The following is an 85,211-nucleotide window of genomic DNA, read 5'->3' as shown; positions in this document are numbered from 1 at the left end:
GGGACGGGGGTGGGTGGGTGGCCGGTTTGGCGTGCGAGTGCAGGCCGGCGTACACTTTCAGATCGGCGCACAGCGTCCACTCCGGCATGCCCACCCTGCGCTTCGGTGGGACCTGGAGCCGCGGCTGGCGCGGTCTTCTGATTTTGATCAGATTTCCGTGTAAGACGTTGTGGGCCGCCCGGAGCAATCGACGTCAGGACAGCGGAGGACATGCCGAAAAAAGACGGAGCCATTGAGATCGAGGGTCGGGTCATCGAGCCCCTGCCGAACGCCATGTTCCGGGTGGAGCTCGCGAACGGCCACAAGGTGTTGGCTCACATCAGCGGCAAGATGCGGCAGCACTACATCCGCATCCTTCCGGAGGACCGGGTCGTCGTCGAACTTTCGCCGTACGACCTGACCCGCGGGCGCATCGTCTACCGCTACAAGTAGTCCTGACGACGACCGGGAAGTCCCGTGTCCGTCTTCGACGTCTGGTGTCGTGCAACGCGCGTCCCCGGGCCAGATGGGAAGTAAGGCAACCGTGAAGGTCAAGCCGAGCGTCAAGAGGATCTGCCAGAAGTGCCGGGTTATCCGCCGGCACGGCCGGGTCATGGTCATCTGCAGCGACCCGCGCCACAAGCAGCGCCAGGGCTGACTCAGCCCGTCCGGCCGTAACACCGGCCGGGTGGCGTTGGTCCAGGCGGATCCTCAGCGAAACACACATCACACATGCTCGTCCCAGCCACGAGCGGTACGCGAGACGTACTCCTGCGTGGCTGACCCCCGGTCGGAGGCCGGGGCCCGCTCGGGCAGCGACCGTTCCCGGTCGCCGGCGCTCACCGCGTCGGAAGGACGGGACAGTCGGTAGCGGGATGGGACGGGTCCACACCTCCGCCACACATCACGAGGAGTACGCCCGCACATGGCACGTCTAGTCGGCGTGGATCTCCCCCGCGAGAAGCGGATGGAAATCGCGCTCACCTACATCTTCGGGCTCGGTCGCACCCGCGCCCAGGAGACACTCGCCGCTACCGGCATCTCGCCGGACAAGCGCGCTCGGGACCTCACGGACGAGGAGCTCGTGCAGCTCCGCGACCACATCGAGGGCAACTACAAGGTTGAAGGCGACCTGCGCCGCGAGGTCGCCGCTGACATCCGCCGCAAGGTTGAGATCGGCTGCTACGCCGGCATCCGGCACCGCCGGGGTCTGCCCGTGCGTGGCCAGCGGACCAAGACCAATGCACGGACCCGCAAGGGCCCGAAGCGGACCGTCGCCGGCAAGAAGAAGCCCGGCAAGAAGTAGTTCTTAACCGGATGACGGGGTCGGCCGCCGCCGAGGTGGGTCAGGCCGCAACCCAATCCGGAAAGTCAACTAGGAGCGCACAGACTTATGCCACCGAAGGCTCGTGCCGGAGCCGCTGTCAAGAAGGTCCGGCGCAAGGAACGCAAGAACGTCGCCCACGGGCAGGCGCACATCAAGAGCACGTTCAACAACACCATCGTGTCCATCACGGACCCGACCGGTGCGGTCATCTCCTGGGCCTCCGCTGGCCAGGTGGGCTTCAAGGGCTCCCGCAAGTCGACTCCGTTCGCCGCGCAGCTGGCCGCCGAGGCTGCCGCGCGTCGCGCCATGGAGCACGGCATGCGCAAGGTCGACGTGTTCGTCAAGGGCCCCGGCTCCGGCCGGGAAACCGCCATCCGTTCGCTGCAGGCCGTGGGCCTCGAGGTCGGGCAGATCGCCGACGTCACCCCGCAGCCGCACAACGGGTGCCGTCCGCCGAAGCGTCGCCGGGTCTGAGAGGTAGAGAGAGATGGCTCGTTACACCGGTGCAGACTGCCGCCGTTGCCGGCGGGAGAAGATGAAGCTGTTCCTCAAGGGCAGCAAGTGCGATGGTCCGAAGTGCCCGTTCGAGTCCCGGCCGTTCCCGCCCGGGCAGCACGGCCGCGGCCGCACGAAGGAGACGGAGTACCTGCTCCAGCTCCGCGAGAAGCAGAAGGCCCGTCGTGTCTACGGCGTGCTGGAGAAGCAGTTCCGCGGTTACTACGAGGAAGCCGTTGGCAAGCAGGCCAAGACCGGTGAGGTCCTCCTGCAGATCCTCGAGTCGCGGCTGGACAACGTCGTTTACCGGGCCGGCTACGCCCACTCGCGGGACATGGCCCGCCAGCTGGTCAAGCACGGTCACTTCACGGTGAACGGCAAGAAGGTCGACATCCCGTCGTACCGCGTCAAGGAGCACGACATCATCGAGGTTCGGGGCAAGAGCAAGGAGCTCACCCCGTTCATCGTCGCGCAGGCTCAGGCCGGCTCGAAGACGGTTCCGGCGTGGCTTGAGGCCATCCCGAGCCAGATGAAGGTGCTCGTGCACTCCCTCCCGGCCCGGCAGGTCATCGACACGCAGGTCCAGGAACAGCTGATCGTCGAGCTCTACTCCAAGTAGTCCGAGCTCGTTCGGTGGCCCGCCCTCCCGGGGGCGGGCCACCGGAACAGTTTGTGTCGTGGGCGTCAAATAGCGGGCGCCCCGGAAGAGAAGAGAAAAGATGCTCATCAGCCAGCGACCCTCCCTGTCCGAGGAGTCGATCAACGAGACCCGGTCCCGGTTCGCCATCGAGCCGCTGGAGCCGGGCTTCGGCTACACCCTGGGCAACTCGCTGCGGCGCACGCTGCTGTCGTCGATCCCGGGCGCGGCCGTCACCTCGATCAAGATCGACGGCGTGCTGCACGAGTTCACCACGATCCCCGGTGTCAAGGAGGACGTGGTCGAGCTCGTCATGAACATCAAGGAGCTGTGCGTCAGCTCCGAGCACGACGAGCCGGTCAGCATGTACCTGCGCAAGCAGGGCCCGGGCGACGTGACCGCGGGGGACATCCAGCCGCCGGCCGGCGTCTCGGTGCACAACCCGGATCTCAAGCTCGCCACCCTCAACGGCAAGGGCCGGCTCGACATGGAGCTGACCGTCGAGCGGGGCCGGGGCTACGTGACGGCGGCGCAGAACAAGCAGTCCGGCGCCGAGATCGGCCGCATCCCGGTCGACTCGATCTACTCGCCGGTGCTGAAGGTGACCTACCGCGTCGAGGCGACCCGTGTCGAGCAGCGCACCGACTTCGACCGGCTGATCATCGACGTCGAGACCAAGCCGTCGATGGGTCCGCGTACCGCGCTGGCCTCCGCCGGTTCGACGCTGGTCGAGCTGTTCGGGCTGGCCCGGGAGCTGGACGAGACCGCCGAGGGCATCGACATCGGGCCGTCCCCGCAGGACGCCCAGCTGGCGGCGGACCTCGCACTGCCGATCGAGGAGCTGGACCTCACCGTCCGCTCCTACAACTGCCTCAAGCGCGAGGGCATCAACTCCGTTGGTGAGCTCATCGGGCGTACCGAGGCCGACCTCCTCGACATCCGCAACTTCGGGCAGAAGTCGATCGACGAGGTCAAGATGAAGCTCGCCGGGATGGGTCTCGGGCTGAAGGACTCGGCTCCGAACTTCGACCCGGCGCACGTCGTGGACACCTTCGGCGAGGCCGACTACGACACCGACGACTACCGCGAGACCGAGCAGCTCTAGTCCGCGCTGCCGCCACAACTGAGGAGCACCAAAATGCCCACGCCCACCAAGGGCCCCCGCCTCGGCGGCAGCCCCTCGCACGAGCGGCTGATGCTCGCCAACCTGGCGACCGCGCTGTTCCAGCACGGCAAGATCCAGACCACCGAGACGAAGGCTCGGCGGCTGCGTCCGCTGGCCGAGCAGCTCATCACCAAGGCCAAGCGCGGTGACCTCGCCTCGCGGCGGCGGGTGCTGGGTGTCGTCAAGGACAAGGACGTGGTCTACGCCCTGTTCGACCAGATCGCGCCCCGGTACTCCAACCGCCCCGGCGGTTACACCCGGATCGTGAAGACCGGTCCGCGCAAGGGTGACAACGCGCCGATGGCCATCATCGAGCTGGTGGAGGAGCTTCAGGTCGCCGAGCCGAAGGCGAACAAGAAGACCGCCGCCCGCAAGGCCGCGCAGCAGGACAAGGTCGAGGCGCTCGCCCCGGCCGACGAGACCCCGAAGTCGGCCCCGGCCGACCAGGACTCCGAGGCGCCGGTGTCGGCGTCCGGTGACACCGACGCCGCCCGCGAGGACAGCGACGAGGCCACCGAGAACAAGGCCTGATCAAGGGCAACGTCGGGCCCGGCACCCCATCGGGGTGTCGGGCCCGACCCATGACAGGAGGTACGAGGTGGACGAGCGGATCCGGCTGCGGCTGGACGTCTCGTACGACGGCACGGGCTTCTCCGGCTGGGCCGCCCAGCCGACCCGGCGCACCGTCGCGGGGGTGCTGGTCGAGACCCTGGACCTCGTCCTCGGCGCCGGTACGGCCACCGGGCTGACGGTGGCCGGGCGGACCGACGCGGGAGTGCACGCCACCGGGCAGGTGTGCCACCTGGACCTGCCCGTCGACGTGTGGCGGGAGCACGAGGGGCGGCTGCTGCGTCGGCTGGCCCGCCTGCTCCCCACCGACGTACGCGTACGGGCGATGACCGCGGTGCCGTCCGACTTCGACGCCCGGTTCTCGGCCACCTTCCGGCGCTACGAGTACCGGGTCACCGACGCGCCCTTCGGTGCGGAGCCGCTGCGGCGGCACGAGGTGCTGGCCTGGCCCAAGCCCCTGGACCTGGCCGCGCTGAACGCCGCGGCGAGCGGTCTGGTCGGTGAACACGACTTCGCCGCGTACTGCCGGCGCAAGGAGAACGCGACCACACTGCGCGAGGTGACCCGGCTGGACTGGCGTCGCGACCCGGACGGCATCCTGGTGGCCACCGTGCAGGCCGACGCGTTCTGCCAGGCGATGGTGCGCAGCCTGGTGGGGGCGATGCTGGTCGCGGGCGACGGCCGCCGCCCGGTCGAGTGGCCGGGCAGCCTGCTCACCAGTGAGGTTCGCTCCAGTGAGGTGACAGTGGCCCCGGCGCGCGGGTTGACCCTCGTCGCGGTCGGCTACCCGGCCGACCCGGCGGACTACGCCCGCCGCGCCGACCTCACCCGCCGGCTGCGGGTCCCGGTCGAGGGCTGACCGTCGACGGCGTGCCGGTCAGTTGCCCGGCAGTTCGCCGTCGTCGGTGCTGCCACCCTGGGTTCCGCTGCTGCCGGTCGGCGCCGCCGTCGGCTGTCCGGCGCTGCCACCGTCGGCCCGCTGTTGCAGCACCCCCCGGCTGAGGTGCAGCTCGATCATGTCGAACAGGATCTCGCCGACCTTGGCGTCTCCTGCCTTGATCGCCGCACCGTCCTTCTGGACCACCAGCGCGTACGCCAGGTAGTGGCCCCGGACCTGCCAGCCCACCCGCGCCGGGGCGCTGGCCAGCACGTCGGTGCCGTCGCCCTCGCCGGCGGTGAGGCCACGGAACCGGCCCTGCCGTTCGTCGAGCAGCGGCCGGATCCGGTCCCGGGCCCGTTCCGCGCTGACCTTGTCGGTGAGGTTGAACAGGCCGGCGGTGACCAGGTGGTCCCCGTCGGGTGTCCGCAGCGTGGCCCGGACGATCTGGTTGCAGCCGAGTCGGACCAGCAGGTCGGCGACCTCGCCGGTGGCGGCGACGGCACAGCTGGCGCTGGACTGGGTCTTGACGACCTCGTAGCTCGGCTGGCCGTCGTTGAGCTTCAAATCCTTGCCGGGGAAGAGTTCCTTGGCGGTGAGCGGGGCCTGGTCGGTGTCCCGGGAGTCCAGGGTGAGCCGTTGCGCCGCGGCGGACGTCGGGGCGGCGTTCGGCTGGAACGTCGGGGTGGCCTGCGGTTGCTGGTCGCGGTTGTCGAGCAGCGCGGCGGCGCCCAGGCCGCAGAGGGCGAGCAGCACCAGGACGGCTGCGCCGCCGATCAGCACCTGCCACAGTCGGCCGCCGCCGCGTCGGGCTGATGGCTCGATCGGCGACGCGGAGCTGTAGACGTGGCCGCGGGGCGTGGCGGGCGGCGTCTCGGCACGAGCCGGCCGTGGCGGTGGTGGCGGGGGTGGCGACGACGACGGCAGCGAGAGCTGGTTCGCTCGCGGCAGCGACGGCGTGGGGAAGCGCGACGGAGAGGGCCCGGCGGGCGGGGGCGGACCGGCGCCGAGCACCGACAGGTCGGACCCGGGCTCCGGGTACTCCTCGAAAGCGTCCTCATCGGACTCGTACCGATACACCATGTCGCCCAGAGTAAGAGCCATTGTCCCTTTTGGGGATAATATCCAGGAAATGTGTGCGTAGGCCGTGTCATGGCCGGCCCGGGCCGGTGCGAGAATTGCCGGCGTGACCGGCGACCACTACTTCACCGCGCAGCCTGCCAGCGACGCCCCGGCGCGCGAGATCGAGTTCTCCGTCGCCGACCGCGACTACCGGCTCGCCTCGGCCGGCGGGGTCTTCTCCGCCAGCCGGCTCGACCCGGGCACGGCGGTCCTGCTGCGCAAGGCCGAGCTGCCCGCAGCCGACACCAGCGGCGACCTGCTCGACCTGGGCTGCGGATTCGGGCCGATCAGCTGCGTGCTGGCCGACCTCGCGCCCGCGAGCACCGTCTGGGCCGTCGACGTCAACGCCCGCGCCCGCGAGCTGACCGCCGCCAACGCGGTCCGGATCGGCGCCGGCGACCGGGTCCGGGTCAGCGCGCCGGACGACGTGCCGGCCGACGTCTCGTTCGCCCAGATCTGGTCCAACCCTCCCATTCGGATCGGTAAGGACGGGCTGCACGACCTGCTGCTGCGGTGGCTGCCCCGCCTCGCGCCGGACGGTGTCGGCTGGCTGGTCGTCGCCCGGCACCTCGGCGGCGACTCGCTGCAACGCTGGCTCACCGAGCAGAGCTGGCAGGTGGAGCGGCACGCCAGCCAGAAGGGCTTCCGGGTGCTGCGAGTCACCCGGTAATTGGATATACCCTCCGCCCCTCGCTGGGGCAGGATCCCCGCGTGGGATACGTGGACGTGGCAGGGGTCGGGCACATCCTGCCCGACGGTAGGGAACTCTTCGCCGACGTGTCGTTCCGGGTCGGGGAGGGCGCCAAGGTCGCCCTGGTCGGCCCGAACGGCGCGGGGAAGACGACGCTGCTGCGGATGGTCGCCGGTGACCTGCCGGTGCGGAGTGGCGTCGTCGCGCGCGCCGGTGGGCTGGGCGTCATGCGCCAGTTCATCGGCATGATCGGGGACGAGTCGACGCTCGCCGACCTCGCCCTGTCGCTGGCCCCGCCCGCGCTGCGCGACGCCGGCCGCCGGCTCGGCGAGACCGAGACGGCCATGCGGGCGGCCGAGGCCCACGGCAAGTTCAGCAACGCCGCGGGCAAGGCCCAGTTGGCGTACGCCGACGCGCTCGGCGCCTGGGGCGAGGCCGGCGGGTACGACGCCGAGGTGCTCTTCGACACCGTCGCGACAATCGTGCTCGGCCTGCCCTGGGACACCGTGCGGGACCGGCCGGTGCGCACCCTCTCCGGTGGCCAGCAGAAGCGCTTCGCGTTGGAGCTGCTGCTGCGCGGCCCGGACGAGGTGCTGCTGCTCGACGAGCCGGACAACTTCCTCGACGTGCCCGGCAAACGCTGGCTGGAGGCGCGACTGCGCGAGTCGACCAAGTCGGTGCTCTACGTGTCGCACGACCGCGAGCTGCTGGCCCAGAGCGCCGACCGGGTGGTCGCCGTCGAGGGTGGCAGCGCCTGGGTGCACCCGGGTGGCTTCGCCAGTTGGCACTCCGCCCGGGTGGCCCGGCACGCCCGCCTCGACGAGCTGCGTCGTCGCTGGGACGAGGAGCACCAGAAGCTTCGCGAGCTGATGCTGATGTACAAGCAGAAGGCCGCGTACAACGACGGGTTGGCCTCGCGCTACCAGGCCGCGCAGACCAGGCTGCGCAAGTTCGAGGAGGCCGGGCCGCCGCCCGTACCGCCGAAGGACCAGGACATCCGGATGCGGCTGAGCGGCGGGCGGACCGGCAAGCGCGCGGTCATCTGCGAGCAGCTTGAGCTCGACGGCCTGACCTTCCCCTTCGACCTGGAGATCTGGTACGGCGACCGGGTGGCGGTGCTCGGTGCCAACGGCAGTGGCAAGTCGCACTTCCTGCGGTTGCTGGCCCGGGGCGGCACCGACCCCGACCCGGCGAACGGGCCGGTCGACGGGGCGGGCGCGCTCGCCCCGGTGGCGCACGACGGCACGGCCCGCCTCGGTGCCCGGGTCCGACCCGGTCACTTCTCCCAGACCCACGACCGGCCGGAGCTGATGTCGAAGACGCTGGTCGAGATCCTCTGGCGGGGTGACGAGCATCGCACCGGGATGGACCGGCACGCGGCGATGGGGGTGCTCAGCCGCTACGAGTTGGCCGCGCAGGGCGACCAGCGCTTCGGCACGCTCTCCGGTGGGCAGCAGGCCCGGTTCCTGGTGCTGCTGCTGGAGCTGTCCGGGGCGACCCTGCTGCTGCTCGACGAACCCACCGACAACCTCGACCTGGCCAGCGCGGAAGCACTGGAGGCGGGTCTGAACGCGTTCGACGGGACGGTGATCGCGGTCACCCACGACCGCTGGTTCACCCGGTCCTTCGACCGGTTCGTGCTGTTCCGGGGTGACAACGAGGTGGTGGAGACTCCGGAGCCGGTCTGGGACGTCGGGTGATCCCCGCCGACCTGCCCGACCGGCTCTGCGCCGTCGAGGGGGTGGTCGCCGTGGCGCTCGGTGGTAGCCGGGCACGTGGCGAGCAGCGCCCGGACTCGGACTGGGATCTGGGTCTGTACTACCGGGGCGAGCTGGACGTCCCCGCGCTGCGCGCGGTCGCCGTGACGGTTGCCGACGACGCCGACGTCGCGCTCACCGCCCCGGGTGGATGGGGCCCCTGGGTCGACGGCGGTGGTTGGCTGCGGATCGGCGGGGTCGCCGTGGACTGGATCTACCGGGACCTCGACCGGGTGCACCGGGTCTGGACGGACTGCCGGACCGGGCGGTTCGAGGTCGGGGTGCAGGCCGGGCACCCGCTCGGGTTCTACTCGTCGGCCTATGTCGGTGAGGTGGCGCTGTGTCAGGTGCTCGCGGATCCGACCGGCGAGCTGGCCCGGTTGAAGGAGCAGGCCGGGGAGTATCCGCCCGCACTGGCCGATGCCCTGGTGGCGAGCGGCTGGGAGGCAGGGTTTCTGCTGGCCGGCGCGGCCAAGGCCAGCGCCGGAGGGGACAGCGGGTACGTCGCCGGCTGCCTGTTTCGGGTGGTAGGGGTGCTCGCCCAGGTGCTGCACGCCCGAGCGGGCCGGTGGCTGGTCAACGAGAAGGGGATGATCGCCGCCGCAGGGCGGCTGCCCGGGGCACCGCCGCACTTCGAGCAGCGGGCGCAGGCACTGCTCGGCGCCGTCGGCCACAGCCCCGCCGAGTTGGCCGCCACCATCGGTGCTGCCCGCGAGCTGGTCACCGAGGTGGTCGGCTGAGCCGCCGCCGAGGTGGACCGCAGCCAGCGGGCATAGGGTGGATCTCGTGACTGAGATGACCTATCGCCGGTTGGGCGACTCCGGGCTCGTGGTGTCCGTGGTCGGCATCGGCTGCAACAACTTTGGCCGGAAGCTCGACCTCGACGGCACGCGCGCGGTGGTGGACGCCGCCCTGGACGCCGGCATCAACCTCTTCGACACCGCCGACATCTACGGCGAACCGCAGGGCGGCTCCGAGGAACTGCTCGGGCAGGCGCTCAAGGGGCGCCGGGACGACGTGGTGGTGGCCACCAAGTTCGGCATGGACATGAACGGCCTCAACGGGCCGGACTTCGGTGCCCGGGGTTCGCGGCGCTACATCGCCCGTGCCGTGGAGGCGTCGCTGCGTCGGCTCGGCACCGACCACATCGACCTCTACCAGATGCACGAGCCCGACCCGGGCACCCCGATCGACGAGACCCTCGCCGCCCTGGACGACCTGGTCCGCGACGGCAAGGTGCGTTACCTGGGCAACTCCAACTTCGCCGGCTGGCAGATCGCCGACGCGGACTGGGTCGCGTCGTCCAACGGTCGGGCCCGCTTCATCAGCGCCCAGAACCACTACAGCCTGCTGGAGCGCTCGGTGGAGACCGAGGTCATCCCGGCCTGCGAGCGGTTCGGCCTCGGCATGCTGCCGTTCTTCCCGCTCGCCAACGGGCTGCTCACCGGCAAGTACAAGCGCTCGGGTCAGCCGCCGGCCGGCAGCCGACTCTCCGGCGGTGGCCGGTACGCGGAACGGCTCGCCGCAGCCGACTGGGACACCATCGAGGCGATCGAGGCGTACGCGGCCGAGCGGGGTCTGACGATGCTGCAGGTGGCGATCGGTGGGCTGGCCGCCCAGCCGGCGGTGACCTCGGTGATCGCCGGTGCCACCACGCCCGAGCAGGTGGTGGCCAACGCCGCCGCCGGCACCTGGGAACCCAGCGACGAGGATCTGACGGCGCTGCGCGCCATCCTCTGAGCGCGGAGGGCGACCGCCGGCGCGTGATCCACTCGCGTTCCTTGAAGTCGGGGCGTCCTGCGGTCCGGGAAGCCCCGACTTCAAGGATGTCGAGTCGATCAGTCGTTCTGCGTACCGGTGCGGCGGCGGCCGAAGAGCATGGCCACCCCCATTGCCGCGGCGACGAGCACGAGGCCGGCCGCCGCGAACGGCCACCAGCCGGCACCCGCCCCGCGGTCTCCGTCAGTCGTTCTGGTCACCGCGACCGGTGCGGGCACCGGTGGTGACTGTGCTGCCCGGGCCTGCACCGTGGCGGTGGCCTCGCTCTTGAGCGGAGCGGGGGAGCTCACCGTCACCTTCCACGTGCCGGTGGAGAGCACCGGGCCGCTGCTGTAGAAGCCCTGCCCCTCGGGCTGTGGCTCCAGTTGCACCGGCCCGACCTTCTGCCCGTCCGGGCCGGTGGCGGTGAGGACCAACCGCACCACCCGGTCCAGCCGGCGGCCGTCGGCGTAGACGGCCTGGATGGTGACACCCTCAGCCCCGTCACCGGCCACCGTCAGTTTGAGCTTGTCGGCCTGAGCGGCCGCCGGGGCAGCGGAGAACAGGGTCAGGGCCAGCCCGACGAGAACGGCGGCCAACACCTTGCGGATACCCGTCACGGACATCTCCTCACTACCTACGAGGGAGGCCCCTCCCCGACGTCGTGACGTCGGGGAGGGGCCTCGTCGGATCAGAGCTGGCGACCGGGTGCGAGCCGGGTGGCATCCTCACCCAGGCGTCCGGTGCCCTTGATCGGAGCGCCGTCGTTCGCCTTCACCCCGGCCTTGCTGGCCGCGCCGCCGAGCCGGACGATCATGGCGTCGGCGTCCCGGATCAGGACGTCCCGGATCTCCGCCTCGGCCACCAGTGTGGCGTCGGCGGCCAGCGCGCGGAAGGCGGTCAACTGCTTGATCGCCTTGTTGTCGTTGCCGGCCGCCTCGGCCTGACGGGCCGCGTCCAGCTTCGCCGTCAACTGCTTGTGCGCCTTGGCCGAGAGTCGACCCGTCGCCTTGAACCGGTCCAGCAGGCCCTGCATGTCCCGGAACGAGGTGGTGACGAAGAACCGGACCGCAGAGGTGGTCTGGTTGCCCGCCTTGTCGGTCGCGGTCACGGTCAGCTCGTGCAGGCCGAGCGGCAGCTCGTACATGGCCTGCAGAGTGCCGCTGGCGTACGCCCTGCCGTCCAGCTGGCCGACCACGGACGCGATGCCCGAGGTCGGGTCGACGGCCTGCCAGGACACCCGAACGTCCTGGCTGTCACCGTAGAGCTGGCCGTCGGCGATCCCGGACACCAGCAGCGTCGGCTTCGTGCCGTCGATGCGCAGCACCGCCGACTTGAGCGTCTCGGCGTTGCCCGCCTTGTCGGTCGAGCGGAACAGCAGCTCGTGCTGGCCGTCACCGGTCACCTCGACCGGCGTCGTGTACGGCGTCCAGGTGCCACCGTCCAGGGACCACTCCACCGTCTTGACGCCGGAACCGGCGTCGGTCGAGGCCAGCACGACCGGGATCGTCCCGTTGTGCCAGCCGGCGTCGTTCGCCGGAGCGAATGTCGCCGTGGTGACCGGCGCGGTGGTGTCGATCTTGACCGTGACGGTCTTCGTCGACTCCACGTTGCCCGCCTGGTCGGTCGAGCGGAACCGCAGCTCGTGCTCGCCGTCCCCGCTGACCGCCACCGGAGCGGTGTAGGCCGTCCAGGTGGTGGCACCGTCCAACTGGTACTCGGTGCTGGCGAGCCCGCTACCGCCGGCCTCGTCGGCGGCGGTGAGGGTCACCGTCACCGGCCCCGTGTGCCACCCCTCGGTCGGGGTGCCGGACACCGTCGCCGTGGTGACCGGCGCGGTCTCGTCGGCGACCTTCGTGCTCAACCGGAAGTAGTCGAACGCGGCGGTCTTCGAGGCGGTCTGGTTGGCGCCGAGGGTGAACAACCCGACCTTCGGGGTGGCACCCACCGCGCTGTTCGTCAGCGCCTCCAACGCGGTCCAGGTCGTCCCGTCGGCCGAGTACGACGCGGTGAACGTGTCACCGGTGCGGGCCAGCCGCAGGTGCCACACCGCCGAGGTGAGGCTGGCCGCCTCCGGCTGCGGGTTCTGCACTGTCCCGGCGATCTCGCTGCGGAACTCGATCCGCCGCGTCACCGCCTGGCCGGCCTGGTTGTCCGCGATGAAGTCCAACTTCAGGTAGTTGTCGTCGTCGGCCTGCACGAGCAGACCGGCCTGCTGGTACTGCTCGTTCAGCAGACTGCCGTCGACCTTCGTCTCCAGGGTCCAGTCGCCGGACGGCGCGGTCTGGAGGATGAAGTTCTTCGGCCCGGTGTTGTCGGTGCCGTAGATGTCACCGTTGGGCACGTCGATCCGCAGCGCGCCATCGGTGACCCGGTAACCGTTCGGGTCCTCCCGCGTGATGGCGTCCCAGCGGCACTTGTCCAACGTGGAACCGGTGAACTCGTCCGACGGGTCGACCGGGCCGGCCGGGGCGTCCGGCGTGACCTGGAACGAGTCGAACGCGGCGTCGACCACGGGCGCCTCGGTGCCTCCGTTGAGCGCGAAGACCCCGATCCGCGGGTTGGTGATGCCGGCGAGCGCTGCCGACTGGCCGACCGGGGTGAAGGTCTGCCCGTCGCCCGAGGCGGCGGCGGTCAGGTTCGTCCCGTCGCTGGTGATCCGCAGGTACACGGTGTCACCCGCCGGTGCGGCGGCACTGTCGGCGGCCTCGTTGCGAGGCGTACCGGCCGTCTCCCGGATGAACTCCACCCGCCGGCTGCCGTTGTACAGCAGGTCCAGCTTGGCGTAGTTGTCGTCGTCGCCGTACACCAGCACGCCAGCCTGCTGGTAGTTCGCCGTCACCGGCAGCGTGACCTTGGTGGTCATCTCCCAGGCGCCGGTCGGAGCCGCCTGGAGCACCAGGTTGGTGGCGTCGTTGCGAGCGCCGTAGAGGTCGCCCACCGCCGTGGGCAGCCGCAGCGCGCCGCCGCTGAGCGAGTAGAGCTGGTTCTCCCGGACCACGCTGGTCCAGCGCTCCTTGTCGAGGCTGTTGCCGTTGAAGTCGTCCGAACGCGCCCCGAAGCAGGACGTGTCCGGAGCGTCGACCCGCACCGGCACCGTCGCGTACGACCTGGCGCCCTTGCTGTCGGTCACCGTGAGGGTGGCCGTGAAGGTGCCCGCGTTGGTGTAGGTGTGGCTGGCGTCCACTGTGGTCGCCGAGCCTCCGTCACCGAAGTCCCAGGCGTACGTCAGCGGGGTGTCGCCCTCGGCGTCGGTGGCCGTGCCGTCGAACTCGACGGTGACCGGCACGGTGCCGGTGGCCGGGGTCGCGGTGGCGGTGACCACCGGCGGCGCGTTCTCGGTGACGCCGCGGCCGACGAAGTCCATCCAGTTGACGTTGAACAGCGAACCCGTTCCGCCGTTCGGATCGCGGGCCACGAAGTACAGCGAGCCGCTCGCGGCACCGGTCACCGGCGCGCTCACGTCCGTGTACGTCTGCCACGCGCCGGTCGTCGGAACGGTGGCCGTGGCCACGACCGGTCCGTCGACGGCGCCCGCGTGGACCTCGATCCGACCGCCGGCGGCGGCCGAGGCGGCCCGGAACCGGATCTCGGTGATGTTCGTCAGGTCCGCCGGGACGACCGACCACCAGTCGCCGTCCTCGATGAACGCGATGCTCTGGCCGCCACCGGCGGTGTCGGCGCCGGCCTCTCGTTGCACGCCGGCGTCTCCGCCGCCGGTGCCGCCCGGCACCCGTCCGGTGGCCGTGAAGTACTCGGCCTGCTTCTGCTTGGGCTGCAGGATCTCGATGTCCCGGCCGGTGAGCGCGCCCGCGCCGCCGGCACCACCTTCGTCGGTGTAGGTGGCCTCGAAGACAGCGAAGACGTTCGCCTCGGCGCCGTGCCCGGAGGCGAGCGACGTCTGGACCGTGCCGGTGCACCCGGTGTGCTGCTCCAGCGGGTGGGCGTGCTCGTCGTGACCGAGCAGCACCTGGAGGTTCACCCGGTCACAGTCGATCTGCCCGTCCTCGGGGTCGGTCACCTTGACCGTGTAGCGGACCTGGTCACCCCAGTTGAAGAAGCCACCGTCCGGCGGGAAATCGATGCTCACCGTCGGTGCGGTGTTGCCCACGGTGATCGGCACGTTGGCCACCGCGGTACGGCCCTTCGGGTTGGTCACGGTGAGCTGGGCGGTGTAGCTGCCGGCCGTCGCGTACGTGTGTGTCGGGTTGGCCTCGGTCGAGGTCTGCCCGTCGCCGAAGGTCCACGAGTAGGTGAGCGCGCCGCCGTCCGGGTCCCGGGAGCCGGCGCTGGAGAAGGTGACAGTCAGCGGCGCCGGGCCCGAGGTCGGGTTGGCGGACGCCGCGGCGATCGGTGCGCGGTCACCGGCGGTGTAGTCGATCCGGTAGATGCCGGAGTCGTCGTTGTTGCCGCCGAACCCGGTGCCCCACTCGATCAGATAGAGCGCGCCGTCCGGACCGAACTCGAAGTCCATCGGCCGGACCATCTTCATGCCGGTGAGCAGCTGATTGATGTCCACCAACGACTTGCCGTCGGGGGTCACCTGCATGGTGTACATCTTGTTCTGGTTCCACTCGCCGAGCAGAGCCTTGCCGTCGTAGTACGCCGGCCACTTGCGGTTGGAGTTGAGGTCCGCGTCGTAGCGGTAGGCCGGGCCGCCCATCGGGGCGCCACCGCCGCCGATTTCCGGGTAGCGCGCGTCACCGGCGTAGCCGTAGTCGACGGTGGCCGGGACGACCGGCGGGAGGTTGGTCAGGCCCGTGTTGTTGGGCGAGTTGTTCACCGGCGCGGCGCAGTCGAACTTCGGGCCGCTCGGGCCGGACGGGAACGTGTAGTCGTTGTACGCCTCGTTCGTCCCGGTGCAGTACGGCCAGCCGTAGTTGCCAGGGGTCACGACGTTCCACTCGACCAAGCCCCGGGGGCCCCGGTCCGGGTTGTTCGCGTTGGCGTCCGGCCCGTAGTCCCCGACGTACAGGGTGTCGGTCTTCGGGTCGGTGCCGATCCGGAACGGGTTGCGGAAGCCCATCGCGTAGATCTCGGGGCGGGTCTTCTCAGTGCCCGGCGCGAAGAGGTTGCCCGTCGGGACGGTGTACGTGCCCTCGTCCTCCGGGTGGATCCGGATCACCTTGCCGCGCAGGTCGTTGGTGTTGGCCGAGGTGCGCTGCGAGTCGTAGTCCTGGCGGCCCGGCCGCTCGTCGAGCGGCGAGTACGCGCTCGACTCGAACGGGTTGGTGTTGTCACCGGTGGCCAGGTAGAGGTTGCCGGCGCTGTCGAAGGCCATGCTGCCGCCAGCGTGGCAGCAGGTGTTGCGCTGGGTGTCGACCCGCAGCACCTGCTTCTCGCTGGCTGGGTCGATGGTGTCGCCGGTGACCGTGAAGCGGGACAGCAGGTTGCGGGTGACCCCGTCGTTCGGGGCGTAGTAGAGATATACCCACTTGTTGGTGGCGAAGTCCGGGTCGAGCCGGATGCCGATCAGGCCGTCCTCGTTGCCGGTGAAGACGTCCAGGTCGACGGCGGTGACGGTGCTGCCGGTGTCCGGCTTGACGATCTGCACGCGACCGTCGCGCTCGATGTAGAAGACGCGCCCGTCCGGGGCGATGTCCAGCTCCATCGGGTTGCTGGTGTTGCTGTCCAGCGCGACCTTCTCGAAGTTCGAGGTCTTCGAGGCGCCGCAGTCGGCGTTCTCGACACCGGCCGCGGTCCGGATGCCGCCGAGCAGGTGGGACAGGAACTCGGGCTCGGCGTACGACTCCCGGGTGTGGCCGCCCCCGGTGTACCAGGATCGGCCGCCGTCGAAGTCCTGACACCAGGCGATCGGGTGGTCGGCGCCCATGGCACCGGCGCCCGCGGTGTAGCTCTTCTCGTCCAGGCTGGCGAGCACGTGCACGTCCGGCCGGGGGTTGGTCTGGTAGTTGTACCACTCGTCGAACCGGGACCATCGGTCCGGCAGCCCGGCGGTCGACGGGTGGGCGTGGTCCTCCACCTTGACCGTGGCCTGCTGGTTCTGTGGGTGGTTGGCGAAGTACGCGCCGACCAGGTCGCCGTACCAGGCCCAGCTGTACTCGGTGTCCGACGCGGCGTGGATGCCGACGTAGCCGCCGCCCGCCTTCACGTAGCGCTCGAACGCCGCCTGCTGCTCGGCGTCGAGCACGTCACCGGTGGTGGAGAGCCAGATCACCGCCTTGTACTTCGCGAGGTTGGCGTCGTTGAATGCGGCGCCGTCCTCGGAGTTGTCCACTGTGAATCCGTTGGCCACACCGAGCTGTTGGATAGCAGCGATGCCGGTGGGGATGGAGTCGTGCCGGAAGCCGGCGGTCTTGGAGAAGACGAGGACGGAGAAGGGATCGGCGGCGGCCTTTGGCGCCTTCGGCACCACCTGGCTGACCGGGGCTGCGGCTTTCGCATCCCGTGGGGGGACCTGGGCGGCCGCCTGGGCGGGCGTGCCGAACAGGGTGGTCGAGGCCATGGCCAGGGAGATCAGGGTTGCGGTGATGGGTACGCGGGCACGACGAGAACGGGACACGCCGCCTCCTATGTCGTAGTGACAGGGATCGCGGGAGCCGGCTCGCCGAAGACCCTCCCAGATGGAGCCGGTGGTGACACCGCGTCACGGTGCCCCCGCCAACATTTTGTCGAATCGCTGAACAAATTAATTCGGCTGGCTCAATGTCCGGCAAGATGCCGGCAGGTAACGGTTCTGCAACGGGGGGCGACATTCCGAATAGGACCGGGATGAAGCGCCCAACCTAATCCGCCATTCCGGCCCGTCGACACCCGCCTTGGCAGACCGGCGGATCTGTCGTACGGTGACACGCAAGTAACCCACGGGAGCCCGGTGTACCGGGCTGAGAGGGGGGCTGACAGCCCCCGACCGTCGAACCTGATCCGGATAATGCCGGCGCAGGGAGGAGCGTTGCCGTGCCGTCCCTGGGGCGACTGCATCTGATCACCGACACCCGACCCGGGCGAGACCCGCTCACCGTGGTCCGGGCCGCCCTCGCTGTGGCCCGAGCCGACCTGGTGGTGCAGGTCCGGGTCGAGGATTCCGCCACCGACCGCGAGACGTACGAGCTGGCCCAGCGGGTGCTGGCGCTCTGCGTGCCGTACGGGGCGACCTGCCTGGTCAACGACCGGCTGCACGTGGCGCTGGCGGTCGGTGCCGCCGGTGGGCACGTCGGGGCAGACGACCTGCCGGTCGCCGCCGCACGTCGGGTGCTCGGCCCGGCCGGCGTGCTGGGCGCCACCGCCCGTGCGCCAGGAACAGCGACCGCGGCGGTCGCGGCGGGAGCCAGCTACCTGGGCGTCGGGCCGTGCCACACCACCAGCACCAAGTCCGGCCTGCCGGACCCGATTGGGCCCGTGGGCGTACGTGCCGTCGTCGACGCCGTCGACGTGCCGGTCATCGCGATCGGCGGCGTGACCGCCGAGCGGGTGCCGGAGCTGCGGGCCGCCGGGGCGTACGGGGTGGCGGTCGTCGGGGCGGTCTCGGCTGCCGCCGACCCGGCGCGGGCGACCGCCGAGCTGATCGAGGCACTGGCGTGCTGACCGGCCGGTCGGAGTCAGCGCGATCGAGTGAGCGGGCCCGGCCGGACGTCGCGGTGGTGGGGGCGGGGCCGATCGGGCTGGCGATCGCCTGGCGCTGCGCCGCCCGAGGGCTGCGCGTGGTGGTGCACGATCCGGAGCCCGGCTCGGGGGCGTCGGCGGTGGCCGCCGGCATGCTCTCGCCGGTCGCCGAGACGTACTTCGGTGAGCGGCAGCTGACCGGGCTGCTGCTGGCGTCCGCCGCCCGCTGGCCGGCGTTCGCCGCCGAGCTGACCGCGGCGAGCGGCACCGGGATCGGCTACCGGACCGAGGGCACCCTGATGGTCGGGCTGACCGGCGACGACCTGGCCGAGGCGCGCCGACTCTGGGCGTACCAGCAGGGGTTGGGCCTGCCGGTGACCCCACTGCGCCCCAGCGAGCTGCGCGACCGCGAGCCGGCGCTCGCACCACGGCTGCGCGGCGGCGCGCTCGCGCCCACCGACCACCAGGTGGACCCCCGGCGGCTGGTGCCGGCACTGCGCACGGCCGCCCAGCGGGCCGGAGCGGTGCTCGTGCCGCAGGCGGTCGCGCGTCTGTCCGATGTGGATGCTGCGGTCACCGTTGTCGCCGCCGGCTGCGGGGCCGCCGCCCTCACTGGCCTGCCCGTCCGGCCGGTGAAGGGCCAGATCCTCCGGCTCCGCGCGCCCGACGGCGTCGCGCCGGGCTTCCGGCACGTGATCCGGGGGTACGCCGACGGCGAACCCGTCTACCTGGTGCCCCGCGCCGACGGCGAGGTCGTGCTCGGCGCGACGGTCGAGGAACGGGCGGACACCACTGTCACCGCCGGTGCGGTGCAGCGCCTGCTCCGCGCCGGAGTCGACCTGCTGCCCGAGCTGGCCGAGTACGACCTGGTCGAGGCGGTCGCCGGGCTGCGCCCGGGCACGCCGGACAACGCGCCGATCCTCGGGCCGCTGCCCGACCGGCCGGACGTGCTGGCCGCCACCGGGCACCACCGGCACGGCATCGTGCTCACCCCGATCACCGCCGACCTGATCACCGAGCTGGTGCTCGACGGCGTGCCCAACCCGCTGCTCGCGCCCTTCGGACCCGAACGGTTCGTCGGTGCCGGATCGGCCGGTCGCACACCGGCCGCGACGGGTGGACCTGAACCGACGATGGAGGGGGACCGGTGGAGTTGACCGTGAACGGGGCCGGACGCAGCGTCCCCGGTGGCGCGTCGGTGGCCGACCTGGTGCGTGACGTCGTGCCCGAACAGCGGGGGGTGGCGGTCGCGGTCAACGGCGAGGTCGTGCCCCGGGCCGGCTGGCCGGCCACTGTGCTGCGTGACGGCGACCGGGTCGAGGTCCTCACCGCGGCGCAGGGCGGGTGAGCAGCGTGACGTTCGAGCTGGGTGGGGAGACGTTCACCTCGCGGTTGATCCTCGGCACCGGCGGCGCCGCGAACCTGCACGTGCTGGAACAGGCGATCCGGGCGTCCGGCACCGAGCTGGTCACGCTGGCGCTGCGCCGGGTGGGCACCGCGCCGGGCTCCACCGGTGGGCTGCTGGAGCTGCTGGACCGGTGCGGGGTGCGACTGCTGCCGAACACCGCCGGCTGCCACACCGCGACCGAGGCGGTGAAGGTGGCCCGGCTGGCCCGGGACGCGTTCGACACCGACTGGGTCAAGCTGGAGGTGATCGGCGACGAGCGGACGCTTCTGCCCGACGGGGTCGAACTGCTCCGCGCCGCCGAGGAGCTGGTGGCCGACGGCTTCACCGTCCTGCCGTACACCAGCGACGATCCGGTGCTCGCCCGCCGGCTCGCCGACGTGGGCTGCGCCGCGGTGATGCCGGCCGGTTCCCCGATCGGCTCCGGGCTCGGCATCGGCAACCCCCACCACATCCGGCTCATCCGGCAGGGGGTGGACGTGCCGGTGATCCTCGACGCGGGCATCGGCACCGCCTCCGACGCGGCCCTGGCCATGGAGCTGGGCTGCGACGCGGTGCTGCTGGCCAGCGCCGTGACCCGAGCCGAGGACCCGGTGGCGATGGCGACCGCGATGCGGTACGCGGTCGAGGCGGGCCGGCTGGCGGCAGGCGCCGGCCGGATCGCCCGGCGCTTCCACGCGCTGCCCTCCACACCCGACGAGGGAAGACCGGACCTGTGACCCCGCCGTCCGGTGTTGTCCTGTTGACCGACCGGCTCGTCGCGCGGGGCGGGCTCGACCGGGTCGTGGCGGGAGCCGTGGCCGGGGGAGTGCGCTGGGTGGTGCTGCGGGAGAAGGACCTGCCCCGCCCCGAGCGCACTGCCCTAGCCGTCGAGCTGCGCGCGATCCTCGCCGACGTCGGCGGAACGCTCGTCGTGGCCGGCCCCGACCCGCTCGGCGGCGCCGCCGTGCACCTGCCCGCCGCGGGCCCGTACCCGCCGCCGACCCACAGCCTGGTCGGCCGCTCCTGCCACAACGAAGCCGAGCTGAACCGCCTGACCACCGAGCACTACGCGACGGTCTCCCCGGTCTGGCCCACGAAGACAAAACCGGGCTACGGCCCACCCCTGGGACCGGACGGCCTGCGAAAGCTGATCAGGACCAGCAACGTGCCGGTCCTGGCGCTGGGCGGAGTGGAAACCCCAGAACAGGTAACCGCCTGCGTCAAGGCGGGAGCCACCGGAGTAGCCGTACTGGGCGCACTCATGCGAGCAAAAGACCCCACCCAAACAGCCGCAACCCTGACCAGAGCCTTCCAAGAGGCGGTCACCCCTGTGCTGACCCAAACCCGGCGCGGGGTCACCCAGGTCTCCACGTCAGGGCTGCGGCCGACCGTGCCCACGCAGGGATCAAGCCTGACCGCCCGGAGTGGGCACGGTCGGCCGCAGCCCCCAACCGCAACCAAGGAGGAGAAGTGACCCCGCACACCATCCTCACCATCGCAGGCTCAGACTCCGGCGGCGGCGCGGGCATCCAGGCCGACCTGAAGGTCTTCGCCGCGCTGGGCGCGTACGGCACCAGCGTCATCACGGCGGTCACCGCACAGAACACCCGAGGCGTCGACGCCGTCCTGCCATTGCCTCCGCGCACGGTCACCGAGCAGTTGGACAGCGTGCTCGCCGACTTCACCATCTCGGCGGTCAAGACGGGGATGCTCGGCACCCCGGCGGTCGCCGACGTGGTGGCGGAGGCCGCACGTGCCGGCCGGCTGCCCCAACTCGTCGTCGACCCGGTGCTCGTCGCCACCAGCGGCCACCGGCTCGGCGTGGTGGGCGCGGTCGAGCGGCTGCTCCCGTACGCCACTGTGGCGACGCCGAACTGCGCGGAGGCCGCGGCCATCACCGGACGCCCGGTGGACGACGTGGCCGGGATGGTCGTGGCCGCCGAGGCGCTCGCGGCCGGCGGCCCCGACCACGTCGTGGTCACCGGGGGTGATCTGGACGGCGGCGAGGCGGTCGACGTGCTGCACGGCGGCGGTGTCACCACGCTGCTGCGCGCCCCCCGGGTGACGACCCGGCACACCCACGGGACCGGGTGTTCGTTCTCGGCGGCGATCGCCGTGCGGCTCGCGCTGGGTGATCCGGTGCCGGCGGCGGTGGGTGCCGCCAAGGAGTACGTGCTCCGGGCGCTGACCGGCGCGCGGGGTTGGGAGCTGGGCGCGGGGCGCGGACCGCTGAACCACTTCGGCTGGTCCGCTTGATCACCAGGGAGGCTGTCATGCACGCACGAGGCAAGGTGTACGTCGAGGGTTCGCGACCGGACGTCCGGGTGCCGTTCGCGGAGGTGGGGCTGACCGGGGATCTTCCGCCGGTGCGGCTCTACGACACGTCCGGCCCCGGGTCTGACCCGGAGGTCGGGTTGCCGCCGCTGCGGGGACCGTGGATCGCCGAGCGTGGTGACGTGGCGCCGGTACGGGGTGCGGGCACGCCACTCGCCGGGGTGGACGGTCGCCGGCCCACACAACTCGCGTACGCGCGGGCGGGTGTGGTGACGCCGGAGATGGAGTTCGTGGCGATCCGGGAGAACGTCGACCCGGAACTCGTACGGGCCGAGATCGCCGCCGGCCGGGCGGTGCTGCCGCTCAACGTGAACCATCCGGAGTGTGAGCCGGCGATCATCGGTAAGGCGTTCCTGGTCAAGGTGAACGCCAACATCGGCACCTCGGCGGTCAGTTCGTCGGTCGCCGAGGAGGTGGAGAAGCTCACCTGGGCCACCCGTTGGGGTGCGGACACCGTGATGGACCTGTCCACCGGGAAGCGGATCCACGAGACCCGCGAGGCGATTGTGCGGAACTCCCCGGTGCCGATCGGGACGGTGCCGATCTACCAGGCGTTGGAGAAGGTCGGCGGTGACCCGGTGAAGCTGAGCTGGGAGGTGTTCCGGGACACCGTGATCGAGCAGGCCGAGCAGGGCGTGGACTACATGACGGTGCACGCCGGGGTGCTGCTGCCGTACGTGCCGCTGGCCGTGGACCGGGTCACCGGGATCGTCTCCCGGGGCGGCTCGATCATGGCGGCCTGGTGCCTGGCCCATCACGAGGAGAACTTCCTCTACACCAACTTCGCGGAGCTGTGCGCGCTGCTCGCCAAGTACGACGTGACGTTCTCCCTCGGCGACGGGCTGCGCCCCGGCTCGATCGCGGACGCCAACGACGAGGCGCAGTTCGCCGAGCTGCGCACCCTCGGCGAGCTGACGACTGTCGCCTGGGAGTACGACGTCCAGGTGATGATCGAGGGCCCTGGCCACGTGCCGATGCACAAGATCAAGGAGAACGTGGACCTCCAGCAGGAGTGGTGCCACGAGGCGCCCTTCTACACGCTCGGTCCGCTGACCACCGACATCGCGCCGGCGTACGACCACATCACCTCGGCGATCGGCGCCGCGATGATCGGCATGTTCGGCACCGCGATGCTCTGCTACGTGACCCCGAAGGAGCACCTCGGGCTGCCGGACCGGGACGACGTGAAGGCGGGCGTGATCGCGTACAAGATCGCCGCGCACGCGGCCGACCTGGCCAAGGGGCACCCCGGCGCGCAGGAGTGGGACGACGCGCTGTCGAAGGCACGCTTCGAGTTCCGCTGGGAGGACCAGTTCAACCTCTCGCTGGACCCGGAGACCGCTCGGTCGTACCACGACGCGACCCTGCCCGCCGAGCCCGCGAAGACGGCGCACTTCTGCTCGATGTGCGGCCCGAAGTTCTGCTCCATGAAGATCACCCAGGAGCTGAAGGAGTACGCGGCCCGCGGCATGAAGGACAAGTCTGAGGAGTTCGTCTCCGGCGGCGGCCGGGTGTATCTGCCGCTGGCCTGAACCGGCGCGGTGCGCACTCTTGGGTGATCAGGCAGGTAGGCAGGTCGATCGGCGTTCCGACGTGCCCGCGGGTGGGGTCACTCGCGGTGGTGCCGACCGGTGGAGCGCAGCGACCGGCGACCGTTGTCCTGCTCCGGCTCGTTGTCCGACACCGGCTTGCTCAGCCCGGCGACCCAGTCGACGAACTCCTCATCCTTTGCAGGCAGCGGCTCCACGTTGTCTGCCGCCACCTGGCTCTCCTCGTCGGCCCGGGACCGGTTGCGGCGGAAGAGGCCACCGAGCCGTCCTCGGCGGGAAGGCTGCTCGGCAACCTTGCCCGGCTTCGACGCGGCCGGTGTGGCGTCGGTGCTCGCCGACTGGTCGGTGCCGGCGTCGGTGTCGGCGTCGGAGGGCGTGCCGGCCGCGCCCGGCACGACCGGTGCGTCCGGCCGACTCGGGCTTCCAACGCGGGCGGCTGTCTCGCCGGTCGCGGCCGGGCTGGTCGGCGTCGTCCGATCCGCCGAACTGTCCGCTGCCTCCGCCTGTCCGGCGCGCCGGGTGGTGTCGAAGGCGTTCCAGGAGCTGGCCCGGCTCAGGTCCGGCATTGGCGCCCGGTGTCGGGGCCTCGGCGTCGGTCCGGTCGCCTTGTCCGACCCGGTCGGCGTCTCCGATGTCGCTGGCCCCGGTGCGGAGGTCTGCGGCGGCACCGTCCAGGCCGCGCTGACCGGCCAGGCCGAAGGTGCTGGTGTCCACCGGTCGGCGTCCGGGTCACCGGCGGCAGTGCTCCCGAACAACCCGGTGCCGGGACCGTCCTCGGTGGCGGCCGGCTCGTCGTCGGCTTCGCCCGCCCGCTGGGTTGCGGATGCGCTGGTCGGGTCGGCGGTGTTGGCCTTCGGGCTGGTTGCGGTGGTCGGGGTGCGCGGCGGGTTGGCGGCGTCGGCCTTCGAGCTGGTTGCGGCGGCCTCGCTGCGCGGCAGGTCGGCTGCCCCCGCCACTGCGCTACTCGCGGCGGCCGGGGCGCGGGACGACTGGGCTGCTTCCGCCGTCGGGTCGGCTACTTCCGCCTTCGGACTGGGTGCTTCCGCCTTCGGACTGGGTGCTTCCGCCTTCGAGCTGGTCGCTTCCGCCTTCGGACTGGGTGCATCCGCCTTCGGCATGGGCGCCTCGGCCGGGATGCGGGACGACTGGGCTGCTTCCGCCGTCGGGTCGGCTGCTTCCGTTCCGGCGGTTGCGGCCCGGGTGCGGGGCGGCTTGACCGCCTCGGCCTTGGCGCCGGCCGGTGTCGCCGTCGAACCGCTTGCGGCGGTCGGGGCGGCTGTCGTCGCGCCGCTTGTGGGCGGGACCACTGCTGTCGCGCCGCTCGTGGTGGTCGGATCGGCGTCGGTGCCCGGGCTCTGCTTGCTCGGAACGGGAGCGGCGGTGACCGTGCCAGAACCGGTGCTGTCGGCGGACCTGCCCGCCCGGGGGACCTTCCTGCTGCGGCCGGTGGCCGCCTCGTCGGCGGTATCCGACTCGGATGGCGCGGCGTCATCGACAGGGCCGGAGATCGCTGCACCCGGGCTGACCTTCGGCTTACGGACCCGGCGCGGCTTGCTCGGCACCGCCGCATCACCCGTACCGGCGTCAGCCGCGCTTGCGCTGGTGGTTCCGGTGCTGGCCGCTTCGGTGGCGGTCGTGCCGGTGCTGGTGGTTCCGGTGCTGGCCGTTCCCGCACCAGGCGTGCCCGTGGCGGTCGTGAGCGTGTTTGTTGCGCTGTCGGTCGGGGCGCTGGCAGGGCCGACTGTCGGGGTGGCGGCATCGGCGCGGCCGGCCTTGGCGCTGGCCGGGGTGGCGTCGGTGGGGCTGCTGACGCTGGTCGCGCCTGAGCGCTCGCTCTCGACCGGGGAGGTGACATCGTCCGGGATCGACCGGCGCGTCTGAGCTCCGGCGGTGAACTCGCCGGTCGGATCGGTCAGCCAGGCTGCGGGTTTCGCCGCAACGGCGGGGGTCGGGCCATCCTGGCCGCCCGTGGTGGACGCCGGCCAGTCCCAGTGGGCCGGGGTGGTGCGTACGCCATCGGAGCCGGCTGCGGCCCTCGGGCCTGCGACGACACCACCGACGGGCTTGGTGTCGGCGGTCGGGTCCGCGTCGGTGCGGTCGGTGGTGTCCGGGTCGTTCGTCGACTTCGCCGACGCGGTGCCCGGCAGGGCCGGGCCGGGGGGCAGTGGGCGCAGGATGTCGGACGGCTCGATCGCCTGCGAATCCGCGCTGCGAGCGCCGGTCGGCCAGCGCAGCAGCGCTGCGGCCGCCGCGCCGAGCGCACCGGCGAGGATCGCGATCAACGAGCCGTAATAGGGAGTGGCCTGGTAGCGGTCCACGGCGTCACCCGGCCCGGCGGTCAGGTACGCGAATGCCACCAGCACCGGACCGGCGACCCCGGTGGCCCCGCTGATCAGGGGTGCCTGGCCCCGCCAGCGAGCCAGCCCGGCGGTCGCCACGCCGGCCAGCAGCGCCACGATGGGCAGCAGGAGCAGCGACAGCCGTTGCGCGGCGTCGTCGGCCAGCCAGCTCGGCTCCAGGACGCCGAGCCGCACGGTCGGCAGCGGGCCGGTCGTGCCGAGCGACGGCAGGACCGAGATCAGCGCCAGCAGCCAGACCGCGCCGGCCACCGCGGCCATGTTCCAGCCCAGCTCGGGCCGGAACAGAACGGCGATCGCCGCGCCCGCCCCGATGACCGCACCGAGTACGGCGCAGATGCCCACCGCCCACACCGGGTCGACGGAGATCAACTCGGCGGCGCGGGCGGGCTGCATGCAGAGGGGAGCGATGACGGTGGCACCGAGCGCCGCCGCGCCACCGATCGCCAGCTGGCGGCCGGTGCTGACCGCCGGTGCGTCGCGGCGAGCGAGGCGTCCGGTCAGGACGGCGCCGACGACGGCGGCGTTCGCGGCGAACCAGCCCACCCAGACGAGCTGGGTCGGCCACTGATTGACGGTCGTACCGGTGAAGGCGCCGGTCAGCCGGACGATGCCGAAACCGTACGCGACGCCGAGCTGGCCGGCTCCGGCCAGCACGCTCACCCCGAGCGCCGTGAGCAGCAGTCTGCCCCAGGTCCGAAAGGCCATGTCGGGCACGTTACGCACCCGGTACACCGAATCGCCACCGGCACGCCGCGCGACGCGCAGGCCCGCGCTCGGCGGGTCTACTTGAGTTCGACCAGCCGAGCCAGGTAAGTCGTGTCTCCGACATTGGTGAGCATATGTACCGCGCCCGGATCCCGGTAGACCACGCCGCCGGTGGGCTCGTCGGCGTCGATCCGGGTGCCGTCGATGGTCTGCACGACGTTCTTCGCGCCCTCGATCGCCACCACCAGGTAGGGGTGGTCGTGCCGGTGCAGCGGCTGCCGCTCGCCGGGTTCGAGGCGGATGTGCCAGACCCGGACCCGGTCGTTCTCGTACACGATCTCCTGGCCCACCGGCCCGAGTTCGGTTCCGTCGATCACGTCGGTCATCGTTCTCCGTCCAGTTGGGGGAGCACCTCGGCGGCGATCAGTTCGAGGTGGTCGAGGTCATTGAAGTCGATCAGACGCAGGTGGACCCGGGTGGCGCCGGCTGCGGCGAACTCGCCGATCCGCTGCGCGAGCTGCGCGGGTGAGCCGACCACCGGGTCCTCCGGCGGCAGCGCGCTCTTCTCGTGCAGGGGTGCGGCCCGCCGCTGCGCTTCGGCGTCGGTCCGGCCGATGGCCACGACGATCCCGGCGGAGAGCACCAGCGGGTCGCGTCCGGACTCCGCCCGCCCGGTGCGCTCGCATGCCTCAAGCACCCGGTCGTACGCCTTGGCGGTGTCCGCCACGGACTTGAACGGCATGTTGAACTCGGCGGCGTACCGGGCGGCCAGCTCGGGGGTGCGCTTGGGACCGCGACCGCCCACGATGATCGGGGGCCCGGGCACCTGCACCGGCTTGGGCAGGGCGGGCGCGTCCACGAGCCGGTAGTGGCCGCCGGTGAAGCTGTAGGTCTCGCCGGACGGGGTGCTCCACAGCCCGGTGATGACCTCAAGCTGCTCGGCCAGCCGGTCGAAGCGCTCGCCGACCGGCGGGAACGGGATGCCGTACGAGGTGTGCTCGCGCTCGTACCAGCCGGCGCCGATGCCCAGGTCGACCCGGCCGCCGCTCATCTGGTCGACCTGCGCGACCATCACCGCGAGCGGGCCGGGCAGGCGGAAGGTGGCCGACGTCACCAGGGTGCCGAGCCGGATCCGCTCGGTCTCCCGGGCCAGCGCGGCGAGGGTCAGCCAGGCGTCCGTGGGGCCGGGGAGGCCCGGGTCGGCGCCCATCGACTGGTAGTGGTCGGCTCGGAGGAAGCCTTCGTACCCGCAGGCCTCGACCAGCCGCGCGAACCGGAGTTGGGTGTCGTAGGTGGCGCCCCGGTTGGGTTCGGTGAAGACCGACACCCGCATGCTCATCGTCCTTCCGTGCTGGCCGTGGCCGGTTCGTCGCGTTCCATCAACAGCTCGTGCAGGTCGGCGCTGACTCGCGCGACGTCAGCCAGGTGGGCGTTGCGGCCGAGGGTGCGGGGCCGGGGGATGTCGACGTCGAGCACCTTGCGGATCCGGCCGGGGCGGGGGCTCAGCACGACCACCCGGTCGGCGAGCAGCACCGCCTCGTCGATGGAGTGGGTGACGAAGACGATGGTCGGCTTGTTCTCCATGTGCACCCGCTGGAGTTCGCCGGAGAGTTCCTCGCGGGTGAGCGCGTCCAGCGCGGAGAACGGCTCGTCCATCAGCATCACGCGGGGCTCACCGATCAGCGACCGGCACAGCGAGACCCGCTGCTGCATGCCGCCGGAGAGTTCGTGCGGCAGCCGCTTCTCGAACCCGGCCAACCCGGCCACGTCGAGCAGTCGCCGGGCCCGCTCGCGGTGCTTGGCGCGGCTCCAGCCGAAGATCTCCACCGGCAGGAGGACGTTGTCCAGCACGGTGCGCCAGGGCAGCAGCGCCGGCTTCTGGAACAGCATGGCGATGTCCTGGCGAGGGCGGGTGATCGGCGTACCGGCCACGGTGATCTCGCCAGCGGTCAGCGGGAGCAGCCCGGCGATCAGCCGCAGCAGGGTGGACTTGCCGCAGCCGGAGCGGCCGAGCACGGCGACGAACTCACCCTCGGCGACGTCGAGGTCGATGCCGCGCAGCGCCTCCACCCGGCCGGATCGGCCATCGAAGGTACGGGACACCCCGGACAGTCGGATCATCTCCGGCGCACCTCCGCTGAGTGGACGGTCAGGAATCCGACAAAGGCTAGCGGGCGTGTCTACGTATCGCACCGTCCGGGGTGGTCGTCAGGTTGTTTCCGTTCCGCAACCCGATATGCCTGGCGTCGCAACTGTGGGTTTCTCGTACGCTGTGCCCGCGAAGAGTCCCCTCACGACGGCGGTGCCCGGCTTCCACCCCTCCTGCCGGCCCGTCACGACAACCCCCTCCGGTGGCCCGTCGGCCCCGGTAGGAAAGGACATGGTGCTACTGATGAGAAGGCTGACCCGTACGGTCGCTACGGCCGCGCTGGCCACTGCCCTCGCTCTCGTTTCCGCCTGCAGCAGCGGGTCGGACTCGTCAGACGACGCCAAGGGCGGCAACGGCGGTTCGCTGGAGAAGGTGACCTACCTCACCTCTTTCGGTAACTTCGGCCGTGACTCCTACGCCTGGGTGGCAAAGGAGAAGGGCTTCTTCAAGGACGCCGGTTTCGACGTCGAGATCAAGCCCGGTCAGGGCACCGGTGGTGTGATCCAGACCATCGTCGGTGGCCAGGCCCAGTTCGGCCCGATCGACCTCACCGGCGGTCTGCTCCAGGTCGGCAACGGCCAGGCGAAGGACTTCACCGTGGTGGCCGCGATCCAGCAGCGCACCATGGCCGGCATTGCCACCGTCGAGGGCAAGAACATTGCCTCCCCGAAGGACCTGGAGGGCAAGAAGCTCGCCGACACCCCCGGGTCCGTGGTCCGCAACCTGTTCCCGACGTACGCCCGGCTCGCCGGTGTTGACGAGAACAAGGTGACCTGGGTCAACGGTGAGGCGCAGAACCTGATCAGCACGCTGGCCACCGGCCAGGTGGACGGCATCGGCCAGTTCGTCGTCGGTCAGCCGACGATCGAGGCGGTGGCCAAGAAGAAGGCCGTCATGCTGCCGTACAGCAACGTGATGCAGGACCTCTACGGCAACGTGCTGATCACCTCCTCCAAGATCGCCAAGGAGAAGCCCGAGATGGTGAAGAAGTTCACCGCGGCGCTGCTCAAGGGCCTGGAGTACAGCCTGGCCAACTCCAAGGAGGCCGGCGAGATCCTGAAGAAGAACGTGGAGGGCGCCAACCCGGTCGCCGCCGCCGCCGAGCTTGAGCTGATGGCCGCGTACGTGCGCTCCGGCAACACCGGCACCGCGATCGGCACCCTGGACAGCGGTCGGGTCGCCAAGAGCATCGCCATCCTGCAGGGCGCTGGCGCGCTGAAGCAGAACATCACCCCCGAGCAGATCATCGACTTCAGCCTCGCGCCGAAGGCCTGATCGTCCGGTCGTCACCAGGGGGTACGTTCCGCCGACTCCGGTGGGACGTACCCCCGTCGCTCGTCGGCCCCCTGGGGGCCGAGGATTTCGAGGAGGACAAGATGACCGACGTCCGGTCAGCGGATCCGGCGGTGGCGGCATCCCCACCCCCGGGCGCCGGCCCCGAGGCGGGGCGCGCGGGTCGAGGTGTCAGCCTCCGGGCCGGGGCCGGGGCGGCGCTGCCCGCGGCCGGCCTCCTGATCGCCCTGGCGGCGTGGTGGCTGATCGCCCGGTTGGAACTGGTCCACCCCGCGGCTCTGCCACCGCCCGGTGCTGTGCTCGCCGCGTTCGTCGACAAGCCCGCCCAGATGCTGGAGCACACCTGGGACACCCTGCTGGAGATCCTGATCGGCTTCGCGCTCTCGGCGGCGGCCGGTGTCCTGATCGGACTCTCCCTGGCCAGCTCCCGCACGGTGGAGCGGATGTTCACCCCGCTGCTGGTCGCGGTGAACGCGGTGCCGAAGATCACGCTGGGCCCGTTGTTGGTGGTGGCACTCGGCTGGGGTCAGAAGCCGATCCTGACCATGGTGTTCCTGCTCTGCTTCTTCCCGATCGTGCTCTCGACCGCGACCGGGCTCACCACCACGCCGGCTGACCTGGCCGAACTGGTGCGCTCCTGGAACGCCTCCCGCTGGCAGGCGTTCCGCAAGGTGCGCTTCCCGGCCGCGCTGCCGCAGATCTTCGTCGGGCTCAAGGTGGCCATGCCACTGGCCGCGATCGGCGCGGTGATCGGTGAGTTCCAGGCCGGCGAGAGTGGTCTCGGCTTCGTGATCACGCAGTACGCCGGTATCGGCGACACCGCCACCGCGTGGGCGGCGATCATGTTGGTGGCGCTGGTGAGCATCCTGCTCTACTCGGCGCTCGTGCTGAGCGAACGGATCGCCCTGCCCTGGGTCCGCGAAACCACCAGCAGCCGCTGACCCGCCGCGCGCCGGAACGAAGAGGGCCGGCCTCCCCGTCGGGAGGCCGGCCCTCTTATGCACGGTGGCCGGGAAGCGTTACCCCGCCAGGCGCCAGCGGCCGTTACGGGCGACCAACGTGGTGAGCGCCTGCGGCATCAGGCCGCTGTGGTTGTCCGGCGTCATTCGGATCGGGCCGGACAGGCCATCCATCTGGGACGTTTCGAGCACGTCCCGAAGGCCGTCGCGGTCCACCTTGCCGACCTCACCGCCGGCGCGCAGTTCCGCGTCGGCGATCAACTGCATGGCGTCCGCGGCGAAGGAAGACGACCCGTTGTAGCCGCCGAAACGTGCCGTGTAGTCCTGGAACCACTGTCGTCGCGCCGCCTTGGCCGGCGTCGTCGCGATCACGTCGTCGATCACCATGGTCTGGGTGAAGATCAGCGTGGCCCGCTCGGTGGCCCTGGCTGCCTCGCCGAGGAAGAGGTCACCGGCCGCGCCCGCGTCGAAGAACAGCGACCCGCGGAAGGTGGTCTGCGAAGCGCTGGTGGCCGCCAGCGTCGCCTGCTCCGGCGGCGTCCAGAAGACGAGCGCGTCGGGCTTGCCCGACGTCAGCTGCCGGACCTGCTGACTGACGTCGGTGTCGGTGGTCTTGACCTTCTGCTCGCGCAGCGTGATTTTGGCCTTGTTCAGCTCGCTCCTGAGTGCGGTCGCGCCCTCCCGGCCGTAGTCGTCGTCGCTGACGAGCATCCCCACCTTGCGGAGGTTGTTGCGACGCAGTTCGGTGGTGAGTGCGGCGGCGCTGTCCACGGCGTTGGGGCCGAGCTTGAACACGTAGCGCCGCTCGGCGACCGGGCTGGCGATCGCGCCGGAAGCGGCGAGCGCAATGGTGGGAATCCGCTTCTCGTTGATGGTGCCGACCGCACCGACCGCGCATTCGTTACAGCCGCCCATGATGATGGCGCTGACTTGGGAATCGCTGCTGAAGTCGACGATGTTGCGAAGTGACTCGGCCGAGTCGGAACGGTTGTCCTTCACCTTCAGCTCGATCTTCCGGTTGTTCAGTGCTCCGGAGGAGTTCAACTGGTCCCTCTTGAGTTCCAGTGCGCGCTGGTATGCCCGCCCGACGGGGGCGGCGGCGCCGGAGAGTTCGAGGTCGGCAGCGATCACGATCGGACTCGTGTCCTGCTCCGCCCCGCCAAACTGGCAGCCGGTGAGCGTGGTGGCCACTACGGCCGATGCGAGCGCCGCGATGGTCGCGGAGCGGATGGGGCTCAACTCAGTCCTCCAGGTGCGGGCGCGGGCGCTGCCCGGTCACCGCCGCTAATCCGTCCTCAGTGGAGGACGGTATCTCCTCTGCCGTACGGTGTGCGCGAAGCCTGCAAAACCTTGCCAATGGCCGGCGCTGTGGTCAAGCGCGGACCCCGGCAGCATTCTCGGGACGGTCATCCCACATGCTGGGGTAACGCAATGTTTGCAAAAGCTCACTTTGCACACACGCGTGACCACTCTGGAGTTACATGCCCTGTTCAGGGGCTTGCGGAAATGAAGGTATCAGTTGCCCGGATCACGGGATGCGCTCCGTCCGACCGTTTCCTACCTCACTGCGGCTTCCCAAACCCGATCTTCTCTGATGAAATCGCGGCCGTGCCGCGCGTGGTCCCCTCCGCTTACGGCATGGCTCGGCGGCTCAGGCGGGGAAGAAACGACGGAGGCGATGTCGTGAGCACCGGACCGACGACCCTGCCCGCGCTCGGCGACAGCGCTCGGCGTCCCCGCCGAGGGTTGCCGAGACTGCGCGACGCCCGGATCCGGTCCAAGCTGGCCCTGATCCTGGTTGTCCCGGTGGCGGCGGTGATCGCGCTGGCGACGGTCCGCCTGGTCTCCATTGGCGAGGGTGCCTTCGACGCCACCCAGGCCCGATCGCTGACGGCCCTCTCCATCGACGTCAGCGCCCTCACCCAGGACCTTCAGGCCGAGCGGATGGCCGCCGCGGCCTACCTGGCCAAACCGAAGCAGGCGGCCGACGCGTACAACCTGCGGGTCCGCCAGACGCAGCAGCAGGTGGACGAGTACCGCGCCGAGCGAGGCCGGGTCGGCGAGGTGCCGACCGCCCTGCGCGAGCGGCTGGTCGCCATCGACGACCACCTGGCAACCCTGGACGGCACCCGCCAGCAGGTGCTGGGCCGCCAGCAGATGGCCGTTGCCGAGGCAGTGCTCCGCTACGGCGTGATCCTCACCGACCTGGTCTCGTACGGTGACGGCCTGGCCCAGTTGCCCGGCGACGAGAGCCTGGGGGACAGCCGGCGTGCGGTCTCCGCCTTCGCCCGCGCCAAGGCCTCCGTCGCCGAGGAGCAGGCGGTCGCCTTCACCGCGTTGACGGCGGGTCAGCTCGACTCGGAGCAGTTCTCGTCCTTCGTGGCGACGCTGACCGGTCAGCAGGAGGCCCTGGTCGCGTTCTCGCTGGCCGCCGACCCGGTGCAGCGCGCCCTGGTCGACAGCACCGTCTCCGGTGACGCGGTCGGCCTGGCCGACCGGGTGGCCACCGACATCACCCGCTCGGTCGGGCAGCGCCCGCTGGTCACCGCGCAGGACGCCACCGCCGCCATCGGCGCGGTCAACGACCTGATGCGCTGGGCCGAGATCCAACTGCAGGACCGCCTGCTCCAGCAGGCCGACGAGGCACGCTCGGACGTCATCCGGCAGGCCGTGGTCGAGTCGATCCTGGTGCTGCTGACCCTGATCATCGCCATTTCGCTGGCCGTGGTGCTGGCCCGCTCGCTCAACCACTCGCTGCGCCGGCTGCGTGAGGGCGCCCTCTCGGTGGCCAACCACGACCTGCCGGACGCGGTGCAGCGGCTGCAGACCATGGGCAGCGTGGGCGACGGCGGGGTGGAGGAGATCGTCCGCCAGGTCCGGGACCCGATCCAGCTCAACACCCGCGACGAGGTCGGTCAGGTGGCGTTGGCCTTCAACGTCGTCCACCGCGAGGCGGTGCGGGTCGCCGCCGAGCAGGCTGCGCTGCGTACCAGCGTCTCGGCGATGTTCCTCAACCTGGCACGTCGTAGTCAGACCCTGGTCGACCGAATGATCGGCGAGCTGGACGCGATCGAGCGCGGCGAGGAGGACCCGAAGAGGCTCGCGCAGCTCTTCGAGCTCGACCACCTGGCCACCCGAATGCGCCGCAACGACGAGAACCTGCTGGTCCTGGCCGGCGCCGACTCCGCCGCACCGCGCCACGACAACGCGCTGGTGGTGGACGTCCTGCGCGCCGCCCAGTCCGAGGTCGAGCTGTACAACCGCATCGAGTTCGGGACGGTCGACACCGACATCTCGGTGGCCGCGCACGCTGTCAACGACGTGGTACGCCTCGTCGCCGAGCTGCTCGACAACGCCACCCGGTTCTCGCCACCGAACACCACGGTGGTGGCCGACGGTCGCCGCATCCGTGACTACGTCCTGATCCAGATCGAGGACCGCGGGCTCGGCCTCACCGACGAACAGCTCGACTCGCTCAACCGTCGGTTGGCCGCCCCGCCGAGCGTCGACGTCGCCGCGTTCCGGCTGATGGGTCTGGCCGTGGTGAGCCGGCTCGCTTCCCGCTACGGCATCCGGGTCGAGCTGCGCCGCAACGTCGAGGGCGGCACCGTCGCCCAGGTGACGCTGCCCGCCGCCACGGTGGTGCTGCCCAGCAACCGGGGACGCGACCAGGCGCTCACGCGGCCGCGTCAACCGATGGCCGTGGAGCAGACGCCGCTCACGCCGGTCGGTCACAGCGAGCAGTTCGCCGGTGCCGCGACCTCGGCGGCGACGCTGCCTGACCAGTGGCGGAGCAGCCCACCGGCACCCGCCCAGTGGCAGTCCCCGCTGGACTCGCGGGACACCAGCTCTCCGGTACAGGCGGGTGGCTACGCCGGCACCCGCTCGGCAGCTCCGGCGGCACCGGCCCCCGTCGCCCCGCTCCCGCCGGCGCGGCCCGTGTACAGCAACGGCGCGGGCGCCTCGGCGGGCAGCCCGACAGTGGCCTACCCGACCATCGATCCGCTGCCCCGGCGCGGCTCGACCCCGGACACCGCCGACGGGCGTGGCGCGACGCCGGGCCTGCCGGTCGGGCCGGTCGCCGGCCTCGGCGCGGTGGCACCGCCCGCCGCGCCCCCGGCACCTGCTGCTCCGCCGGTACCCGCCGCACCGGTCAGCACCCGGCCGGACTTCCCGGCCGAGGCGCCGATCTTCCGGGAGATGGAGGCGGTCTGGTTCCGGTCGCACGGCGACGACGCCACCGCGATCTTCACCCGACCCAATTTCGACGAGCCGGCCGACGCCGGCCTGCGCTCGGGCAACGGCGCTCAGTCGAGTGCCGGGTCCGTGCCGCCCGCCGCGCCGGCCCGGCCGAAACTGCCGACCCGTACCCCGGGCAGTTCCAACACCGACGGCACCAGCACGCCAAGTGCCGCAGGCCATGGCACCAGCACGTCGGGTGCCGCAGGCCATGGCACCGCGACCGGCGACGGCTTCGGAGCGCCGCCCGCGGCGCCGCCGTCGTACACGCCGCCTCCGGCGGCCCGACCGGCACCGGCCGCGCCCAGTGCGCCCGCGGTGGACCCGGGCGCCTGGCGGACGGCGGCCGACGAGGGCTGGTCCCGTGCGAGCAGGGCGGCCGAACCGGCTCCCGCCGGGACCACCCGTTCCGGGTTGCCCAAGCGGGTGCCGCAGCAACAGCTCGTGCCGGGCGGCATCGAACCGAAGAGCGGCCGGGACCGCAGCCGGCGGACCCCGGATGAAGTACGAGGTCTGCTGTCGGCCTACCACCGCGGTGTGCAGCGCGGTCGGACGGCCGGGACGGACCTGAACAGCACCTCGACCAAGGAGAGCCGATGAACAGGCCAGCTGCCATGCAGGACATGGGTTGGCTGCTCACCAACTTCGCCGACAGCGTGGCGGGTATCGCCCACGTGGTGGCGGTGTCCGCCGACGGGCTGCTGCTCGCGTCCTCCCGGGACCTGCCGGGGGACCGGGCGGATCAGCTCGCCGCGATCACCTCCGGTGTGGTGAGCCTGACCGAGGGCGCAGCCCGGATGTTCAGCGCGGGCGGGGTGTTGCAGACAGTCATCGAGATGGACAGCGGGTATCTCTTCCTGATGTCGATCAGCGACGGATCGTCGATGGCCGTGCTGGCCGCGCGCAGCTGCGACGTGGGCCAGGTGGGCTACGAGATGGCCCTGCTGGTCGAGCGGGTGGGTGCCGCGCTGGTGCCGCTGCCGCGTGACGCGGTGCGCTCCTAGCACCGGAAGACGGCGCTCGAACCGCGCGCCGAAGCAGGACGAAAGGCGGCACTGGCCGGGCTCTACAGTGGACGGGGAGGTGATCGGGAATGGACCAACGGCGCGTTGACCCGCGTGGCGCGCTGGTGCGTCCGTACGCGGTCACCCGGGGTCGTACCGAACCTCGGCAGGACATCGCCCTGGAGGCCGTCCTGACCGCGTCGCTCACCCAGGTTGCCGAGTCCCGCTTCGCCGGGCATGACAAGCACCGAATCGCCACGGTCTGTGAGGGCCGAGCACAGTCGTTGGCGGAGATCGCCGCGTACACCCGGATGCCGCTGGGCGTCGCCCGGGTGTTGGTCGCCGACATGGTGGCCGAGAGCCTGCTGACGTTACACACTGCTGCTCCCGCCGAGGGGTTCGAGGAGCGGATGGAACTGCTTGGAAGGGTGCTAAGTGGACTTCGCAGGCTATGACCCCGCTAGGGGGCGGCCGGGCCGGGGAATCGTCTCCGCGAAGATCGTCGTCGCGGGCGGCTTCGGCGTCGGTAAGACGACACTGGTCGGGGCGATCTCCGAGATCACACCGCTGACCACAGAGGCGTTGATGACAGCGGCGGGTGTCGGCATCGACGACCCGTCCAAGGTGCCGGGCAAGGAGACCACCACGGTCGCCATGGACTTCGGCCGTATCACCATGGCCCAGGACCTGATCCTGTACCTCTTCGGTACACCGGGTCAGACCCGGTTCTGGTTCATGTGGGACGAGATCATCCGAGGGGCGGTGGGTGCCGCCGTGCTGGTGGACACGCGCCGGATCACCGACGCCTTCGCCCCGCTGGACTACTTCGAGAACCGCAACCTGCCGTACGTGGTGGCCCTGAACCGGTTCGACGGTGCTCCCCAGTACGAGCTGGAGGAGGTCCGCGAGGCGCTGGCCATCTCGCCGCAGGTGCCGCTGGTGATGACCGACGCCCGGCACCGGGACTCGGTCAAGCAGGTGCTGGTGACGGTGGTCGAGCACGCCATGCTCCGCCTTGAGGCCGAGCACGGGCGGGGTTTCCCCACGCCTGTCGGCTGAGCCGTCGGGTCATGGCCGGCCGGCGCACGCCGGCCGGCCATGACGCGTCAGTCCACCCGGAGTCGGTAGCCGCGCTTCACCACGGTCTGCACCACGCGGGGCGCGCGCAGGCCGGCCCGTAGACGGGCCACCGCCATCTCCACCGCGTGCTCGTCCGCGCCCCGGGGCAGCGTCCGCAGCAGCGCCGTGCGGGACAGCACCCGACCGGGCGACTGGGCCAGGGCGCGCAACACGGCCATCGGGGCGGGGGCGAGCGGTCGCAACTCGCCGTCGATCACCGCAGCGTGCCCGCGCAGCGTGAGAAGGTGCCCGCCGGCCTTGAACGTCACGGTCCTGCGGGGCAACTCGTCGACGATCGTCCGCACCAGCGCCCCCAGCCGGGCCCGGCCCGGCGCGCTCACCGGCACCCCGCGCCGGAGCAGCGGCTCGGCGGTCACCGCGCCGACGCAGCTGGCGAGCACGTCGCCGCGGAACGCGGTGAGCAGCGCGTCGGTGCGGTCGCCGGCTGCCCGCAGCAGCGCCTCGGCCGCCGGTGCCGAGGTGAAGGTCACCGCGTCCACCAGTCGGCCGGCGATCAGGTCGATCAGCCGGTGCAGCGGCGCCGGGTCGCTCGGTGGGGCCCAGCGATAGACGGGCACCTCGATCACTGTGGCACCGGCCGCCTCCAGCGCGAGGGTGCACTCGGGCTGTCGCTCACCGTGCAGCTGCATGGCGATCACCTGCCCGGCCACACCTCGCCGGCGCAGGTGGTCGACCACCTCGTCGCAGCTCTCCGAGGCCGGTGACCACTGGTCGTGCAGCCCGGCCGCACGGATCGCGCCGCGTGCCTTCGGGCCACGGGCAACCACGTACGAGCTGGCCAGCACCGAACGCAGCGGCTCGGCCAGCCCCCAACCCTCGGCCGCCTCCAGCCACCCGCGCATGCCGATGCCGGTGTTGGCCATCAGGATGTCCGGCGGCTGGTCGAGGCACGCGCGGGTCGCCTCGCGCAGCTCGGTGTCGTCGGACAGCGGCACGATCCGCAACGCCGGGGCGAGCACCACCCGGGCGCCCCGGCGTTCGAGCAGCGCGGCCAACTCGTCGCGCCGCCGGTCGGCGGTCACCCCGATGGTGAAGCCCGCCAGTTCTTCCCGCATCAAGCCTCCTGTCGCAGCCGCACCTCGACCAGCCCGTCGCGGCAACGCGCGTCGTGCCGTGCCACGGCCACCCCGGGCAGGTCGAGGCAGTGCCCGCTGCGCAGGTCGTACACCTGCTTGTGCAGCGGCGAGGCGACCGTCGGCACTCCGCCGCGGCTGCCGACGATGCCCCGGGACAACACGTACGCCCCGGAGACCGGATCGCGGTTGTCGATTGCGAACAACCCGTCCTCGGTGCGGAAGAGGGCGATCTGTGCCCCGTCGACCAGGGCGGCGACCCCTCGGTCCGGTTCCAGGCGGTCGAGGGTGCAGACAGCGGTCCAGCTCAGCGTGGTGGTCAGGTTCATCGCCGTACCTCCGGTAGGCCCAGGGTGACCGGTTGCCGACGGTGCTCGAATCCGCCCGGGGGGTGCTCGCGCACCGGCACCGGTTGGCCGCGTTCCCGGGCGAAGGTGATGGACGGGTCGGGCACGTCGGGCGCGTTGACGAAGGAGGTGTAGCGGCGGAGCCGGTCCGGGTCGTCGAGCACGTCGCGCCACTCGTCGGAGTACGACGACACGTGCTGGGCCATCGCCGCGTCCAGTTCGGCGCAGAGCCCGAGCGAGTCGTCCACGATCACCGCGCGCAGGTGGTCGAGGCCGCCGTCCATCGCCTCGATCCAGCCGGCCGTGCGTTGCAACCGGTCGGCCGTGCGGATGTAGTAGATGAGGAACCTGTCGATCAGCGAGATCAGCGTGTCCGTGGACAGGTCGGTGGCGAACAGGTCGGCGTGCCGGGGGCGGAAGCCGCCGTTGCCGCCGACGTAGAGGTTCCAGCCGGTCTCGGTGGCGATGATGCCGAAGTCCTTGCTGCGCGCCTCGGCGCATTCGCGGGCGCAGCCGGACACCGCTGACTTGATCTTGTGTGGAGCTCGTAGCCCTCGGTAGCGCAGCTCCAACGCGACGGCCAGCCCAACCGAGTCCTGTACGCCGTACCGGCACCAGGTCTCGCCCACGCAGGACTTCACCGTCCGCAGCGCCTTGCCGTACGCGTGACCGGACTCGAAGCCGGCGTCCACCAGCCGCCGCCAGATCTGCGGCAACTGCTCCACCCGCGCCCCGAACAGGTCGATGCGCTGCCCACCGGTGATCTTCGTGTAGAGCTGGAAGTCCCGGGCCACCTCACCGATCACGATCAGCTTCTCCGGGGTGATCTCACCGCCCGGGATCCGGGGCACCACCGAGTAGCTGCCGTCGCGTTGCAGATTGGCCAGGAAGTGGTCGTTGGTGTCCTGCAACGACGCCTGCTCACCGTCGAGCACGTGGCCGCTGCCCAGCGAGGCGAGGATCGACGCCACCACCGGCTTGCAGATGTCGCAGCCGCGCCCCCGGCCGTGCTCGGCGACCAGTCGGGAGAAGGTGCGGATCCCGCGTACGCGGACGATCTCGAACAGCTCCCGTCGGCTGACGTCGAAGTGCTCGCAGAGGGCGCTGGACTGCGCCACACCGGCCGCGTCCAGGAGCTGCTTCAGCATCGGCACGCAGGAACCGCAGCTGGTGCCGGCCCTGGTGCACGCCTTCAACGCCGGCACGTCCGCGCAGCCGTCGGCGATGGCGGCGTCCACGTCGCCCCGGGTCACCGCGTTGCAGGAGCAGACCTGGGCGGCGGCGGGCAGCGCACCCGCGTCCGCCCCACCGCCGTCCGGGGCGAGCAACGCCAGCGGCGCGGCCGGCAGCGGGCCGCCCACGCTGGCCCGCAACGTCGGGTACGCGCTGGCATCACCGACCAGCACCCCGCCGAGCAGCGTGTGCGCGTCGTCGGAGAGCACCAGCTTCGCGTAGACCCGGGTGGCCGGGTCGGTGAACGTGACGTCCAGACAGCCTGGGGTGGTGCCGTGGGCGTCGCCGAACGAGGCCACGTCGACGCCGAGCAGCTTGAGCTTGGTGGCGGTGTCCGCGCCGGGGAAGGTGGCCGCGCCACCGACCAGCCGGTCGGCCACCACCTCGGCCGTCGCGTACCCGGGTGCGACCAGGCCGTGGCAGGTGCCGTCGACCGCCGCGCACTCGCCGATCGCCCAGATCCGCTCGTCGGTGCTGCGGCAGGTCGCGTCGACCAGCACCCCGCCGCGCGGGCCCAGCGGCAGCTCGGCGTCCCGGGCGAGCTGGTCCCGGGGCCGGATACCGGCGGCCACCACCACCAGCTCCGCGTCGAGCACGCCACCGTCGGACAGCTCCAGTGCGGCGACCGCCCCGTCCGGGCCGGGTCGGATCGCGCTGGTCGCCACCCCGAGGTGGGTCCGTACGCCCAACTCGTCGACGTAGCGCCGCAGCATCGCGCCACCGGCCTGGTCCACCTGCACTGGCATCAGCCGGGGCGCGAACTCGACCACGTCGGTGCTCAGGCCGAGCAGCCGCAGCGCGTTCGCCGCCTCCAACCCGAGCAGCCCGCCACCGATCACCGCGCCGACCCGCCGGCCGGAGGCGTATGCCCGGATCGCCGCCAGGTCGTCCAGGGTCCGGTAGACGAACACCCCGGGCAGCTCCGCGCCGGGCACCGGTGGCACGAACGCGTACGAGCCGGTGGCCAGCACCAGCGCGTCGTAGTGGTACTCGCCGACGCCGGTGGTCACCACCTGCCGGGCCCGGTCGATGGAGGTGGCCGGCTCGCCCAGACGCAGCCGCACCCCGTCGTGCGGTGTGTACAGGTTGAGTTCGCTCTCACCCACCCCGTCGAAGTACGCCGAGAGCCGCACCCGGTCGTACGCCGGGCGCCGCTCCTCGGCCAGCACTGTCACCCGCCAGCGCCCCTCCGCGTCACGGGCGCGCAGCGCGTCGACGAAGCGCTGCCCGACCATGCCGTTGCCGATGACGACCAGATCGCCGCCGCTCATCGCGTCACCTCCACCGATTCCGCCTGGCTCAGCCAGTCGAGGATGCCGCCCACCGCGTCCCGGCACCCGCCGCATCCGGTGCCGGCGCGGGTCGCCGCCACCACCGCGTCGACAGTCCGGGCCCCGGAGCGCCAGCTCCGTACGAGTGCGCCCTTGCTCACCGTGTTGCACTGACAGACAGTGGCCGCGTCCGGCATCAGCGCCGGTGACGCGGCCGGAGTCGCGCCGACCGTGCCGAGTGCCCGGCCGAGCAGGAGCGCCCGCCGGTCGGCCGGCACGGGGTGACCACGGTCGAAGAGCTGGATCACCGTGCCGACGGCCGGGTTGTCGCCGAGCAGGATCGCGCCGATCAGCCGCTCGTCGCGGATCCGCAGCCGGGCGTACGTGCCCCGGGCCGGGTCGGTGAAGGTCAGCTCCTCACCCGGCCCGCCACTGACCGCGTCACCCATCGAGGCCAGGTCGATCCCGGCGGCCTTGAGCCGGGTCACCACCGGCTGGGGCCGGTACCGCGCGAGCGGGTCCGTCCCGGTCAGCACGTCGGCAAGCACCCGGGCCTGCGCCCAGGCGGGTGCGACCAGCCCGGTGAGCACACCGTCGTGCTCGGCGCAGTCGCCGATCGCCGAGATGGACCGGTCGTCGGTGCGGAGCCGGTCGTCCACCACCACGCCGCGCCGGACGTTCAGCCCGGCGGCCCGCGCGAGGGCGGTGTCCGGGCGTACGCCGCAGGAGAGCACCAGCAGGTCGGCGCGCAAGGTCCGGCCGTCGGCCAGGTCGAGGCGTACGCCGGTGGCGTCGGCGGCCACACCGGTCGCCGGCACCGCGAGCTGCACGGTGACGCCGAATCCGGCGAGGGTGCCGGCGAGCACCGCACCGGCCGTCGGGTCGAGCTGCCGTTCCATCAGGTGTTCCCTCGGGTGCACCACTGTGGTGGCGAGCCCTCGGCTGGCCAGCCCTCGTGCGGCCTCCAGGCCGAGCAGCCCGCCGCCGAGCACCAGCGCGGTGCGTGCGCCGTCAGCCGCGGCGAGGATCCGCCGGCAGTCGTCCAGGGTCCGGAACGGGACGACCCGCTCCGGCAGGTCCGCCGGGTCGAGGCCGGGCAGTGGCGGCACCACCGCGCGTGCGCCCGTGGCCAGCACCAGGTGGTCGTAGGAGATGCGTTCGCCGTCGTCGGTACGGACCTCCCGGGCGTACCGGTCGATCGCGGTCACCGGTACGCCGCTGCGCAGGTCGATGCCGTGCCCGGCGGCCTCGGTCAGCTCCACGTCCGGCTCGTCGATCCGGCCGGCCAGCAGGGTGGAGAGCAGGATCCGGTTGTACGCGCGGTGCGGCTCCGCCCCGAGCACTGTGACCTTCCGGTCCCCTTCGCGGGCGTGCAGCTCGCCTGCGAGGCGGGCGCCCGCCATCCCGTTGCCGACGATCACCACCCGGGCCGTCATGCCTTCTCCACCCGTACCGCGCAGATCTTGAACTCGGGCATCCCGGAGATCGGGTCCACCGCGTCGTTGGTGACCGAGTTGGCCCGTCCCGCACCCGGGTAGTGGAACGGCGCGAACACGGTGTCCGGTCGGATCCCGGCGCTGAGCCGCGCCGGGGCGCACAGCTCACCCCGGCGTGAGGTCACCCGCACCGGGTCGCCGTCGCCGATGCCCAGCCGGGCGGCCAGGTCGGGGTGCAGCTCGACGAACGCCTCCGGGGCGGCGCGCCGCAGCGCGGGCACCCGGCGGGTCTGGGTGCCGGACTGGTACTGCGCCAGCACCCGGCCGGTGGTGAAGTGCAACGGGTACGCGGAGCAGACCTCCTCGGCGGCCGGCCGGTGGTCGACGGGGTGGAACCGGGCCCGGCCGTCCGGGGTCGCGAACCGTTCGGCGAACAGCCGTGGTGTGTCCGGCCCGTCCTCGGTCGGGCAGGGCCACCAGACGCCGTCGTCGCCGTCGATCCGGACCCAGCTGATGCCGGCGTAGTCGGCGATCCCGCCGGCGGAGGCGCGGCGCAGCTCGGCGAAGACGGCGGCCGGGTCGGCCGGGAACCGGGCTGCCGCCTCGGTGGCCGCGGCCTCGTCGGGGGCCAGTCTCGCCGCGAGGGCGGAGATGATGTCCAGGTCGGTCCGGACGTCCGGTGGGGGTGGGCGCAGCGCCCGGCGACGCAGCACCCGACCCTCCAGGTTGGTCATGGTGCCGTCCTCCTCCGCCCACTGCGCGGTGGGCAGCACCACGTCGGCCAGCGCGGCCGTCTCGGAGAGCAGCAGGTCGGCGACGACCAGCAGGTCGAGATCGCGCAACCGGCCCTCGATCCGGGACGCCCGGGGTGCGGAGACCACCGGGTTGGAGCCGAACACCAGCAACGCGCGGGGGCCGTTCGGTGTGCCGAGCGAGTCGAGCAGCTGGTAGGCCGGCACACCCGGGCCGGGCAGCTCGTCGGCCGGCACCCCCCAGACACCGGCCACGTGCTCCCGGGCCGCCGGGTCGTCGATCCGCCGGTAGCCGGGGAGCTGGTCGGCTTTCTGCCCGTGCTCCCGCCCGCCCTGGCCGTTGCCCTGGCCGGTGAGGCAGCCGTACCCCGAACCGTCGCGGCCGGGCAGGCCGAGGGCGAGGGCGAGATTGACGTACGCGGTGACCGTGTCGACGCCCTTGGCGTGCTGCTCGGCGCCGCGCGCGGTCAGGATGATCACGCGACCGCCGGTGCCCAACGCGCGGGCGGTCTCCTCCAGGTCGGCCACCGGCACACCGGAGAGCTGCTCTGCCCGAGCCGGCCACCAGGCGGCGACGCTGCGGCGAACCGCCTCGAAGCCGGTGGTGCGTTCGGCCACGTAGGACCGGTCGACCCACCCCTCGGTGAGGGCGATGTGCAGCAACGCGTTGGCCACCGCGAGATCGGTGCCGGGCAGCGGTTGCAGGTGCAGGTCGGCCTGGCGGGCCGTGGCGGTGACCCGGGGGTCGACGACGATCAGCCGGCCGCCGCCCCGGCGCTGTTCGGTGAGCCAGCGCACCAGCGGTGGCATGGTCTCCGCCGGGTTCGCGCCGACCAGCAGCAGGGTGTCGGCCCGGCCCAGGTCGGCCAGCGGGAACGGCAGCCCACGGTCGATGCCGAAGGCGCGCATCCCAGCGGCAGCCGCCGAGGACATGCAGAACCGTCCGTTGTAGTCGATGTGCCGGGTGCGCAGCCCGATCCGGGCGAACTTTCCCAGCGCGTACGCCTTCTCGTTGGTCAGGCCGCCGCCACCGAAGACGGCGACCGCGTCCCGGCCGGCGTCCTGCTGGACCGCGCGGATGCCGGTGACGACCCGGTCGAGCGCGGCGTCCCAGCTCGCCGGGCGCAGCTCACCGGTGGCCGGGTCGCGCAGCAGGGGAGTGGTCAGCCGCTCCGGGTGGTCGAGCAGTTCGGCGGCGGTCCAACCCTTCTGGCAGAGCCCGCCCCGGTTGGTGGCGAACTGGCGGGGGTGGACCGAGACCCCGGTGTCGTCCTCGCGCAGCGTCATGCCGCACTGCAGCGCGCAGTACGGGCAGTGCGTCGCCACCTCCCGGGGCGCCAGCCCCGGTCGAGTTGCCGACCATGCACCGTCTGTCATGTCGGCAAAGCGTGCCGCCGGGCGGTTTCCGGTCCGGGTCTCTTCTGTTTCGGTCCTGTCAAGTGGGGCTCACACCGCACGCGGGCACGGCAGAGGACGGATGGTCGCCAGCGATCGCCCCGGACGGACGCTCGACCAGCGCGGCGGTAGCGGACCTCATCTCGCGGGGGCGGTCAGCGCAAGTCGACGCGGTGTGGTCGGCGGCTCAGGGACAGCCAGCCCAGGAAGCGGGCGTGAAGTGCTCGCGGGTCAGGACGAACGCCCACGGAGTACAGGTCGTCGAGCGCGTCCTGCATGTTCGCTGCCAGATAGAACGCTAGGGCGATCGAATGGCCGTAGAACTCGGTTGCGAGGTGTAGCTGAGCCGGCGAGCACGGCCAGGGAGCGGCGCAGTTACGGCAGAGCCACGCCGGGCGCATCGGATGGTGAGGGCGAGGGCGGCGGGTCATCCGACTTTCACCGGACCGCGCTTGACGGGCGTGCGGATGGTGGGGCGACGGGCGGGCGGGTCCGGCCAGATCAGGCCTGCGGGCATCACGAACAGGGACCGGCGCGCGACCGCGTCACCATTCCCGGCCAGCTCGTAACCGTCGATCCACAGCCACCCGTCGTACGTCGGCCAGTCGAGAACGCGAATCACGCGGACGAAGATCGGGCGCATGAACTGGACACTCGTGGCGCGGGTCAGGTGCAGGACGTCACCCGTGCGCGGCTTCCGCGGTTTGGACTCCGGCTCGGGGCTCCAATCGGGCGGTGTGTCCGGCACGGTGCGCTCCCCTGGTCGTCGCTGTGGGAAGGAGGCGCCCCGTGCGTGCTCGCCTGTGGAGATCTTGGACAGTTTCCGTTCTGGCGTAACTATTCAGTCCCATGACATCTGTCAGTGTTGAAGTCCCGATACATGTGTCACTTGGTAGGGATCTTGGGCGTGCTGGTACAGGGTGCCTGGCATGGCTTCTCGGCGGCATGTCATGAACTTGCTCGATGCCCAGTTGGCTGCTGGGGTGCGGGTCAACGCGGCCGAGTTCGCGCGTGAGCATGGTGTGTCGGTCCGTACGGTGTACCGGCATCAGGCGCGGATCCGGGACGTGGGCGAATGGCAGGAGCGGTCCCGGCGGCCGCGCAGCAGTCCGCGGGCGACGCCACCGGACCTGGATGCCTGGATCTGCAAGCTGCGCGTCGAACTTGGCCTGGACAACGGGGCTGACTTCATCCACGACGCCCTGATCGAGCTGCACAACGCCACTGCTCCGGCGTGGCTGGTGCCCTCGAGGTCGACGATCAACCGGGTCCTGGGCCGGCATGACCTGCTCGACCGGAACCCGGCGAAACGGCCGCGCAGCTCGTTTCGACGCTTCGTCTACGCCCGGCCCCGGGACTGCTACCAGATCGACGCCACGAACGTCCGGCTCGCCGACGGCAGCCTCGCCGCGGTCTTCGACGTCCTGGACGACTGCACCCGTACCCTCGTCGGCTGTCACACGACGACCGCGGAGACCGCCGAAGGCGCCGTCACCGCGGTCAGGCAGGCGTTCACCGAGTACGGGGCCCCGGCGATCGTGTTGTCCGACAACGGCACCGCGTTCACCAGCCGACTAACCCGGCCCGGATCGATCTCCACGTTCGTCCAGTGCCTCCTGTCCAGCCCCTACCATCCGCAGACCTGCGGCAAGGTCGAACGCCACCACCAAACCCTCAAGAAATGGCTGAGCACCCAACCCGCCCCCAACACCCGCGCCGAGCTGCAGAACCTGCTGGACGTCTACCGCCGCTACTACAACACCCAACGACGCCACAGCGCCCTGCCGCGACGCGCCACGCCCGCCCAGGCATGGACAGACGCGCCCAGCCTCGGCGGGCCGGCCAGCCTGCCCATGCAGACCGACGCCACCCTGCACCGCTGCTTCGTAGGCAACACCGGCGTCATCACCGTCGCCGGGCACCGCACCAGCGTCGGCACCACCCACGCCGGCGCCACCGTCACCGCCATCCGCGACCAAACCCGGATCACCGTCTACAACCGCGACGGCCAACCCCTCGGCCACTTCGACCTCAACCCCGACCGGACCTACATCAGCCTCACCCGAGCAGCCTGATCAACAACTCATGACACATCTATCGGGACTTCCCCTTGACACATGTCTCGGGACAGCACAGTTCTGGCGTAACGGAAACTGTCCAAGATCTCTGGCAGGCCGAGGGCGGCCCCGATACGAACGCGTCCGCCGGGTTCCGTGATCCCTGCCGGCCGCGCCGCCTGAACCCACCTTGCGGCCAGTGATGGGACAAAGACAGCCCGTAGCGATATGGTCGCGAGATTCCGCGCATCCGATGGGGGAGCCCTGAACGATGCGCTACGCGCCGCGCTAACCGAGACGGGGCACTCGATTGAGTCCCTGGCAGGGCTGGTCGGGGTCGATCGAAAGACGGTCGCGCGCTGGCTGAACCACGACCACATTCCGCACCCCCGACACCGGGAGGCGGCGGCGAGTGCGCTCCGACGGCCCATAGGAGACATCTGGCCGGACACTTCAAGACGCCGCGAGCCAATTTGGTTCCGACCATGGCAAGAGATCGAGCGCGAGGCGATCTCGCTGCGGTCGTTTCAGTCGACCGTCCTCCCCGGCCTGCTCCAGACCGAGGCATACGCTCGCGCCGTGCTGGCCGGAGCCGACGTCATCGCCCGCAGCGACGTCGAGCGGCACCTGGCCTCACGACTCGCCCGGCAAAGCATCCTGGCCCGTGAAGACCCGCCACACTTCACCGCCGTTGTTGACGAGGGCGTGTTGCGGCGGCCAGTCGGCGGGCGAGCCATCATGCGTGAGCAGGTGCAGGCCCTCATCACCGCCTGCGAGGCCCCGCAGGTCCGTGTGCACATCGTCCCCTCTACCGTCGGCGCGTACGCTGGCCTGAACGGTCCCTTCGTGATCGCCGTGGGGCCCGAGCATCGCATTGCCGGCTACCTCGACAATCAGCTTCAGGGGCAAGTCGTCACCGGTGCCGAGGACATTGCGGCGATGCTGGCCGCGTGGGAGAACGTGCGCGGCGAGGCGCTGTCCCACTGGCAATCCGTCGATCTACTTACGGAGATGGCGAAGACATGGAACTGACCGGCGCGCGGTGGCGTAAGAGCACCCGCAGCAGCGGCAATGGCGGCGACTGCGTCGAGGTTGCGGACAACCTGCCTGGCATCGTCGGCGTGCGGGACTCGAAGGACCCGGCAGGGCCGGCGTTGGTCTTCGGGTCAGCGGCCTGGCGGGCGTTCGTCGGCATGGCGAAGGCACACGACCCGGCCTGATCAGCATCACGCAGAGGCCCCCGGTTCGCCGGGGGCCTTCGTGTGTCCGGGATCAGTCCCCGCCAGGAAACGCAGGCGCGACCGGACTGACCACACCAACCGTTCCGGCTCCGTTGCGGCGGAATCCGCTGTGACTTTGCGTGCGGTGGGAGGTGCGAGCCGGATCCTTTGGAGCTGAATCGCTGACGACATCAGCGTCGTTCATTGGCTTATAATGTGGGAAAGTTGTCTCAATAATTGGGAGAGCGCGATGAGCGTGACGGACGTCTTCGACGCGGTGGCCGGCACCTACGACGAGGCGCGCAGGCGGCTCGTACCCTGCTTCGACGCCTTCTACGGCACGGCGGTCGAGGTTGCCGCGCCGCCGCTGCGGGCCGCGCTCGCCGCCGGTCGTACGCCGGAGGTGTTGGACCTGGGCGCCGGCACCGGCCTGCTCTCGCTGCTGCTGGCCGCCGCGGTGCCCGGTGTCCGGCTGACCCTGGTCGACGGGGCGCCGGCGATGCTCGCCCGCGCCACCGAGCAGTTGGACGCCCGGTCGGTGCCGCACCGGACGGTCCGGGCCGACCTGGCCGATCCGCTGCCCGCCGGCCGGTACGACGCGGTGGTCAGCGCGCTGGCGATCCACCACCTCGACGACGAGGGCAAGCGGACGCTGTACCGGAGGGCTGCCGGCGCACTCGCGCCCGGCGGGGTGTTCGTCAACGCGGAGCAGGTCGCCGGCCCGACTCCGGAGTTGGACCGTCGCTACGACGAGGTGTGGATGCAGCGGATCACCGAGCTGGGCGCGTCCGGTGAGGAGATCGCCGCATCCCGGGAGCGGATGCGGCACGACCGGCCGGCGACGGTCGCCGACCAGTGCCGGTGGCTCGCCGAAGCGGGCCTGATCGACGTCGACTGCTACTTCAAGGAGTGGCGCTTCGCGGTGTTCGGCGGCCGGGCCCGGTGAACATCGCCGGTATGTGCGTTTCGACGGCGGGGGGCGAGCCGGCGGTCGCGTGGATGACTGTCGGTCACACCGGTGGGTAGTCTCAGCGGCATGACTGCCAAGGTGACTCTGTCGTTTACCGACGAGACGATCGAGGAGGCCCGGCGGTTCGCCAAGCGCGAAGGGCTGTCGCTCTCCGCATGGATGGACCAGGCCGCCCGCGAGAAGGCGCTGCGCGAGGTGTTCACCGCGCACGCCGCAGCCGTGGGCCGCGCCGGTCTGGACCTGGAGTCCGCCGCTCTCGCCGACGCCCGCGAGGCGGGCATGGTCAACGATCTGCTCTCCGGCGGACGACCGCGTGCTGCGTAGGGGAGAGGTCTGGCGCATCGAGGGCGCCCGGGAACGCCTCGGCCTCGTGGTCAGCTCGGACGTCTACAACTCCACCGACGTACCCATCGTGATCGTGGTCGAGGTGGTGGAGGAGTCGCTGCTGCGCGACTCGCCGCTCGCCGTGTCGATGGGCCGGTACGTGGTGATGCCCGACCGCATCTCCTCGCCCATGAAGAAGTGGTTCACCGACTGCGTGGACGTCGCCGACACCGACACCATGATCCGGGTCGGCCGTGCGCTGCGCATCCTGCAACAGCTCTGAGCACCGACCTCACCACCGCCGCCGGCCCGTGGTGCGGTCCCCGTTTCCGGGCCGACCCGCGACGGGCACTGCCAGGTAACCGGGCGTTCCTAGCGTTCCTCCTCGTCACATCGACGAGGAGGAGCCGCCGTGAGCACGCTCACCAGCACCGCAGTCACCACCCGGCCGCCGGCTGCCACCGGGCGCGCGCGCCGGCTCGACGACTGGCGCCCCGAGGACCCCGACTTCTGGCGGGTGACGGGCGCGCCCATCGCCCGGCGCAACCTCTGGGTCTCGATCTTCGCCGAGCACGTCGGCTTCTCGGTGTGGAGCCTCTGGTCGGTCACCGTGCTCTTCCTCGGCCCCGCGTACGGCATCGACCCGGCCGGGAAGTTCCTGCTCACCGCCGTGCCGGCCGCACTGGGCGCGGTGCTGCGCCTGCCGTACACGCTGGCGGTGGCCCGCTTCGGCGGGCGGCGCTGGACGATCATCAGCGCGCTCCTGCTGCTGGTGCCCACGGTGCCGATGACGGTGCTGCTGGAACCCGGGGTGTCCTACTCCACGCTGATGGTGCTCGCCTGCCTGACCGGCGTCGGTGGCGGCAACTTCGCCTCCTCGATGGCGAACATCAACCTGTTCTACCCACAGCGGCTCAAGGGTCGGGCCCTCGGGCTCAACGCCGGCGGCGGCAACCTCGGCGTACCCGCGGTGCAACTGGTCGGGTTGGCGGTCCTCGCCACCGCCGGTGCCGCGTACCCCCGTCTGGTGCCGGCGGTCTACCTGCCGCTGATCGTGCTGGCCGCGCTGGCCGCGGCCCGCTGGTTGGACACCGTGCCCGGGGCGCGCAACGAGCCGGGCGCGCTGCGTGAGGCGGCCCGCGACCCGCACACCTGGGTCATGTCGGTGCTCTACGTCGGCACCTTCGGCTCGTTCATCGGGTTCGGTTTCGCCTTCGGTCAGGTGCTCCAGCTCCAGTTCGCCGAGCGGTTCCCCACCCCGGTCGACGCCGCGTGGCTGACCTTCCTCGGCCCGCTGGTCGGTTCGCTGATCCGCCCGCTGGGCGGGCACCTGGCCGACCGGTTGGGCGGTGCCCGGGTGACCTTCTGGAACTTCGTGGCGATGGCGGCCGGCGCGGGCACCGTGCTGTACGCCGCCCGGGAACGGTCGTTCGGGCTCTACCTGGCCGGGTTCCTCGCCCTGTTCGTGTTCTCCGGCATCGGCAACGGCTCCACCTACAAGATGATCCCGGCGATCTTCCGGGCCCGGGCGGCGGACGCCGTGACGTCGGGTCGCCGCGATCCGGAGGCCGCCGCGCGGTGGACGCGGCGGATGACCGGTGCGCTGATCGGCATCGCGGGTGCCGTCGGGGCGTCCGGCGGGGTGCTGGTCAACATCTCGTTCCGACAGTCGTTCCTGAGCTCCGGCAACGCCGACGCCGCCTACCTGGCCTTCATCGGCTGGTACGCGTTGTGTTTCGCGGTCACCTGGGTCGTCTACCTCCGGCCGAGGGCCGATCGGCTCGCCAACGTGTGAGCTGGGCCACGCCTGGCGTGTCGCCGCGCACGAGCGCACCCCCGTTTTGACCTGCGGACGGGGCGCCGGGTATCGTTGCCTGCTGTTGTACGACATCCAGAGGCGTGCCCCATCAGGTACGCTTGGTCGTTCGTGCGCGCTGGTCCGGCCTGCAAGATCTGGTCACCTCGGCGCGCGACCCCAGACCGACGACGAGACAAGGTAGACCTGTGCGTACGTACAGCCCGAAGCCGGGTGAGATCGAGCGTCAGTGGCACGTCATCGACGCCTCTGATGTCGTGCTGGGCCGCCTGGCCACCCACGCCGCCACGTTGCTGCGTGGTAAGCACAAGCCGACTTTCGCGCCGCACGTCGACACGGGCGACTTTGTCGTCATCGTGAACGCGGGCAAGGTTGCGTTGACCGGCAACAAGCGCCAGACCAAGGTTGCTTACCGCCACTCCGGTTACCCGGGTGGTCTGAAGCAGATTGGCTACGAGGAGCTGCTGACCAAGCGCCCCGAGCGGGCCATCGAGCTGGCCGTGAAGGGGATGCTCCCGCACAACAAGCTCGGCCGTCAGCTGATCAAGAAGCTGAAGGTCTACGCCGGTGCCGAGCACCCGCACCTCGCGCAGCAGCCGGTGCCGTTCGAGATCAAGCAGATCGCGCAGTGAGCGCGGGCGAAGGAAGCAGCATGACCGACATCACCGAGACCGAGGTCGCCCCGGAAGCCCCTGAGGCCACCGAGGCGCCGGCGCCCGTCGCCCGCGCGCCTCGCGGTGACCGGCCGATCCAGACCGTGGGCCGCCGCAAGCAGGCCATCGTCCGGGTCCGTATCGTCCCGGGCACCGGCAAGATCACCTGCAACGGCCAGGACCTCGAGGCGTACTTCCCGAGCAAGGTGCACCAGCAGCTCATCAAGGACCCGCTGGTCACCGCCGAGAAGCCCGAGCAGTTCGACGTCATCGCCAACCTGCATGGCGGCGGCACCACCGGGCAGGCCGGCGCGCTTCGGCTGGGCATCGCCCGCGCGCTGATCATCAACGACCCGGACGACCGCCCGGCCCTGAAGAAGGCCGGCTTCCTGACCCGGGACGCCCGGGTCAAGGAGAGCAAGAAGTACGGCCTCAAGAAGGCCCGTAAGGCTCCTCAGTACTCGAAGCGCTGATCTTCAACAGCGCGTTGTACTTCTGACGGACGGCCGGTCCGCCTCCCCGCTAGGGGGAGGTGGGTCGGCCGTTCCGCTTTCTCCTCATTGGCAGTGCTCATCGGAGGTTGGCGGGTATGGGTCGGTTGTTCGGCACGGACGGCGTACGCGGGCGGGCAAACGCGGATCTCACACCGGAGTTGGCGTTGGCGCTCGCTGTGGCCGCCGCGCACACGCTCGCCGAGACGGACCGCAGCCACCCGCCGCTCGCCGTCGTCGGTCGGGACACCCGGGCCAGCGGCGAGATGCTGGAGGCGGCCGTGGTCGCCGGTCTGACCAGCGCCGGCGCCGACGTGGTGCGGGTCGGCGTGCTGCCGACCCCCGCGGTGGCGTTCCTCACGGCAGAGACCAAGGCCGACCTCGGGGTGATGCTCTCCGCGTCGCACAACCCGATGCCGGACAACGGCATCAAGCTCTTCGCCGCCGGCGGGCACAAGTTGCCCGACGAGATCGAGATGCAGATCGAGGCGGCCGTCGAGACGAACGCCACCACCGCCTGGGACCGCCCGGTGGGTGCCGGCGTCGGCCGCGTGCACGACCTTCTCGACGGCGCCGACCACTACGTCCAACACCTGGTCAGCACCGTGCCGCACCGGCTCGAAGGCATCAAGGTCGTGGTCGACTGCGCCAACGGCGCCGCCGCCGAGGTCGCCCCGGTCGCCTACCAGGAGGCCGGCGCGGAGGTCATCGCGATCCATGCCGAGCCGAACGGCCTGAACATCAACGACGAGTGCGGCTCCAACCACATCGAGGCGCTGCGCGAGGCCGTGGTCGAGCACGGCGCCCACCTGGGCATCGCCCACGACGGCGACGCCGACCGTTGTCTGGCGGTCACCGCCGACGGCGACGAGGTGGACGGCGACGAGGTGATGGCGATCCTCGCGCTGGCCATGCGGGATGCCGGCACGCTCACCCAGGACACCCTGGTGGCCACCGTGATGAGCAACCTCGGGCTGCGGCTCGCGATGTCCGCGCAGGGCATCCGGCTGATCGAGACCAAGGTCGGTGACCGGTACGTGCTGGAGGAGCTGCGCGCCTCCGGGCTGGCGCTCGGCGGTGAGCAGAGCGGTCACATCGTGATGCCCGCCCATGCCACCACCGGCGACGGGGTGCTCACCGGCCTGCACCTGATGGCCCGGATGGCAGCCACCGGCCAGTCCCTCGCCGAGCTGGCGTCGGTGGTCACCAAGCTGCCCCAGGTGCTGATCAACGTGCCGGTCGGCGACCGGACCGTCGGTGCCGCCGCGCCGGCCGTGCGCGCAGAGGTCGAGCGGGCCGAGGCGGAGCTGGGTGAGACCGGCCGGGTGCTGCTGCGCCCGTCGGGCACCGAGCCGCTGGTCCGGGTGATGGTCGAGGCGGCCACCGAGGCGACCGCCCGTGAGGTCGCCGAGCGGATCGCCGAGCTGGTCCGCACCGCCAGCCCCGTCGGCTGAAACGGGCGGCGATGGCCTGTTCGTGGGTGGCGAGCAGGATGGTCATGCCGTGCCGGTCGCGAAGGTCGAGCAGCAGGTCGAGGATCTGCCCGCCGGTGGTGGAGTCGAGGTTGCCGGTGGGCTCGTCGGCCAGCAGCAGACCCGGTGCGCCCATCAGTGCCCGGGCGATGGCCACCCGTTGCTGCTGGCCACCGGAGAGCTGCGCCGGGAGGGCCCGCTCCCGCCCGGTCAGACCGACCGCGTCGAGCAGCTCCCGGGCCCGTGCCGCGTGGTCGGCCCGGCCGCGCTGCGGCAGCACCGGGGCGATCACGTTGTCCAGCACGGTGAGCGCCGGCAGCAGGTGGTAGCGCTGGAAGACGAACCCCACCCGCTGCCGGTAATGGGCCAGCGCGGCTCGGCGCAGGTTGTTGACCACCACGCCGTCGACGACGACGGAGCCCTCGTCGGGTTGCTCGATCGCACCGATGAGGTGCAGCAACGTCGACTTTCCCGACCCGCTCGGCCCGGTCAGCGCCACCACCGAGCCGGCCGCGATGGTCAGGGACACGTCGTCGACCGCCGTCAACCGGTCCGCACCGCTGCCGAATCCTCGTACCAGGTGGTCGACCGAGATCGCACTGCCGCTCTGCTCGCTCATGGTCTGCTACTCCTCTGCCAGTAGTCGGGCGGGCCGCAGACGCGGCAACAGGGCGGCGGGCACCAGTGCGGCGACAGTGCTCACCAGGGCGCCCGCCAGCGCGACCAGCGCGGCCACCAGGAGCAGCGCTCCCGGAATGGTGCCGATCAGCCAACCCGCGCTGGCCAGGCCGACCGCCGCGCCGGTCGTCGACCCCACGAGCCCCAGCGCCAGACCCTCGTAGCCGACCAGCCGGCCGAGTTCGGCGTCCGTCCAGCCGATCGCCCGCAGGGTCGCCAGCTCGGCGGCCCGGTCACGGATGTTCAGGTAGAGCACGTCCGCGACCGCCGCGGCGCCGAGCAGCACGGTGGCCGCGGCGGCCACGGTGTCCGCGCCGCGGACGCTCAGCGAGACCACATCGCCGAGCAGACTGCCGACGATCGCACCCCGGAACGCCCACGCGGCGGCACTGACCAGCGTCAGCGCGGCCACCCCGATCGCCAGCGCGCCGGCGCCGAGGAACGTGCGTCCGGGGGTGCGGGCCAGGTTGACCAGGGCCAACCCGAAGAGGGTGCGGGGCCGGCGTACCCAGCCGGCGGGAGCGACGATCGGGCGGAGGGCGGCGGCCGGGTGGGCGCGCGCGGCCCGCAGCGCCGGCACCAGGCCGGCGGCCAGCGAGAGCAGCAGGGCAATGGGTACGGCCAGGGCCGACCGCCGCCAGTCGACGTCGATGCCGAGCGCGATCCCGAGCGGGACCGCGAGGGCCAGTGAGAGCAGACCCGCGATGAGCCCGAGCAGAGCGACCTCGCCCAGGATCAGCGCCGCGATGCGGCGGACCGGCCAGCCGAGACAGGAGAGCACCGCCAGCTCGGAGCGTCGGTCCCGGACGGCCGCGCTGACCGCGTTGGCGAGGAACAGCACGCAGACCACCAGCACCAGCACGAAGAGCACCAGGCTCTTGCGGTCCACCGCCTGGGTGATGATCGAGGCCACGCCGAGTGCCGACCAGCTCTCGGTCAGCCGCAGCATCGGCCGGCCGAACGAGCCCGCGGGCAGCTCCACGGTCTGCGGTGCGGGCGACGAGCCGAGGGTGATGTCGACGTCCAGCCCGGTGCGCGCCGCGATCTGCTCGGCGATCAGCCGGACCCGTTCGGCCGAGCGCTCGCTGTAGCCGCCGACGTCGGCCACCCGTACCCGGATCGCGCTGATCGGGGCCTTGGCCTGTGCCCCGCCGCCGCCCTCCAGGAGTTTCGGGACGCTGCCGAGGTTGGTGAGGAGCAGCGGCGGCGCCGACAGGTAGCCGGCGGGGTTTCCGCTGGGTGCCAGCGGCTGACCGCCCAGCGCTGCCCGGCTGCGGTCGTCAGCACCCTGTGCCGTCGGCGCCTGGTAGGTCTCCAGCGGCAGTTGGCCGAGGTCACTGAAACCGGCCAGCCGGCCCGGGTCGAAGACACCGACGGCCCGCCAGAAACGATTGGCCGTGCTTCCGCCGGTGGGTAGCGGCAGCGCCCGTATCGATCGGGAACCGGTGTCGTCGGCCAGCCAGGGCCGGGGCAGTGGGTTGTACGCCTTCTCCTGGCTGTACACCTCCGGGTTGCCGGGCGGCTGCGCACGGGCCCGCAGGGTGCCGTCGGGCAGCCGGTCGTACTGCACGTCGCTCGACTGCACGACGCTCTGGAGTTGACCGACGCAGCACCCGCCCGGCGACAGCTCCTCGGTCAGCATCGCCTGGTGCCCGGCGGTGAGGTCGTACCGACCGGACCCGACCGGAGTCCCGCCAGGGCGGCTCAACGTCTTCTCCAGGTCGATCGCCTCCACCCCGGCGGGGCTGATCGCGAGTCGGGTGAACCTGGCTGCCAGCGACTCGTCGATGAAGGGTCGGTTGGTGACGAGGACCGGGACCTCGTAGTTGTCCGCTGTGCCCCGGCGGTTGACGGCGACCGTGTCGTCGGTGCGCACGGCCCGACCGGTGACCACGGCCTCGTCGAGGCCGACAAGTTGTTCCTCGGCCACCGGGTCGACCGCAGCCAGGAGGAACGGCACGGTCAGGTCGTACGCCATCACCAGCCGGTCGGAGGGTGTGGAGGAGCCGTCCCGGTCGGTCGCGAGGATGTACGAGTCGGCTTGGAACCGGCCGTCGGGCAGCAGTTGGACGGCGTGCAGGGACCAGTCCTCGCGCTCGGAGTAGGTGCCCGGGTTGCCCAGCAGCCCGTATCCCGGGTCGCAGATGGGAAGGCTGCGCCCGTCCGGCTGCACCTCGCGCGGGGTCGGTCCGCAGGTGTCCGACCAGGAATAGGACCGCCCGTCGGAGTACGGTACGGCGTCGCTGTCGGTTCCCCAGTCGATCCGGGGGTAGATCAACGGCTTCGTGGTCACGTACACGTACCGGGGTTTGCCCGGTGCGCTGGAGAGACCACGTTCGGCGTGGAAGGTCGGGTCGACCCGGATGACCTGGCGATCCAGCGAGCGGTCGACGGCCTCGGTGAGGTCGATCGGCGTCGGCAGCAGGGTGGTGGAATAGCCGAGCATCGCGATCGGTGCCGCCACCTCGATGCCGGGGACTGCCCTCACCTGCTCGTACTGCTGGGTGGTGATGCCGCCGAAGAGCCCGGAGAGATAGTTGGGGCGGACCAGCCCACGCTCGGCTTCGAGCGGAGTGCGGGTCCCCTTCGGACGGACCAGGATCTCGTAGGCGACCCGGGTGTTGCGCTCGACAGTGCCGGTGACGTCCAGGCGAGAGGTGGTGGTGGCGCCCGTCAGGACCACGAAGCCGGTGGTGGCCACCAGCACGCCGATCACCAGCGCCACCGACCGCCCCGCACGGCCGCGCAGCTGTCTCCAGATGAAGCCGAGCATGTCGCGCCTCCCCGTGTGCTGTCTCCCACTCTGCGCGATACATTGTGACAATGCAAGGCCCGTACCGGAGGTGACATGGCGATCCAGCACGCTGTCCTCGCCCTGCTCGCTGGTGCCCCCAGCCACGGCTACCAGCTCAAGGGATCGTTCGAGGCCGCCGTCGGCCCGCAGTGGGGGCCGCTGAACATCGGCCACCTCTACCAGATCCTCGACCGGCTCTCCCGGGACGAGCTGGTCGTCGCCGAACGGCAGCCGCAACCGATCAAGCCGGACCGGGTGGTCTACGAAATCACCCAGGCCGGCCGCGCCGAGCTGGCACGGTGGCTGGCCGAGCCGAGCCCACGCAGCGGGGGATTCCGGGACGACTTCTTCCTCAAGGTCACCGCCGCCGCCCGGTCCGGCTCCGCGGCCACCGTGCGCGCGGTGCTCAGCAACCAACGCGGGCACCTGCTGCGCGAGTTGCGCAATCTGGACGGCCTCCGGCGTGCCGCCGAGGACCCGGTGGTCGGGTTGCTGCTCACCGCGGCGAGCCGGCACGTGACGGCCGACCTGTCGTTCGTGGACGACGCCGAGTCGGTGCTGCTCGGCGACGGGGGCCAACTGCTGACCCGGCTCGCGACACCGCCGGCGTCTCAGTCGTCGAGCGACCCCGGATCAGCCCTCGGCGGACCGGTCAGTGGCTCGGGCTCAGAGCGCGCAGCCGGCTGACCGCCTCGGTCAGCACCTCGGGGCGCTTGCAGAACGCGAACCGGACCAGCCGTCGGCCCGCCTCCACATCGTCGTAGAAGACCTGCGTCGGCACCGCCACCACACCACAGCGCTCCGGCAGCGAACGGCAGAACTCCACCCCGTCCCGGCCGCCGAGCGCGGTGATGTCGGCGGTGACGAAGTATGTCCCCTCCGAGTCGAGCACCTCGAACCCGGCGTCGGTGAGACCACCGACGAGCTGGTCACGGCGCTGCTGGAGCCCGTCGCGGAAGCCGGTGTAGTAGTCGTCCGGCAGCGCCAGCGCCACTGCCACCGCCGGTTGCAGCGGCGCCGCGTTGACGAAGGTGAGGAACTGCTTCACCCGCAGCACCGCCGAGACCAGCGCCGCCGGGCCGCTCGCCCAGCCGACCTTCCAACCCGTGCAGGAGAACGTCTTGCCGGCCGAGGAGATGCGCAGCGTCCGCTCCCGCATCCCGGGCAGGCTGGCCAACGACACGTGCGGGCTCGACGCGTCGGTGAAGACCAGGTGCTCGTACACCTCGTCGGTGACCGCGTACGCGCCGAACTCCTGACACAGCTCGGCGACCAGCGCCAACTCCGCCGGGGTGAAGACCTTGCCGGTCGGGTTGTGCGGTGAGTTGAGCAGCACCAGTCGGGTGCGCGGGCCGAACGCCGCGCGCAGCGCCGCCGGGTCGAAGGCGTACCGGCCGTCGGCCGCGGGCCGCAGGGTCACCGGTCGCCGGACCGCGCCGGCCAAGGCGATCGAGGCAGCGTACGAGTCGTAGTACGGCTCGAAGCACACCACCTCGTCACCCGGCTCGCAGAGGGCGAGGATGCTGGCCGCGACCGCCTCGGTGGCACCCGCGGTGATGACGATCTCGCCGTCCGGGTCGTACGACAGGTCCTGGAACCGCTGCTGGTGGGCCGCGACCGCCGCGCGCAGGGCGGGAATCCCCGGGCCGGGCGGGTACTGGTTCTGCCCGCCGCGCAGCGCCTCGGCGGCGGCGGCCAGCATCTCCGGCGGACCGTCGGTGTCCGGGAAGCCCTGCCCGAGGTTGACCGCGCCGGTGCGCACGGCGAGGGCGGACATCTCGGCGAAGATCGTCGTGCCGAACGGCCGCATCCGGGCCACCAGCGGGTCGACATCGGTGCTCGTCACCTGCGCCAGCCTAAGGCCACACCAGTGCCGAACCCCAGCCTCACTCGGGCGCGCACCAGATGCTGCCGTAGCTCCGCTCCTTGAGGACCACCGGCGTGCCGGTGCCGCTGATCGTGACGCTGCATTCGAGGAGACCCTCGTATTCCATATCGACCCAGTCGGCCTCCAACCTGACCCGGCTCGCGCCGTTTGTCCGGATGGTGGTGCGCCAGGGGAGCTTCGCGCTGTCGACGTGGATCAGGTCGCTCTCGGCGTCGAAGTACGCAATGTCGGCCTCGCCCGATCCGGTGACCTCGTAGACCACCGTCACCGGGGCCGGCCCCGACGTCGGTCGGGTGACCGGCTGCTTGCTCGGGGTCGGGGGCGCGGGGCTGGGTCGCTCCGGAATGGGCGCACGTGTGGTGGGTGCGGTCCAACCGTCGTCGGGAACAACCCACGGCTCCTCGGCGATCGGCTCCGAGCCGGGTCTGTCCAACAGGAAACCACTCGCGCAGAGGCAACCGCAGACGGCCAGGACCAGTGCCACGAAGACCGCGACGACGATGCCGACGATCCGGCCGCTGCTCGTGGTCGGGCTGCCGCTGGCACGCGGCTGGCCGGGGTAGGTGTACGGCGGCGGATAGCCGTGGGGCGGCCATCCGGCTGACGGCGGCCAGTGCCCGGGCGGTGGCGCACCGGTAGGCGTGGGCCATCCTGCTGCCGGAGGCGGCCCGGCGGCCGTCGGATCCGACGGGTCGGGCGGGGACGGCGACCACGGCGACGCTGGTGGCCCGGGCGTCCACGGGGTCGGCGGCGGTTGGGGCGTCCACTGGGTCGGGGGCGGCGACGGGGTCCACGGCGCGGCCGGAGTCCACGGGCCTGGCGCCCACGGCGCCGGCGGTGCCCACGGCTGAGCCGGTGCCAGTGGGTCGGGCGCCGGGAGCCCAGCGGGGGAGGGCGGTGCCGTCGGATCCGGTGGCAACGGAGAGGCCGGGCGCAGCGGGGACGGCTCGGGTGCCGACCCCGACGTGCCGCCGGGTGCCGGGTCCGATGGTGAGGAGGGGGACGGATCGGGCGGGGGCGCGTCGGACATGGCTGCTCCGGGCGGGAGTGGGTATGGGACGAACGGGCCGAGGGCGGGCGCGCCGAACCCGCCGAGAGACTGTCGTACCCGACGGCGCGCCGCAACCCCCGTCACCTCCGGGCGGCCCCGTCCGGCCTGCGATGCTCGTCCCGTTGCGCCCCGCCAACCCCCGATCGCTCAGATTCCGTGATTGATAACCCGACTTTCGAGCACCCATCATGAGTGAAACTGGGTTAGGCTGCGGGCCATGTGTGGAATCGTGGGATACGCGGGCGCGCGCCCCGCACTCAGCATCGTGCTCGACGGGCTGCGGCGGCTGGAATACCGCGGCTACGACTCGGCGGGCGTCGCGATCGTCTGCGACGACCGGCTGCTGACCGAGAAGAAGGCCGGCAAGCTGGCCAACCTTGAGAAGGTGCTGTCCGAGCGGGCCGCCGACGACCCGACCTCCTGCGCGGCCAGCCCGATCGGCATCGGTGACGGCACCACCGGTATCGGGCACACCCGGTGGGCCACCCACGGTGGCCCGACCGACCGCAACGCCCACCCGCACGTCGCCCCCGACGGCCGGGTCGCGGTGATCCACAACGGCATCATCGAAAACTTCGCCAAGCTCCGTAACGAGCTGGAGGCCGACGGCGTCCAGTTCACCAGCGACACCGACACCGAGTGCGCCGCGCACCTGCTCGCCGCCGCGCTGGCCGACCTGCGCGCCGCCGGCCAGCCGGACAGCCCGCAGCTGCTCGCCGCCGGCATGCGTGTGGTCTGCCAGCGGCTGGAGGGCGCGTTCACCCTGCTCGCGGTGGACGCCGGCGTGCCCGGTGCGGTCGTCGGCGCCCGGCGCAACTCGCCGCTGGTCGTCGGCCGCGGCGACGGTGAGAACTACCTGGCCAGCGACGTGGCCGCGTTCATCGAGCACACCCGGGAAGCGGTCGAGCTGGGCCAGGACCAGATCGTCCTGATCACCGGTGACAGCATCGAGATCACCGACTTCGACGGCCAGCCCGCCGCCGGCAAGGACTTCCACATCGACTGGGACTCCTCGGCCGCCGAGAAGGGTGGCTACGACTGGTTCATGCTCAAGGAGATCGAGGAGCAGCCGCAGGCCATCGCCGACACGCTGCTCGGCCGGCTCACCGAGACCGGCGAGATCGCCCTCGACGAGGTCCGCCTCAGCGACCAGGACCTGCGCGACGTCGACAAGATCTTCATCGTGGCCTGCGGCACGGCGTACCACGCCGGCATGGTCGCCAAGTACGCCATCGAGCACTGGACCCGGATCCCCTGCGAGGTGGAGCTGGCCAGCGAGTTCCGCTACCGCGACCCGGTCCTCGACCGGTCCACGCTGATCGTGGTGATCTCGCAGTCCGGCGAGACGATGGACACCCTGATGGCGCTGCGCCACGCCAAGGAGCAGAAGGCCCGGGTGCTGGCGATCTGCAACACCAACGGCTCGACCATCCCCCGTGAGTCGGACGCCGTGCTCTACACCCACGGCGGGCCGGAGATCGCCGTCGCCTCCACCAAGGCGTTCCTCACCCAGGTCGTCGCCTGCTACCTGATCGGCCTGCACCTGGCCCAGGTGCGCGGCATCAAGTTCGCCGACGAGGTGGGCGCGGTGGTCGCGCAGTTGCAGGAGATCCCCGGCAAGCTGCGCGAGCTGCTCGACCGGATCGAGCCCGTCCGCGAGCTGGCCCGGGAGCTGAAGTCCGAGCCGACAGTGCTGTTCATCGGCCGGCACGTCGGCTACCCGGTGGCCCTGGAGGGCGCGCTGAAGCTCAAGGAACTGGCGTACATGCACGCCGAGGGCTTCGCCGCCGGCGAGCTGAAGCACGGCCCGATCGCCCTGATCGACAAGGGCACCCCGGTCATCTGCGTGGTGCCCTCGCCGGTCGGCCGGGGCATGCTGCACGACAAGGTCGTCTCCAACATCCAGGAGGTCCGGGCGCGCGGTGCGCGGACCATCGTGATCGCGGAGGAGGGCGACGAGGCGGTCGTCCGGTATGCCGACCACCTCATCTACGTGCCGCGTACGCCGACGCTGCTGGCCCCGCTCGTCACCACGGTGCCGTTGCAGGTGCTGGCCGCCGAGATCGCCGCCGCCCGTGGACACGACGTGGACCAGCCCCGCAACCTGGCCAAGTCGGTCACCGTCGAGTAGGCCCCTCAACGACCTGGCCCAGCACGACCCGGGCCATCCCGTCCAGCGCGGGATTGCCCGGGTCCCAGTAACCGGTGTGGCCTCCTCGCCCACTGCCGAAGACCCGACCGCCGAACCCGGGATCCGACGGGTCGTGACCGAACCACAGCTCGTGGCCGGTCCGGTCGGGCCAGGCCAGCGCGGCGGCCAGCGGAGCCGCGCCGGACAGCGCACGTCGGCCCATCTCGTCCACCGGAAGGGCCCCGCGGATCACGTCGTCGGGAGCGCTGCTCGCCCAGACCTCCCGGGCGGGCACGCCCAGCTCGGCGGCGTGCGACGCACCGACCCCTGGGGAACCGACAAAGACCAGAGCGTCGGCGGCCAGCCCGTGCTCCCGGGCGGCCATGCCCACCACCAGTGACCCGTAGCTGTGCCCGAGCACGGTCTGCCGGGCCGGTGGCCCCTCGTGGGTGGCCCGCAGCCCCTCCTGGAAGCGGTGCAGCGCCGGGCCGGCATCGCGTGCCAGACCTGCGAAAGCCGCGTCGGTCACGAAATCCGGGGCGTCGTAGTCCAACCAGAGCACCGCCGCGCTGCGTTCGGTCGGGGCGAGCGTGGTGCACCGGTCCAGCACCCGCGCCGCCCTGCCCAGCTCACCGGGGGCGTCGTCCAGCCCGGAACCCATCCCCGGCACGTAGGTGAGCACCCGGTCGGCCTGGTCCGGGTCGCCGAGCGCCAGCACCACCCGACCCTCACCGGCCGTATCCAGCCCCAGCAGGTATGCCCGCGGCTCCCCACCGCCCGCCAGTCGTCCGCCCAGCGTGTCCAGACCGGCCAACCGCTCAGCCAGCCCGCGCAGCCGGACCGACGCGAGCGCCCCCGGCGGCACCCGGGTCAGCAACCGCCGCCGCTCGGCCAGCAGCTCCTCCCGCCAGACCCCGAGCCGCAGCCGGTTGGCCTGGTCGCGGGCGGCCACCGGCACCCCGTCCAATCGGCCGACAAGCGCCGGCTCGTGCCCGATCAGCCACCGTCGCTGCGCCGGTGTCAGACCCGCCCACCAGGCGCGGACCAGGGTCGGCGCCGCACCGGGGGCCGGCCGGTCCGGCGGTGGCGGGGAGGCCCAGCCGGTGCCGGCGGCCCGAGCCAGCTCGTCCAACCGGTCGGCGGCGGCCCGGTCCGCGGCACCGGCCTCGTCGAGCGCGTCCCGCAGGTCTGCCGCCACCCGGGCCGCAGCCACGCCGGCCCGCTCGGTCGGCCGGGCCCGGGCGGGATCGACGTGCACCCCACCCGAGCGGTCCACCAGCAGGCCGGCCGCGTCCGCCAGGGCGACCGCATCGGCGAGCCGTGCCTTCGCCACGGTCAGCCGGCCGCCCAACTCGGCCAGCACCTGGTCGACCTCGATCAACACGGGTGCGACCGACGTCAGCTCGTCACGAAGACCGACGAGCCGGGCGTCCGCCGCCGTGGCCGCCGCGCCCGACCAACCGCCCCGCAAGCGCCCGTCCGCCGTACGCAGCTCACCGACGCGTCGGTCGACCAGCCCGGTCAACCCCGCCCAGGCCGTCCCGGTGGCCCGCCACCCGCTCGGATCGGCTGCCCACAGGTGTCGGTAGGCGACGCTGCTCACCGGTGCAGGGTGGCGAACCGGTCGGCCGCCCGGTCGTCGACCGACTCGTACGCCTCGGCCGCGGCCCGCACCCCGGCGGAGGCCGCCGTGACCCGAGCACCCACCAGGCACAACCAGGAGTGCACGGCTGCCTCCACCCCGGCCAGGGCCGCGCCGGCTCGCCACTCGGGTGCCGTCACCAGCAACCCGGGCACCCCCGCGAGGCCCAGTGCCAGCCGGTGCGCCCCGTCGTCGAGCACCACGGCGACCGCGCGCAGCTCCTCCGGCCGGACGACGAACGGCTTATCGGTCATGACCACACCCCCACCGACGATCGGGATCGACGCGCTGACGCTAGGCGCGTACCGGAGGTCGTCGAGTGCCCTGTGGACAGCCGGCGTTGAGGCGTACCCCGGCCTGTCCACAGGCGTTGCCCACCGCGGGCCCGACGGCTAATGTGCGGCCCCGGCCGCCGGTAGGGTGAAGTGGTGATCGTCGCTGTCGGCATCGACGTCGTCCTGGTCGACCGGTTCGCCCGGGCCCTGGCACGGACGCCGCTGCTCGCCGACCGGCTCTTCACCACTGCCGAGCGACACACCCGCGCCGGTGCCCCGCGATCACCGGAGTCCCTTGCCGCCCGCTTCGCCGCCAAGGAGGCCGTGGCCAAGGCGCTCGGCGCTCCGGCCGGGCTGAGCTGGCACGACTGCGAGATCGTGCCCGACCCGGACGGCCGCCCCTGGCTCGCCGTCTCCGGCACGGTCGCGGCGGCGGCCGACGCGCGTGGGGTCAACCGCTGGCATCTCTCGTTGTCGCACGACGGGGGGATCGCGTCGGCGATGGTGGTCGCGGAACGGTGACGTCGGCTGGGCGGGCCGACCCGGTCCACCCGCGAACGAATGGGACACGGTGGCATGAGATCGGTGTGGCGGGTGGCCGACGTACGGGCGGCCGAGGCAGGGCTGATGGGCACGCTGCCGGACGGGACGCTGATGCAGCGGGCCGCCGCCGGGCTGGCCCGCCGGGCCGCGCTGCTGCTCGCCGAGCGGGGCGGGGTCTACGGCGCCCGGGTGCTGCTGCTGGTCGGTTCCGGTGACAACGGTAGCGACGCCCTGTACGCGGGGGAGCGGCTGGCCCGCCGGGGAGTCCAGGTGTCCGCCCTGCTGCTCACCCCCGGGCGTGCGCACGCCGCCGGGCTGGCCGCCCTGCGAGCGGCCGGTGGCCGGCTGGTGCCGCAGCCGGCCGGCCCGGTCGACCTGGTCCTGGACGGCATCGTCGGCATCGGCGGCACCGGTGGGCTGCGGGCGAGTGCGGACGAGGTGGTCCAACGCCTCGGCGAGCTGCGTGGGCGCGACGGCGAGCGCGCCACCATCCTGGCGGTGGACGTGCCGAGCGGGGTCGCGGTGGACACCGGCCACGTGCCGCTGTCCGCGTCCGGCCGACCGACAGCGGTCCGCGCCGACGTGACGGTGGCGTTCGGCGCTCTCAAGCCCGCACTGGTGGTCGGGCCGGCAGCCGCCCTGGCCGGGCAGGTGGAGTTGGTCGACATCGGGCTGCGCCCGTGGCTGCGAGGCTCTCCGGCGCTGCGGGTCACCGAGTGGTCCGACCTGGTCGACTGGTGGCCGGAGCTGGGCCCGGCGTCGGAGAAGTACAGCCGGGGCGTGGTGGGGGTGTCGACCGGCTCGGCGACCTACCCGGGCGCGGCGGTGCTCTCCGTCGGCGGCGCTCTGGCCGGGCCGACGGGCCTGGTCCGCTATGCCGGCGGTGCCCGGTCCGAGGTTCTGCACCAGCACCCCTCGGTGATCGCCAGTGGGCGGGTCGCCGACGCGGGCCGGGTGCAGGCCTGGGTCTGCGGCTCCGGCCTGGGCACCGGAGAGGACGCGGCGGCAGAGCTGCGCGCCGTGCTGGCCTCCCCGGTGCCGGTGGTGCTCGACGCCGACGCGTTGACCCTGCTGGTGGACGGCTCACTCGCCGACCGGCTGCGCGGGCGGGACGCGCCGATCGTGGTCACCCCGCACGACCGGGAGTTCACCCGGCTGTGCGGGGAGGAGCCCGGCGCCGACCGCGTCGGCTCCGCACTGCGGCTGGCCGCCTGGATGAACGCGGTGGTGCTGCTCAAGGGGGACCGCACGGTGATCGGCACGCCGGACGGCCGGGCGTACGTCAACCCGACCGGCACTCCGGCGCTGGCCACCGGCGGCACGGGTGACGTGCTGGCCGGGCTGCTCGGCTCGTTGCTGGCGGCCGGGGTGCCCGCCGATCGGGCCGCTGCCTCGGCCGCGTACCTGCACGGGCTCGCCGGCCGGGAGGCGGCCCGGGGTGGGCCGGTGACCGCGCCCGACGTGGTCACCGCACTTCGCCCGGTTGTCGCCCGGCTGGGCTGATCGGCCCGTTCCGGCCGGGTCGTCGTCCGGGGGCGTGCGTCGCCGCCCCCGGTGATCACGGCGGAAAGTAGGCTGGGCGTATGTGGCAGGCCGAGGTACGCGTCGATCTTGACGCGATCCGCGAGAACGTGAGCAGGCTCCGCTCCGGCACCAGCGCCGAGCTGATGGCGGTGGTGAAGGGCGACGGGTACGGCCATGGCATGCTTCCGGCCGCCCGCGCCGCGCTCGACGCCGGCGCGGACTGGCTCGGTGTCTGCACCCTCGACGAGGCGCTCACCCTGCGCCGGGCCGGAGTGACAGTGCCGGTGCTGGCCTGGCTGCTCGCGCCGGGGTTGCCGCTGCACGAGGGGGTCACCGCCGGGGTGGACCTGGGCGCGGCCAGCCTTCCGCAGCTGGACGAGATGATCGAGGCGAGCCGGCTCGCCGGGCGCCCCGCCCGCCTGCACCTGAAGATCGACACCGGGCTGTCGCGGGGCGGGGCGACCGTCGCCGACTGGCCGGCGCTGCTGGACGCCGCCGCGAAGGCGCAGGCCGACGGCCTGGTCGAGGTGGTCGGCGTGTGGAGCCACTTCGTGTACGCGGACAGCCCCGGCCACCCCACCACCGATCGCCAACTGGCCGTCTTCCATGAGGGGCTGGCCATGGTCGAGCGGGCCGGGCTGCGCCCGCGCTGGCGGCACCTCGCCAACTCGGCGGCCACCCTGACCCGCCCGGACACCCACTTCGACCTGGTTCGCCCCGGCCTTGCCATCTACGGGCTCTCCCCGGTGGCCGGCGAGACGTACGGGCTGCGGCCGGCGATGACCGCACGCGCCCGGGTGATGCTCACGAAGCGGGTGCCCGCCGGCACCGGCGTCTCCTACGGGCACGCCTACACCACCGAGGCGGACGCGAACCTGGCCGTGGTGCCGCTCGGGTACGCCGACGGGGTTCCCCGGCACGCGTCCAACACCGGCCCGGTCCAGCTTGCCGGCGCACGGCGGACGATCTCGGGACGGGTCTGCATGGACCAGTTCGTGATCGACTGCGGGGACGACCCGGTGGCCGACGGCGACGTGGCGACCCTGTTCGGCAGTGGTGCCGACGGTGAGCCGACCGCCGACGACTGGGCCGAGGCGGTCGGCACGATCAACTACGAGATCGTCACCCGGTTCGGCAGCACACGCGTGCCTCGGATCTATGACGGCGAGCGACCATGAGCTACCGCATTCCGCGTCCGCGGACCGCGGCGGGCCGGGTCGCGGGGATCCTCGGGGCCGCGGTCGGGGTCGCGGCCGCGGGCCTGGCGGCCGGCGTCGCGACCGAGCGCACCCTGGTCCGCCGGCTCAAGGCAGACCCGGCCGACCGCTACGCGCACGAGGCGTTCGGCGAGCAGCGGTACGACGAGGCGTTCCGTCTGGAGCTGCCGGACGGCACGGACATCCACGTCGAGGTGGTCGAGCCGACCAGGCCGGTGCCGGGGCATCCGACGGTGGTGCTGGTGCACGGCTTCTGCCTGGACATGGGGACGTTCCACTTCCAGCGTCAGATGCTCGCGGCCCGGGGTGACTACCGGGTCGTGGCGTACGACCAGCCCGGTCACGGTCGGTCCGGCCGGTTGGAGACCGGGGAGTACGACCTCGCGGTGCTCGGCCGGACGCTGCGCCAGGTGATCGACCGCACCGCCCCGGACGGGCCGCTGGTGCTGGTCGGTCACTCGATGGGCGGCATGACCATCATGGCGTTCGCCGAGTTGTTCCCGGAGCTGTTCGGTGACCGGGTGGTGGGCACGGTCCTGATGGCCACCTCGGGCGGGCTCATCGCCGAGACCAAGCTGGTCGCGCCCGCGCTGCTCGGCCGGGTCGGCGGCCCGGTGCTGTACATGGTCAGCAACGCCACCCGGTACGGCGGGCCGGTGATCGACAAGGCCCGCAAGTCGACGTCGAACGTGGCCTGGCTGCTGACCCGCAAGTACGGCTTCGGCACCCGCAAACCCAGCCCGTCTCTGGTGTCCTACGTGGAGACGATGAACTCCCGGACATCGGCCGACACGGTGACCCGCTACCTGCGGACCCTGGCCACCCACTCGCGCTTCCCGGCTCTCGCGGCGTTGGCCGCGACGCCGGTGCTGGTGGTGGTCGGCGACAAGGACATGATCACTCCGGTGACCCACTCGGAGGAGATCGTCCGGCGGCTGCCGCACGCCGAGTTCGTCAAGATCAAAGACAGTGGACACGTGGTGATGCTGGAGCACGCCGACGAGGTCAACGCCGCGCTCGCGCGGTTCCTCGAATCACTCGCAGAGCCGGAGGAACGGTGAGTCACGTCGTCAAGCTGCCGACCGTCGAGGACACCCGGGAGTTCGGCCGACGCCTGGCCGGGCTGCTGCGCGCCGGCGACCTGGTGCTGCTGACCGGCCCGCTGGGCGCCGGCAAGACCGCGCTCACCCAGGGCGTCGGCGCCGGGCTCGGTGTACTCGGCGACATCACCTCGCCGACGTTCGTGATCGCCCGGGTGCACCGCCCCGATCCGGCCCGGGGTGGCCGGGTCGCCCTGGTGCACGCCGACGCGTACCGGCTGGGCGCCGCCACCGACCCCCGCGCCGAGATCGACGACCTGGACCTCGACGCATCGGTCGAGGACTCGGTGACCGTGGTGGAGTGGGGTGAAGGCCTGGTGGAGCAGTTGGTCGACGCGCACCTGCGGGTCCGGATCGACCGCCGCGACGACGACACCCGCATCGTCGAGCTGGACCCGATCGGTGGCGACTGGGCCGGTCGGCTCGCCGACCTGGGCTAGGGCGGCCGCTGTCGTACCCGATGCCTAGAGTGCGGGGGACCGACCCGCGCTGTGTGAGAGGTTCCTGATGCCCGACGACGCCCCCGCCCTGGATCTGCTGGCCCTGCTGCCGGAGCAGTGGCGTGCCGTGCTCACCCCACACCTGGATGCGGCGCGCACCGCCGCGCTGGCCGAGTTCGTCGCTCGGGAATACGCGACGCACACCGTCTTCCCTCCCCTGGAGGACCTGTTCTCGGCCTACCGGCTCTGCCCGCCGCAGGGCACCCGGGTGCTGATCCTCGGGCAGGACCCCTACCACCGGGCCGGGCAGGCACACGGGTTGAGCTTCAGCGTCCGCGACGGTGTGACGGTGCCGCCGTCGTTGCGCAACGTCTTCAAGGAGTTGGGCGAGGACGTCGGCGTTCCCAAGCCGCGCAGCGGCAACCTCGACGGGTGGGCCGCCCAGGGCGTGCTGCTGCTCAACGCGGTGCTGACCGTCCGTCAGGCCACCCCGGGCTCGCACGCCAACGCCGGCTGGGAGGAGTTCACCGACGCCACCATCCGGGCACTGGACGCCTCGCCGGACCGGGTGGTCTTCCTGCTCTGGGGCGGCTACGCCCGCAAGAAGGCGGCCCTGGTCACCAACCCGCAGCACGTCGTGCTGGAGGCCGGCCACCCCAGCCCGATGAACCCGCGTGGCTTCCTCGGCAGCCGCCCGTTCAGCGCGGCCAACAAGGCGCTCGCCGACGCCGGCCTGCCCACCATCGACTGGGAGCGCACCGCCGGCTGACCTCGGCGGCTCGCGGCTCCCGGTCACCGCCCTGCTGTTGGCGTGGCCGGCGGGTGGCTCAGCTTCCGCTGGCCAGCTGCCGGTCACGGTAGCGGCGCAACAGCTCGCCGGCGCGCGGCTCGGCCAGCTCCAATTCGACGAGCGGCACCACCTGGTAACCCCGACCGCCGTGGCGCACCTCGATCGTCTCGGGCAGCTCGTCGCACATCGTGGCCCTGATCTCGCCGTACCGGGTCGACCAACGGTGCTCGCCCGGCTCCTCGGGCTCCAGCCACACACCGCCGAACTCGCCCCAGCGAGCGTTCCACCGCTGCCCGTAGTTCCTTTCCAGCCAACGGGTCAACACCTTCGAGTCCTGCCACCGCACGGCGATCTCCAGCGCGTCCACCGGCACCGGCGCACCCTGCAACAGGGCAGCCGTGCTCCCGGTGAGCACCTGCGGGAGATCGCTGAGCCGGTCCAGCAGCCGATCCAGGCCCAGTTCGTCGATCCGCTCCGCGAGCGGCCGAGCAACCAGGTCTTCCATCCGGGCGTCAAGGTGCGCGTCCAGCGGCTCCACCCCGACGGCCAGCTGCACATCCATCGCAGCGAGCATCCGTTCCAGCACCGGGATGGTCGGCGCACGCTCGCCACGTTCGATCCTGGCCACGGCAGCCTGGCTGACCCCGGCCAGCGCGGCCAACTGACGCTGGCTCAGCTCGCGCAGGTGTCGTTGCTGCCGCACGGTAGCGCCGAGAAGGGTGACAAGGCGAGTGGATGGCATCCCCGCATGGTGGACCAGGGCCAGATGCCGGCGATACCTCTGCGGCATATTGACGACTCGCCGCTGATCCGGCCCAGGACCGCCGCGGTCGATGGCCTGGCGGCTGGCGGCGGGCCTCATCCCAGTGAGCGTGATGCCTGTGAGTCATCAAGATGACTCACAGGCATCACGCTCAAAAGGAAATGTGGCGTCGTCGCACCCGGCCGCGTCGCTCCCCGGCCGCTTCGCCGCCCGGCGGGGTTGCGGGGTGCGGGTGGGCGGGGCGTCCCGAGGACCGCGGCGGGCCCGGGCGGGCCTGGGGGGTGGTGGCGGGGCAGGGCGTGACCGGGGGCGGTGGCGGGGCGGCTAGGCTGGCTAACCGTGCTCGTACTCGTGGTGGACAGCTCGACCCCTGCGGTGACCGCAGCGCTGGTGGAGGTCTCGGCGGACGGTGTCGTGTCCCGGGCGCACCGGTGCACGGTCGATGCCCGCGCGCACGGCGAACTGCTCGCTCCCCAGGTGGATGCGGTCCTCGCCGACGCCGACGCGCGCCCACGTGACCTGAGCGCCATCGTCGCCGGGCTCGGCCCGGGTCCGTTCACCGGGCTGCGGGTCGGCCTGGTCACCGCCGCGACGATGGGTCAGGTGCTCGGCATCCCCACGTACGGCGTCTGCTCGCTGGACGCCATCGGCTACCCGGCGGCGTCCGGCGAGCCGGTGCTGGCCGCCAGCGATGCCCGGCGCAAGGAGCTCTACTGGGCCGTCTACGACGGTGCGGGCCAGCGGATCGTCGGGCCTGAGGTGTCCACGCCGTCGGTGGCCGCCGCGCGCGCCCGGGAGTTGGGCGCGACGATCGCGGTCGGGGACGGGGCACACCGGTACGCCGAGATCCTGGACCTGCCCGTGCGGGTCGAGCCCAGGTACCCGGACGCCACCGTGCTGGCGCTGCTCGCGGCCGAGCGGATCCGGGCGGGAGCGTCCAGCGAGCGACTCACCCCGCTCTACCTGCGCCGTCCCGACGCGGTGGCGGCTGTCGGCCGCAAACCGGTCCTGCCATGACAGCGGTACGGCTCGTCCCGTTCCGCTGGTGGCACATCGACGACGTGCTGCCGATCGAGGCGGACCTCTTCGGCGCCGAGCAGTGGTCGCCGGCCATGTTCTGGAACGAGCTGGCAAACGGGCACCACTACCGGGTCGCCGTCGACGGGGATGGCGCGGTGCTCGGTTACGCCGGTCTCGCCGGGGCTCCTCCGGACGAAGTGTGGGTGCAGAACATCGCCGTGCGCCGGGACGCCCAGCGGCGGGGCGTGGGCCGCGTCCTGCTGGAGGAACTGCTCGCCGAGGCGGCCCGGCGGGACGCCCGCAGCACCCTGTTGGAGGTCGCCGTGGACAACGCCGCCGCCCAGCGGCTCTACGCAACGTACGGGTTCGAGCCGATCGGGGTGCGGCGCGGCTACTACCAACCGAGCAACACCGACGCGCTGGTCATGCGGCGCGACGCCGAGCCGACCGGGGACGGACCACACGACCATGGCTGACGAACCGCTGATCCTGGGTATCGAGACCTCCTGCGACGAGACCGGCGTCGGCATCGTGCGGGGGCACACCCTGCTGGCCGACGCACTCGCCTCCAGTGTCGAGGAGCACGCCCGATTCGGGGGTGTGGTGCCCGAGGTGGCCAGCCGGGCACACCTGGAGGCCATCGTGCCCACCATGGACCGGGCCCTGACCGAGGCCGGCGTCACCCTGGCCGACATCGACGCGATCGCGGTCACCTCCGGGCCTGGTCTGGCCGGTGCGCTGCTGGTCGGTGTCGCCGCCGCCAAGGGGTACGCGCTCGCCGCCGAGAAGCCCGTGTACGGCGTGAACCATCTTGCCGCCCACGTCGCGGTGGACACCCTTGAGCACGGCCCACTGCCCGAACCCGCCATCGCGCTGCTGGTGTCCGGCGGTCACTCGTCCCTGCTGCTCGTCGACGACCTGGCCCGGGGCGTCACCCCGCTGGGCGCCACCATCGACGACGCCGCTGGTGAGGCGTTCGACAAGGTCGCCCGGCTGCTCGGGTTGCCGTTCCCGGGCGGCCCGCCGATCGACCGGGAGGCCCGGGCCGGCGACGCCGCCGCGATCGCCTTCCCACGCGGCCTGACCGCCGCCAAGGATCTCGCCGCCCACCGGTACGACTTCTCGTTCTCCGGCCTGAAGACGGCGGTGGCCCGGTGGGTCGAGGCGCGTCAGCGTGCCGGTGAGCCGGTGCCGGTGGCCGACGTGTCCGCGTCCTTCCAGGAGGCGGTCTGTGACGTCCTGACCAGCAAGGCACTCGCCGCCTGCCGCGCTCAGGGCATCGACACCCTGGTGATCGGCGGGGGAGTGGCGGCGAACTCGCGGCTGCGGGCGATGGCCGAGCAGCGGGCCGAGAAGTACGGCATCCGGGTCCGGGTACCCCGGCCGAAGCTCTGCACCGACAACGGTGCGATGGTGGCCGCGCTCGGTTCGCACCTGGTCGCCGCTGGGGTCGCGCCGAGCCGACTGGACCTGCCTGCCGATTCGGCACTGCCGTTGACCACGGTCAGCGTGTGACGGGGGCGGCGGACATGATCGTGCGGATGTGGGAGGCGCGCGCCGAGGCGTACGGCGTCGCCGACCTGATCACCTGGGTGTGCGACATCGCCCTGCCCGAGTTGGAGCACGACCCGCTGCATGTCTCCAGCGAGGTCTTCTCCTCCACCGACCATCGCGTGGTGGTCATCTCCAAGTGGCGCAGCAACCCGCGACCGCTGCCCGATCCGCCTGCCCTGCTGGTGGCCCGCGCTCCGCACTCCTGGGATTTCACCCAGGTCGACCGCTGACGCGAGCCACCAACGAGGTCATCGCCGACGGTCAGCTGCGGCGCAGCATCCGGTAGGTGGCGATTCCACCGGTGCCCAGGGCGGCGAGGAAGACCAGCCAGACGACTGTGCTGCTGACCCCGACCTGCGGGCCGGCGTTGGCCGCCGCGGCGGCCAACAGGCCGTCGTCACCGGGGGCGGGCAGCGCCGCCGGGGGCAGCTCCGGCCAGCGGACCAGGCCCGTGCTCTCCAGCATCTGCATGTGGTGCATGACGAAGCCGTTGGAGTCGTCGCAGAGCTTGCGGACGGTGGCGTCCCGGGTGCTGGCGCGGACCGCGCCGATCACCGGGAAGATCTTGCCGTGGGCGACCCGGAGCCGGGTGACGAAGATCTGGTCGAAGCGGGCGCCGGAGGCCTTCTGCATCTCCGCCAGCCAGCCCTTCTGCTCGGCGGTCGGCTCGCTGGGGATCGTCGCGCCCAACTTGTTGGCTGCCTCGACCACGAGCTCGTCGAGCTTCTGGTGCTCGCTCGCGATGCCGGCGCCGATCTCCCGCACCTTGGCCGACTGCCCCTTCTCGGCGGCCATCTGACCGGCTGGCATCTCCCACAGCCCGGCCAGCCGTACCCCGTTGAGCAGTGTCATGTCGGCGGCGTTGAGCTGCTGCCCGCCGCCGGCGGGCGCGGCCATGGCCACGCCGGGCAGGACACCGATCCCCGCGACGATCGCGATGAGCAGCATCGCCGCTCGGTGGGTCCGGTTGCCCAGCCGGCGATGGGCGGATCTGAGCGGTGCCATGTCTGTGGTGCCTCCTCGGTCCGGACCGAAACGCGTCTGGACCGGACAGCCACACGCTCCCGGCTGCCCGTCCGCCCACTGATACGGACTGATCGCGCGATCAGTTCACCGTTTGGCGACGTGGATCAGCGGGTGATGGCGAGGAAGCCGCCGAGCAGCAGCAGGGTGAGCGCCGCGGCGGCGAAGAGCATCAGCAGCTCGCGGTGCCCGTGCCCGGCGGTGTCGCGGTCGCCGGGCGGGTCGGACAGTGCCGGCAGATCGCGAGTCAGCGCGGCCAGGTCACCGAGGGTGCGTGCCGTCCACACTGCACCCGCCCGATCGGAAAACTCGTCGAGGGTCAGCCGGCCCGCCGCGGTGTGCCGGTGCAGCTCGGCGACCACCCGGTTGCGGTCGTCGTCGGAGGCGCGCAGCTCGACATCCACGCCGGACAGCGTACGCGGATCAGCCCACGTCGAGGGGGTCCGCGAGGAGTCGTTCGAAGGCCAACTCGGCGGCCCCGATCAGGGGGGCGTCCGCGCCCAGCTTGGGCGTGCGCAGCCGGACGTGCTCCAGGCAGGCTCCGAGCGCGTTGGAGTTGAGCCGGCTGCGGATCTGGGCCGCCGCCGCGAGGTAGAGGTCGCGCATGGTGCCGCCGAAGATGACCATTTCGGGGTTGAAGATGTTCACCAGGTTGGCGACGCCGAAGCCGAGCCAGTCGCCGGCCTGGCGGACCGCCGTCTGGGCCCGGGCGTCGCCCCGGTCGGCGGCGTCGAAGACCGCCAGCAGGGCGTCGCGACCCCGGGCATCGGAACGTCCGGCAGCGCGCAGCAGACCGTGCTCGCCGATCTCGGTCTCCCAGCAACCCCGGGAGCCGCACTCACAGGGCCGGCCGTCGCGGACCACCTTCATGTGGCCGACCTCGCCGCCGTACCCACCGTGCCCGGTCAGCCGACGTCCACCGGCGATGATGCCGGCACCCACGCCGACGTCTCCGTACAGGTAGAGGACGTTGTCGCAACCGGCCGCAACACCCCGCGCGTGCTCGGCGAACGCGGCGACGTCGGCCACGTTGCCCACCGTGACCGGTACGTCGATGCCCAACTCGTCGGCGAGGGCCGAGCCGATCGGCTCGTCCACCCAGCCGGTGGTGGGGCCGAGCCGGACCAGGCCGTCGTCCCGGCGGACCATGCCGCAGACCGCGACGCCGGCGCCGACGCAGATCGCGTCGGCCGGCACCAGCTGCTGCATCTCCTTGACCGCGCCGGCCAGCAGCGGCGCGGCCTCCGCGGCCAGCAGCCCGCGTGGTCTGTCCAGGTCGCGGCGGTCCAGGACCGCCCCGCCCAACCCGATCCGGGCCGCGCGCAGTCGGTCCACCTCCACCGAGTACGCGTACGCGTAGACCCGGGCCGACTCGGGCCGGACGACAAGTGACGGTCGCCCGGCCCGGCCGGTCTCCTTCGGCGCGCCTTCGCTGACCAGCCCCACCGCGGACAGGTCGGCGGTGAGCGCGCCGATGGTGCTGCGGTTGAGGCCGAGCGTGGTGGTCAGTTCCGCGCGTGTGGTCGCCCCGTGGACGTGCACATGCCTCAGCAGAGCCCCGAGGTTCTGCCGTCGGACGTCGTCCTGGCTCGGTCCTGGGCGCATCGTGGTGCTACCTCCCGCGCGGTCAGCGGGTGCCGGTGGCTGCCGCGCGGCGGCGGGAGAGCGCGTCGACGCTGGCGGCGAGCAGCAGTACGACACCGGTGACCACGTACTTGACTCCCGCGGTGTACCCCATCAGGCCCATTCCGTTCTCGATGACCGCGACCACCGCGCCGCCGAGCACGGCGTCGAAGACGCGGCCCTTGCCACCGAACAGGCTGGTGCCGCCGATCACCGCTGCGCCCACCGCGTAGAGCAGTACGTTACTGCCCCCGGTGTTCGGGTCGACCGAGTTGGCCCGGCTGGCCGCCACGATGCCACCAATGGCGGCCATGGACGAGCAGATCACGAAGACGGAGATCCGGATCCGGTCCACTCCGATGCCGGCCCGGCGGGCCGCTTCCCGGTTGCCGCCCACGGCGTAGATGTGCCGGCCGTAGCTGGTGCGCTGCAGCACGAAGGTCCAGATGACCAGCAGCACCGCGATGATCGGCACCACGATCGGCACACCCTTGAGCGAGACGATGAGGACGTTGCGGCTGCGCTCCAGGTTGAGCACGTACACAGCGGTGCCGAGGATGACGGCGAGCCCGGCGATCCGCAGCGCCACCACCGCGATCGGGTCGGTGATCAGACCACGTGCCGCCCGGTTGCGGTGGCGCAGCAGTTGCACCGCCGCGTAGCCGACGACCGCGAGGGCGGTCAGCGCCCAGCCCAACGTGGGGCCGAGGTTGCGGTTGGCGATGGCGACCAGCACGTCGTCGCGGACGGAGATGTTGGTGCCATCCTTGACGAGCAGCAGCACGACGCCCTGGAAGGCGAGGAAGCCGGCGAGGGTGACCACGAAGGACGGAATACCGATCTTCGCGACGAGCAGGCCGAGCGTGGTGCCGATGACCACACCGGTGGCGACCGCGGCGAGCACCGCGACCCACCAGGGGTAGCCGAGCACGGTGACCACATTGGCCAGCACCGCCGCGCAGACGCCGCTGGCGAAGCCGGCGGAGAGGTCGATCTCGCCGAGCAGCAGCACGAAGACCAGGCCCATCGCGATCAGCGTGACCGCCGCGCCCTGGGTGAAGAGGTTGGCGAAGTTGCCGGCCGACAGGAACGACGACGGCCGCATGATCGCGAAGACGGTGCAGAGCACGATCAGGCCGAGCACGGCCGGCAATGCGCCAACGTCGCCACCGCGTACCCGACTCAGGTAGTTGCGGACGTGGCCCCCGACGGTCGGCGTCGGTGTGACGGCCGCCGGGCCGTCCTTCCGCACGGCGGTGGTGGTCATCGGACGCCTCCTGAGATCGAGTCGGCCGCCTGCGGGCCGTCGCCGTTGCTGCCCGGGTCGGTGGCGAGGCCGAGCCCGCCCGAGCGCCCGGCGGTGATCAGCTCGACCACCTGGGCGTGGGTGATGTCGGTGGTCTTCACCTGGGCGACCATCTGGCCGAGGTACAGCGCGGCGATCCGGTCGGAGACGGCGAAGACATCGTTCATGTTGTGCGAGATGAGCACCACGGCCAGGCCGTTGTCGGCGAGGCGGCGGACCAGTTCGAGCACCTGCGCGGTCTGTGCCACGCCGAGCGCCGCGGTCGGCTCGTCCAGGATGACCAGCTTGCTGTTCCACAGCACCGCCTTGGCGATCGCCACGGTCTGGCGCTGGCCGCCGGAGAGGCTGGACACGTGCTGGCGCAGCGACGTGACGGTGCGGATGGAGAGCCCTGCCAGGGTCTCGGCGGCGAGTTGTTCCATGGTCGGCTCGTCCAGGACGATGCCGCTGCGCCTCTCCCGACCGAGGAACATGTTCTGCACGATGTCCAGGTTGTCGCAGAGCGCGAGGTCCTGGTAGACGACCTCGATGCCGAGCGTGGCGGCGTCGCGGGGGCTGCCGATGTGCACCGGTTCACCGTTGAACAGGAACTCTCCGGCGTCGGTGGGGTGGATGCCGCTGATGCACTTCACCAGGGTCGACTTGCCGGCGCCGTTGTCGCCGACCAGTGCGGTCACCTCGCCCGGGTGGACGGTCAGGGCGACGTCGCGGAGCACCTGGACGGGACCGAAGCTCTTGTCGATCCCGCGGAGTTCCAGCAGGGGGGTCGCGGACACGGGGTCTCCTTCTCAAGGGAGGGTCGGGGCCCGTCCGGCGGGCGCCGCCCGGCACGGGAGGGTGCTCCCGTGCCGGGCGGCGGTGGTCGTTCCGGCGGGTACTGCGGCGTCGGTCAGCTGATGCCGGCTTCGGCGCAGAACTTGGCGTACGCCGCGGTGCAGACCTGCTCCTTGGTCGCGTAGCCGTCGGCGATGACGTCCTTGACGTTGTCCTTGTAGATGGCCTTCGGGGTGAGCAGCACCGAGGGGACGTCGCGGTCACCGTCCTTCACCGACTGGCCGGTGTCCTTCTTCTCGCCCTTGGCCAGCGCGATGGCCAGGTCCGCGGCGGCCTTGGCCTCTTCCCGGACTGCCTTGTAGACGGTCATGCACTGGTCACCGGCGAGGATGTTCTGCAGGCCCTCCACGCTGGCGTCCTGCCCGGTCACCGGCACCTTGCCGTTGATCTTGTTCTTCTTCAGGATCGAGATGGCGGCGTTGCCGAGAGTGTCGTTGGCGGCCAGCACGCCGTCGATCTTGCCCTTGGTCGCGGTGAGCTGCTGCTCGAAGATGGTCGCGGCGGTGGGGCCGTCCCAGCCCGGCACGGCGTCGTCCGGGCCCTTGGTGTATTCCTTGGAGTCGAACTTCGGCTTGAGCACCGAGTCGTATCCGGCCTTGAACAGGGTGGCGTTGTTGTCGGTGGGGGAGCCGTTCAGGTATGCCACGACCGGGTTCTTGGCGTTCTTCTCGGTCAGGCACTTCGCCAGACCCTCGCCCTGGAGCTTGCCGACGGACTCGTTGTCGAAGCTGACGTAGTACTGGGCGGAGCCGCCGAGGGTGAGCCGGTCGTAGTCGATGGTGGCGACGCCCTGCGACTTGGCCTTGTCGAGCACGGCCTTGCCGGTGCCGGAGTCCAGGTTGACGATCATCAGGGCGGTGACGCCGCTGGTGATCATCTGGTCGGCGATGGTCTGGAAGGCGGCCTTGTCGTTCTGGGCGTTCTGAATGTCGGACTGGACGCCGGCGGCCTTGAACGCCTCCTCCAGGAAGCGGCGGTCCGCCGTCTCCCAGCGGGGGGAGGACTTGCTGTCCGGAAGGATCACGCCGATCTTGGGGGTCTTTTTGGAGTCGGTCGAGCCGGTGCCGGAGTCGTCGCTACAGGCGGTCAAGCCGCCGGTCGCGAGCAGGCCCACGGCGGCGATGGTGAGGATCCCCTTACGCATGTGCAGGGTCCTTTCGGAGGTGGGGGAGGTGTTGTTTTGTTGTGTCCGGCAACGTATTTCGCGTCACACCGGCTCCACAAGACCGCGCAGGTGCCTAGTTTGTTGGGAGCGATAACAATTCAGCAACGCGACTGTTACTCCGCGGGTATCCCACCGGGGAGTCGACGTAACGAAGGTCGTCAGTGGGTCTGCAACGGCGCGGTGCGGGCGTCGGTCAGCGCCACCAGATCCGCCGCGGCCAGTTCGAGTTGCAGACCGCGCCGACCAGCCGAGACGTAGATCGTCGGGAATGCCAGCGCGGAGTCGTCCAGCACTGTGGGCAGTCGCTTGCGCTGCCCGAGCGGGCTGATCCCACCGCGTACGTAGCCGGTTGCCCGCTCGGCGACCGCCCGGTCGGCCAGCGCCGCCCGCTTGCCACCGACGGCCGCCGCGAGCGCCTTCAGATCCAACTCGCCGGTGACCGGAACGACCGCCACGGTCAGTGCGCCGTCGACCTCGGTCACCAGCGACTTGAACACGCGCTCCGGTGGCACGCCGAGCGCCACCGCCACCAACGCGCCGTAGTTCGGGGCGTCCGGTGCCACCCGGTACGGATGGGTGCGGTGCGCCACCCCACGCTTGACCACCAGTGCCGTCGCCGGAGTGCCCTGTCCTGCCACACCGGCGACGCTAGTCGACCGGCCTACCGATCAGCACTGTCGGTGCGCCGGCGACCCGGGTGAGCACCAGGCTCGCCGCCTCGTCGCCGGCCAGCCTAAGGTCCCGCCGAAGCTGCTCCGGGGTGAGCGCGGAACCCCGCTTGAGGATCTCCACCCGGCCCACCCGACGATCCCGCAGCAGTGCCCGCAGGCGCTTGAGCGAGAACGGCAGCACGTCGGTGATCTCCAGGCAGCGTGCGTACGGGGTGCGGATCGGCTGGTCGGCGTAGAGGTAGGCGATGCTCGGATCGCCCAGGGTGGCGTCCAGTTCGGTGGCCAGTTCGGCCACGAGGTGCGCGCGCACCACCGCCGGGTCCGGGTCGTACAGGTAGCGACGTGGCGGCCCGACCGGCGCCTCGTCGGCACCCGAGCCGCTGAGCTGGTGGCGGCGTGTCTCGACGCCCCGCTGGCGGTAGAGGGTCGCGCGGCGGGGCACCTCCGCCAGGTCACCACACCAGAGCGCGGCCTCGACCAGGTCGCCATCGACGCCGACCCACTCGGCCTCCGCGCCGGCCGGAATGAGCGCGTGGTCCAGGCCCGGCGCCACCTTCACCACGGTGCGCGGCACCCGCTCGGCCAGCCCGGTCACGAAGTCCCACGGTGGCGAGTAGGCGCGCGGGTCGAAGATCCGTCGCCCGGTGCCGGTGGTGCGGCGGGCCGGGTCGCAGAAGACCCCGTCGACCCGGGAGACGTCGAACGCTGTGGCATCCCCGCACTCGACAGTGAACAGGTCGGCCAGCCCGGCCGCGTCGGCGTTGGCGGCGGCCATCGCGGCGGTCACCGGGTCGGCCTCCACCCCGTACACCCGGATGCCGGCGCGGGCGGCGGCCAGCGCGTCGGCGCCGAGGCCGCATCCGAGGTCGGCCAGGGTGCGCACGCCGGCCGCGTGGAGCCGGGCGGCCCGCCGGTCGGCGACCACCCGGCGGGTGGCCTGCTCCAGCCCCGGGCGGGTGAGGAACATCCCAGCGGCTGCCGGGCCGAACTTGCCGACCGCCCGGTGGCGCAGCTCAGCCTGGGTGAGCGCGGCCGCGGCCAGCGTCGGCGGCACCCCGGCCGCGCGCAGGGCCGACGCCGCAGCCAGTGGATCACCGCCGGCCAGCCCGGCCGCCGCCGTGAGCGCGGCCGACCCCTCAGGGGTACGCAGCGCCGCCAGCTGATCGAGATCCACCCGGTCATTGTCCGGGTAGACCCGGAAATCCGGGCTGGCGGGGCGCGACTCGCTGGCACTCTCCTTGACGGAGTGCTAGCCACGGAATAACCTGCGATTAGCACTCTCACCCTGAGGGTGCCAGCTTCCGGGTCTCACGACCCGGGGGCGCACGCCAGGCGGACCGGCACCCGCGACGACGGCCCCGCCCGGTGGCATGAGGCAGATTGACGCTGGTCGGCCCCGCCGGCCAGCAACGAAACCAGTACCCCAGGAGGGTATGCCCGTGACTACCGCGACCAAGGTTGCGATCAAGCCGCTCGAGGACCGCATCGTGGTCCAGGCGAACGAGGCTGAGACCACCACGGCGTCGGGCATCGTGATCCCCGACACCGCCAAGGAGAAGCCGCAGGAGGGCACTGTCCTCGCTGTCGGCCCGGGCCGCGTCGACGACAACGGCAACCGGGTTCCGGTTGACGTGCAGGTCGGCGACACCGTCCTCTACTCGAAGTACGGCGGCACCGAGGTCAAGTACGCCGGCGAGGAGTACCTGGTGCTCTCCGCCCGCGACGTCCTCGCGGTCATCGAGAAGTAAGCAACCGATCAGTGCCACTGCCCCGGTCCGGCTCGCCGGGCCGGGGCAATGGCGCTTCGAAGGGACATAAATGGCGAAGATCCTGAGCTTCTCGGACGACGCCCGGCACCTGCTGGAGCACGGTGTCAACGCCCTCGCGGACGTGGTCAAGGTCACCCTCGGCCCGCGCGGGCGCAACGTCGTCCTGGACAAGAAATTCGGTGCGCCGACGATCACCAACGATGGTGTGACCATCGCCAAGGAGATCGAGCTCACCAACCCGTACGAGAACCTTGGCGCGCAGCTGGTCAAGGAGGTGGCGACCAAGACCAACGACGTCGCCGGCGACGGGACCACCACCGCGACAGTGCTGGCCCAGGCGATGGTTCGTGAGGGTCTGCGCAACGTGACCGCCGGGACCAACCCGGCCGGCCTCAAGCGGGGCATCGACGCGGCGGCCGCCAAGGTCTCCGAGGCGCTGCTCGGCCGTGCCGCCGAGGTCACCAGCAAGGAGTCGATCGCGAACGTGGCGACGATCTCCGCGCAGGACGCCACGATCGGCGACCTGATCGCCGAGGCGATGGAGCGGGTCGGCCGCGACGGTGTCATCACCGTCGAGGAAGGCTCCATGCTCACCACCGAACTGGACGTGACCGAGGGTCTCCAGTTCGACAAGGGCTTCATCTCGCCGAACTTCGTCACCGACCTGGAGAGCCAGGAGTCCGTCCTTGAGGACGCGTACATCCTGGTCACCACCCAGAAGATCTCGGCGATCGAAGAGCTGCTGCCGCTGCTGGAGAAGATCCTGCAGAACAGCAAGCCCCTGCTGATCATCGCCGAGGACGTGGACGGCCAGGCGCTCTCCACCCTGGTGGTCAACTCGCTGCGCAAGACCCTCAAGGTCTGCGCGGTCAAGGCCCCGGGCTTCGGTGACCGGCGCAAGGCGATGCTCCAGGACATCGCGATCTCCACGGGTGCCGAGCTGGTCGCCCCGGAGCTGGGCTACAAGATCGACCAGGTCGGCCTGGAGGTGCTCGGCACCGCTCGGCGCGTCGTGGTCGACAAGGAGAACACCACGATCGTCGATGGCGGCGGCCAGAAGGCCGACGTCGCCGACCGGGTGTCCCAGATCCGCAAGGAGATCGAGGCCTCCGACTCCGACTGGGACCGGGAGAAGCTGGCCGAGCGGCTGGCGAAGCTCTCCGGTGGCATCGCCGTCATCAAGGCTGGCGCGGCCACCGAGGTCGAGATGAAGGAGCGCAAGCACCGCATCGAGGACGCCATCGCGGCGACCAAGGCTGCGGTCGAGGAGGGCACTGTGCCCGGCGGCGGCGCCGCCCTGGTGCAGATCCGTTCGGTGCTCGACGACGACCTGGGCTTCACCGGCGACGAGAAGATCGGTGTCTCGGTCGTGCGCAAGTCGCTCGTCGAGCCGCTGCGCTGGATCGCCCAGAACGCCGGTCACGACGGCTACGTCGTGACGCAGAAGGTCGCCGACCTGGAGTGGGGCAACGGCCTCGACGCCGCCAAGGGCGAGTACGTCGACCTGGTCAAGGCCGGCATCATCGACCCGGTGAAGGTGACCCGCAACGCGGTCACCAACGCCGCCTCGATCGCCGGTCTGCTGCTCACCACGGAGAGCCTCGTGGTCGAGAAGCCGGAGCAGGCGGAGCAGTCCGCCGGCGGCGGCCACGGCCACGGTCACGGCCACCAGCACGGCCCGGGCTTCTGACCCGGTAGCTACACCCGTTCCGGGGCACACCGTCGCACGACGGTGTGCCCCGGAACGTCTTATGGGTCTGTTACCGACGCTGCCGTTGTTGGCGAGTGGACCGGATGATCGCGCACACTGGGCCGATGAGCACCACGTCGCGGCGCTACGCCGCGCTGGCCGGGATCACCGCCGCCGCCGTCGCGATCGGAATCGCCGAACCGGTGGCGGTCCTGACCGGCCCCCGGTCGGCACCGCTGGTCGCGGTCGGCGGGGTGGTGGTCGACGCCGTCCCCGAGTCGCTGAAGCAACTCGCCATCGACCTCTTCGGCACCGCCGACAAGATCGCGCTGCTGGTCGGTACGGGCCTGTTGCTGGGAGGGTTCGCGGCGCTGTTCGGTGTGCTGGCGGTCCGACGGCTGGCATTCGGCCTGGCCGGCATCGCCGCGTTCGGCGTCATCGGTGTGGCCGCCGCGCTGACCCGTTCCGGTGCGGACGCCGCCGACGCGCTGCCGTCGCTGGTCGGCGCCGGCCTCGGCGGCCTGGTGCTATGGCTGTTCATCGACGGCCCGTTCGAGCTGGACCCCTGGCCATGGTCACCGCCCACGCCGATCGCGCCGCCCGCCGGGTCGGTGCCGCCTGCTGGGTCGGTGCCGCCTGCGGGTCCGGCGCGGGGGTCGCGGGCCGAGCCGCCCTCGCCGACGCCCGAGGGCCTGCCGGTGCCGGTGACTCCCGCCGCGCCGGTGTCGCCTGCTGGCCCGGTGACGCCCGCTGCGCCGGTGGCTCCGGGCGGGCAACCCGCGGCCGGGGCTGCGGAAGTCGACCCCGAGTCGCGGCGGCGGTTCCTCACCAGCAGCGGGGTTCTGCTCGGAACCGCCGTGGCGGCAGGTCTCGGTGGGCGCTGGCTGGCCGGCCGACGCGGGGTGTCCGCCGCTCGGGACGCGATCCGGCTGCCCGCGCCGGTCGCCCCCGCAGCGGCCGTACCCGCAGGCGCGGACCTCTCGCTGGCGCAACTCGCGCCGTACGTCACCTCGAACCTCGGGTTCTACCGGATCGACACCGCGCTGGTGGTACCCCAGGTGGACCCGGACAGCTGGCGGCTGCGGATCCACGGGCGGGTCGGCACCGAGCGCACCTACACCTACGCCGACCTGCTGGCCCGGCCGCTGGTCGAGCGGTACGTCACGTTGGCCTGCGTCTCCAACGAGGTGGGCGGTGACCTGATCGGCAACGCCCGCTGGCTCGGCGTACCCCTGCGGGAACTGCTCGACGAGGTCGAGCCGGATGCGGACGCCGACCAGGTCGTCGGCCGGTCGGTCGACGGCTGGACCTGCGGCACCCCCACCGCCGCGCTGCGCGACGGGCGGGACGCGCTGCTGGCGGTCGGCATGAACGGCGAGCCTCTGCCCGTCGAGCACGGCTTCCCGGTCCGGATGGTGGTGCCCGGCCTCTACGGGTACGTGTCGGCGTGCAAGTGGGTGACCGAGCTGGAGCTGACCCGGTTCGCGGACTTCGACGCGTACTGGGTGCCGCGCGGCTGGTCGGTCGAAGGGCCCATCAAGACGCAGTCGAGGATCGACACGCCCCGGGGACGTAACCGGCTGACCACGGGGCCGGTGACCATCGCCGGTGTGGCGTGGGCGCAGCACCGGGGCATCCGCCAGGTCGAGGTGCGCGTCGACGACGGCGAGTGGCAGCAGGCCGAGCTGGCCCCAGCCGTGTCGGTGGACACCTGGGTGCAGTGGTCGTGGCGCTGGGACGCCACGCCAGGCGAGCACCGGCTGCAGGTCCGGGCAACGGACGCCACCGGCGAAACCCAGACCGAGCGTAAGCAGGATGTCGTCCCGGACGGCGCCACCGGCTGGCACACGGTCACCGTCACCGTCCGCTGATCCGGCAGTGCCGGGCGGTCCGCCTGGTCGGAAGCCGTCGGAGCGCTGCCGGGCCGGGCCGGGCCCGGCCGGCGGGCGGTGTGTCGCGCCGGCCGAGTGAGCCCGACCGTGTAGATCTTGGACAGTTTCCGTTAGCGGGGCGGGCTCAACCGGTGGTTGCAACACCTAGGAGCTGGGTCATCTTCTCACCTGGGGTGGCCCAGCCCAGGGTCATGCGGGGGCGGTCGTTGAGTTCGTCGGCGACGTGGTCGAGGCCGGCCTGGTCGATGGTGGTGAAG

General features: G+C 71.7%; 78 protein-coding genes, 2 pseudogenes and 1 riboswitch. Of the genes and pseudogenes, 50 read left to right on the top strand and 30 right to left on the bottom strand.

Going from position 1 to position 85,211, the window contains the following annotated elements; translation table 11 throughout:
• Positions 1-210 precede the first annotated feature (210 nt).
• The 8 genes from infA (at position 211) to truA (ending at position 5,032) form a co-directional block, all read left to right on the top strand.
• The gene (infA, locus tag KBX46_RS30170) at positions 211-432 is read left to right on the top strand and encodes a translation initiation factor IF-1 (protein WP_007073013.1); all 222 of its coding nucleotides are present in this window, start codon (positions 211-213) and stop codon (positions 430-432) included.
• 91 nt (positions 433-523) lie between these two features.
• On the top strand, positions 524-637 hold the full coding sequence (gene rpmJ / locus KBX46_RS30165) for a 50S ribosomal protein L36 (RefSeq protein ID WP_088952025.1): 114 nt from the start codon (positions 524-526) through the stop codon (positions 635-637).
• 267 nt (positions 638-904) lie between these two features.
• On the top strand, positions 905-1,285 hold the full coding sequence (gene rpsM / locus KBX46_RS30160) for a 30S ribosomal protein S13 (RefSeq protein ID WP_088950226.1): 381 nt from the start codon (positions 905-907) through the stop codon (positions 1,283-1,285).
• An 87-nt stretch (positions 1,286-1,372) separates the two neighbouring features.
• Positions 1,373-1,780, top strand: a complete 408-nt coding sequence (gene rpsK, locus KBX46_RS30155) for a 30S ribosomal protein S11 (RefSeq protein WP_030329919.1) — start codon at positions 1,373-1,375, stop codon at positions 1,778-1,780.
• 13 nt (positions 1,781-1,793) lie between these two features.
• Positions 1,794-2,420 carry a 30S ribosomal protein S4 gene (gene rpsD / locus KBX46_RS30150; protein ID WP_030489600.1) on the top strand — a complete coding sequence of 209 codons (627 nt, stop codon included), beginning with the start codon at positions 1,794-1,796 and terminating at the stop codon, positions 2,418-2,420.
• Positions 2,421-2,520: 100 nt separating this feature from the next.
• The gene (locus tag KBX46_RS30145; RefSeq protein ID WP_007465227.1) at positions 2,521-3,543 is read left to right on the top strand and encodes a DNA-directed RNA polymerase subunit alpha; all 1,023 of its coding nucleotides are present in this window, start codon (positions 2,521-2,523) and stop codon (positions 3,541-3,543) included.
• A 33-nt stretch (positions 3,544-3,576) separates the two neighbouring features.
• Positions 3,577-4,134: a 50S ribosomal protein L17 gene (gene rplQ, locus KBX46_RS30140; RefSeq protein WP_088950225.1), complete on the top strand. Its 558-nt coding sequence runs from the start codon at positions 3,577-3,579 to the stop codon at positions 4,132-4,134.
• A 67-nt stretch (positions 4,135-4,201) separates the two neighbouring features.
• Entirely contained in the window at positions 4,202-5,032 is an 831-nt protein-coding gene (gene truA, locus KBX46_RS30135; protein ID WP_210795352.1) for a tRNA pseudouridine(38-40) synthase TruA, read from the top strand.
• Between the two features lie 18 nt (positions 5,033-5,050).
• On the opposite strand, the gene KBX46_RS30130 is transcribed toward truA, so the two are convergent.
• The gene (locus tag KBX46_RS30130; RefSeq protein WP_247668409.1) at positions 5,051-6,133 is read right to left on the bottom strand and encodes a hypothetical protein; all 1,083 of its coding nucleotides are present in this window, start codon (positions 6,131-6,133) and stop codon (positions 5,051-5,053) included.
• Positions 6,134-6,236: 103 nt separating this feature from the next.
• Between KBX46_RS30130 and KBX46_RS30125 the strand changes: the two genes are divergently transcribed.
• From KBX46_RS30125 to KBX46_RS30110, 4 genes are read left to right on the top strand one after another with little or no spacing between them, the layout of a single operon-like run.
• Complete coding sequence (locus KBX46_RS30125) at positions 6,237-6,842, top strand: class I SAM-dependent methyltransferase (RefSeq protein WP_088950222.1); 606 nt, start codon at positions 6,237-6,239, stop codon at positions 6,840-6,842.
• 41 nt (positions 6,843-6,883) lie between these two features.
• Complete coding sequence (locus tag KBX46_RS30120) at positions 6,884-8,563, top strand: ABC-F family ATP-binding cassette domain-containing protein (protein ID WP_179781023.1); 1,680 nt, start codon at positions 6,884-6,886, stop codon at positions 8,561-8,563.
• The gene (locus KBX46_RS30115) at positions 8,560-9,360 is read left to right on the top strand and encodes a nucleotidyltransferase domain-containing protein (RefSeq protein WP_210795347.1); all 801 of its coding nucleotides are present in this window, start codon (positions 8,560-8,562) and stop codon (positions 9,358-9,360) included. The genes KBX46_RS30120 and KBX46_RS30115 overlap by 4 nt, the downstream gene beginning before the upstream one ends.
• A 37-nt stretch (positions 9,361-9,397) precedes the next feature.
• Complete coding sequence (locus tag KBX46_RS30110; RefSeq protein ID WP_210795345.1) at positions 9,398-10,360, top strand: aldo/keto reductase; 963 nt, start codon at positions 9,398-9,400, stop codon at positions 10,358-10,360.
• A gap of 98 nt (positions 10,361-10,458) precedes the next feature.
• Here KBX46_RS30110 and KBX46_RS30105 read toward each other — a convergent pair whose 3' ends face one another.
• A complete protein-coding gene (locus KBX46_RS30105) occupies positions 10,459-11,004 on the bottom strand; it encodes a hypothetical protein (protein ID WP_247668408.1) in 546 nt (181 codons plus the stop codon).
• A 65-nt stretch (positions 11,005-11,069) separates the two neighbouring features.
• Entirely contained in the window at positions 11,070-16,901 is a 5,832-nt protein-coding gene (locus tag KBX46_RS30100; RefSeq protein WP_210795344.1) for a ThuA domain-containing protein, read from the bottom strand.
• Positions 16,902-17,192: 291 nt separating this feature from the next.
• Positions 17,193-17,302, top strand: a riboswitch (TPP riboswitch).
• Here KBX46_RS30100 and thiE point away from each other — a divergent pair.
• The 7 genes from thiE (at position 17,297) to thiC (ending at position 23,194) form a co-directional block, all read left to right on the top strand.
• Entirely contained in the window at positions 17,297-17,923 is a 627-nt protein-coding gene (gene thiE / locus KBX46_RS30095) for a thiamine phosphate synthase (protein WP_210795342.1), read from the top strand. (Overlaps the previous riboswitch by 6 nt.)
• Positions 17,917-19,098 carry a glycine oxidase ThiO gene (thiO, locus tag KBX46_RS30090; protein ID WP_210795340.1) on the top strand — a complete coding sequence of 394 codons (1,182 nt, stop codon included), beginning with the start codon at positions 17,917-17,919 and terminating at the stop codon, positions 19,096-19,098. Before thiE ends, thiO begins: the two co-directional genes overlap by 7 nt.
• Positions 19,089-19,289, top strand: coding sequence for a sulfur carrier protein ThiS (gene thiS, locus KBX46_RS30085; protein ID WP_088950217.1), 201 nt, complete (start codon positions 19,089-19,091; stop codon positions 19,287-19,289). The genes thiO and thiS overlap by 10 nt, the downstream gene beginning before the upstream one ends.
• Positions 19,286-20,065 carry a thiazole synthase gene (locus KBX46_RS30080; RefSeq protein WP_210795339.1) on the top strand — a complete coding sequence of 260 codons (780 nt, stop codon included), beginning with the start codon at positions 19,286-19,288 and terminating at the stop codon, positions 20,063-20,065. The genes thiS and KBX46_RS30080 overlap by 4 nt, the downstream gene beginning before the upstream one ends.
• The gene (locus KBX46_RS30075) at positions 20,062-20,802 is read left to right on the top strand and encodes a thiamine phosphate synthase (protein WP_210795337.1); all 741 of its coding nucleotides are present in this window, start codon (positions 20,062-20,064) and stop codon (positions 20,800-20,802) included. The genes KBX46_RS30080 and KBX46_RS30075 overlap by 4 nt, the downstream gene beginning before the upstream one ends.
• Positions 20,799-21,584 carry a bifunctional hydroxymethylpyrimidine kinase/phosphomethylpyrimidine kinase gene (thiD, locus tag KBX46_RS30070; RefSeq protein ID WP_210795336.1) on the top strand — a complete coding sequence of 262 codons (786 nt, stop codon included), beginning with the start codon at positions 20,799-20,801 and terminating at the stop codon, positions 21,582-21,584. Before KBX46_RS30075 ends, thiD begins: the two co-directional genes overlap by 4 nt.
• A gap of 17 nt (positions 21,585-21,601) precedes the next feature.
• Positions 21,602-23,194 carry a phosphomethylpyrimidine synthase ThiC gene (thiC, locus tag KBX46_RS30065; RefSeq protein WP_210795334.1) on the top strand — a complete coding sequence of 531 codons (1,593 nt, stop codon included), beginning with the start codon at positions 21,602-21,604 and terminating at the stop codon, positions 23,192-23,194.
• A 77-nt stretch (positions 23,195-23,271) separates the two neighbouring features.
• Here thiC and KBX46_RS30060 read toward each other — a convergent pair whose 3' ends face one another.
• From KBX46_RS30060 to KBX46_RS30045, 4 genes are all read right to left on the bottom strand, one after another.
• Positions 23,272-26,277 carry a hypothetical protein gene (locus KBX46_RS30060; protein WP_210795332.1) on the bottom strand — a complete coding sequence of 1,002 codons (3,006 nt, stop codon included), beginning with the start codon at positions 26,275-26,277 and terminating at the stop codon, positions 23,272-23,274.
• A 77-nt stretch (positions 26,278-26,354) separates the two neighbouring features.
• On the bottom strand, positions 26,355-26,663 hold the full coding sequence (locus tag KBX46_RS30055; RefSeq protein ID WP_007465195.1) for a cupin: 309 nt from the start codon (positions 26,661-26,663) through the stop codon (positions 26,355-26,357).
• Complete coding sequence (locus tag KBX46_RS30050; protein ID WP_210795355.1) at positions 26,660-27,610, bottom strand: LLM class F420-dependent oxidoreductase; 951 nt, start codon at positions 27,608-27,610, stop codon at positions 26,660-26,662. Before KBX46_RS30050 ends, KBX46_RS30055 begins: the two co-directional genes overlap by 4 nt.
• 2 nt (positions 27,611-27,612) lie before the next feature.
• Positions 27,613-28,398, bottom strand: a complete 786-nt coding sequence (locus KBX46_RS30045; protein WP_088950210.1) for an ABC transporter ATP-binding protein — start codon at positions 28,396-28,398, stop codon at positions 27,613-27,615.
• A 271-nt stretch (positions 28,399-28,669) separates the two neighbouring features.
• Here KBX46_RS30045 and KBX46_RS30040 point away from each other — a divergent pair, with 271 nt between their 5' ends.
• Positions 28,670-29,701, top strand: a complete 1,032-nt coding sequence (locus KBX46_RS30040) for an ABC transporter substrate-binding protein (protein ID WP_210795330.1) — start codon at positions 28,670-28,672, stop codon at positions 29,699-29,701.
• A 101-nt stretch (positions 29,702-29,802) separates the two neighbouring features.
• Entirely contained in the window at positions 29,803-30,660 is an 858-nt protein-coding gene (locus tag KBX46_RS30035; RefSeq protein WP_210795329.1) for an ABC transporter permease, read from the top strand.
• Positions 30,661-30,738: 78 nt separating this feature from the next.
• Here the strand turns inward: KBX46_RS30035 and KBX46_RS30030 are convergent, their stop codons facing one another.
• Positions 30,739-31,917 carry an ABC transporter substrate-binding protein gene (locus tag KBX46_RS30030; RefSeq protein WP_210795327.1) on the bottom strand — a complete coding sequence of 393 codons (1,179 nt, stop codon included), beginning with the start codon at positions 31,915-31,917 and terminating at the stop codon, positions 30,739-30,741.
• A 444-nt stretch (positions 31,918-32,361) separates the two neighbouring features.
• Here KBX46_RS30030 and KBX46_RS30025 point away from each other — a divergent pair, with 444 nt between their 5' ends.
• The 4 genes from KBX46_RS30025 to KBX46_RS30010 all read left to right on the top strand — a co-directional run bounded on the left by KBX46_RS30025 (position 32,362) and on the right by KBX46_RS30010 (position 36,980).
• Positions 32,362-35,517 (top strand): nitrate- and nitrite sensing domain-containing protein, encoded by a 3,156-nt coding sequence (locus KBX46_RS30025; protein WP_210795325.1) that lies wholly within the window; start codon positions 32,362-32,364, stop codon positions 35,515-35,517.
• Complete coding sequence (locus KBX46_RS30020; RefSeq protein ID WP_007465177.1) at positions 35,514-35,921, top strand: roadblock/LC7 domain-containing protein; 408 nt, start codon at positions 35,514-35,516, stop codon at positions 35,919-35,921. The genes KBX46_RS30025 and KBX46_RS30020 overlap by 4 nt, the downstream gene beginning before the upstream one ends.
• An 89-nt stretch (positions 35,922-36,010) precedes the next feature.
• On the top strand, positions 36,011-36,376 hold the full coding sequence (locus KBX46_RS30015; protein WP_088950207.1) for a DUF742 domain-containing protein: 366 nt from the start codon (positions 36,011-36,013) through the stop codon (positions 36,374-36,376).
• Complete coding sequence (locus KBX46_RS30010; RefSeq protein ID WP_088950206.1) at positions 36,357-36,980, top strand: ATP/GTP-binding protein; 624 nt, start codon at positions 36,357-36,359, stop codon at positions 36,978-36,980. Before KBX46_RS30015 ends, KBX46_RS30010 begins: the two co-directional genes overlap by 20 nt.
• A 47-nt stretch (positions 36,981-37,027) precedes the next feature.
• Here KBX46_RS30010 and KBX46_RS30005 read toward each other — a convergent pair whose 3' ends face one another.
• The 6 genes from KBX46_RS30005 to KBX46_RS29980 form a co-directional block, all read right to left on the bottom strand.
• Positions 37,028-38,116 (bottom strand): uroporphyrinogen-III synthase, encoded by a 1,089-nt coding sequence (locus tag KBX46_RS30005; protein ID WP_088950205.1) that lies wholly within the window; start codon positions 38,114-38,116, stop codon positions 37,028-37,030.
• The gene (nirD, locus tag KBX46_RS30000) at positions 38,116-38,463 is read right to left on the bottom strand and encodes a nitrite reductase small subunit NirD (protein ID WP_210795323.1); all 348 of its coding nucleotides are present in this window, start codon (positions 38,461-38,463) and stop codon (positions 38,116-38,118) included. Before nirD ends, KBX46_RS30005 begins: the two co-directional genes overlap by 1 nt.
• Complete coding sequence (gene nirB, locus KBX46_RS29995) at positions 38,460-40,985, bottom strand: nitrite reductase large subunit NirB (RefSeq protein WP_210795321.1); 2,526 nt, start codon at positions 40,983-40,985, stop codon at positions 38,460-38,462. Before nirB ends, nirD begins: the two co-directional genes overlap by 4 nt.
• Positions 40,982-42,421, bottom strand: coding sequence for an FAD-dependent oxidoreductase (locus KBX46_RS29990; RefSeq protein ID WP_210795319.1), 1,440 nt, complete (start codon positions 42,419-42,421; stop codon positions 40,982-40,984). Before KBX46_RS29990 ends, nirB begins: the two co-directional genes overlap by 4 nt.
• Complete coding sequence (locus KBX46_RS29985) at positions 42,418-44,550, bottom strand: molybdopterin oxidoreductase family protein (protein WP_210795316.1); 2,133 nt, start codon at positions 44,548-44,550, stop codon at positions 42,418-42,420. The genes KBX46_RS29990 and KBX46_RS29985 overlap by 4 nt, the downstream gene beginning before the upstream one ends.
• Positions 44,551-44,995: 445 nt before the next feature.
• Entirely contained in the window at positions 44,996-45,211 is a 216-nt protein-coding gene (locus KBX46_RS29980) for a hypothetical protein (RefSeq protein WP_141911152.1), read from the bottom strand.
• 307 nt (positions 45,212-45,518) lie between these two features.
• On the opposite strand from KBX46_RS29980, the gene KBX46_RS29975 reads away from it, so the two are divergent.
• The 10 genes from KBX46_RS29975 to glmM all read left to right on the top strand — a co-directional run bounded on the left by KBX46_RS29975 (position 45,519) and on the right by glmM (position 53,553).
• A complete protein-coding gene (locus KBX46_RS29975) occupies positions 45,519-46,643 on the top strand; it encodes a DDE-type integrase/transposase/recombinase (RefSeq protein WP_210795314.1) in 1,125 nt (374 codons plus the stop codon).
• A 246-nt stretch (positions 46,644-46,889) separates the two neighbouring features.
• Positions 46,890-47,657 (top strand): helix-turn-helix transcriptional regulator, encoded by a 768-nt coding sequence (locus KBX46_RS29970; protein WP_210795353.1) that lies wholly within the window; start codon positions 46,890-46,892, stop codon positions 47,655-47,657.
• Positions 47,648-47,845, top strand: coding sequence for a DUF397 domain-containing protein (locus KBX46_RS29965; protein ID WP_141911151.1), 198 nt, complete (start codon positions 47,648-47,650; stop codon positions 47,843-47,845). The genes KBX46_RS29970 and KBX46_RS29965 overlap by 10 nt, the downstream gene beginning before the upstream one ends.
• A 250-nt stretch (positions 47,846-48,095) precedes the next feature.
• Positions 48,096-48,791, top strand: a complete 696-nt coding sequence (locus KBX46_RS29960) for a class I SAM-dependent methyltransferase (RefSeq protein WP_210795313.1) — start codon at positions 48,096-48,098, stop codon at positions 48,789-48,791.
• A 90-nt stretch (positions 48,792-48,881) separates the two neighbouring features.
• Positions 48,882-49,139, top strand: a complete 258-nt coding sequence (locus KBX46_RS29955) for a DUF6364 family protein (protein WP_141911149.1) — start codon at positions 48,882-48,884, stop codon at positions 49,137-49,139.
• Positions 49,129-49,422, top strand: coding sequence for a hypothetical protein (locus tag KBX46_RS29950; RefSeq protein ID WP_088950198.1), 294 nt, complete (start codon positions 49,129-49,131; stop codon positions 49,420-49,422). The genes KBX46_RS29955 and KBX46_RS29950 overlap by 11 nt, the downstream gene beginning before the upstream one ends.
• Positions 49,423-49,551: 129 nt before the next feature.
• Complete coding sequence (locus tag KBX46_RS29945; RefSeq protein ID WP_210795311.1) at positions 49,552-50,934, top strand: NarK/NasA family nitrate transporter; 1,383 nt, start codon at positions 49,552-49,554, stop codon at positions 50,932-50,934.
• A 209-nt stretch (positions 50,935-51,143) separates the two neighbouring features.
• Positions 51,144-51,587, top strand: coding sequence for a 50S ribosomal protein L13 (rplM, locus tag KBX46_RS29940; RefSeq protein WP_030489638.1), 444 nt, complete (start codon positions 51,144-51,146; stop codon positions 51,585-51,587).
• Between the two features lie 20 nt (positions 51,588-51,607).
• Positions 51,608-52,081, top strand: coding sequence for a 30S ribosomal protein S9 (rpsI, locus tag KBX46_RS29935; protein ID WP_088950196.1), 474 nt, complete (start codon positions 51,608-51,610; stop codon positions 52,079-52,081).
• A gap of 116 nt (positions 52,082-52,197) precedes the next feature.
• Positions 52,198-53,553 carry a phosphoglucosamine mutase gene (gene glmM / locus KBX46_RS29930; RefSeq protein ID WP_210795310.1) on the top strand — a complete coding sequence of 452 codons (1,356 nt, stop codon included), beginning with the start codon at positions 52,198-52,200 and terminating at the stop codon, positions 53,551-53,553.
• A gap of 127 nt (positions 53,554-53,680) precedes the next feature.
• On the opposite strand, the pseudogene KBX46_RS29925 reads toward glmM, so the two are convergent.
• A pseudogene (locus tag KBX46_RS29925) lies at positions 53,681-54,190 on the bottom strand (ABC transporter ATP-binding protein); the annotation flags it as partial.
• Between the two features lie 6 nt (positions 54,191-54,196).
• The gene (locus KBX46_RS29920) at positions 54,197-57,022 is read right to left on the bottom strand and encodes an ABC transporter permease (RefSeq protein ID WP_210795308.1); all 2,826 of its coding nucleotides are present in this window, start codon (positions 57,020-57,022) and stop codon (positions 54,197-54,199) included.
• 75 nt (positions 57,023-57,097) lie between these two features.
• On the opposite strand from KBX46_RS29920, the gene KBX46_RS29915 reads away from it, so the two are divergent.
• A complete protein-coding gene (locus tag KBX46_RS29915) occupies positions 57,098-57,730 on the top strand; it encodes a PadR family transcriptional regulator (RefSeq protein WP_210795306.1) in 633 nt (210 codons plus the stop codon).
• On the opposite strand, the gene KBX46_RS29910 is transcribed toward KBX46_RS29915, so the two are convergent.
• Positions 57,696-58,889 carry a pyridoxal phosphate-dependent aminotransferase gene (locus tag KBX46_RS29910; RefSeq protein ID WP_210795304.1) on the bottom strand — a complete coding sequence of 398 codons (1,194 nt, stop codon included), beginning with the start codon at positions 58,887-58,889 and terminating at the stop codon, positions 57,696-57,698. The genes KBX46_RS29915 and KBX46_RS29910 overlap by 35 nt on opposite strands.
• 40 nt (positions 58,890-58,929) lie before the next feature.
• Positions 58,930-59,199 carry an MmpS family transport accessory protein gene (locus tag KBX46_RS33225; protein WP_210795302.1) on the bottom strand — a complete coding sequence of 90 codons (270 nt, stop codon included), beginning with the start codon at positions 59,197-59,199 and terminating at the stop codon, positions 58,930-58,932.
• Positions 59,200-60,199: 1,000 nt separating this feature from the next.
• Here KBX46_RS33225 and glmS point away from each other — a divergent pair.
• A complete protein-coding gene (glmS, locus tag KBX46_RS29900) occupies positions 60,200-62,113 on the top strand; it encodes a glutamine--fructose-6-phosphate transaminase (isomerizing) (RefSeq protein ID WP_088950192.1) in 1,914 nt (637 codons plus the stop codon).
• On the opposite strand, the gene KBX46_RS29895 is transcribed toward glmS, so the two are convergent.
• The gene (locus tag KBX46_RS29895) at positions 62,100-63,716 is read right to left on the bottom strand and encodes an alpha/beta hydrolase (protein WP_210795300.1); all 1,617 of its coding nucleotides are present in this window, start codon (positions 63,714-63,716) and stop codon (positions 62,100-62,102) included. The genes glmS and KBX46_RS29895 overlap by 14 nt on opposite strands.
• A complete protein-coding gene (locus KBX46_RS29890) occupies positions 63,713-64,009 on the bottom strand; it encodes a hypothetical protein (RefSeq protein WP_141911140.1) in 297 nt (98 codons plus the stop codon). The genes KBX46_RS29895 and KBX46_RS29890 overlap by 4 nt, the downstream gene beginning before the upstream one ends.
• A 174-nt stretch (positions 64,010-64,183) precedes the next feature.
• Between KBX46_RS29890 and KBX46_RS29885 the strand changes: the two genes are divergently transcribed.
• The 6 genes from KBX46_RS29885 to ung all read left to right on the top strand — a co-directional run bounded on the left by KBX46_RS29885 (position 64,184) and on the right by ung (position 69,623).
• Positions 64,184-64,552, top strand: coding sequence for a holo-ACP synthase (locus KBX46_RS29885; protein WP_141911139.1), 369 nt, complete (start codon positions 64,184-64,186; stop codon positions 64,550-64,552).
• A gap of 54 nt (positions 64,553-64,606) precedes the next feature.
• Positions 64,607-66,076 (top strand): NAD(P)H-hydrate dehydratase, encoded by a 1,470-nt coding sequence (locus tag KBX46_RS29880; protein ID WP_210795298.1) that lies wholly within the window; start codon positions 64,607-64,609, stop codon positions 66,074-66,076.
• Positions 66,077-66,156: 80 nt separating this feature from the next.
• A complete protein-coding gene (gene alr, locus KBX46_RS29875) occupies positions 66,157-67,275 on the top strand; it encodes an alanine racemase (protein WP_099848616.1) in 1,119 nt (372 codons plus the stop codon).
• A complete protein-coding gene (locus KBX46_RS29870) occupies positions 67,272-68,375 on the top strand; it encodes an alpha/beta fold hydrolase (protein ID WP_088950187.1) in 1,104 nt (367 codons plus the stop codon). Before alr ends, KBX46_RS29870 begins: the two co-directional genes overlap by 4 nt.
• A complete protein-coding gene (tsaE, locus tag KBX46_RS29865; RefSeq protein ID WP_210795297.1) occupies positions 68,372-68,854 on the top strand; it encodes a tRNA (adenosine(37)-N6)-threonylcarbamoyltransferase complex ATPase subunit type 1 TsaE in 483 nt (160 codons plus the stop codon). Before KBX46_RS29870 ends, tsaE begins: the two co-directional genes overlap by 4 nt.
• Positions 68,855-68,921: 67 nt before the next feature.
• Entirely contained in the window at positions 68,922-69,623 is a 702-nt protein-coding gene (ung, locus tag KBX46_RS29860; protein ID WP_210795295.1) for a uracil-DNA glycosylase, read from the top strand.
• Between the two features lie 58 nt (positions 69,624-69,681).
• On the opposite strand, the gene KBX46_RS29855 is transcribed toward ung, so the two are convergent.
• Positions 69,682-70,386, bottom strand: a complete 705-nt coding sequence (locus KBX46_RS29855; RefSeq protein WP_247668406.1) for a helix-turn-helix domain-containing protein — start codon at positions 70,384-70,386, stop codon at positions 69,682-69,684.
• Between the two features lie 360 nt (positions 70,387-70,746).
• Here KBX46_RS29855 and tsaB point away from each other — a divergent pair, with 360 nt between their 5' ends.
• Genes tsaB through KBX46_RS29835 form a run of 4 tightly spaced genes read left to right on the top strand, consistent with a single transcriptional unit; the run spans position 70,747 to position 73,211 of the window.
• Positions 70,747-71,424: a tRNA (adenosine(37)-N6)-threonylcarbamoyltransferase complex dimerization subunit type 1 TsaB gene (gene tsaB, locus KBX46_RS29850; protein ID WP_088950183.1), complete on the top strand. Its 678-nt coding sequence runs from the start codon at positions 70,747-70,749 to the stop codon at positions 71,422-71,424.
• On the top strand, positions 71,421-71,903 hold the full coding sequence (gene rimI, locus KBX46_RS29845; RefSeq protein ID WP_210795291.1) for a ribosomal protein S18-alanine N-acetyltransferase: 483 nt from the start codon (positions 71,421-71,423) through the stop codon (positions 71,901-71,903). Before tsaB ends, rimI begins: the two co-directional genes overlap by 4 nt.
• Positions 71,896-72,942, top strand: a complete 1,047-nt coding sequence (gene tsaD / locus KBX46_RS29840) for a tRNA (adenosine(37)-N6)-threonylcarbamoyltransferase complex transferase subunit TsaD (RefSeq protein WP_088950181.1) — start codon at positions 71,896-71,898, stop codon at positions 72,940-72,942. Before rimI ends, tsaD begins: the two co-directional genes overlap by 8 nt.
• 14 nt (positions 72,943-72,956) lie before the next feature.
• Complete coding sequence (locus KBX46_RS29835; protein WP_088950180.1) at positions 72,957-73,211, top strand: hypothetical protein; 255 nt, start codon at positions 72,957-72,959, stop codon at positions 73,209-73,211.
• A gap of 31 nt (positions 73,212-73,242) precedes the next feature.
• On the opposite strand, the gene KBX46_RS29830 is transcribed toward KBX46_RS29835, so the two are convergent.
• From KBX46_RS29830 to KBX46_RS29795, 8 genes are all read right to left on the bottom strand, one after another.
• Positions 73,243-73,986, bottom strand: coding sequence for a DUF4142 domain-containing protein (locus tag KBX46_RS29830; RefSeq protein WP_088950179.1), 744 nt, complete (start codon positions 73,984-73,986; stop codon positions 73,243-73,245).
• Between the two features lie 125 nt (positions 73,987-74,111).
• A complete protein-coding gene (locus KBX46_RS29825) occupies positions 74,112-74,408 on the bottom strand; it encodes a DUF1707 domain-containing protein (RefSeq protein WP_210795289.1) in 297 nt (98 codons plus the stop codon).
• 19 nt (positions 74,409-74,427) lie between these two features.
• On the bottom strand, positions 74,428-75,609 hold the full coding sequence (locus KBX46_RS29820) for an ROK family protein (protein WP_088950177.1): 1,182 nt from the start codon (positions 75,607-75,609) through the stop codon (positions 74,428-74,430).
• Positions 75,610-75,631: 22 nt separating this feature from the next.
• Entirely contained in the window at positions 75,632-76,894 is a 1,263-nt protein-coding gene (locus tag KBX46_RS29815) for a sugar ABC transporter permease (protein WP_210795287.1), read from the bottom strand.
• Positions 76,891-77,709 (bottom strand): ATP-binding cassette domain-containing protein, encoded by an 819-nt coding sequence (locus KBX46_RS29810; RefSeq protein WP_088950175.1) that lies wholly within the window; start codon positions 77,707-77,709, stop codon positions 76,891-76,893. Before KBX46_RS29810 ends, KBX46_RS29815 begins: the two co-directional genes overlap by 4 nt.
• 113 nt (positions 77,710-77,822) lie before the next feature.
• Positions 77,823-78,911 carry a sugar ABC transporter substrate-binding protein gene (locus tag KBX46_RS29805; RefSeq protein WP_088950174.1) on the bottom strand — a complete coding sequence of 363 codons (1,089 nt, stop codon included), beginning with the start codon at positions 78,909-78,911 and terminating at the stop codon, positions 77,823-77,825.
• 179 nt (positions 78,912-79,090) lie between these two features.
• Entirely contained in the window at positions 79,091-79,570 is a 480-nt protein-coding gene (gene ybaK, locus KBX46_RS29800) for a Cys-tRNA(Pro) deacylase (RefSeq protein ID WP_088950173.1), read from the bottom strand.
• A gap of 10 nt (positions 79,571-79,580) precedes the next feature.
• Positions 79,581-80,777, bottom strand: coding sequence for a methyltransferase domain-containing protein (locus tag KBX46_RS29795; protein ID WP_088950172.1), 1,197 nt, complete (start codon positions 80,775-80,777; stop codon positions 79,581-79,583).
• Positions 80,778-81,036: 259 nt separating this feature from the next.
• On the opposite strand from KBX46_RS29795, the gene groES reads away from it, so the two are divergent.
• The 3 genes from groES (at position 81,037) to KBX46_RS29780 (ending at position 84,933) form a co-directional block, all read left to right on the top strand.
• Positions 81,037-81,351 carry a co-chaperone GroES gene (gene groES / locus KBX46_RS29790; RefSeq protein WP_030330046.1) on the top strand — a complete coding sequence of 105 codons (315 nt, stop codon included), beginning with the start codon at positions 81,037-81,039 and terminating at the stop codon, positions 81,349-81,351.
• Positions 81,352-81,421: 70 nt separating this feature from the next.
• Complete coding sequence (gene groL / locus KBX46_RS29785) at positions 81,422-83,062, top strand: chaperonin GroEL (protein ID WP_088950171.1); 1,641 nt, start codon at positions 81,422-81,424, stop codon at positions 83,060-83,062.
• 125 nt (positions 83,063-83,187) lie between these two features.
• Positions 83,188-84,933, top strand: a complete 1,746-nt coding sequence (locus KBX46_RS29780) for a molybdopterin-dependent oxidoreductase (protein WP_210795286.1) — start codon at positions 83,188-83,190, stop codon at positions 84,931-84,933.
• A gap of 145 nt (positions 84,934-85,078) precedes the next feature.
• Here the strand turns inward: KBX46_RS29780 and KBX46_RS32780 are convergent.
• Positions 85,079-85,211 (bottom strand): annotated as a pseudogene (locus KBX46_RS32780) (IS30 family transposase); the annotation flags it as partial.

It is taken from the genome of Micromonospora sp. C81 (assembly GCF_018070425.1).
Taxonomy (GTDB): Bacteria; Actinomycetota; Actinomycetes; order Mycobacteriales; family Micromonosporaceae; genus Micromonospora; species Micromonospora zamorensis.
The sequence above is the reverse complement of the archived record's forward strand: the minus strand, read 5'-3'. Positions and strand labels throughout refer to the sequence as shown.

Bases quoted from the DNA above. Each gene is read 5' to 3' on its own strand.
- infA (WP_007073013.1), top strand. From the start codon at position 211: ATGCCGAAAAAAGACGGAGCCATTGAGATCGAGGGTCGGGTCATCGAG.
- rpsM (WP_088950226.1), top strand. From the start codon at position 905: ATGGCACGTCTAGTCGGCGTGGATCTCCCCCGCGAGAAGCGGATGGAA.
- rpsK (WP_030329919.1), top strand. From the start codon at position 1,373: ATGCCACCGAAGGCTCGTGCCGGAGCCGCTGTCAAGAAGGTCCGGCGC.
- rpsD (WP_030489600.1), top strand. From the start codon at position 1,794: ATGGCTCGTTACACCGGTGCAGACTGCCGCCGTTGCCGGCGGGAGAAG.
- KBX46_RS30145 (WP_007465227.1), top strand. From the start codon at position 2,521: ATGCTCATCAGCCAGCGACCCTCCCTGTCCGAGGAGTCGATCAACGAG.
- rplQ (WP_088950225.1), top strand. From the start codon at position 3,577: ATGCCCACGCCCACCAAGGGCCCCCGCCTCGGCGGCAGCCCCTCGCAC.
- KBX46_RS30130 (WP_247668409.1), bottom strand. From the start codon at position 6,133: ATGGTGTATCGGTACGAGTCCGATGAGGACGCTTTCGAGGAGTACCCG.
- KBX46_RS30105 (WP_247668408.1), bottom strand. From the start codon at position 11,004: ATGTCCGTGACGGGTATCCGCAAGGTGTTGGCCGCCGTTCTCGTCGGG.
- thiC (WP_210795334.1), top strand. From the start codon at position 21,602: ATGCACGCACGAGGCAAGGTGTACGTCGAGGGTTCGCGACCGGACGTC.
- KBX46_RS30060 (WP_210795332.1), bottom strand. From the start codon at position 26,277: ATGGCCTTTCGGACCTGGGGCAGACTGCTGCTCACGGCGCTCGGGGTG.
- KBX46_RS30055 (WP_007465195.1), bottom strand. From the start codon at position 26,663: ATGACCGACGTGATCGACGGAACCGAACTCGGGCCGGTGGGCCAGGAG.
- KBX46_RS30050 (WP_210795355.1), bottom strand. From the start codon at position 27,610: ATGCGGGTGTCGGTCTTCACCGAACCCAACCGGGGCGCCACCTACGAC.
- KBX46_RS30045 (WP_088950210.1), bottom strand. From the start codon at position 28,398: ATGATCCGACTGTCCGGGGTGTCCCGTACCTTCGATGGCCGATCCGGC.
- KBX46_RS30040 (WP_210795330.1), top strand. From the start codon at position 28,670: ATGAGAAGGCTGACCCGTACGGTCGCTACGGCCGCGCTGGCCACTGCC.
- KBX46_RS30035 (WP_210795329.1), top strand. From the start codon at position 29,803: ATGACCGACGTCCGGTCAGCGGATCCGGCGGTGGCGGCATCCCCACCC.
- KBX46_RS30020 (WP_007465177.1), top strand. From the start codon at position 35,514: ATGAACAGGCCAGCTGCCATGCAGGACATGGGTTGGCTGCTCACCAAC.
- KBX46_RS30015 (WP_088950207.1), top strand. From the start codon at position 36,011: ATGGACCAACGGCGCGTTGACCCGCGTGGCGCGCTGGTGCGTCCGTAC.
- KBX46_RS30005 (WP_088950205.1), bottom strand. From the start codon at position 38,116: ATGCGGGAAGAACTGGCGGGCTTCACCATCGGGGTGACCGCCGACCGG.
- nirD (WP_210795323.1), bottom strand. From the start codon at position 38,463: ATGAACCTGACCACCACGCTGAGCTGGACCGCTGTCTGCACCCTCGAC.
- nirB (WP_210795321.1), bottom strand. From the start codon at position 40,985: ATGAGCGGCGGCGATCTGGTCGTCATCGGCAACGGCATGGTCGGGCAG.
- KBX46_RS29990 (WP_210795319.1), bottom strand. From the start codon at position 42,421: ATGACGGCCCGGGTGGTGATCGTCGGCAACGGGATGGCGGGCGCCCGC.
- KBX46_RS29985 (WP_210795316.1), bottom strand. From the start codon at position 44,550: ATGACAGACGGTGCATGGTCGGCAACTCGACCGGGGCTGGCGCCCCGG.
- KBX46_RS29980 (WP_141911152.1), bottom strand. From the start codon at position 45,211: ATGCGCCCGATCTTCGTCCGCGTGATTCGCGTTCTCGACTGGCCGACG.
- KBX46_RS29975 (WP_210795314.1), top strand. From the start codon at position 45,519: ATGAACTTGCTCGATGCCCAGTTGGCTGCTGGGGTGCGGGTCAACGCG.
- KBX46_RS29965 (WP_141911151.1), top strand. From the start codon at position 47,648: ATGGAACTGACCGGCGCGCGGTGGCGTAAGAGCACCCGCAGCAGCGGC.
- KBX46_RS29960 (WP_210795313.1), top strand. From the start codon at position 48,096: ATGAGCGTGACGGACGTCTTCGACGCGGTGGCCGGCACCTACGACGAG.
- KBX46_RS29955 (WP_141911149.1), top strand. From the start codon at position 48,882: ATGACTGCCAAGGTGACTCTGTCGTTTACCGACGAGACGATCGAGGAG.
- rpsI (WP_088950196.1), top strand. From the start codon at position 51,608: ATGACCGACATCACCGAGACCGAGGTCGCCCCGGAAGCCCCTGAGGCC.
- glmM (WP_210795310.1), top strand. From the start codon at position 52,198: ATGGGTCGGTTGTTCGGCACGGACGGCGTACGCGGGCGGGCAAACGCG.
- KBX46_RS29920 (WP_210795308.1), bottom strand. From the start codon at position 57,022: ATGCTCGGCTTCATCTGGAGACAGCTGCGCGGCCGTGCGGGGCGGTCG.
- KBX46_RS29915 (WP_210795306.1), top strand. From the start codon at position 57,098: ATGGCGATCCAGCACGCTGTCCTCGCCCTGCTCGCTGGTGCCCCCAGC.
- glmS (WP_088950192.1), top strand. From the start codon at position 60,200: ATGTGTGGAATCGTGGGATACGCGGGCGCGCGCCCCGCACTCAGCATC.
- KBX46_RS29890 (WP_141911140.1), bottom strand. From the start codon at position 64,009: ATGACCGATAAGCCGTTCGTCGTCCGGCCGGAGGAGCTGCGCGCGGTC.
- KBX46_RS29880 (WP_210795298.1), top strand. From the start codon at position 64,607: ATGAGATCGGTGTGGCGGGTGGCCGACGTACGGGCGGCCGAGGCAGGG.
- alr (WP_099848616.1), top strand. From the start codon at position 66,157: ATGTGGCAGGCCGAGGTACGCGTCGATCTTGACGCGATCCGCGAGAAC.
- KBX46_RS29870 (WP_088950187.1), top strand. From the start codon at position 67,272: ATGAGCTACCGCATTCCGCGTCCGCGGACCGCGGCGGGCCGGGTCGCG.
- ung (WP_210795295.1), top strand. From the start codon at position 68,922: ATGCCCGACGACGCCCCCGCCCTGGATCTGCTGGCCCTGCTGCCGGAG.
- KBX46_RS29855 (WP_247668406.1), bottom strand. From the start codon at position 70,386: ATGCCATCCACTCGCCTTGTCACCCTTCTCGGCGCTACCGTGCGGCAG.
- rimI (WP_210795291.1), top strand. From the start codon at position 71,421: ATGACAGCGGTACGGCTCGTCCCGTTCCGCTGGTGGCACATCGACGAC.
- tsaD (WP_088950181.1), top strand. From the start codon at position 71,896: ATGGCTGACGAACCGCTGATCCTGGGTATCGAGACCTCCTGCGACGAG.
- KBX46_RS29835 (WP_088950180.1), top strand. From the start codon at position 72,957: ATGATCGTGCGGATGTGGGAGGCGCGCGCCGAGGCGTACGGCGTCGCC.
- KBX46_RS29830 (WP_088950179.1), bottom strand. From the start codon at position 73,986: ATGGCACCGCTCAGATCCGCCCATCGCCGGCTGGGCAACCGGACCCAC.
- KBX46_RS29820 (WP_088950177.1), bottom strand. From the start codon at position 75,609: ATGCGCCCAGGACCGAGCCAGGACGACGTCCGACGGCAGAACCTCGGG.
- KBX46_RS29815 (WP_210795287.1), bottom strand. From the start codon at position 76,894: ATGACCACCACCGCCGTGCGGAAGGACGGCCCGGCGGCCGTCACACCG.
- KBX46_RS29805 (WP_088950174.1), bottom strand. From the start codon at position 78,911: ATGCGTAAGGGGATCCTCACCATCGCCGCCGTGGGCCTGCTCGCGACC.
- groES (WP_030330046.1), top strand. From the start codon at position 81,037: ATGCCCGTGACTACCGCGACCAAGGTTGCGATCAAGCCGCTCGAGGAC.
- groL (WP_088950171.1), top strand. From the start codon at position 81,422: ATGGCGAAGATCCTGAGCTTCTCGGACGACGCCCGGCACCTGCTGGAG.
- KBX46_RS29780 (WP_210795286.1), top strand. From the start codon at position 83,188: ATGAGCACCACGTCGCGGCGCTACGCCGCGCTGGCCGGGATCACCGCC.